The organism is Nocardia sp. NPDC047038 (genome assembly GCF_040644075.1).
Lineage (GTDB): Bacteria > Actinomycetota > Actinomycetes > Mycobacteriales > Mycobacteriaceae > Nocardia > Nocardia sichangensis.
In genome coordinates this window covers 1-113,514 of sequence record NZ_JBEYVQ010000010.1, presented here as the reverse complement: position 1 = coordinate 113,514, position 113,514 = coordinate 1, and the positions used below count along the sequence as shown (strand labels likewise).

Below are 113,514 nucleotides of genomic sequence, written 5' to 3'. Positions count from 1 at the left end.
CTGGCCCTGGCGCACGCCTGGGGCACGTCGTTCGCCCGCTACGACCGCACGGTCGGGCAGGTGCTCCTGAGCGCCGACGACTTTTCCCGGCGTGAGCACCACCGCAACGCGCAGCGCACCCTCGATCGCCTGCGCTCGCTGGGCGCGGTGGCGGTGGTGAACGAGAACGACACGGTCGCGACGGAGGAGATCCGCTTCGGCGACAACGACCGGCTCGCCGCGCTGGTCGCCCACCTCGTCGGCGCCGACGCACTTGTGCTGCTGTCGGACGTTGCGGGCCTCTACGACGGTGACCCGCGCAAGGGTGCGGCCACGCTGATTCCCGAGGTGCGCAGCAGTGCCGACCTGGACGGCGTCATCGCGGGCAGCGGCGGCGCGCTCGGCACCGGCGGCATGGCGTCCAAGTTGTCGGCGGCGCGCCTGGCCGCGGACGCGGGCGTGCCGGTTCTGCTCGCCGCCGCTTCGTCGGCGGCTACCGCGTTGTCCACCGGCACCGTCGGCACCGCGTTCGCCGCGCGGCCGGTGCGGTTGTCCGCCCGCAAGTTCTGGGTCCGGCACGCCGCGGACAGCCGCGGCACGCTGCTCATCGATGACGGCGCGGTCCAAGCGGTGGCGCACCGCCGCAGGTCGCTGCTCGCGGCCGGGATCGTCGGCGTCCGTGGCCGCTTCTACGGCGGCGACGTGGTCGATCTGGTGGCTCCGGACAATCGTGTTGTCGCCCGGGGCGTCGTCGAATACGACAGCACCGAACTGGCGGGCATGCTCGGCCGCTCCACCGCCGAACTCCCCGACACGATGCAGCGTCCCGTCATCCACGCCGACGACCTCGTGAAGGTCTGATCAGGCACCGTTCGACAGGTCACCGGTACGACCGAGCGACTGACCCGGGAGCCAGGACGGCGGGTCGCTTCAGTCCCAATAGTTGAAGAGCGCGTCGCCGACGGTCTGTGGTTTCCAATACCGGACATCGTCTCGGTCCAGTTCGGGCCAGGCTGCCGCATCGAACGGCTGGGCGAGTTCGGCCGTTGTGAGTAGTTCGAACCCTGATTGGTCGGCCAGAGCAGCGACCAGGTCAGGAGCCTCGATGAATGTGAGGGGCCCGGACTCGATCGCCGCGTCATCGAAATCGATCACCCGGGGGTCGGCGACCGCCAGCACCGCGGAATCGCGCAGCGCGACCACCGCGACGTGATGGTCGTGGTAGGCGATGACTCCTTGGTGGAAGTTCGGGGTCGCATTCCCTGCCAGACGGAACTCGATCACGGTGCCGCCGGTGCGGCGAGCAGCCTCGTAGCAGGCTTGGCGGAATGCGCGGAGCTCGGTCACGTCTGCGAAGTTATCCCGGTTCGTTCGTGATCGTGCGCGAGCGCGTTGCCATCGGTGTGTGTGGTCGTGTGTGGACGCGTATCGACTTGGCGTCCGCTGGGTGCATCGTCGGGGCTCATGCTGCTCGGGAGTGGCAGCTCGGGGTTCAGTTCTGAGTAGCCGCCGGCGGGACGCGGCTCGGGCAGACCCGGACGAGTGACCGTGGTGCCTTGCGGCGGTCGAGGTGCCCGACCGCCACAAGGAGCGCTGCCGACGGTTTCCGAGGTACCGGGGTGTGGCTCGTGTTGCGGAGACTCCGGTGACGGGCCGTCAGGACGGGACGACGCCAGGTTGGTTGGTCGTCGGAATCTGCTGCTGGCTGCCGTCCACCGGCCCGGTGACGCCTGGCTGGCCGTTCGGGTCGGGCATCGGTACGGCTGGAACGGGAGCCGGTGCCGGTGGCGGTGCCTGCGGCGGGCTCGGCGGCAGCGCAGGGGCTGGGGCCGGGGTTGCGGGTGGCGGCGCGGACGAACTCGGCGGCTGCGTCGGTTCCGGGGTCGGAGGTGGGGGGCTCGGCGGCGGAGGTGGCGCGGATGAACTCGGCGGTTGCGTCGGTTCGGTAGTCGGCGGGGGAGGGGCCGACGAACTCGGCGGTTGCGTTGGCGCCGGGGTCTGTGGCGACGGAGCGGGACTCGGCGGCGCGGTCGTGGACGGCGCCTGCTGTGTCGGCTCGGGTGTCGGCGTGGGCTGTGGCGTCTGCGTGGACGGCGCTTGCTGTGTCGGCTCGGGTGTCGGCGTGGGCTGTGGCGTCTGCGTGGACGGCGCTTGCTGCGGCGGCGGAGCCTGCTCGGTGGGCGGCGCCGAAGGCGTCTGCTGCGGATCCGGCTTCGGCCCGGGCGGTGTCGAATTATGCGACGGCGCGGGCGATTCCGGTGCGGCGGGCGCGGGTTGCGTTGTCCCCGGCGACCATTGGTCGTTCGGCGATGTCTGCTCGGGCGACGAGTATCGCGGCGTGCCGGGGGAGACCGACTGGGGCGCGGACGGCGCCGTGGCGGCGGGTGGTGCCGGCAGCGCGGGCACCGCGGCTCCCGCCGTGGAATAGGCGGGTTTGTAGACCATGTTCATCGCGAGCACGGCCTCTTGACGCAGCGCCTCCTGCGCCATTTGCGCGTCGATGACGTGCGCCGCCTCCAGCAACTGCGCGATCGCGCCGACCGGTCCGGAAGCGCCGGGCGGCACCACCGCGAGTTTCACCGCCTCGGCGGCCGCGGCGACCCCGCCGAGGCGGGCGCCCACTTGACCGAGCACCGCCGCCAGCTCGTCGGCGGACGCCGCGAAGCTGCGTGCGCAAGCCTGAGCGGCGTCGGCGGCGGCGCCTTTCCAGTCCGCCGCGTCCATCACGCGATCGACGCCGCCGTGGGTGAGTGGGAACGACGTGGTGAGCGTGCCGGCCGCGTCGAGCCAGATGGTCGACGCGTGCAGCACCTGCGCGGGATCGATCTGCTGTGCCTTCGCGTAGATCTCGTCGTGCCGCATCGACTCGAAATGCTCCATCGAGTTGATGTAGGTGGGATCGGAACCGGTCATCGGGGCAACCTCGTCCGGACCGCGCGCAGGGCGGCGGCGCTCGCGGCGTCGGCCTCTTCGAACAGTCCTCCGCTGATCAAGAACGCTTCCTTCATGCGGTAGGCCGCTTCGATGTAGTGGTCGAGCAGCGCCGCCGCGTCACGCGCTTTGTGGCTGAATCCCGCCTGCAACTGCTGGGCGGAGACGAATCCACCGAAACCGCCTAGATCCGCGGCGGATTCGAGACTCTGCTGTAGGTGGATCAGCCGATCGGCCTGCCGTTCGTACATTTCGGCGCACTGCCGAGCCGCCGCCGGATCGAACTGGACGGTCCCGGCCTGCGCGGCCTCCTTGAATCGGGCGATATCGGCTCGGCTGGTATCGATCGTCATCGCTCACCCCTGAGATCGGTCGGTCTGCCCCAGACTAACCGGAAGCCCAGCGCCGGGTCAGCAATAGTCGGCGGCAGCGGTCACCAAAGTGGGCTATATCGGTATGCGCTTTTGCAATTGGGTGGCGATCTGATCGGCGGAGGCGGGTGCGATGCGCACCTCGTCGCCCGCTTTGATCAGGTATCTTCCGTCGTCGCGCACATCGATCCAGGTGTAATGGATCGGCGGGGGCTGGGTCGGTCGATCGAGCCGCGATTCGATTCTGATGTGGCCCTCGGCGGTGTGCGGCTCCAGCAGCAACTTGCGAATCCGCGGCGCTGCTTGCTGCCGCGCGGTCACGGTCTCTCGGTCGCGCACGGCGGCCCCGGACGCGACGCGAGCGGGTTCGCGGCCCGCGGGGGTCTTCGGCAGCAGGGCCGCGATCCGCCGGCCCAGTTTGGCGCTGTGCCCGATCGAAATGCGCACGCGACCACCGAAATCCGGAATCGCGCCGGGTTCCTGCACCGCGAGCACGGCGCGATCATAGATGGCGGCGGCCAGCAACCGCAGTTCGCCGCCCGGCTGGTGGGTACCACCGATGGCAACGATCCTGGTATGCGGCCTGGCCAGAATGCGCAGACAGGCCGAAAGGTCGGGGTCGGAGCCCAGCGGCAGCCGTTCGGCGAGGGCGATGCGCAACTTCTCGGCGTCGTCCTCGGTTCTGGGCGTCTCCAGGATGCGCAGCGGGTAGGGGTGGCGATCCAGGTCGGTCTCGCGCCAGATATGGGCGAACTCGTCCGGAGTGAAGGTCCATTCCACGGCCGAATCACATCCTCACCGAACCAGCCAATGCTGTTCGTAGCCTAGCGGTCTCGACGCCGGACGGGGGAACTCCCGCGGGGAGACGCCACGGCCTCGCCGGATGGGTTCGGTATCCGCCCTGGAGAAACAGTATTTGCGCGGCGGTGTCGTGCTCGACCGTCCCCTTCGATTCTGCTGAAATAGTGGAAGAGCACGGCAGCGACCGGGTAGGGCTGAGATCTGCCGAGGAGGTATTGCGGTGCACACCATGATGCGGCGAGTGGGCGCGGGAACCGTTCTGTTGTTCCTCGCGGGTGGCCTCGCCTGGCTCGGAGCCGGGTCCGCCGCAGCGGAGCCCGCGGGCTGCTATGTCGACCGTGGCGTCACGGACGCGGCCGCCTTGTGCCACAGCGGTGAGGGAGCGTCGGTGCTGGAAGCCGAATGCCTCGGTTTCTTCCTGCCGTCGGAGCGGTCCGGGCCGGTGTTCGGCTACTACAGCGGCTTCGAGTCGCGGCAGACGCCGGTCGGCAAGCCGATGCGGGCCACCTGTGTGGCCGACGGCGCCGTGGGGATCGCCACGCTGGCGTTCGTCGTCCCGGCCACGTCGTAGCGCCGCCGATCGGCAACGCGTTCGGCGAGCGGTTTTTCATCAGCTCGGCCTGGCCTCGAGCACGTTGTCCGGGGAAGCCGTCGGTACGCGCTGGGTCAGCGTGAATCCGTTCCTGGCGAGGAAGTCGCGGTACTCGGCCTCGGTGCGTTCCCGTCCGCCCGCGTTGACCAGCATCTCCAAGTCGATGTACTTGCTCGGGTGCGGTGCGGTGTGTTCGGGGACGACCAGTTCGACGATCAGCAACCGGGCGTCGGGTTCCATGGCCGCGCGCACCGTGCGGAGGATGCGACCGGCGTCCGGTTCGGCCCAGTCGTGCAGGATGTGCTTGAGAATGTAGGCGTCGCCGCCCCTGGGGACGCTGTCGAAGAAGGATCCGCTCTCCACCGCGCAGCGATCGGCGAGACCGAGCGCGGCGAGCCGAGCGGGGGCCGCGGCCACCACTTCGGGCACGTCGAACAGAATGCCACGCGATCGTGGTGCGCGGCGCAGGATCTCGGTGAGCATCGTCCCTTCGCCGCCGCCGACGTCGACCAGGGTCGCGTAGCGGCCGAAATCGTAGGCGGCGAACAGCGGCTCCATCGACAGGGTGCCGATGCTGGTCATCGCGCGGTCGAACAGTACGCCGAGTTCCCGGTCGTGCTGGACGTATTCGAAGAACGGCATCCCGTCGAGCTTCACGCCGACCGGTTCGCCGGTGCGCACGGCGTCGACCAAGTGCGACCAGTGGTTGCGGTGCCCGGGCGAACCGAAGAACAGCACCGCGTCGCGCAACGACACGTCCGAGTCGCGGCACAGGGCTCGCGCCATCGGCGTCAGCGCGTACCGTCCGTCGCGTCGCTGGGTGAAGATGCCGTGGCTGATCAGCAGGCGCAGCAACCGCCGCAGCGCGTCCTCGTCGGCGCCGACCGCCGCCGCGAGGTCCGCGCCCGACCGCGGCCCCGCCGCGAGTGCGTCGGCCACGCCGAGCGCCGCGGCGGCGTGGATGGCCTGCGTGATCCATCCGGCGGCGATCAGCTCCATCAGCGCGAGGTGCCCGGGCACCAGCTTGCGGAACGCGAAGGCCAGGGCGGCGCGCACCGATTCGACGGCCCGTACCAGCGGCAGCGGCGGAATTCTCGGTCGGTCGGACGCCACGGCGACTCCATCCGTCGAAGGTCGGCACTCTGCGCTTGTCTAGGAGGGTACGTCGCGCCCGGATTCGCTGCGCTGTTTCTCTCGCTCGGCGGCGGTGGCGAGATAGTCGCCGAGTTCGCGGCGCAGCGTGACGTCCAGCGAGCGGGCGAGCGTGGCGTGCACCGAGGCGACCGCCAGCTCGCGCATCTTGTTGAGCATCGTTGTGGTCTCGGCGATTTCGCCGCTGGTGTCGGGCATCCAGCCGGGACCGTGCTCGTCGATGATGTGCTGTTTGGCGGCGGTGATCATGATGTGCGTGATGTCATCGATCCGGTCGGCCACCTTGGCGTAGATCTCGATGAGCGTGCGCAGTTCCAGACCGTACTCGTGCAGTTCGGCGAACGAGGTGAGCAACTGGGTCTCGGTGAACACCACCGTGTCGCCCTCCAGCCGGACCAGCCGCATCTCGCGCAGCCGGTCGACCAGCTCATCGGCGTCGGCGCCGAGGATGGTGCCGATCAGCTCGCGGGGCACCTCGAAGGTCTCGTCCTTGGCCCAGGACGCCGTCACGGCGTGTTGCAGGCCGAGTACCTCGGTCAGGTCCTTGCCGGTCTCCCAGCTGGTGATGAAGTCGGCGATGTGCGCGGTGGTGAAGCCGCGCTGGAGCAGCGCGTCGATCAAGCGCAGCCGCTCGAGGTGCGCGTCGTCGTAGATGCTGGCCCGGCCGTCCTTGCCGACCGGCGGCGGCAGCAGCCCGCGTTCCTGGTAGGCGCGCACGTTGCGGGTGGTGGTGCCCGCGGCGCGCGCGAGGTCATCGATCCGGTACTCCGGCGTCGACCTCACCTCCCTCGCTGCCCACGGCGCCGAAGGACCGGCGGCGCGCTGTAGAACTCCCTGCGGACCGAGTCTATCGTCCGCGCCGCCGGTACCTCCGGCACTCAGGAAACCCGTGCCACTCGTTGTCGCCGCTGGTCGGCGGTCGATTCGACCACGAAGTAGTCGTCCAGATCGACCTTGCGCAATTGATGGACGTACTGGGTGGCGAAGCCCGGATACATGGTCGCGTTGAAGCCGTCCTCGGTGAGATACCAGCTGTGGCATCCCGAGTTCCAGGTGGTGGCCGACAGCCTGCGCTGGATGGCGGCGTTGTAGCGGTCCTGCCGGTCGCGCCGCACGTCCAGCATGCGCAGGTCCCGGTCCAGGATGACGCCGATCGCGCCGACAAGGTAGTCGATCTGGGCTTCCATGTAGACCAGCGCCGAGTTGTGTCCCGGGCCGGAATTGGGTCCGAACGTGAGATACAGGTTGGGATATCCGGAAACCGCGACGCTCTTGTAGGCGTAGGCCCCGCGCGACCACTCGTCCGCGAGAACCCGGCCACCGCGTCCGACCACCGGAACGGGCGTCCCGGTTTTGGAGACGTCGAATCCCGTCGCGAAGACGATGCAATCCGCTTGGTGCTCGATGCCTTCCGCGGTGCGGATGCCGTGCTCGGAGATCCGGGCGATCGGCCAGGTGATCAACTTGCAGTTGTCCCGCTGCAGGGCGGGGTAGTAGTCGTCGGTCATCAGCAGGCGTTTGCAGCCGGCCCGGAAGTCCGGAGTGAGCTGGCGGCGCAGCCATGGATCCTTGACCTGCCTGCGCAGCTGCGCCTTGCCGACCAGCTCGACCACCCTGGTCAGCGGCGTGTTCCAGACCACGCCCAGCGCTACCGACTCGTGGCCGTAGAACCAGGCGCGTCGCGCCAGTTGCTCGGCGGCGGGCAGCCGACGGTAGAGCTCCTTGGTCAAGCCGTTGGTCTGCCGATTGATCCGCGGCAGCACCCAGCCGGGCGTGCGCTGGAACACCTTCACCGAGGCGGCCTTGTCGACCAGTTCCGGGATGATCTGGACCGCGCTGGCGCCGGTGCCGACGACCGCGACCCGTTTGCCGGTGAAGTCGTAGTCGTGATCCCAACGGGCGCTGTGGATCTTGTGCCCTCGGTAGGTCTCGATGCCGCGGATGTCCGGAAGACTGGCATTGGCCAGCGGGCCGGACGCCAGCACGACGGTGCGGGCGAGGATCGGGTCCGCGTGGCCGTCGATCGAGATCTCCCACACCCCGGCCTGCTCGTCGAACACCATGCCGGAAACGTTGTGGCCGAACCGGATGTGCGGACCGAGCCGGAACTCCGCGGCCATCGCCTCGATGTAGCCGAGGATCTCGTTGCTCCCGGAGTAGGTGCGCGACCAGTTCGGGTTCGGCGCGAAACTGTAGGAGTACAGCCGCGACGGAATATCGCACGCCGCACCGGGATAGGTGTTGTCGCGCCAGGTTCCGCCGATCGCGGTGCCGCGCTCGAGAATCGCGAAATCACGGATTCCGCGTTGCTTCAGCCGGATGGCCGTGCCGATTCCGGCGAATCCGCCGCCGATGACGGCGACGTCGAGGGTATGCGTACTCATCGGATTCCCTGTCATGCCGCGGGCTCGTAGGTCAGTTCCTTCGACCAGGTCGGGTTGCTGCGCAGCAGCGTCTTCGGCACCAACCCGGTGATCTTCACCAGCGCGTCGGCCACGAGATGGTACGGGTGCCCGCGGTCGATCACCCAGCTGCCGTGCGTCTTGACGATCTGGTACATCGGCAGCCTGCGGGCGAATTCGCTGCGTTCGCCCACGTTCGCGTACCGCTTGAGCGCGCCGTAGAGCTTCTCCTCGTCCACGCCCATCGCGACGATGTTGTCGCGCATCTTGTTCAGCAGCGGCACGTAGCTCAGCACGCCGATGATCAGCGAGGGCTTGGCCCAGCCGCCGACCAGGTCGATGAGCAGCTTGCGCGTCTCCGCGTGACCCAGCAGGTCCATCACGGCGAAATCGACCGCCAGATGGCGGGATTCGTCGGAGTTGATCTTCTTGAACGCCTCCTGGCAGACCGGGTCCTCGATCTCGTCCATGATGAACTTGATCAGCGCGCCGTCGAGCGCGACCTCGAGCATCGGGATGACGGTGCCGAGGAACGACAGCGACATGTCGTCGGAGTACTTGTCCAGGAAATCGATCACCAGCTTGACGTTGACGTTCGGCTGCGGGATCTCGTCGCCGTCGAGCATGCCCCACCGACGCATCAGCGCCAGCTCGGCGTTGGCGTGCTTCTGCTCCTCGGCGTGGAAATAGCGGTAGATCTCGCGCAGCGTCTCGTTCGGCGCCTTCTTGGCCATCGCCGCGAAGCCGCGCGCGCCGACGTTCTCGATCCACATCAGATCGGCCATGAACGGCTTGAGCTTGGCGTGCAGTTCCGGCGTGATCGTCTCGGCGCCCGGAGCGTCCCAATCGATGTCGGCCAGTGCCCACTGGCGGTCCTTGATCTTGCGGAGCATGTCGTCGAAGTCCATCGCGATGGCGGCCATGTCAGACTCCTGTCTTGTCGGTGACCGACGTGCGGTCGGTGGTGGTCGAGTCCTCTTGTGGCAGCAGCCGCTCCAGGAGCCCGAGGGCAAAGGTGTATTGCGCGGGGAAGTACCGCTTGAGCAGCCAGACGACGTGCGCGTCCAGCTGAGGGAGGACGTAGAGCTGCCCGCGGTCGTGCGCGTCGAGGGCGGTGCGCGCGACGCGCTCGGGGGAGAATCCCGTCCAGCGCATGAGAAAGTCGGCCAGCTGCGCCGATTCCTTGGTGATCCGGCCGTCGCGCGCGACGTTCGTGCGGACGAACGTCGGGCACAGGACGGTGACCGCGACTCCGGAGCCGCTCAGCTCGGCGGCCATGGTCTCCGATAACGACAGCACGCCCGCCTTGGACACGTTGTAGGCGGCCATCGAGGGCGCGGCGGCGAATCCGGCGGCCGAGGCGACGTTGATGATGCCGCCGCGCCCGGCCGTGCGCAGACGCGGAGCGAACACTTCACAGCCGTGCACGACGCCCCAGAGGTTGATGCCCAGGGCCCACTGCCAGTCATCGAAACCGATGTTCCCCACGGCTTTTCCGCCGATGCCGACGCCGGCGTTGTTGATCACCAGGCTGACCGGGCGGTCGAAAATCGTTTCGGCGAAGCGGGCCAGCAACTCCACGTCTTCCCGTTGCGCCACGTCGCAGCGGAAGGCGTGCGCGGCGCCCGGGTGATCGCGTTCGATCAGGGCGACCGTCTCGTCGGCGCGCGCCTCATCGATGTCGGCGCAGATCACCCGTCCGCCGCGGGCCGCGATCTCCAGCGCGAACGCCCGGCCGATGCCGCTGCCCGCGCCGGTGACCACGGCTCGCGCGCCGTGCGTGCGCCGGGTGCGGCCCAGGGCCACCAACTTGTCCAATCCGAACATCTCAGCTCACCTTTTCCGTGCCGGAGGTAGCGACCAGCGCCGCGCGCAGGAAGTCGGCGGCGCGGGCGAGAGCCTGGTCGGCTTCGGGCACCACCATGGGAAGGGCCTGGAAGACATGCAGTTGTCCCGGCCAGATCTCGAGTTCGCAGCTGCCGCCCGCGCGCCGGACCATTTCGCACAGCGCCTGTGCGTCGGCGCCGAGCATCTCCGTGCCGCCGACCTGCACCAGGATCGGCGGCAGCGCGAGACCGTGCGGGATGGCCAGCCGCAGGCGCGCCGCGTCGGCGGCGTGGCCGCTGGTGTAAGCCGCCGGCAACTTGCTCGCGGCGGCGGCCGAGATCAGCGGATCGGTCCGTACGCGTTCCCGCTCGGCCGCCAGGCTCAGGGTGAGGTCGAGCAGCGGGGAGAACATCGCCACGGCCGCGGGCTGCGGCCGTCGGTGCCGTCCGTTCTCGACCAGCAGGTCCAGTGCGAGATGCCCACCCGCGGAGTCGCATGCGATCACCAGGTCTTCCGGGGCGATGCCACGGCCGAGCAGCCAGCAGTAGCCCGCTTCGACGTCGTCGGCCGCGGCCGGGAACCGGTGTTCGGGCGCCAGACGATAGTCGGAGAGGAAGACCGGGAGTCCCGTCTCGGCCGACAGCCGGGCCGCGAGCCCGCGATGGGTGCGAGCCGAGCAGATCACGTAGCCGCTGCCGTGGATGTAGTAGACGGCCCGCGTTCCGAACGGCACCCCCGCCGCCCGAACCCATTCACCGCGCACCGCGCCCGACCGGACCTGAGTGACGGAAGTGCCTGCCGGAACCGGACCGCCGACGGCCATCAGGGTGGCGATGAGCTTACGCGCGAACCAGACACCCGGCGGATTCATCGGCACCGCGCAGTTCAGCGGACGCAGGGTGAGCCTGGTAGCTGCCGCGGCCACAGTGGCGCGTGCCGAGGGCGCGGTGGGAACACCGGGGACCGAGGTCCTCGTCGACCTTGTCATGCGCTAAGAATCAGTGATGAATGTGCCAGTTGTCAATGGCACATTCCTAGAAGGCTTATATGTGCCGGTTACCGTGACGTATGGCGACGTTGGATGACGACGACATAGCGGCGGCGACGGTCGGCGACTTGCGGCCCTGCGCGGCCGGGGTGGTGCTCGAGGAATACACCCGGCGTGGCCGGACTGGTACGCGGAAGAAGAAGCCGCGATACGTGCGGCGCTCGGCGATGTGGCGCTGCGGATAGAGCACACGGGGTCCACGTCGGTCCCCGGTCTCGCGGCGAAGGCGGTGATCGACATACTGCTGCTGATTCCGGATGCCGCCGGCGAAGTCGCCTATCTATCGGCTCTCCAGGCTGCCGGGTATGGGCTGCGTATCCGGCAACCGGACTGGTACCAGCATCGCTGTTTCGTTCGTCGGGTGGACAGCGGTGCGCGGTGGAACGTGAATCTGCATGTGCTCTCGCCGGATTCGGGAGGGCCGGAGATCGAGCGGATCCTGGCCTTCCGCGACTGGTTGCGCACGCACGAGGACGATCGTGCGTATTACGAACGGACCAAACGAGAGCTTGCGCAGCGCGAATGGAAGTTCGTGCAGCACTACGCCAACGCCAAGAGCGGAGTCGTCGAGGAAATCCTCGGTCGAGCGTTGTTCGGCTGACGCACTCGAATGTTGTTGCGCGCGAAGTGCCTCGTCAGTACCCGAGCGCGGGGTCGATCGGTGCGAGCAGCGGGCGGCGTTCGACGAAGCGCTCGACGTTCGCCTGGACGTGGTCGGCGAAGGCCGCCAAGCGGAGTTGGGGCGGATTCGAATCATGCGGGGTGATAATGGCATTCGGCAGCGACCAGAGCGGATGGCCCGCCGGGAGCGGCTCGGGGTCGGTGACGTCGAGTCCGGCGCCGCCGATCGCGCCGGAGCGCAGCGCGTCGACCAGTGCGTCGGTGTCGACGAGGCTGCCGCGCGCGACGTTGACGATCCAGGAGGACGGCTTGAGCCGCGCGAGTACGTCCGCGCCGATGAGATGCCTGGTGGCGGGCGTGGCGGGCGCGGCGACCACCACGTGATCGGTGTGCGGCCAGACCCGGCCGAGATGCTCGGCGGAGATCGTCTCGACCGACGGCGGGATGCCCGCGCCGGTGACCGGCCGTCCGCTGCGGTTCACCGCGATGATGTGCGCGCCGAGCGGCACCAGCATCGGGATCAGCGCGCGGCCGATGCCGCCCGCGCCGACGATCGTGACGGTCTTGCCGCGCAGCGTGCCGACGTGCGGAAAGAAGTCCTGCTGCCGCCAGTCCGCCGCGCGCAAGTGCTCGGGCAGATAGCGGACGCCCGCGAGCAGCAGCATGAGCGCGTGCTCGGCCACACTCGCCGCGAAAGCGCCTGCGGCTGAGGTGAATCGCACACCGGGATGCCTGGCGATGACGCCCGCGGTGAACCATTCCTCGATACCGGCGGCCGGGAGCTGCACCCATTCCACGCCTGCGGGCAGTCGCTCCGGGAACTCGCCCGGGCCGCCGACCCAGATCAGCCCTTGCGCCTCGTCGAGATCGGAGACGGCGGCGCCCGCCTCCACCACGGCCTTCTCCACCAGCGTGGGGGCAGGATCGGCGGGGGCGATCGCGATCGTTACTGCCGGCCGGTTCATGGTTGGACCTCCTTCGGAGCAGTAGGACGTGGTCGCGAGCGGGTGGACGTTGCGACCGTAGCACCGCCGGGCGCGGCGCTAGGCCCCGCTCTGCTCGTCGTCGAGCTCCACGTCCACCTTGTCCCGCTCGGCCCACTCCAGGAGAGGATCCAGGTGGAACACCGCGTCATCCATGCCCGCGTGCAGATCGCCGAGTTCGGCGAAGCGAGCGGGGACGGAGGACATGGTGAAGTCGCGCGGATCGATGTCGGGAATCTCGTCCCAGCGTACCGGGGTGGAGACCGTCGCGGCGGGGACGCCGCGCACCGAGTAGGCGGCGGCGATGGTGTGATCGCGCGCGTTCTGGTTGTAGTCGACGAACAGCAGCTTCGGGTCGCGGTCGCGCCGCCACCACGTGGTGGTCACGTCATCGGGTGCGCGGCGCTCGACCTCGCGGGCGAACGCCAGCGCCGCCCGGCGCACCTCCTGGAAACCCCAGTGCGGCGCGATCCGGACGTACACGTGCAGGCCTTTGCCGCCGGAGGTCTTCGGCCATCCGACGGCGCCGATCTCGTCGAGGATCTCTTGCACCACCGTCGCGACCCGCTGCACCCGCGACCACGGGCAGTCCGGCATCGGGTCGAGGTCGATGCGCCACTCGTCCGGACGCTCGGTATCGGCGGCGCGGGAATTCCACGGATGGAACTCGACGGTCGACATCTGCACCGCCCAGATGACGTCGGCGAGCTTCTCGACGCACAACTCGTCGGCGTGCCGTCCATAGCGCGGGAAGTACACCCGCACAGTCGGAATCCAGTCCGGCGCGCCCGCGGGAAGCCGCTTCTGATGCACCTTGTCGCCCGCGAGTCCTTTGGGGAACCGGTGCAGCATGCAGGGCCTGCCGCGCAACGCGTTGACGATGCCGTCCCCGACGCTCAGGTAGTACCGCACCAAGTCGAGCTTGGTCGCGCCGGACTCCGGGAAGTAGACGCGGTCGGGGTTGGAGACTTTGAGCGTGTGATCGCCGACCTCTAGCTCGATCGCCGACCCGGTGGATTTGCTGGCCACGGGTCGACTGTAGTGGCCGAGCCGAAGGAAATCCGCGCACGATCGCGCGCCGCCGCGACGGATGTCCCGTACCGGTCCGCGGCGCTGCACCGCTCTGGTATGCATACGAGTATGAGCAAGGCGACGCGCGTGACCGTCACGCTGGATCCACAGGTGGCCGAGTGGGCCAGAGCGGCCGCCGATCGCCAGAACCGCAGCCTGTCGGCGGTGATCAACGCCGCGCTGCGCACCACGCTCGTGCACGACAGCCTGACCGCGCTGACCATCGACGAGGAAGCCGAACTGGCCGCCGCCTACGACGACGTGGCGATCACCCAGGCCGCCGCCGACGACGACGCCGACGGCGCCGCATGAGACGCGGTGAGGTCTGGCGCTACGCCCCTACCCTCAGCGACGGCACCCCCTTCCCGCGGCGCATGACAGTGGTGCTGGTGTCGGATTCGGCGGTGATCACTTCGCGCTATCGCTGGTTGCAAGTCGTTCCACTGCGCGACGCCGACCCGGGCCACGTGCTGGCCACCCACACCGAGCACGGCTGGGCCGACACCCTGAAACTGCACCGCGCCTACCGGCCCTGGCTCACCGAACACCTCGGCGTGCTCTCCTTGGAGGAAACGGAATCCCTGGACGCGCGCTTGCGGGCGACGTTGAGTCTGTGACTTCGTCGCGACGTTTTCGTGGGCACGGAGACGTCGGTGCGGGCAGGATGCCGGGATGAGGTCTTCGGGTGACGACGAGTCGCTGATCTCGAGCCTGATCAACGAGTTCTGGGTGGCGGTGGAGCGAGGGATCCCTCGTGAGATGGCCGCGTTGATGTGCGCCGAGGAAGCCGAGCAGTTCTTGGACAATGTGCCCGATCCCGACTATGCCGACCCTACTGGTGAGCCGATCGGTGAGCTTACTTTCGAGGTTTCGGGCATCCGCCTCTTCGGAGATGTCGCCTTGGCGCGAATCATTCATTCACCGGACAACGTCGCTACTCTCTTTTTCCGGTACCAAACCGGGAGATGGACGGTATGCGCGGACGCTGATGAGGATCTGTCGCTGGAGCAGCTCGAGGACGACGTGTGGCCCACGATGCCTGCGGATGTGAGCGGTCTGATGCGTACTGTGCATGAGTTGCGGCGCAAGCCGATCGGGCGTCTGACCGACGAGGATGTTCGTTGTCTTCTGCAGCGGAACGAAGGCGTCGATGTCCTACTGCCGCGTGTGTTACACCAGTTGCAATGGAATCCGCTGGCCGGAGGCGACCTTTTTCCTGGTGACCTGCTGGTCGCGACGCTCCGAGTCGGCCAAGAACATTGGAGGCGGGACCCGGTCGCGGTCACTCGCATACGAATCGTCATCGACATGGTCCGTGAGCTGGGTGATTTGACCGAACGCGGTGCGCCGCACGAAGAGATCTGGAACCGCATCACAGATTTTCTGATCGATCTACCCGGCAACAACTAGCAGCTACGGCCCGTTGGACGTTCAGCGAGGCGAAGCTTACGAACCGCGTTGCAGGTGTGCTCGATGGATGCCGGTGGAGCGTGCTCGACAGCGTGCGGCTTCTTCGTGGGTCAGGAGACCCGCACGCGTTCGCTGGACGCCGTCGTTATGTCGGTGTGGCCAAGGCGAAGGGGAGGACGGCGGCGGCGCCGGCTGCTCGGAGGGCGTGGGCGGCTACGGTGAAGGTCCAGCCGGTGTCGGTGATGGCGTCCACCAGCAAGATCGGGCCCGGTACTCGGGTCAGGTCGGGGATCTCCCAGGAATCGAAGAGTCCGGCGACGCGATGCGCGGAGTTCGCCGCCGAGACGGGCGGTCGGTCCGGGCGGGTGCGCAGCGTGCCGAGGTCGTGCAGGCGGCCGACTTCGGCGAGGCGGGCGGCGAGGGTGGCGGTGAGCACGGGGTGGCGTGGCGATTCCAGGGCGAGCACCGAGGTCGGGCGGGCGGCCCAATCCCACTCGCGCAGAACGGCGACGCAGGCGTCGAAGACCGCGTCGGGAACCGGGTGGTCGGGGCCGTCGAGCAGCGCGCGCAGTCGCTGCCCCCAGCCGAGGTCGGTCAGCCTGCCGAGAACACGACCGGTCTCGGCTCCGCCGGAGATCTTGCCGGACAAAGGGATTCCCAGCTTGGCCATACCGGTGGGCCACTGCTTGCGCGGCGCGAGGTCGAGGCCGGGACGATCGAGCCGAGCCTTGGTCGCGGCCACCGCGTCGGCGGCGACAGTGCGGTCGGGGCGGTGGCCGGTGCAGTTGTCGCAGCGGCCGCAGCCGGGCGAATCCGTGGACAAACCCGGGTCGTCGAGCTGGCGGCGCAGGAATTCCATGCGGCAACCGGAGGTCGATTGATAGTCGATCATGGCCTGCTGCTCGGCCTCGCGGGCGATGGACAGGCGCTCGTACCGTTCGGTGTCATAGGTCCACGGCCGGCCCGTGGCGATCCAGCCGCCGCGCACGCGGCGCACCGCGCCGTCCACGTCGAGCACCTTCAACACCATCTCCAGCCGGGAGCGGTTCAACTCCACCAGCGGTTCCAACGCCGCAGTGGACAACGCCCGGTCGGAGTCCAGCGCGTCGAGCACGGCACGCACGATGTGCTCGCGGGGAAAGGCGACGGAGGCGAAGTAGCTCCAGATCCGCGCGTCCTCGGGGCCGGGAAGCAGGATCACCTCGGCCCGGTCGGTGCCGCGCCCCGCGCGTCCCACTTGCTGGTAGTAGGCGATGGGCGAGGACGGCGCACCGATGTGCACCACGAATCCCAGATCGGGTTTGTCGAAGCCCATGCCGAGCGCGGAGGTGGCGATGAGCGCCTTCACCTCGTTGTTCAACAGCGCCGCCTCGAGCGCCTCGCGTTCGGCCGGGTCGGTCTGGCCCGTATAGGCGGCGACGGTGTGGCCGTGTGAGTTCAGCACGTCGGCCAGATCGTGGGCGGCGGCGACGGTGAGCGTGTAGACGATGCCGGAGCCGGGCAGCCGGTCGAGGTGCCCGCCGAGCCAGGCGGTGCGCTCCACGGCATCGTCGAAGCGGACCACCGACAGGTGCAGCGACTCGCGATCCAGCGTGCCGCGCAGCACCAGGGTGTCGGTGCCGATCTGGGTGGCGACATCGGTGACCACCCGGTCGTTGGCCGTCGCGGTGGTGGCGAGCACCGGGACGTCCGAGCCCAGGTCGGCGATCAGCGTCCGGATGCGCCGGTAGTCCGGCCGGAAGTCGTGGCCCCAGTCCGACACGCAGTGCGCTTCATCGATCACCACCAGCCCGGCGTCGGCCGCGAGCCGGGGCAACACCTGATCCCGGAAATCCGGGTTGTTCAATCGCTCCGGGCTGACCAGCAGCACGTCGACCGCACCGGCGGCGACCTGTGCGTGGATCTCGTCCCACTCGGTGACATTGCCCGAGTTGATGGTCGCGGCGACCACTCCCGCGCGCTGTGCCGCCGCGACCTGGTTGCGCATCAGCGCGAGCAGCGGCGACACGATCACCGTGGGCCCGCGCCCGGCCCTGCGCAGCAGCTTGGCGGCGATGAAGTACACCGCCGACTTGCCCCAGCCGGTGCGCTGCACGACCAGCGCCCTGCGCCGCCGTACGACGAGCGCTTCGATCGCGGTCCACTGATCCTCCCGCAGCGCGGCGCCTGCCCCGGCCAGCTCGCGCAGCAGCTGTTCGGCGTGCTCGCGCAGGTCGGGGGCCGTGAGGTCGATCGGAGACGCGTCGGTGGCCGTGGTCATGCGGTCCATCGTGCCCGACGCCACCGACAGGCGGCGTCGGGGCGCCGGTGTGGCGATCGGTCAGCCGCGCGCGGCGCCTTCCGGCCACACGATCTCCACCGGCACGGCACGACGACGAGCGAGTGCGACCACCGACCCGGTGCCGCCGCGCGGCCCGGCCTCGCCGTCCCATATCGCGATCAGCCGATCACACGAGGCCAGCATCGTCTCGTTCGCCGCCTCGTAGGCGTCGGGCCCCGCGTCGTCGAAGTCCATCACCCGCACCGCCGCCGCACGCGCGACGAGTTCGTCGAACAAGCCGGCGTGATCGGGCCGCACTTGCGTGTCCCGGTAATCGCGCGACGGCAACACCACTTCGAGCTGCCCGCCTGCGTCCAGGACGGCCTTGGCGAACATCGAGTCGGCGCCACGGGCGAGGCAGCTCACGCCGACCAGGTCCGCGGCGGGGTACGCGGCGAGTAACGCGCCGATTTCGGCACATACCAGCGGCTCGGTGGCTTGCGTGACGTTCGTGTGCCCTGTGATCCCGATGCGCACCACACAGGCTCCTATGCTGTCGTTACCTGCGGTCGTGTGCATTCCACAGTTCGGACACCGAGTTTCACATACTCGCCGTGGCGGGTGCGCATCCTCGACGTGAGACCGCGGCGACGGCCGTGATCAGGCGGATCGCGCGGTAGCGGCCGCCAACTCGGCCAGCCGGGCACGGACCAGATCCGGACGTTCCTCGAGAATGAAGTGGCCGCAGCCCCGCACCGGTTCCAGGCGGTAGTCGTCGGCACGCGCGGTCTCCTCGGCGGCGAGCGAAGGATGGACCGCCGCGTCCTCGACTCCGAACAGGGTGCGGATCGGAATCTTCGCTCGACGTCGTTCGCCGTGTCCGGCCGAGCGCGGAACTTCGCGCAGCAGGAAAGTGCGGTAGGTGTCGGTCGCCGTGCGGGCACAGACGGGGTCGCGGAAACGGTCCGTGTAGACGCGAATCGCCTCGGGTCCGAACTTCTCGCGATCGCGTACGGCGCCTGCGAAGACGAGGTCCAGGAAGCGGGTGCGCTGGTGCAGGTAGGTGCCGAACGCCGCGACGGCGGGTTGATAGAGCAGGAACCGCCACGCGTGCGGGAGGAAAGTGCGCGGTGTCTGCCACGGGTGGGCGATGTTGAGCGCCAGCAGCGCGTCGAATCGCTCCGGCTCGCGCAGCACGAGCAGGTGGGCGATGTAACCGCCCCAGTCGTGGCCGACCAGCAGCACGCGCTTCAGGCCGAGCGCGTCCAGCAATGCGAGCAGGTCGGAGGCGACGTCGTCCTTGGCCCACCGGTGCGGCGCGGGACCGGACCAGCCGTAGCCGGGTAGGTCGGGCGCGATGATCCGCAGTCCGTCCGGCGGGTCGGCGAGCAGGTGACGATAGGCGTAATGGTGCTCGGGCCAGCCGTGCAAGGCCAACACGGGGCGGCCATCCGTCGGCCCCGCCTCGGTGACGTGGAAACGCACTCCGCGAGCGGTGACATAGGAACGTCGCACGCCGGGGATCTCCGGCGGGCCGGCCGCCGCGTCCGCAGGAGCGGGTGAGAAGAACGAGGGCCGCCAGGGCATATCCGATGGTATCCAGTACGCCGCCGAGACATCCAGAGCGAAACAGCTCCCTCCGATGGACAATGAAGCCCTGAATCCCCGGTGCGGGGACCGGGGAGGAGGCAGCGGTGTCGAGCCACATTCAGCCGCCCGCGGGGTGGGCTCCGCCGGGCGCCGAGTTCCGGACCAGCAACAATGTCTCGCGCACTGTGACGGGCACGCTCGTCGGCCTGTCGGTGACGCCGATCGGGATCGGCCTGGCCGCTCATGGCGGGCTCGGCACGCGGCAGTGGGTGATCCTCGGGGACGAGGGCGACCGCTGGAGCTCGAACGCCCAGATGATCGGTGGTGCGTTGCTGTTGTTCCTGGTGGCGCTGCTGGCCGCGTACTCACCCGTCGGCACTGTGATAGCGGGCCTGGTGTGGGGTCTGCTGCCGGGCGCGGTGCAGTTGTTCTTCCCTCACGACCTCTGGCGTCTGATCGAGCAGACGCCGGGGCTGTCGGAGGAATGGCGCCTGGCCCTCTACAACTGGGTGCTGAACGGATGGGGGTTGGTGCTCGGCCTGTTGCTCATCGGAGCCGGGCTCGCCGCCACCTTGCGGCGGCGCTGACCGCGGCCGCACGCCGGGCGAGTCGGTCCGCCCGGCGCGCAGCCGACGTTCAGCCCTTGACGCAGAGCACCTGGTGCAGCGTCGCGACCACGTCGACCAGGTCCCGTTGTGCCTCGATGACCTCGTCGATGTCCTTGTACGCGGCCGGGATCTCGTCCACCACGCCCGCGTCCTTGCGCGACTCGACGCCCTCGGTCTGGGCGATGAGGTCGGCCACGGTGAACTGCCTCTTGGCCGCGTTGCGGCTCATCCGCCGTCCCGCGCCGTGCGAGGCGGACTGGAAAGAAGCCGGATTCCCCTTGCCGCGTACGACATACGAGCGGGTGCCCATCGAGCCGGGGATCAGCGCGAGATCGCCTTCCCCCGCGCGCACGGCCCCCTTCCGGGTGACCAGCATGGGCACGCCGTCGATGATCTCCTCCGCCACATAATTGTGGTGACAGCTGATGGGCTGCTCGAAACGCACTCCGCGATCGGCGAATTCGGCGGCGACCGCACGGCAGACCAGGGCGAGCATCACCGCGCGGTTGCGCGCCGCGTACTCCTGCGCCCAGGTGAGGTCGCGCCGGTACGCCCGCATCTCCGGCGTGCCGGAGACGAAGACCGCCAGGTCGCGGTCGGGCAGATCGACGTTGTGCGGCAGCGTGCGCGCGATCGAGATGTGCCGCTCGGCGAGTTCCTTGCCGATGTTGCGGCTGCCGGAGTGCAACAGGATCCACACCCGGTCGTCCTGGTCCAGGCAGACCTCGATGAAGTGGTTGCCGCCGCCGAGCGTGCCCATCTGCTTGTGCGCCTTCGACTCTCGTGCCTGAACCCGGCTGTCCAGCGCGCCGAACGAACCCCAGAACCGGTCCCAGCCCGCGCGCAGCGCCGCCGTGCTCGCGCCGAGGCCCGCGACCTGGCCGCCGAGCCGGGTGACATCGACGGCGTCGTGATGCGCCTGGAAGCCGACCGGCACCGCCGCCTCGATGCGCGACCGCAGCGAACGCAGGTTGTCGGGCAGATCCGCCGCGGTGAGATCGGTGCGCACGCTCTCCATGCCGCACCCGATGTCCACGCCGACCGCGGCGGGGGCCACCGCGTCCTTCATCGCGATCACCGAGCCGACCGTGGCCCCCTTGCCGAGGTGCACGTCCGGCATCACGCGGACGCCGTGGACCCATTTCAGCGCGGCGATGTTGCGCAGCTGCTGGAGCGCGGCCTGCTCGACCTCGTGCTCGTCGGCCCACATCAGCGTCTGCGCCTTGGTGCCGCGCAGCTCGACGGGAAACATGGTGTCGATCCTTCCGTTGGTTATGCCATCAACGGTAGGTACCGAGGACACCCGGCGCACCCGAATATTCGACCGCCCGGAATGGTGGCGGTCAGCCGGCCGCCTGCTCGAACCGTGCGCGATAGACGCGCTCGGCGTTCCCGTGGGCGATGGCGCTGACCAGGGCTTCGGCGTCGGCGGTGGTGATCGCGTCGTCGGCGAGCCACTCGTCGACGAGCTTGCCGAGACCGCGCCGCCAGAGCAGGGCGCCCAGGTAGTGCAGCTCGGGGAGCCCGTAGCCGTCGGAGGAGTAACACAGCGCCCGGAACGGAGCCAGCTCCAGCGTCTCGGCCAGCACGGCCCCGGCCCGCTGTCCCACATAAGGGATGGTCAGGCCCAGATCCAGATGGACGTGCTCGAAGACGTGCGCGAGGTAAGCGGCATGGCGGTGGAAGGGCCAGCAGTGCAGCAACATCACCGACAGCCCGGTGCCCGCGGTCCGGCGCAGGAAGTCGGTGAGCAGCAGCGGGTCGCCGTGCCGCAGGCGCAGGTCCGGGTCACCGAATCCGGTGTGGAACTGCAGCGGAAGACCTAGTTCGGCGCCGATTCGCGCGCCGAGGCCGACCAGCCAGCCGAGGACGTCCGGATCGGTGAGCCGGTGCTCGGGCGCGAAACTGGTCGGCGGGTGATCCCGCGGCGGGAAGTCCAGACCGCACCGGTAGGCCACGATCGTCTTCAACCCGACGGCGCCGACCGCCCGAGCGCGCAGCTCCTCCTCGATCCGCTCGTACACCCCGGACACCGCGCCGATCTGCGCGACGACTTGCTCGGCCACTTGCTCCAGCCGCACCACCTCACGCACCTCCCCGCCGGCCAGCTCGATGAAATCCGCTGTTCCACCACCGATTCCGGTGTCCAGAAACCATCGGGTCACCCCGGTGGCGCGCAGCAGCCGGGCGGACACCTCGCGCGCGCCGAGCCGGGCGCGATGACGCAGGTAGACGTCCGGGCCGACGTGGGCGGGCAGATCGAGCGCGGGGGCACACCAGCGGCGCACGGCGAGCCCGATCGCGGAATCGAAACTGCCGCGCGCGCCTTCCCCGAGCAAGCGCTCGAAGCCGGGCCGACCCAGGTTCTCGGTGTACACCCCGTGGCAGTGGTGGTCGGTGAGCCGGACACCGTCGGTGAGCATGTCAGAACCGCCAGCGGGTCAGGGCGACCAGCTCTTCGGCGCTCGCGGCGGCGTACCGCTCGGCCTCCGCGCGGCGCACGGTGAGCAGCGCGTCGTGTAGTTCGACGCCCATGGCGTCGGCGAGCACCGTGGACGCGGCGAGGTGGTCGGCGGCTTCGGACGGGGTGGTCGGCAGGCGGCGCACATTCGATACCATGCGTGCCTCGGCGTCGAAAGTCGCTGGATCACCGGTGATTTCGACCGGAAGGCGCAACTGTTCGGCGACACCGGCGAGCCCGGCGGCGATCACCGACCCGACGATCAGGTACGGATTGCCGGTCGCGTCGAAACATTTGATCTCGGCGTTGGCCGCCCACGTCTCGGTGCCGCGCACCCCGGTGACGAACCGCAGCGCGGCCTCTCTGGTCTCGTGGCCCCAGCACTGCCAGACTCCCGCCCAGCGCGACGGTTCCGACCGCAGGAAGCTCGCCGGATTGCCCGCGCCGACCGCGACCAGCGCGGGCAGTTCGCGCAGCACTCCCGCCAGGAACGCCTCGCCGGTCCGCCGCATGCCGTGCGGGCCGTCGCCGCCCGCGAACAGCGGTCCGTCCTCGTCGGTCACCGACAGGTGCAGGTGCGCTCCGGAACCGGCGCCGCCCGGTTCGATGCACGGGGCGAGCAGCGCCCGCCTGCCGTGCCGCGCGCTCACCTGCCGGATCGTGTGCCGGACCAGCACGGCCTCGTCGGCGGCGGTGACCGGCTCGGACGGTTCGACCGACAACTCCAGTTGCGCGAGGGCGTATTCGGGATGGAACTGGGCGACGGTGACGCCTTGGCGCTCGAGTGCGGCGACCAGGTCGGCGGCGTAGTCGGCCACCTGCCCGAGCCGCACCAGTCCGTAGGCGGGGCCGTGGATCGCGGGTGTGAAGTCGTCGGTGTCGTCGGCGCGGCCCACCGCCCATTCGGTCTCGAACGCCATGGACAACCGCAGTCCGGCGGCCTGCGCCGCAGCCGTCTGGCGTGCCGCGAAGTGGCGCTGGCAAGCGGCGAAGCGGGTGCCGTCCTGGGTGTATTTGTCCGTGGGCGCCCACGCCCAGCCGGGCTGGCAGGCCAGTTCGGTGAGCATGCTCAGATCGGGGACGAGTCGCAGATCGCCGTCGGGCCCGCCCAGATAGCGCCCGATCGCCATCAGGTCGTCGAAGGCGAAGGTCTCGAAGCACGGCGACACTCCGACGCCGTACCGGGACGCCCGGTCCAGCCGCTGGCTGGGGACGGTTTTCACGCGCGTGATGCCCGCGTTGTCCACGAAGCTCAGCGCGACCATGGCCGCGTCCAGCCGCTCGATCGGCGCGGTGTCGCCCTCGGCGGGGATGCGATCCGGCGTGGTGGCCATGCCCATCACGATATCGGCTCGGGCGCAGCGGGAGCCGCCGCGGCGCGAGTCGTCACTCCGCGGCGAGGGCTGCGGTGATCTCCTCGCGGGCCGGGATCGAACTGCTCGCGCCCAACCGGGTCGTAGCCAGCGCCCCGGCCGCGCAAGCCCAGGTCAGCGCCCATTCCGGCCCCCGATGCCAGGCTGCGGCCAGCGCACCGGTGAAGGCGTCGCCCGCGCCGGTGGTGTCGACGACATCGACCCGCGGGCTGGGCTGGGACAGGCGGGCGCCGTCCGGTCCGCGATAGTCCGCGCCCGCCGCCCCGCGGGTGACGACCACGTGCGCGACGGTGTCCAGGTCCGCGCCCAGTTGCTCGGCCTCGCCGGAATTCACCACGGCGACATCGATATTCGTCCAAAGATCGGTCGGCAGCGGACGGGCGGGCGAGGGGTTCACCAGCACGGTGGTGTCGTGCGCGCGGGCGTGGCGGGCCGCGGCGGCGATCGTTTCGACCGGAATCTCCAGCTGGCACAACAAGATATCGGCGGCCGCGATCGCCGCCAGGTCGTCCTCGGTCAGCTCGGTCATCCGCGTGTTGGCGCCTCCGACGACGATGATGCTGTTCTCGCCGTCGTCGTCCACCACGATCGTGGCGATGCCGCTCGGCCCGGCGACCGTGCGCAGCCGGTCGGTGAACACCGCGGCGTCCGTGAGCGCCGCGCGCAGTTCGCCGGCGAAGACGTCGTCGCCGACCGCCCCGAGGAAGCTGACCTCGCCGCCCGCCCGCCGCGCAGCGATCGCCTGATTCGCGCCTTTCCCGCCGGGCACCATGGCGAAGCCGTTGCCGAGGACCGTCTCACCGGGGACCGGTCTGCGTGCGGTCGTAGTGATCAGGTCCATGTTGACGCTGCCGAGCACCACGATCGCGGGAGCGTCCGATTCGACCGTCATATCGCCGGACGGTAGTCGCCCGGCCCGGGTCGCGCACGTGACCGCGCCCGCGTCGCAGCGGGTGGGATCGGCGGTGTACCCGGTGCGTAGGCTGTACCCATGACGGTAGGAACGACCACCCAGCCTGATGTTCGCGAGGTGGTGCACGAGGCCGCGCGCAAGGCCAGGGTCGCGTCGCGAGCCCTCGCCCAGCTGACGACGGCGCGGAAGAACGACGCCCTGCACGCCGCCGCCGACGCGCTGCTGGCCGCCGCCGATCGGGTGCTGGCCGCCAATGCCGAGGACATCGCCGCGGCGCGGGCCGCGGGCACCGAGGAGTCACTGCTGGACCGGCTGCGGCTGACCGAGCCCCGCATCGACGGCATCGCCTCCGGGTTGCGTCAGGTGGCGGGACTGCCCGATCCGGTGGGTGTGGTGGTGCGCGGCTCGACGCTGCCGAACGGCTTGGAGATCCGGCAGGTGCGAGTGCCGCTCGGCGTGGTCGGCATGGTGTACGAGGCCAGGCCGAACGTCACCGTCGACGCGTTCGGGCTCGCGCTCAAGTCCGGTAACGCCGCCCTGCTGCGCGGCTCCTCCTCGGCGGCCGGCTCCAATGCCGCGCTCGTCGCGGTGCTGCGCGAATCGCTTGCCGCGCAAGACATCCCGGCCGACGCCGTGCAGTTGCTGCCGAGTGAGGACCGTTCCAGCGTCACGCATCTGATCCAGGCCCGCGGCCTGGTCGACGTGGTCATTCCGCGCGGCGGCGCCGGGTTGATCAACGCCGTCGTGCGTGACGCGCAGGTGCCGACCATCGAGACCGGTACCGGCAACTGCCACGTCTACGTGCACGCCGCCGCCGACCTGGACATGGCCGAGCGGATCCTGATCAACGCCAAGACCCGCCGTCCCAGCGTGTGCAACGCCGCCGAGACCGTGCTGATCGACGCCGGGATCGCGGACACGGCGCTGCCCCGGCTCACCGAAGCGCTGGAGCGTTCCGGCGTCACCATCCACGGCGACCTGCCCGGCCAGGTTCCGGCCACCGAGGCCGACTGGGGCGAGGAATACCTCACCCTGGACATCGCGCTCAAAGTGGTCGACGGCCTGGACGCGGCGGTGGAGCACATCAACACCTGGGGCACCGGCCACACCGAGGCCATCGTCACCGGCGACCTCGCCGCGGCCCGCGAGTTCACCAGCCGGGTCGACGCCGCCGCCGTGATGGTGAACGCCTCCACCGCGTTCACCGACGGCGAGCAGTTCGGCTTCGGCGCCGAGATCGGCATCTCCACCCAGAAGTTGCACGCTCGCGGCCCGATGGCGCTGCCGGAGCTGACCTCCACGAAGTGGATCGTCTGGGGCGAAGGACAGATCCGGCCCGTCTGACCCGCGTGCGCGGCGGCCACGGCCGATGCCGAGTCGGCATCGGCGACGCGCTGCCGTAGCGTGGGGGACGGTTCGGAAGGAAGGTGCCGGGTGGTGTCGGATAGCGCAGTACAGGAGCCGATCTTCACGTCGGTGGACGACGTGATCGAACGGTTGGCCAGCACGGGCTACCTGGCGGACAAGGCCACCGCCACCTCGGTGTTTCTCGCCGATCGGTTGGGCAAGCCGTTGCTGATCGAAGGACCGGCGGGTGTCGGCAAGACCGAGCTGGCGCGCGCGGTCGCGCAGACCTCGGGCGCCGAGCTGGTGCGATTGCAGTGCTACGAGGGCGTCGACGAGGCCCGCGCGCTGTACGAGTGGAACCACGCCAAGCAGATCCTGCGCATCCAGGCCTCCAGCGAGAACGACTGGGAAGAGACGAAGGCCGACGTCTTCACCGAGGAGTTCCTGCTCTCGCGCCCGCTGCTGACCGCGATTCGGCGCACCGATCCCACGGTGCTGCTGATCGACGAGACCGACAAGGCCGACGTCGAGATCGAGGGCCTGCTGCTCGAGGTGCTCAGCGACTTCGCGGTGACGGTACCGGAACTGGGCACGATCACCGCCAGCCGCAAACCGTTCGTGGTGCTCACCTCGAACGCCACCCGCGAGCTGTCCGAGGCGCTCAAGCGTCGCTGCCTGTACCTGCATCTGGATTTCCCGGACGAGGAGCTGGAGCGGCGCATCCTGGCCAGCCGGGTGCCCGAACTGTCGGCGGCCGTCGCCGCGCAGCTGGTGCGGATCGTGCACGTGCTGCGCGGCATGCAGTTGAAGAAGCTGCCCTCGGTCGCGGAATCGATCGACTGGGGTCGAACGCTGCTGGCGCTCGGCCTGCGGGACCTGGACGACACCACCGTCCGAGCGACGCTCGGTGTGGTCCTCAAACACCAGAGCGACCACCAGCGCGCGCTGGCCGAACTGAAGCTGGCCTGAGCCATGGCGACCGGGCCGGTCCCCGCCGAAGTCGCGGCACTGAGCGCGCCACACGGTATTCCGGGACATCTGGTCGGCTTCGTGGAGGCGCTACGGGCGCGCGGGATACCGGTCGGACCGTCGGAGACGGTGGACGCGGGCCGCGTGATGACCGTGCTCGACCTGATGGACCGTGAGGTCCTGCGGGAGGGGCTGGCGTGCGCGTTGTTGCGGCGCACCACCCACCGCGCGACCTTCGACGGGCTGTTCGACCTCTGGTTCCCCGTCGCCGTCGGGCAGCGCGCCGTGAGCCAGGACGAGCTGGAGATCCCGCACACGCCCTCGGGAGACGTGGACATCCCGGCACTGCGCGAACTGCTCGCGGAGTTGCTGGCGCAGGAGTCGGCGACCCAGCAACTGGAGGCGCTGGCCGCGCAGTTGGTCGAGCAACTCGGCCAGTACCAGTCCGCCCGCGGTCCGTCTTTCTCGTCGTACCAGGCGCTGAAAGAGGTGCAGCCGCAGACGTTGCTGGCGAAGATCCTCGCGGGCATGGCCCTCGGGCCGAACACGAGCGAGTTCGACTCCGAGATCGCCCGCCGCGCCGCCCGGCAGCGCATCGCGGGCTTCCGCGCGACCGTCGAGGCCGAGACCAGGCGGCGGGTCGCCGAACGGATCGGCCGCGAACGCGTGGCGAGCTACGGCGTCGCCCGGCAAGCCGAGGAGGTCGACTTCCTGCGCGCCTCCGAGGCCGAACTCTCCGAACTCAAGCGCAGTACCCAGCGGTTGGCCCGCATCCTGGCTTCGCGTCTGGCCGCGCGTCGCAGGCACGCCCACCGCGGAGCCATCGACCTTCGCCGCACTCTGCGCGCGTCCATGTCCACGGGCGGCGTGCCCATCGACCTGGTCAACCGCAAGCCGCGACCGGGCCGCCCCGAACTGGTTCTGCTGTGCGATGTCTCGGGCTCGGTGGCCGGCTTCAGCAACTTCACGCTGCTGCTGGTGAGCGCGCTGCGCGAACAGTTCTCCCGGGTGCGCATCTTCGCGTTCGTCGACCAGATCGACGAGGTGACCCGGTTCTTCGATCCGCACACCCAGCTGGACCGGTCGATGACCCGGATCTTCGGTGAGGCGAACGTCGTCGGCCTGGACGGGCACTCCGACTACGGCAACGCGCTGGCCGGATTCGCCAGGGACTTCCCGGACGCCGTCACCAGCCGCAGCTCGCTGCTGATCCTCGGCGACGCCCGCACGAACTACCGTGACCCGGAGCTGAACACCCTGCGGTCGCTGGTCGAGGTGGCCAAGCACGCGCACTGGCTCAATCCCGAACCGCGCAACCAATGGGGTTCCGGCGATTCCGCGGCGGACAAGTACCGCGACGTGATCGAGATGCACGAATGTCGTTCGGCCAAACAACTCACCGCGGTGGTTTCGCGGCTGCTACCGGTGTAGGAGACGGCATGGACGATGCCGCGCTGCTGAGCTACTGCCTGGCCAAGCCGGGCGCCTGGCAGGACGAACCGTGGGAGGGCGACGTCGTCGCCAAGGTCGGCGACAAGATCTTCGCCTTCCTCGGCGCGACATCGGTCGGCCTCAAATGCGGGCGGACCCGCGAGGAGGCCGACGAACTGGTCCGGGTGTACCCGGGGGACGTGGCGGCGTCGGCCTACATCGGGCGGTACGGCTGGAACGTCATCCAGTTCGGCGGCGCGGTCTCGGATAACGAACTCTACGAGCTGGTCGATCTCTCCTACGAGGCCGTCGTGCGCAAGCTGCCGAAGAGCAAGCGCCCGACCGCCTGAAAGGGTTCGTTAAGGGGATCTTTGGCTTGCGCCGACAAGATCGGCGGCCATGGGGAACAGAACGCCGGACGATCCGGCGGCGGTGCACAACAACTATTCGTTTCAGGTCGATTTGCGCGGGATAGTCGATCTGCTCTCTCATCACCTCTATTCGAGTCCGCGGGTCTATCTGCGCGAGCTGTTGCAGAACGCCGTCGACGCGGTCACCGCGCGTGTTCGACTCGATCCGCTGGCTCCCACCGGAATTCGGCTCTCCGTGGACGAGTCCGGGCTGCGGATCAGCGATCCCGGTGTCGGCCTGACCGACGCCGACGTGCACCGGTTCCTCGCCACCATCGGCCGCTCGTCCAAACGCGACGACATCGAAGGCGCACGACGGGACTTCCTCGGACAGTTCGGGATCGGGCTGCTGGCCTGTTTCACGGTCGCCGAGACGATCCGGGTGGTCACCCGATCGGCCGCCGACCCGACCGCCTCGCCGGTCGAGTGGCTGGCCCGCGCCGACGGCACCTACTCGGTGCGCTCACTCGATCGAGGCGAGTACGCGGAACCGGGCACGACGGTGTGGCTCACCCCGCGCGGGGGAGCCGGGGAGTGGTTCCGGCCGCAGCGGGTGACCGACCTGGCACGCGAATTCGGGTCGCTGCTGCCCTACGAGGTGACGGTGGAGTCGGACGGTGCTGTGACGACGGTCACCGAAGGCGTTCCGGTCTGGCGCCGCGCGTATCCGTCGGCGCAGCGGCGCAGGGCCGCCCTGCTCGACTACGGTCACCGGACGCTGGGCTTCGTCCCGCTCGACGCCATCGAGCTCGATGCCGGTGCGGCAGGCGTCAGCGGTGTGGCCTATGTCCTGTCCCAGCCGGGCAACCCGTCCGACAGCAGTGCGCATCGGGTGTACCTGAAGGGCATGCTCCTGGGCGACGCGGTGCGCGGCGTGCTGCCGGATTGGGCGTTCTTCGTGCGCTGCGTGCTCGACACCGACACGCTGCGCCCCACCGCGTCGAGGGAGGGCCTCTACGAGGACGAGCGGCTCGCCGTCGTGCGCGAGGTGCTCGGAGACCGGATCCGGGACTGGCTCACCGAGATCGCCGCCGAACAGCCGCAGCGGCTGGCCGCGTTCCTGTCCGTGCACGCACTCGGCGTGAAGGCGATGGCGAGCCATTCCGTCGAACTGCTGCGCATCATGCTGCCCCATCTGCACTTCGAGACCACCGACGGGCGCGTGCCGCTCACCGAGTTCGCCCGCCACCACCGCACCGTCCGGGTGACGGCGACGGTCGAGGAGTTCCGTCAGGTGGCGGCCACCGCCGCCGCGCAGGGCATCGGCGTCGTCAACGGCGGCTACGCCTACGACCGGGAGTTGATCGCGCGGTTGCCGCGGCTGCTGCCCGGCGTCGAAGTGGTCGACCTGGACGCCGACGCGATCGCCGCGGCGCTCGACCCGGTCGACCCAGGCGACGAACTGGCGCTGGCCCCGGTGCTCGAACTGGCGCGAACCGTGCTCGACCCGCTGTCGTGCGACGTCATCGTGCGCGCCTTCCATCCGGTCACGGTGCCCGCGCTCTATCTCGACGGCCGTGCCGCACGCAACGAACGCGCCAGAGCGCAGACGGCCGGGGACGCCGACGACCTGTGGACCGAGATCCTCGGCGCCCTGGCGGTCACGACACCGCGCGCTCGGCTGGTGCTCAACCACCACAGCCCGATCGTGCGCAGGCTGTCCCGCATCGACGATCCCGGCTTCCGGAAGACGGCGGTGGAATCGCTCTACGGGCAGGCCCTGTTGATGACCCACCGTCCGCTGAGCGCGGCCGACACGGCGCTGCTCAATCGCGCCTTCGGCGAATTCCTCGGCTGGGCCACCCAACGTGCCGCCGACCGCGGTGAAGAGACGGAGTGAGCATGGACGCCGCCGAGATCGGCGCGGCGCTGGCGCAGGTCTATGCGCTACCGCACGGCCGGACGCGCACCGAGCGACTGGAGACCCTGGCCGCGGCCGCGCGAACCGGATCGGATCGCGCGCTGGAAGGCAGGGTGCTGCTGGAGCTCGCGCAGTCGTACACCTACGCGGGCGAACGCGATCTGGTGCCCGTCGCCTACGGCAGGTTGCTGCGGATCTACGACGACCACTCCGCCGAGCTGGGCTCGATGACGCACTCGGTGCACTGGTATCTGAAATGGGTGACCTGGGGCATGGTCGGCAACCCCGCGCTGCCGCTGTCCACGATCGATCGCTGGTTCGACGAACTGGACAGCCGCTACCGGCAGCGCGGCTACAGTCCGCGCCCGGTGCTGGCCCTGCGCTCCGAACTCGCCCGCGAGATCGGTGACACCGCGTCCGCCGCCGCGTGGCTGGAACAGGCGATGGCCGCACCGCGCGACAGCATGTCCGACTGCGATGCCTGCGAGCGCGGCGAATGGGGCGTGACGAGCGTGTCTCTCGGTGACGACGAGGGCGGACTCGCGCACTGGAAGCCCGTGCTCGACGGCGAACGGACCTGCGCGGAGGAGCCGCACCGCGTTCTGGCGCAGGCACTGCTCCCGCTGGTGCGCACCGGCCGCGTCGCGGCGGCACGCGGGGCGCACCTGACCGGGTATCCGCTGGTCCGGCACACCGAGGACCTGCGTCCGTCGGTGGCGTCGCACATGGAATTCTGCGCGCTGACCGGCAACGAGGCACGCGGGCTGGAAATTCTCACCGAGCACGCGAACTGGCTGGCCGATTCCGGAGCCGACGCGGGCGCGCGCCTGGCCTTCGCCACCGGCGTGTGCGTGCTGCTGCGCAGGCTGGTGGCGCTGCGACTGGGTGATCTTCCGCTTGCGGAGGGGACGGTGGAATCGGTGCGCGCCCGGTTGGAGGTCGAGATCGGCGCGTTGTGTGCCCGCTACGACGCCCGCAACGGCAACAGCTCGGTCAGCCTGCGCACCGCTGCCCGGCTCGCGGCCGAACCGCTACTGGACCGGTTGCCGCTCGGTTTGCGCAGCACACTGCCGCGCGCCGCGAGCGCGCCGGACAGCGTCCGGGCGGCCGACGACTTCTCCGGCGACCGAGCGACGGAGGTCCGCAGGCTGGCCGAACTCGGTGCCGCCCGGCTCGCCGATACGCCCGAGGAGGCGGAAGCGCACCTGCGGGAAGCGCTGGCGCTCGGTACGCAGGTGCTGGCCGGGGAGGAGGCCGCCCGGCTGGGCGCGCAGCTGGTCATCGCCATCGCGAGCCAGCCGGACCGCGAACTCGATCTGGCCGATGCCGCGGTGCGCGCCGCGGCACGCTGGGAAGGGCTGTCCGAACCGGATGTACTGCATCACACCGTGGTCGCCGCACGCGCGTTCCATCGCGCGGAGCGCCACGGCGAGGCCGTCGCCCTGTTCGAACACGCGCTGCTCAGCGGCGTGATTCCGTATCCGTCCGGCGAACTGGCGGTGGTGCGCGCGCAGTTCGGCCGATCGCTGAACGCACTGAACCGCCACCGCGAGGCCGCGCGGCAGTTCCTGGAGGCGGCACGACTCGTCGAACGCGACCCGGAGCGGACGAAGCTGCACGCCGAGCTGGCGTGGTCGGCCGCCACCGCGCTCGAGTACTGCGGGCAGGACGACGAGGCGGTGGCCGCCTACCAGCGCGCCGCGCAGCTGTGGGCCGGGCTGGGCGCGGTGGCGGAGCGGGCGCGTTGCCTGCGGGCGGCGGCCTGGCTGCGCGTGTGCGGCGAATCCGATCCCGAATCCGGGCTCACCTCGATGCGGACGCTGATCGCCGAGCTGGCCCCGCTGGCGGGCCGGTCGGCCGAGGCGGCGGATGAACTCGCGCGCGCCCGCGAGCAGCTGGCCCGGATGCGCGAGATGGGAGACGCCACCGCCTGAGGCGCCGCCGGGCCCGTGCGGCGGGGCATAGTGCGGGCGGGTGTCCCCAGTTCGCCGCCCGCCCCCGCTTACCGGCCCCGTGCGGGCCGTGAGCGACCCGTTAAGCTCGGCAGTCATGCACGAGACAGGTCGGCGCGGCCGCAAGCTCGGGGTGATGGGCGGCACGTTCGACCCCATCCACCACGGGCATCTGGTCGCCGCCAGCGAGGTCGCGCACCGGTTCGACCTGGACGAAGTGATCTTCGTCCCGACCGGGCAGCCCTGGCAGAAATCGCACAAGCAGGTCAGCCCGGCCGAGGATCGGTACCTGATGACCGTCATCGCGACCGCGTCCAACCCACGGTTCTCGGTGAGCCGTGCGGACATCGAGCGCGGCAAGGTCACCTATACCGTCGACACCCTGCGGGAGATGCGATCGGCCCATCCCGGCGCCGAGCTGTACTTCATCACCGGTGCGGACGCGCTGGCCAGCATCCTCACATGGCAGGATTGGGCAGAACTGTTCGAACTGGCGAAGTTCGTCGGGGTGAGCCGTCCGGGGTACGAGCTGAACATCGATCATCTCGAGGAGCATCTGCGGGATCTCCCGCCGGATGCGGTGACCATGGTCGAGGTCCCCGCGCTGGCGATCTCGTCGAGCGAATGCCGTCGCCGCGCCGCCGAGAATCGGCCGGTGTGGTACCTCGTCCCCGACGGCGTGGTGCAGTACATATCGAAGCGGCACCTGTATGTGCCCGGAGCAGCGGAAGGTAGCTGAGCGTGAGCGAGCGCAGCGAAGGTGCGGGCATGAGCGAGCGAACGATCCCCACGGCCGCGAGTGCCGTCCCGCCGAGCGCCCGGGGGGTGCAGGCATGACCGCGTCGACCGAGTCGGTGGAGATCGCGCAGGTCGCCGCGCTGGCCGCCGACGAGAAGCTGGCGTCCGACGTTGTGGTGCTCGATGTGTCGGAGCAGCTGGTGATCACCGACTGCTTCGTGATCGCGTCCGCGCCCAACGAGCGTCAGGTCAACGCCATCGTCGACAACGTGGAGGAGAAGCTCCGCGCGGCCGGGCACAAGCCGGTCCGGCGCGAGGGCACCCGCGAAGGCCGCTGGGCGCTGCTGGACTACGTCGACGTCGTCGTGCACATCCAGCACAACGACGAGCGCAATTTTTATGCGCTGGAACGCCTGTGGAAGGACTGCCCCGTGGTGCCGGTCGCCGGTCTCACCGGGGCCGCGCCGGATTCGCGCGCCGCGGCGACGGAGGACGAGGCGCGATCGTGAGCAGACATGCCGGCGTGCGCACCCTCATCCTGTTGCGCCACGGGCAGACCGAATGGAACGCCACCGACCGCATGCAAGGCCAGATCGACACCGATCTCACCGAACTCGGTCGCAGACAGGCCAAAGAGGCGGCACGCGAACTGGTTTCGCGCAACGCCATCGCTATCCACGCTTCGGATCTGCGCCGTGCCTTCGACACCGCGACGGCTCTGGCCGAACACACTGGGCTCACCGTCGTGCCCGACGTCAGGTTGCGGGAGACCAATCTCGGCGACTGGGAGGGATTGACCCACCTGGAGGTCGACGCCGACTATCCGGGCGCGCGCATGGCGTGGCGGCTGGACGCGCGCTACACCCCGCCCAACGGCGAGAGCAAACTCGAGGTCGGGGCGCGGTCGCTGCCGGTGGTGCAGGAGTTGCTGGTCGAACGGCAGGACTGGCCGGGCCGGACTATCATCCTGGTGGCGCACGGCGGGCTGATCGCCGCCCTCACGGCTGCGCTGCTCGACCTGCCGCCGCAGAACTGGCCGATCCTCGGAGGACTGGCCAATACCAGCTGGGTGCAGCTCAGCAGTCACGGCCCGAGCATCGAACAGCCCGGTTGGCGTCTGGATGTGTGGAACGCAGCGGCGAAGGTAGCACCGGATGTCCTCTGAAGAGCCGATCAGATCGGTCCCGGACGAACTGTTCCGTAAGGTCTCGGCGAAGGCCGAACGGCAGTTGCCCGACGCGTTGTTCGGCGGTCCGCCACCGGCTTCCCGCGAATCCGCGGCTACATCCGACGAAGCTTCCGGCGCGGCAGGCGATTCCGGCGGCGGGTCCGAGTCCGGAGAGGAATCCGACTCGGAGGACGACGGATCCGGTGACATCGTCACCAGCGCCGAGCCGCAGGTACACGTCGGCGGCGGCGACGCCTCGCCCGTCGGTGCCGCGAACGACGCTCCGGAACGGATTGCCGAGTCGGCGGAAACGCTCGGCGAATCGATCTCCTCGACGGGGGACGGGTCCACTGCAACGTTCGGCGAACCGGTTGCCCCGGCGGCGGACGGTTCCGCGGCCTCTGCGATCGCGGAATCGGTTGGCACACGGGCGGATGGATTCGCCGGAGCATTCGGCAAATCGGTCGCGGTGACGGACGGGGCCGCGGCCGACACAATCGCCGAATCGGATGCCACGGTGGCGGCTGGGTTCGCAGCGGTGCTCGACGAACCGGTTGTCTCGGCGGGTAATGGGTGCGCTGCGGCGCTCGGCGAACCTGTTACTCCGGCAAGAGAGGGGTCCGCGGCCGACGCGATTTCCGCATCGCCCGCGCCGACAGACGCCGTGATCGAGTCCGCGACGCCCGGATCCGCTGTGCCAGGAGAACCTGAACTCGCTGCGCCCGAGTTCGCCGCTGTCGCTCCGGAATCCGCGGGCGCCGACGAACCCGCCGAAACGCGCGAAGCCGGGCGCCCGGTGCTGCTGGTGATCGCCGACTCCCTGTCCTACTTCGGGCCCAAGGGCGGACTGCCTGCCGACCATCCGCGTATCTGGCCGAACCTCGTTGCGGCCGAACTGGATTGGGACGTCGAATTGGTCGCCCGGATCGGCTGGACCTGCCGCGACGCCTATTGGGCCCTGATCGGCGATCCTCGGGTGTGGGCGGCGGTGCCGCGCGCCGGTGCGGTGGTCTTCGCCGTCGGCGGCATGGACACGCTGCCCTCGCCATTGCCCACCGCGCTGCGCGAACTGATCCGCTATGTGCGCCCGCCCGCGCTGCGCCGCGTCGTCCGCGCCACTTACAACTGGCTGCAGCCCAAGCTGTCGAAACTCGGCAGGCCCGTGGCGCTTCCGCCGAAGGTGAGTGTCGACTATCTGGAACAGTGCCGCACGGCGCTGGCGCAGTTGCGCCCTGACCTGCCGGTCGTCGCGGTGCTGCCCTCGGTGCACAACTGCGAGGCCTACGGCCGCGTGCACTCCGGGCGGCCACGGGCGGTCGAGGCGCTGCGCTCTTGGTCGAACCGGACTTCGGTGCCGCTGGTCGACCTGGGGGAAGCGGTGCGCGACAACATCTTCTCCGGCGAGGCGAATCCGGACGGCATCCACTGGGGCTGGGACGGTCACACGGCGGTGGCCAACGCGATGGTCAAGACCCTGCAGGAGGTTCGGTAGTCCGTGGCAGTCGTGGTCGTCACCGATTCGTCCGCCAGCCTCCCTGCCGAACATGTCGACGAGCTGGATATCGCCGTCGTCCCGCTGCACGTCCTGGTCGGTGACCGGGCGATGCGGGAAGGCGTCGACCCGGTCGAGATCGACTATGCCTCCGACACCGTGACCACTTCGGCCGCCTCGCCCGGCGAGCTGCGGGAGGTGTACGAGCGGGCCTTGGAGCGCAGCGGCGGCGACGGCGTTGTCGCGGTGCACCTTTCCCGGCGGCTGTCGGGCACATGGGAGGCCGGTCGGCAGGCCGTGCGCGACATGGACGCCGCCGACCGCGTCCGGCTGGTCGACTCGCTCGGAGCCGGGTTGGCCACCGGGCTGCCCGTGCTGGCCGCCGCCCGGCGTGCCGAGTCGGGAGCGCCGCTGGACGTGGTGTACGACGCGGCGGTGGCGGCCGCCGCGCGCGCCCGCACGTTCATCCTGGTCAATCGCACCGAGCAATTGCGGCGCGGCGGCAGACTGTCGTCGGCGGCGACGTTCTTCGCCAGCGAGCTGGTCACCAAGCCGCTGCTGCAGATCGTCGAGGGACGGCTGGAGCTGCGGGAGAAGGTCCGGACGCGCTCCAAGGCGTACGCGAAACTCGTCGCCGCGGCAGTCGACGCGGCGGGCGAGGACGGCGCCGCGGTGGCCGTACAGCATCTGGGCGCCGAGGACGCCGCACAGACCATCGCGGGCCAGTTGCGGGAACTCGTTCCCGGCCTGGAAGAACTCATCGTCGCCGAGTTCGGGCCCGCGCTGGCGGTGCATCTCGGGTTGGGGGCGCTCGGCGTGCTCGTCGTCCCCGGCGGGTGTCGCTGAGCGTGTGCGGGTCTTCGGGCGGACAACGATCTCGGTGATCCGAATGCGAGCGCGTCGCCCGGCGTACGGCTAGCGTCGGAGCATGAGTTCCGCGACGCCGCCGGTCCGTCCTCCGCTCACCGTGACCGCCGTGGACTGGGACCATCCGGACGCGGTGACGTTGCGCGCGGAGATGGCGGCCGAGGTCGGGCCGCGCTACGCGCATCTGGCCAGGCAACTGCCCACGAACCCGAACGCGGTGGATTCCGCCACTGTGCACAGCACTTTCGTGGCGTACTCCGATGGTCCGGTGGGTCACGCCGCGCTGCGGTGGAACGGGGAGGAACTCGAGGTCAAGCGGATGTTCGTCCGCCCCGCGCATCGCGGCTCGGGAGCGGCGGCGCTATTGCTCACCGCCGCCGAGGATGCCGCCCGCGCCGCTGGACGCCCCCGATTGATCCTGCAAACCGGTCACCTGCAACCGGAGGCCGTCCGCTTCTACGAACGCAGCGGTTACCACCGAGTTCCGATCTTCTCGCCGTACGAAGTGCTTCCACTGTCGAACTGCTTCGCCAAGGATCTGGGCTGAGGCGGACCAGAGCCACGGCGGGTTCCGGCATAGCCGCCACTGTTCCCCGGCGAGTTGTGCACAGGGCCGCGGTTGTCAACAGGTTCGTCGAATCCGCTGGTCGGACCGGTCTTTTCGGCGTCTGCCCGCACTACCGTCGCGGCCATGTCACGACAGGACGAACGCGAGCGGGTACGGCGGCGATTGGGTGAGCTGACCGCCCGGGTCGGCGCGAGCATGACGGCCGGTGTCGGCACCGGGAAGGCCGGGCCCGATGCGGAGCACGGACCGTCTGGATGGGAGACGGCGCGGTCTGCGCGTAGCGTGCCCGTGGGGGAAACGGGGCAGCCGGATCGTCCGAGCCGCACCGCCATGGCCGCGGCGGCCGTCCCATACCGGGGTCGATCGAGCACGGTCGCACGCCCATCGACTGCGGATGAAAATGCCGCGCGTCCAGTGAGTCTCGGGTGGCAGACGGGCCGGACGCCGCCTGCCGTCCGCCCCGGTCCCCCAGCTGGGGAGACGCGACCCGCACCCGATGCCGGGAAGGTGGTGGATGCCCGCCCCGCCGAATCCGAGGATGACGAAGGCGACCGCCGGCCGGCACCCGTGAGAAACCACTCCGATGGTGCCGCGCAAACCGGTGGGGCCCGGCCCGCGAGCCGTCCTGCTGCCGCGGGGAAATGGGATCTCGTGCGGCTGCCCGGCCATCCCGCGCCCGACCGGGAGTCCGAAGACGATGTCGGCCGAGTTCGGTCGCCCGGCTGGCTGGAGGAGCCGGTGCCCGGCGCGAATCGGCTGCACCGCCTCGTGCCCGAACGGTTCCGGGGTCTGCGGCTCGATCCGGGGCGCTACGGGGTCCGTACGCTCGCGCTTGTCGGCCTTGCCGCGATGGTCGTCGCCGGGGTGGTCGTGTTCCGCGAACGCCCGATCGCTCACACGGTGCCGCCGTTGCCGATCGGACAGAGCGTCGCCTTGGCGACATCCAGTGCTGCCACCACGAGCGCGGCCGGAGCGCCACCGCGGGCAGTCGATCCCGGCCCGCCGACGACGGAATTGGTCGTCAGCGTGGTCGGCCTGGTCCACCGCAGCGGTTTGGTTCGTCTCCCCGACGGTTCGCGTGTCGCCGACGCGCTCGCCGCGGCGGGCGGCCCGAGTGAAGGCGCGGACACCACCGGCCTGAATCTGGCGCAGCGGCTGTCGGATGGCGATCAAGTGCAGGTCGGTCCGGCCGCGCCGAGTTCGGGCGCGTCGCAGCAGGGCAGCGGCACGATCGGCGCAGGCGGGCGCCCATCCACCGGGTCCGCCGCCGCGCCGAGCCGTCCGTCGAGCCCGGCGGGCCGGATCGACCTCAACACTGCCTCCGAAGCCGAACTCGATGCTCTCCCCGGTGTCGGGCCGGTCACCGCACGCGCGATCATCAACTGGCGTACCACCAATGGTCGCTTCAGCACGATCGAGCAACTCGGTGAAGTCGAGGGCATCGGCCCCGCCCGCTTGGCGCGGCTGCGTGATCTGGTGCGGGTATGAACGCCGCCGGGTTGCTCGAACTGGTTCGCCGGAAGCTGGGTGCCGATACGGAATCGTCCATGGCCCGCCCGCGCGCCGGAGCCGTTCGAGGTTCGGGGGAGGGCGTCGCGTCGGAGGAGCCCGGCGTCGTTCAGGCACTCGACGCTCGCCTGCTGCCCGCCGCTTTGTGCTGCTGGGGTGCGACCATCGTGGCGGTGGCGGCAGGGTGGCGGGCCGGGATCGCGCTGGCGATCGCGTTGACGGTCTCGGCCATCGGGTTGTGGGTGTTGCTGTTGTGGGTGACCGCGCACCGCGGCGAACGCCGACGAGCGGTGGCGGTGGTTGCGCTCGCCGCCGTGGTGCTCGGCGCGGGGTTCGCGGCCGCGGCGGCATGGCGGGAACATCGCGTGGCGACCCATCCGCTGCGGGCTTCGTCCGGCCAGTCGGTGCGTGTGGTGGTCATTCCGACAGACGATCCGAAACCGCTGCGCGCCAAGGTCTCCGGCGCGGACCGTCAATGGATGGTCCGGGCGGATCTGCGCGAGTACCGACGCGGCGGGGTGACGGTACGTGCCGGTGGCGCGGTGGTCGTCCTGGCTTCCGGTGCGGAGTGGGGTGACTTGTCGCCGGGCGGGCCGGTCGAGTTCCGGGCCAGGGTGGAACAGCCGCGTCGGTCCGACCTCACCGTCGTCACGCTGCACGCGCAGGACGCGCCCACTGCCGCCGGACCGCTGCCGTGGTGGCAGCGCGCCGCCGATACGGTGCGCGCCGACTTCGCGGCCTCGGCGACGCGAGCCCTGCCGTCCGACGCCGCAGGGCTGCTGCCAGCGCTGGTCGTCGGCGATACCTCGGCGTTGCCCGAACAGGTGCGCGAGGATTTCAAGATCGCTGGGCTGCAACACCTGACAGTGGTCAGCGGCGCGAATTTCACCATCTTGCTCTCGGTGGTGTTGCTCGTCGTACGCCTGCTGACGCTCGGCCCGCGCGGTGCTACGGCCGTCGCCGCCGTGGCGCTGCTGATGTTCATCGTCGTCACTAGGCCGGACCCGAGCGTGCTGCGCGCCGGTGCGATGGGCGCGATCACCCTGCTCGCCGTGCTCACCGGCCGTCGTAAGCAGGCGCTGCCCGCGTTGTGCGCCGCGATCATCGCGTTGCTAGCCCTTTGGCCAGGGCTCGCCGTCGACGCGGGGTTCGCGTTGTCGGTCGTCGCGACGGGTGGCCTGATCCTGTTGGCGCCGAGCTGGGCCGACTGGTTGCGCGCCAGGGGATGGTGGCGGGTGCCCGCCGAGACAGTGGCCGTGTCCGCCGGGGCGTTCGTGGTCACGACGCCGATCATGATCGCGCTCACCGGACAGCTCAGCCTGGTCGCCGTCCTCGCGAACGTGCTGGTCGCGCCCGTCGTCGCGCCGATCACCGTCGCGGGGGCAGCCGGTGCCGCGCTGTCGAGCCTGTGGTCGCCGCCGGCCGACTTGGCGCTGCGCTGCGCGGCACCGCCGCTGTGGTGGCTGTTGTGGGTGGCCCGCCACGCGGCCGCGCTGCCCGGCGCGTCCGTCGCGGTCCCGGGTGGCCTGGCGGGAGGTCTGATCGCGAGTGCCGTCGTGGTGGGCGTGATCGCGGCATTGCGTGTTCGCCCGGTGCGGCGGATCGCCGCCGCGGTCGTGGTCGGCGTCGCGGTGGTCCTGGTCCCGGTGCGGCTCTGGCACCCCGGCTGGCCGCCGACCGGCTGGGTCCTCGTGGCGTGCGACGTCGGCCAAGGTGATGGCCTCGCGCTGTCGGTCGGTCCCGGCGCCGCCGTGGTCATCGATGTCGGGCCGGATCCGCGTCCGATCCGGACCTGCCTGGATCGTTTGCGCGTCTCGCGCATCCCGCTGCTGATCCTCACCCATCCGCACGCGGATCACATCGACGGGCTCGCTGGCGCGCTGCACGGCCGCACGGTCGACGCGATCGCCGTCGGCGTCCACGAGCTCGACGTGCTCGCGCCACCCGCACGCGATCGGTCGACGCCCGAAGCGGGGCTCGGGTGCGCTTCCGTGCCCGCCACCGCACCGGCCGCGGAGGTGCACCGGCTCAGCGGGTTCGCGAAAGGTCATGCCCGGAAAGACCGAATCGTTTCGTTCGGCCGACGAGAAGCGCGAAGCCGGTTGCCGGGCAGCCACGATCGCGCCGCTCCCGTGCTGGGACACGCGCAAATCGATTGTCGGCCAGTCGGATACGGGGTGCGGAGCCAAGCGCGTCCATCGGGTGACGCGCCTGCCGCTGCCTCCGGTCTCACCCAGGTCGCGGCCATCGCCAGGAGCGCGGGAGTGCCGCTGCTGGAATTGTCGGCCGGACATGTTCTGAGTTTCGGGTCGATCGAACTGGAGGTGCTCGCACCGGCCAGGAACGGTCCGCGACCGGTCCGGGGCGCGGAAACCGACGGCGCCAACGACCGTTCGGTGGTCGTCACCGCTCGCACGCCCGCGGGCAGGATTCTGCTCACCGGGGACATCGAGGCCACCGCGCAGCGGGCTCTGATGCACGCCGGAATTCCCATCCAGGCGGAGATCCTCAAACTTCCGCACCACGGATCACGCACCACCACAAAGGAATTCCTCGACGCGGTGCGTCCGCGTTTGGTACTGGTGAGCGTCGGCGCGGACAACACCTTCGGGCATCCCGCCCCCGCCGTCCTCGCGGACTTGTCGGCCCTCGGCGCGACGGTGGTACGCACGGACCTGGACGGCGACATCGTGGTCTCGGCCGGAGGCGGCCACTTGCGTATGACGAGTTCGCGATGACTGGGGATCACGCGTGCCGCGACTACCCCTGGCCGGGGTGAGGTGTCGGTCGTGGACCGTAGGATCGGGCTGTGGACGAGCGCGGCGAATGGAGCAAGGCGGCAGCGCCATCGAGCACGACGCCCTCCGGCGACGAGGAGGCGCCGTCGTGAGCGAGCGGCCCGCGCCCGTGCATTTGGTGCTCGGGGAAGAGGAACTGCTGATCGAGCGGGCGCTGGGCGCGCTCACCGCGCAGGTGAGGGCGTTGGCTCCGGACCCGGACGCGGTGCCGGTCGATCGCCTGCGCGCGGGGGACGCGAGTACCGCGGAGCTGGCCGAACTGCTGAGCCCCTCGTTGTTCGCCGAGGACCGGGTGATCATCCTCGAGGCGGCGGCCGAGGCGGGTAAGGACGCGGTCGCGGTGATCACCGAGGCATCGCAGAGCCCGCCCGAGGGTGTGTTGCTGGTCGTTGTGCACTCCGGTGGCGGACGGGCCAAGGCGCTCGCGCCCGCGCTGCAGAAAGCCGGTGCCGTCACCCACGACTGTGCCAAATTGACCAAGGCCGCCGAGCGCGTCGAGTTCGTGCGCGGTGAGTTCCGCAACGCCGGAGTGCGGGTGTCCGGCGAGGTCGTCCAAGTGGTGCTGGAAGCGGTGGGCTCGGACCTGCGTGAGCTGGCCGCGGCGTGCGGGCAGCTGGCCGCGGACACCGGAGGGAAGATCGATGTCGCGGCCGTGCGCCGCTACTACTCGGGCAAGGCCGAGGTCTCCGGGTTCGACGTGGCCGAGCTCGCGGTGGCCGGGGATCGACCCGGTGCGATGGAGGCGCTTCGCTGGGCGAACGACCGCGGCGTTCCGCATGTCCTGCTCGCCGACGCGCTCGCCGACTCGGTGCACACCATCGCGCGCGTCGGTTCGGCCGGGCGCGGCGACCCGTTCAAGCTGGCCCAGCAGCTCGGCATGCCGCCGTGGAAGGTGAAGAAAGCGCAAGCCCAGGCCCGCAACTGGACCCCCGCGACCATCGGCTCCGCCCTCCAGGTGGTCGCGACCCTCAACGCCGACGTGAAAGGCGGCGCCGCCGACGCGGGCTACGCGCTGGAACACGCCCTTACCCGAATCCTCGATCTGCACGGCGCGAGCTGATCCGGGTCCGGTCGACCCGTTCCAACGCGTTCGCCGGAGCACACGCTTCAGAGGGTTCAGCCTCGGTCCTGGTTCCCGCTGGTTCAACGCCATGCGGGGCTGGTCACCACCCAACTCGGCAGCTACCCATGCAGGGCGGACGGCAGCTCGCCGGAGACCGGCCGCGCCGCCGATCAGGTGCTACCCCATGCGGCGGTGCGGGTCTCGCTTCGCACCGCCGCATCGGATCGACGCTCAGACGCGCCCTTCGATCTTCAGGTCGCCGAAGGTGACGCTCTGGGTCATGGGGCGGTTGAGGAATTCGTGCGGGAATCCGAGATCCACCGCACTGGCCTGTTCCAGCCTGGCGAGCTGGGTGGCGTCGAACTCCACGTCGAGGGCGCCGAGGTTGTCCTCCAGTTGCGCCGCCGTGCGCGCGCCGATGATCGGCGAGGTGACTCCGGGCTCGCGCAGCGTCCAGGCCAGCGCGACCTGCGAGGGTGTCTTGCCGATCTCGTCCGCGACCTGCTTCACGACGTCGGCGATGGCGAGGCCGCGTTCGGTGAGCGAGCCGTTGGCGGCGGCCACGTTCTTGCGGCTGCCTTCGGGCGAACCGTCCGCCTGGTGGTCGAGGTCGGCGCGGCTGTACTTGCCGGTGAGCACACCGCTGGCCAGTGGTGACCACGGAATCACACCGAGGCCCAGTTCGCGCGCCATCGGGATGAGGTCGCGCTCGACGGTCCGCTCGATCAGGCTGTATTCGATCTGCAGCGCGATCAGCGGCGACCAGCCGCGCAGGTCCGCGATGGTCTGCATCCGGGCGATCTGCCAGGCGGGCGCGTCGGAGATGCCGACGTAGAGCACTTTGCCCGAGCGCACCAGATCGTCCATACCGCGCAGGATCTCCTCGACGGGGGTCAGGAAATCCCAGGCGTGCAAGTAGAGCAGGTCGATGTAGTCGGTGTTCAGCCTGCGCAGGCTGGCCTCCACCGAGCCGACCATGCTCTTGCGGTGGTTGCCACCGGAATTCGGGTCACCCGGACGGCGCAGCATGGTGTATTTGGTGGCCAGCACCAAGCTTTCGCGGTTGTCCGCGGTGAATTCGCCGAGCAGTTGCTCGGAGGTGCCGTTGGTGTACTGGTTGGCCGTATCGATGAAGTTGCCGCCGCGCTCGACATAGGTGTCGAAGATCTTGCGGGCTTCGTCCCGGTCCGCGCCCCAGCCCCAATCGGCGCCGAAGGTCATGGTTCCCAGGGACAGGGGTGACACCCGAAGGCCCGAGCGGCCGAGCAGCCGGTAGGTGTCGAGGGTGCGAGCTCCGGACATGTCCAGCTCCTTGTGTTTTCGCGATGTCTCGTTGCCGGAAGCCAGTCTTCAGCGCCGCGCGAGGACCAGTAAGGGAAGCTTCATCCTGGGAAAGCCAGTCCTAGGCAGCCGTAGGATCGACGGTGATGAGCACCGTGCACCCCACACAGCGCCGCGACCTCACCTCCGGTGGCGGCAGCCCGCGTACCCACGCCGGACCCGGGAGCGGCGCGGAGTCGGCCCAGCGCCGCGATCCCAGGCCTGGCAGCGGCAGCCCGCGTAATCACGCCGGACCCGGGAGCGGCGCGGACTCGACCCAGCGCCGCGACCTCGGGTCCAGCGGCGGGAGTTCGCGCACGCGCGCGGGGTCCGGCAGCGGCGCGGATCGAGTGCAGGAGATGGCCGCCTTCTTGCGGGCTCGCCGGGAGCGGCTGACGCCGGAGGATCTCGGCTTGCCGCAGCGCAAGCAGGCGCGCCGGACGCCGGGGCTGCGCCGGGAAGAGGTGGCCGAACTGGCCGGCGTGAGCACCGACTACATCGTGCGGCTGGAGCAGGGGCGGGGCCTGCGGCCGTCGGTGGACGTGCTGAACGCGCTGGCGCGGGCCCTGTGCTTGAACGACGACGAGCGCGCCTACCTGTTCGATCTGGCGCGACAGCGGCAGCCGGACAGCGGCAAGCCGAGCACGGTGCCCGCGCCCGCACTGGCCATGCTGGTGCGCGATCTGTCCCCGCTGCCCGCGATGCTGGTCAACCACCGCTACGACATCCTGGCCTGGAATCGGGAGATGGCGGCGTTGATCACGGACTTCGGCGCGCTGCCGGAGCGGCAGCGCAACTCCATGTGGTTGTGCCTGCTCGACCCGGGCATGCGAGATTTCTATGTCGAGCGGGAGCGCATCATCCGGGAGGGCATCGCGGATCTGCGCGCGGCATGGGCCGCGCATCCGGAGGACCGGGCGCTGGCCGACCTGATCGCCGAGTTCACCGCCCACAGCGCGGAGTTCGAGCAGGCATGGGCCCGCCACGACGTCCGCGTGCAGGGACGGGGGAACAAGCCGCTGCGGCATCCGGTGGTGGGTCCGCTGGTCGTCAGCTACGAGGTGCTCATACCCGTGCAGGATCCCGACCAGCGGATCGTCATCTACCGCGCCGCCGACGCGGACTCCCAGACGGCGCTCGACCGGCTCACCGCCGACCTGGATACGCGGTGACCGGGGCTATTCCGTGGAGGTCAGAATCAGCTCGCCGTCGTCGTCCGCGTCTTCGTAGCGGCCTTCCCACTCCTCGTAGGCGGGCACGTCCTCGTCCCGCGTGACGATCCACTCCAACGAGTAACCGCCGTCGTCGTCGGGAACCAGCACATTCTCGATCTTCAGTCCGAATCCGAGCACCTCGGCCGCGCGGATCACGTCCGGCAGGTCCTCGGCGCGAACGACCGTCTGATTGGCATACACGGTTACCATGCGCGGAATGGTAGCTGGAACCTCCGACACAGCGCGGGCCGAACCTCGAAACAGCAGCTGAAACGGCGTGGGAGCCAGATTGCTGTCCGGGCACGACAAAAGCCGCCGTGGTCATCGAGGCCACGACGGCTGCGTCACACCACGAGTGCGGTACCGGCGCGCGGTACCGGGTGAATCAGAGCTTGTTGTAAGCCAGCGACAGGGCCGACTTCTTGTTGGCGGCCTGGTTGGCGTGGATGACGCCCTTCGAGGCGGCCTTGTCCAGCTTCCGGCTGGCGAACTGAAGGCGCGCGGCGGCGGCTTCCTTGTCACCGGCGGCAGCGGCCTCGCGGAAGCTGCGGATGGCGGTGCGCAGCGCGGACTTGACCGACTGGTTGCGCTTGCGCGCTTCCTCGTTGGTGCGGATCCGCTTCAGCTGGGACTTGATGTTGGCCACGCCGGTTCCTCGTGTTCCTGTCTGGTAGGTCTGTCCTGGGAAAGTTCGTCGAGCGCGCGACATACCCGAATGGAACGGGTAACGCAGCGCCGAAGGTCGAGGTTACCAGTCACCGTTCGGCACGCGAAATCCGACACCGGGCCCGCCCCGGTCGATACCGGACACGGCACCGCGCCGGCTTGCCTGGCGACCGGCGAGTTCCACCCGCGATCCGGCTGCGGGGATCGGCACGACGGTCTCCGGGCGAGAGTACGCCCGCGTCGAGGCGTGGCCCGGCGCGTGGTCGGGCTCACGGCCCGGCCGGCGCACGCAGGCGCCGAGCAGCACGTGTCCGTCGGGGTGGGCCGTCGCTACGCGATACGCCGCCGCTGAAGGGCCTCTTGTCGGGCGGCGGTTCGACCGGCCCCGAAGTCGTTGTAGAGATCACACGACTCGCGTAGCGTCCTCCTAGCAACCGTTGCTTTCGAGCGGCTGGCGTTGCCGAAGCGGCACCACGACTCGTCCGAGTACATGTCTGGAACGCGGAAGGTGGACAGATGTCTCCAACGGCCCAGGAAGTAGTCGAAGAGGCTGTCGAGAACAAACCGGTTCCCGAGAGCAAGAAATGGGGCGCGGAGGCGCTCGGCACCTTCGTCCTGGTGATCGGCGGTGTCGGCACCGCGGTGCTGGCGGGGGAGAAGGTCGGTCCGCTGGGCATCGCGCTCGCTTTCGGCCTGTCGCTGATGTTTCTCGTCTATTCGATCGGGCCGATTTCGGGCTGCCACGTGAACCCGGCGGTGACCGTGGGGCATCTGCTGCTCGGCCGGATCAGCGGCGTGTCCGCGGCGGGGTACGTGATCTCGCAGCTGATCGGCGGGCTCCTCGCCGGTCTCGTGTTGTTCGCGCTGGCCAAGAACCTGCCGTCGTACGACCGGTCGGTCGACGGCCTCGCCGCGAACGGGTGGGGCAAGCACAGTCCCTCGGCGATTCGGGGGCCGCTGGGTGAGGTGGTGGTGCAGAACGGGTTCGGCATCGCCGCCACGATCATCGTCGAGGTGATGCTCACGGCGCTGCTGGTCTTCGTCGTGCTGTCCTCCACCGATCAGCTCTCCGACGTGCCGCTGGCCGGCCTGTCCATCGGCGCCACGCTGGCGGTGATCAACCTGGTGGCGATTCCGGTGGACTACGCCTCGGTGAACCCGGCACGCAGCCTCGCCGTGGCGCCCTACCAGGACGGCGCGATGGGGCAGGTCTGGGCGTTCATCGTGTTCCCGCTGATCGGCGGCGCACTCGGCGCGCTGCTGTACGGCCTGCTGTTCGGCCGTTCCCGCGAAATGATCTCCTGACGAGGGCGTTCGGCCCCGGTCAGTCGGCCGGGGTCGATCACTGTGGCTGGGCGGTCAGCTCGCGGTGCGCTCCTGCGGTGCGGTGCACACCAAGGTGACCAGCGCCGGGATCGGGAAGAGCAGCAGGAAGAGGTTGGGCACCCACCACAGCGGACTGAAATCGCCGCGCAGTGTCCAGAACGCGATGGCTTGCAGCCCCGCCACGCTGGTCAGGGTCAGCGAGACGGTCATCAGGGTGCGCCAACCGGGCGAGCGGCACAGGCTCGCCAAGCCGGTGGCGCTCGCGGCGAGGTCGAGTACGACGAACGAGTAGTTCCAGTCGCTGAGGATCGGGTCGGTGTAATCCTTGTACGCCCATTCGGGCGGAATCACCTGGGCGAACGCGATCGCCCAGTAGAGCAGGAAACCGACGTCGGTGATCAGCATGGCGATCTTGGTCGGTCCGAGCACGCGTGCCATGGTCCGCCTCAGTGCCAGGCGTATTCGGCGCAGAGCCGGTGGGCGACCAGATCGAAGGTCTTGCGGGGCAGGATCGCGCCCTCGCGGCGGATGCCCGCCTCCGGCACGTCGAGCACCCGATCGAGCCGCACCCAGCTAGGGCGGTTGTCGTGGTCCCAGGACCCGCTGCCGATGCCGATCCAGTTGCGGTCGTAGGCGCGTTCCGGGTTCGACGACAGCATCAGCCCCAGCAGCGTGCGACGGTCCCGGCCCACCACCAGCACCGGCCGGTCCTTGCCGTTGCTCGGATCCTCTTCGAACGGCACCCAGGTCCAGACGATCTCCCCGGGATCGGCACGGCCGTCCAGTTGCGGCGAGTAGACGATCTGCCGCGCCCGCTCGGCGGTCGGGACCGGCGTCGACGCGGCGGGCCGCACCGTGACGCCCACGGCCGTGCGCCGCTGGGCCAGCGACCACACCAGCCGGTCGACCAGCCGGGGACCCTGCTGCTTGACGATCTTGGGCCCCTGTTGCTTAGCGATGAGACCGATCTGCTTGCCGAGGGTGTTCCAACTTCGGGCCATCCCAGGAGAATAACGGCGCACCCGCCGCTTCTCACCCGCGTGGGAACCGTTGTGTCGCGGGGGCCATTCGTCTGCGAGCGAGCTATGGAAGCGGATGTGCCCGCCGATCCGGGACCGATCGGACATGTCCGGCTCCCTGCCCCGCTGGCAAGGTACGCCGAGACCGAGCGCGGTGAACGCAGCGGAGGACGGCGCGGCGCGCCCGACGGTGGCGACGGTGCGGGCGGTGACATCTTCGAAGCGTGGCCTCAGCGCATTCTTCGCGCAATGCGCAGGCAGACAGTAATCGCTGACCATGAGCGGGCGCGCAGGGCGCAGCATCGCACCGCGACCGTGCGCGGCGCACTTCATGTCCGACTGCCCGAAGCGTCTGCGACGTATCCACTGGCTCATCCCCAGCCGTCACCGGCTCAGCCGCGTCCGTCCATTCGCCCCGGGTAAAGGAAGGATCCGCAGCTCGATCACGCTATCGACCCGCCAGGGTGCGAGTCTTACGAGCACCGTTCGCGGCCCGGCTCGTGTCCGAGTGGGCGCAGCGCATGCGACGTAGTCGCGAGTCTCGCCCGCTCGGGCGCGAGCCATGAGGGGGCCGCGAACACGCAGCGCCGAAGGCGCTGCAAAAACTGGCAGAGCACCATGGGACGATAGACGGCAGTTTGCCGATACCCATGAGGAGTGGAGTGCCCGCCAGCTTCGCCGACACGACGTTCACCGATCCCGCCCGGATCCGGAACTTCTGCATCATCGCGCACATCGACCACGGCAAGTCGACGCTGGCCGACCGGATGCTGCAACTGACCGGTGTGGTCGAAGAGCGGCAGATGCGTGCGCAGTATCTGGACCGGATGGATATCGAGCGCGAGCGCGGCATCACCATCAAGGCCCAGAACGTGCGGCTGCCCTGGACGCCCCGGACGGGGGAGCACGCGGGCACCGATTTCGTGCTGCACCTCATCGACACACCCGGCCACGTCGACTTCACCTACGAGGTGTCGCGCGCCCTGGAGGCGTGCGAGGGCGCGATCCTGCTGGTCGACGCCGCGCAGGGCATCGAGGCGCAGACGCTGGCCAACCTGTACCTGGCGCTGGAGAAGGATCTGACGATCATCCCGGTGCTGAACAAGATCGACCTGCCCGCCGCGGACCCGGAGCGCTACGCCGCCGAGCTGGCGCACATCGTCGGCTGCGATCCGTCGGACGTGCTGCGCGTCTCCGGCAAGACGGGCGAGGGCGTGGCCGATCTGCTCGACCAGGTGATCGCCCAGGTGCCGCCGCCGGTCGGCGAGGCGGACGCGCCCGCCCGCGCGATGATCTTCGACTCGGTCTACGACACCTACCGCGGCGTGGTCACCTACGTCCGTGTGGTGGACGGCAAGCTGACTCCGCGCGAGAAGATCAAGATGATGTCCACCGGCGCGACCCACGAGCTGCTGGAGATCGGCATCGTCTCGCCCGAGCCGAAACCGACCCAGGGGCTCGGCGTCGGCGAGGTCGGCTACCTGATCACCGGCGTGAAGGACGTGCGCCAATCCAAGGTCGGCGACACGGTGACCGGCGCGCGCGGCGGCGCGACCGAACCGCTCACCGGCTATCGCGAGCCGCGCCCGATGGTGTACTCCGGCCTCTATCCGGTGGACGGCTCCGACTACCCGGACCTGCGCGACGCGTTGGAGAAGTTGCAGCTCAACGACGCCGCCCTGACCTACACGCCGGAGACCTCGGTCGCGCTCGGGTTCGGCTTCCGCTGCGGCTTCCTCGGCCTGCTGCACATGGAGATCACGCGCGAACGCCTGCAGCGCGAGTTCGACCTCGACCTCATCTCGACGGCCCCGAACGTGGTGTACCGGGTGGAGATGGAGGACGGCGTCGAGCACGTCGTCACCAATCCCTCGTACTGGCCCGAAGGCAAGGTTCGCAATGTCTACGAGCCGGTGGTGAAGTGCACCATCATCGCGCCGAGCGAGTTCATCGGCTCGATCATGGAGCTGTGCCAGTCCCGCCGCGGCGAGCTCGGCGGCATGGACTACCTGTCCGAGACCCGCGTCGAGCTGCGCTACACCATGCCGATGGCGGAGATCATCTTCGACTTCTTCGATTCGCTGAAGTCACGCACCCGCGGTTACGCGAGCCTCGACTACGAGGAGGCGGGCGAGCAGGAATCGCAGCTGGTGAAGGTGGACATCCTGTTGCAGGGCGAGGCGGTGGACGCGTTCAGCGCGATCGTGCACCGCGACGCCGCCCAGGCCTACGGCCACAAGATGACCACCAAGCTGCGCGAGCTGATTCCCCGCCAGCAGTTCGAGGTGCCCATCCAGGCCGCGATCGGGTCGAAGATCATCGCCCGCGAGAACATCCGCGCCATCCGCAAGGACGTGCTGGCCAAGTGCTACGGCGGTGACATCAGCCGCAAGCGCAAGCTGCTGGAGAAGCAGAAGGAAGGCAAGAAGCGGATGAAGACGATCGGCCGCGTCGACGTCCCGCAGGAAGCCTTCGTGGCCGCGCTGTCCTCGGACGCCGCTTCGGACAAGCCGAAGGACAAGAAGTAGGCGGCTAGCCCGCCGCGCGCAGCCGTACGCGCAGGCGGGCGCCGCCCATCGGGCTCTCGTCGAGTTCGGCGGTGCCGGAATGCAATTCGGCTTGCTGACGGACCAGGGCCAGGCCGAGGCCCGAGCCGGGGGAACCGGGGCCCTTGACGAAGCGGTCGAAGGCGTCGCCGCGCAACGCCTCGGGGACGCCGCGACCGTCGTCGTCCACATAGATCTCCACGATGTCCTCCGGGCCGGATCGTGCGCTGACGGTGACGGTTCCGGCCTTGCCGTGTTGCACGGCGTTGGCGACGGCATTCGTGACGATGAGCATGACGCCGCCCGGTAGACCGGTCACCGTGATCGGTGGGCATTCGGCGAGTACGACCCGCACCCCGGGATGCCCGCGCCGCGCGTCGTGCACCGCGCGGTCGAGGGTGTCGCAGAGGTCGAACGGCTCGAAGACGTCCGGTTCGGTGAGTTCGCCGACCGCGAGGCGTTCCAGATCGGTCAGCGTGTTCTCGATCTGCCGCTCGGCGAAGAGGATCTCGGACAGGATCACGCCGCGCTGCTGTTCCGGAATCTCTTTGGTGGCAAGTACTTGCAGGTCGGTGCGCAACGCGGTGAGCGGCGTGCGCAACTCGTGCGCGCAGACCGCGGCGAAGTCGCGTGCGCCGGTCAGCGCCCGTTGGGTGGCGCGGTGGGCGGCTTCCAGCCGGGCGAGCATGCGGGTGATCGCGTCGGAGAGTTCCTCGGCTTCCCGCGCGCCGCGGCCGGACAGCGGCGGCAGTTTCTCCAACGTGTCGATGCGGTGGGTGGCGTCGGCGAGACGACGCAACGGGCGTGCGGCGAACCCGGCCAGGAACCAGCCGAGCAGGGCGGCCAGCAACGCGCCCGCCACGCCGATGCCGAGCCCGATGCGCTGGCTGCGATGTATAGCCGCCTCCACGACGTCGCGGTCGGGATCGAGCGCGACCAGCACGCCGGGCAGCCCGTCGACCCGGGCGATCGCCGCGTCGGCGGGCGCCACGGGTCCGCGCGCGTCGGCGGACCCCTGCTCGGGAGACAGCGTGGCCGCGGACGGCGGAACAGGTTGCGCGGGCGCGGCTTCACGCGGCGCGGCGACCCGCACCGCCATCGACGAGACGGTCTCGTCCAGCTGACGTTCACCGGTGGCGCCGAGCAGGGTGGCGAAAGTGATCGTCAAGGTGAGCGCGACCAGTGCCGCGACCACCCCCGACACGACCGCTACCCGGGTGCGCAGCGACGGCGATCCGCTCATGGTTCCTCCCGGAGGACGAAGCCGACGCCGCGCACGGTGTGGAGTACCCGGGGCACGCCGTCCGCCTCCAGCTTGCGCCGCAGGTAGGAGACGAAGACGTCGACGACATTGGTGTCGGTGGGGAAGTCGTAACCCCACACTGCGGACAGGATCTGCTCGCGGTCGAGCACGATCCCGATGTGCTCGGCGAGCAGAGCGAGCACCTCGAATTCACGTTTCGTCAACTCCACCGGCCTGCCCCCGGCCAGCACGCGGCGTCCGGCGGGGTCGATCCGCACCTGCCCGACCGTGCGCGCCTGGTCGGGGCGGTCCAGCGGTTTACGCCTGCGTCGCAGCAGCGCGTTCAACCGCGCGACCAGCTCGCCGAGATCGAACGGCTTGGTGAGGTAGTCGTCGGCTCCGCGTTCCAGGCAGGCGATCCGGTCGCTGACCGCGGTGCGCGCGCTGAGCACACAGATCGGGATGTCGTCGCCCATCGCCCGCAGCGCGGTGACCACGCCGACACCGTCGAGTTCGGGCATGTTGACGTCGAGCACCATCGCGTCGGGCGTGGTGGCGCGGACCATGCTCAGGGCCTCGGCGCCGTCGGTCGCGGTGACGACCTCGAAATCGGAGAGCTCCAGTCCCCGCCGCAGCGACGCGAGGACGCGAACCTCGTCGTCCACGACCAAGATTCGATGTCCGGCCATGAGGTCAATCTAATCCCACAGTCTGAGATCGTGGTGTCGGCTGCGCCCGCGGTGCGCGATGCGCGGGACCGGAAAGTGAGGCATTGGCCACGGCGCAAACTTGTAACGGACGTGTCGGACGGTGTGCAGACGCGGATCGTCGCGATGCGGCCGAGTGGAAGTCGATCTGGGCCGATAGTCGTCCGGTAGATGCGTTCGCGTTGCGGCCAACTCGGCGTCCATGCCGCCGAACGGCTGATTCGTCGAATTCCTCGATGGAGAGCAAATCCTCGGCACTCCGTCGGCAACTCTCAGAGTTCCTTCAGTTCTTGCCGCCGCGCACTCGCCACGTTTCGATCAGGCCTGGTGACGGTGTCTATTCGAGACTGTGCGCGGTCGGGGAGGCCGCCGGAAATGGGGCTTCCGATCCGGCAAATCGGATGGCAGGGTTGTGTTGCCCGCCACAGTCGCATTCTCTCCAGGTCTGGAGAATGTGACAGGGGAGTATTCCCGAAATACTGTTGGGTGATCTTCACTCTCGGTCGGACCGGCGTGGTGAGGATGCTGGACAACCGAGAGTGGAGCTTTTATGACGCGTGATCTGCCCTTCGACGGCGACACCGAAGAGGCCGACCGCGCGGGCGACACCGCCTACCGTGTGGCCACCGGCGTCGCACGGGTCGCGCGGGCGGGCGCCTATGTCACCGGCGGCGCGCTGGTGGCCGCCAATGGCGGCGGCGTCCCCGCACAGCCCGGCGAATCCCGTCTGGACAGCTGGCACACCGGCTGGGCGCACAGCACCGATCCCGATCCCGACCAGCCGAGCCCGGTGATCACCTTCCCTGACCCGGTCGTCGAGCCCGCGCCGTTCTCGCATGGCTCGAATGTCCCGGTGGCGCACGGAAACTTGGTGCCAGGACCGGGCAATCCCGCGCCCGGGTTCGCCCTCCCCGGCACCGGCGCGGGCCCCGCCGGGTCGCTGCCCACGCTCCCCGGCGAGTACAGCGGCACCGACGCCGGCATGCCACTGCCGACGCTGGCCGGCGAGTCCGGCGCGCAGCAGGGGATGCAGCTGCCGACGCTGCCCGGCGAGTCGGGCGGCCACGGGACGCAGCTGCCCGGACACTCCGGCGGCGGCGTCCCCGGGCTCGGCGGGATCCCCGGCATGGACGGGGATGCCGGGAGCGGACTGTCCATCCCGGGGACCGACGGTCACGTGTCCAACGGTTTCTCGCTGCCCGGCGTCCGGTCCGACGCCGCGAACGATCTCGACGCGCCCGGCGGGCACGGGTTCGGCCTGCCCGGCCACGGACTCGGCCAAGCCGGGCACGGCTTCGGCCTGCCCGGCGCGAACGGCTTCACCGCGCCCGGCTCCACCGTCTTCGACCTGCCCGGCAACAGCGGTGCCGGTGCGGCGCACGCGGCGGGCGATCCGTTCGACGGCGTCGGTCAGGGCGGCGATCTCGGGATGTTCGTCGGCACCCAGTGGTCGGTCGACTTCGGGGTCGGCCCGAACGGGATCTACTTCACCTCCGAGATGAAGGTCGACGGCGCCGTCGGGCACGTCGGCGATCAGCTCGACGAATTCACCGACTATCTGGCCGACGGCATCCATCTGCCGGACGGCACCGCCAGCGCGGCCGCCCAGCCGAACGCGCTGAGCCAAGGCCCTTCCGGACTGCTCGGTGGGCTCACGTCATCGGGCGCGTCCGCCACGCAGTCGTCGGCGGCCTCCGGCGTCGCGCAGTCCGCGTCGGCGGCCGGTGCGCCGACGGCATCGAGCGTCGCGCAGCCGCTGGCGGCCTCGGCGTCCGTCGCCCCCGTGAGCGCGGTCGCGCCGGTGGCCCCCGCCGCTACGGCGCCCGCGCCCGCACCCGCGGCGGTCGCCGCGGCACCGGTGGTCGCGGCCACCCCGCTGCAGACCACGATCCAGCCCGACGCCGCCTCGACCCCGATCGCGAATGTGTTCGCCGCTCCGGAGGGCCCGTCCGTGCTGACCGCTCCCGCGGCGGCCGTCCCCGCGCTGTTCGACGCGGTACGGCCTGCGCCCGTGGTGAAGCCGGCCCCCGGGACCGACCCGCATCCGTCCCACCCGACCCAGTCGCCCGCGTCGACCGTCACCGCGCCGACGACGATCGTCAAGACCACGCCGACGCCGAGCGTTCCCGGCGACGTGACCGTCCCGTCCGCGCCGAAGACGCCGGATCACGACGTCACGAAGCTCCCGGGCGCCACCACGGTGCCGCACGGGGGCGTCACCACCGCTCCGGACGTGCCGACCACCAAGGTCCCTGGCGCGACGGTCACCCAGACCCCGGCGCCGACGCATGCGCCGACCACCCCGGGTGACGACGCGACCTCGCCGGGTGGCGTCACGGGTCGCCCGAGCACCGGTGGCACCTCCAACAGCACTTACCCGACCAACGACGTGCCGACCCACGAACTGCCCACCGGCGACGTACCGACGGTGAGCAGGCCTTCGCAGCCGACGTACGAGGCGCCGGACCAGCCCACCTACAGCGCCCCCGCACAGGCGCCCACCGTCGAGCCGCACGCCCCGTCCGCGCCGACCTACACCGCCCCCGTACCCACCCAGGCGCCGATCAAGCCGCAGGTGATCGACCCGAAGCCGCACGGCATCTCGGCGCCGCTGGCGCTCGACCACCCGGCCGACACCGTCTACCCCGTCGCCGACTACACCTACGACCACTCCGCACTGGCGCTGTCCTCGGGTGGCAGCCTCTCGGGTGCGCTGCTGCCGGAGTCGGGCATAGTGGAAACGCACCATTACGTGTCCGATGTGTCGGACATCTCCCTGATCTAGCAGGGGCGTAGCGGGTTCCGACGACTGCGGAGTGGTCGCAGGGCGCACCTGAACGAAAGTCATCGAGAGTAAGGAGGAGGGTTGTCTGCCGCTGCCGGGCTGAAGGCTGCGACCGTGAAACATCCGGACGCGATGGCCCCGCTCATTCGGATACTCGACGAGCTGCGGGAGACGGCCCGATCCGCGGGACGCGACGACCTCGGCAGCCGACTGAGCATGGTTCGTGCCAGGGTGAGCGATCCCCGGGTACGGCTCGTGGTCGTCGGTCGTCCGAAGAACGGCATGAGCACGCTGGTCAACAGCCTGGTCGGTGCCTCGGTCAGCGCGACGAACAGCGATCTGAGCGTCCCGGTGATCGTCGAGTACGGGCCGGAGCCGACCGCGACGCTGGTGCGGCAGACCGCGCACGGCCGCACCGAACGTCAGTCGGTCGACCCGCTCGATCCCGGTCCAGCGCTGGCCACCCAGGGCGTCGTCCGTGCCGAGTTCACCCAGCCCAGTCCGCTGCTCGCCGACGGTGTCGTGGTGATGGACGCGCCGGGCGCGCTGGGTGACAACCGCACCACCTGGTCGATGATCGCCGCGGCCGACGCCGTGCTCTACGTCGGCGACGCCGGCACCGAGCTGACCGCGGAGCAGATCGCCGAGTTGCAGCGCATCCAGCAGATCTGCCCGACCGTGATCTGCGTGCTGAACAAGATCGACGTGTTCCCGCACTGGTCGCGCACCCAGCAGCGCAACCGGGAACTGCTGGACTCGGCTGGACTCGGCTTCGCGGTGGCCCCGGTCTCCGCGGAACTGCACCGGCAGGCCGGGTTGACCGGTGACTACCAGCGCGACATCGAATCCGGCGTGCCGCAGCTGATCGATCATCTGCGCGACTACGTGGTCGCCCGCGCGGACGCGGTGGCGCTGGAAGCCGCGGTCGGGGACATCCGCCTGGTCTGCGATCACCTCGCGCTGACCCTGCGCACCGAAGCCGAGGCGCTGCGCGACCCGCGACGCCGCGCCGAGATCACCGACCAGCTCGCCCGCGCGCGCGACGAGGCCGATCAGCTGCGCCAGCGCACCGCGAACTGGCAGGTCACGCTGGTCGACGGCGCGACCGAGCTGATGGCCGACATCGAGCACGATCTGCGCCACCGGCTGCGCAGCCTGATCCGCGACGCCGAGGCCGAGATCGCCCAGACCGATCCGGCGCGCCGCTGGAAGGATTTCGCCGCCGATCTGGACGCGCGCATTTGCGAGGCGGTCGAGGAGAACTTCGCCGTGGCGCACTACCGCTCGATGGAGCTGTCCGAGCAGGTGGCCGCCAAGTTCCCGGCCGACAACCGGACCCCGCCGCTGCCGGACCTGCGCTTGTCCAACCCCGGTGAGGTGCTCGAGGCGGTGCAGCCGCTGGAGCCCCTCGAGAGCGCGAAAGCCGGGGTTACCCAGCAATTCCTGACCGGTCTGCGCGGTTCCTACGGCGGCATCCTGATGGTCGGTCTGGCCACCAGCCTCCTGGGCATGTCGCTGGTGAACTGGTACTCGGCGGGTGCGGGCGTGCTGCTGGGCGTGAACGCGCTATGGGACGACCGCAAGAGCCGCAAGGTGCGCCGCCGGGCCGAGGCCAAGGTAGCGGTGGCCCGCCTGATGGACGACGTGATCTTCCAGGTCGGCAAGGAGTCGCGTAACCGCTTGCGCGCCGTGCAGCGAGTGCTGCGCGACCACTTCACCGACATCGCGACCGAGGTTTCGCGCGCCGCGGACGACGCGCTGCGCTCGGCCGAGGAGAACTACGGGAAGTACGGCGACCGCAGGCCGGAGCGGATCGCCGACCTCGAGGCGCGGCTCGGCAAACTGCACGCGCTGCGCGAGGAGGCCGACGGACTGGTTCCGGTGTAGACCGTTTCCCGGCGTGGGTCAGACCGGATGGCCCTGCGGGGTGTTCGCGGGCTGGAAGCGGCCCGCGTGCCGGGAGCTCTCGGCACGGATGACGTGGGTCACGGCGTTGATCAGCGCGAGGTGGGTGAACGCCTGGGGGAAGTTACCGAGGTGGCGGCCACTGCGCGGATCGATCTCCTCGGCGTACAACCGCAGGGGGCTGGCGAAGCCGAGCAGTCGTTCGCACAGGTGCCGCGCCCGCTGGATCTCCCCGATCTCGACCAGCGCGGAGACCAGCCAGAACGAGCAGATGGTGAACGCTCCTTCCGTGCCGCTCAGGCCGTCGTCGGTGGTTTCGGTCCGGTACCGCAGCACCAAGCCGTTCTCGGTGAGCCGGTCGGCGATGGCCAGCACGGTCGCGCGCACGCGGTCGTCCTCGGGCGGCAGGAAGCGGGTGAGCACCACCAGCAGCAGCGAGGCGTCCAGCGTGTCGCCGCCGTAGACCTGGGTGAACACGCCTTCTGAGGTGACGCCGTTGGCCAGGACGTCGGCCTTGATCTCCTCCGCGATCGCGTACCACTCTTCGGCGTGCTCGTACTGGCCGTGCAGTTCGGCGAGTTTCGCGCCGCGGTCCAGCGCCACCCAGCACATCACCTTGGACGAGGTGAAGTGCTGCGGCTCACCGCGCACCTCCCAGATGCCCCGATCGGGCTCCTTCCAGTGCTCGATGGCGGCGTGCACTTGGCGGACCAGTAGCGGCCACAGCGTCTCCGGCACCTGCTGGCGCGACTTCACGTGCAGGTACACCGCGTCGAGCATGGTGCCCCAGATGTCGTGCTGATCCTGGCTGTAGGCATTGTTGCCGATGCGCACCGGACGGGACTGGTCGTAGCCGCCCAAGTGATCGAGGATGATCTCGTCGAGCTGCCGTTCGCCGCCGATGCCGTAGAGCACCTGCAGCGGGACGGGCTCCCCGTCCTCGCCGGTCGTCGCGTCGTTGAGAAAGGCGAAGAAGTCGTCGGCCTCCCGGTCCAGGCCGAGCGTGTACAGGCCCCACAGCGCGAAGCTGGCATCCCGCACCCAGCTGTAGCGGTAATCCCAATTGCGTTCTCCGCCAGGGGTTTCCGGCAGCGAGGTGGTGGCGGCGGCCATCAGGGCGCCGGTCGGAGCGTAGGTGAGGCCTTTGAGGGTGAGCGCGCTGCGCTGCAAGTAGTTGCGCCACGGGTGATCGGGGAACTTGCCGAGCGTGATCCACTGGCGCCAGCATTCGGTGGTCTGCCACATCTTCTCGGCGGCCTCGTCGAAGGTGCGCGGCGCGGGCAGTTCCGACCAGGTGAGCGCGACGAAGACCTCGTCGCCCTCTTTCATCCTGGTGCGGGCGCGCGCCTCGCGCCCCTCGAGTCCGAGACGCAGATCGGTGGTGAGCACCAGGCTCGGCCCGGCGCTGGGCTCGTCGCCGCGCACCGCGGTCGCCTCCTCGTACACCTTGCCGGTGTACTCCCACCGTGCGCTCGCCCGGTGGTAGTCGAACGCGGGCTCGCAGCTCACCTCCAGCTCCACGGTGCCGTTCACGCATTTCACCGTGCGCAGCAGCAGATGCTCGGCATCCCAGTCCATCGGGGTGCGCCGGTGGGTCTTGCTGCGCTGATCGTTGTTGTGCCAGGGGCCGAGCACCAGTGCGTCGCGCACGATCAGCCAGCCGGTGCCGGTCTGCCAGGTGGTCTCCAGGATCATCCCGCCGGGCAGGTAGCGGCGGGCGGCGGGCACGTTGACCCCGTACGGCCCGACCCGGAAGTGCCCCGCGCTGCGGTCGAGGAGCGCCCCGAAGATGCTCGGCGAATCCGGCCGCGGAACACACATCCATTCCACCGCGCCGTTGCTGGCGACCAGGCAACTCGTTTCGCAGTCGGACAGGAAGGCGTAGTCATCGATCGGCGGGTAGGCGCCGTGGCGGTGGGTTTCGGCCAAGTTCGTCGGCAGGCCGTCGGAGTCGTTGAGGGTGAGGTCATCGGAGGACGCCATACCCCATCTTCGGGCCGATGTACGCCCGTCGTCCACTGCGCGATTTCTCCGTCCGCCGATGTGGCCGACGGCCTCGTGGAACCGGCCGGCGTACCGACTAGGCTGGAGCCGTGCATCGCATCGCAGGTTGGTGGGACGGCTTCGAGCTGTGGGTGGCGGGACTGCCGTTCATCCCGCAGTTCCTCGTGGTGCTCGTGGGCATGGTCCCGATCAGCTTCGCCATCGCCTACGGGCTCGATCGCGTGCTGCGCGCTGTGCTGCGCGTCCTGGACCGCCGCTACGGCGCCCATTCCGCACCGGCCCGCCCCGCCCCGGCCGCTGCGGCGGCGGTTCTCGAACCCGGGCAGGCCGCCGCCGATCGCACTCCCGTGCAGAGCGGGGCGCGCTGATGCCTCGTTCGCGGGTTCAGCTCGCCCTCATCGCGCTGCTCGTGCTGATCGTCGTCGCCTGGTTGATCACCCGCTGACGGTCAGTTCCCGCCGCCGCGCCAGTCGCCGAATCGCTTGCCGAGCTTCGCCACAGTGTCGCCGACCTCGTGGGCGACCGTGCTCGCCGCCGCGCCGACATCCCGGCCCAGCGTGCGCACGGTACGGATGAGCGGATCGTCGGACTGGTCGAAGTTCGTGCGGTAGGTGCGGGCGGCGGCCTTCATCTCGTCGGTGATCCGGGTGGCGCGATCCTGGTCACGGCGCGGATAGTCGCCCGAGAGCACGCGGTCGTAGTCGCCGCTCTGGATCCAGCGGCGCAGTTCGGCCGCGCGCAGCACGGAGAACGGGTGGCTCTGTAACTCCAGGTTGAGCAGCTTCAGCACGCCGTCGCGCAGATCGCCGGACCGCTCGTAGTCGTCGGCCTGGGACAGGAACGCCCCGTGGTTCATCTCCTTCACCAAGGCGCCCCCGGCCGTCTTCATGTGCACGCGTACCGAAGCGTCGACATCCTGGCCGCACAGCAGCCCGGCCCGGTCGCCGGACAGCTCGGACTTGCGGCTCCACTCCATCAGGGCCGCGACGATGCCGCGCAGAGCCCACCCACCGACCGGCAACCAGCCGACGCTCGCCGAGACCCGCAGCAGGTGCATGAGCATCGTGCGGTACACCGCGTGGCCGGACAGCGCGTGCCCGAGTTCGTGGCCCACTACGAAACGCAGCTCCTCGGTGTCCATCAGTTCGAGCAACCCGGTGGTCAGCACGATGAACGGCCGGTCCATGCCGATGGTGAAGGCATTCACCTGTGGGCTCTGCAACACGAACAGCTCGGGCGTCGTGGGGGCGTCCAGGATTCGCACACAGTCCTCGCGCAGGTGGTGCAGGGTGCGGAATTGCCGCTCGTCCACCCGTACCGCGGTGGCCAGATACAGCAGTCGGTGCTGGCGTTCTTGCAGCAAACCCGACAATGTGCGCAGCACCACGTCGAACCCCGGCAGTGACCGCAGGGTAACCAGGGCGGTGCGGTCGGCCGGGTGCTCCCACGTGCGGGTGCTGATGCCGGGGAATGTCGTGCGGACGCGATCCGGACTGGTGGTCATAAGGTGAAACCCCCCTCTTCCTGGGCTCTTCGATTCGAACTCCGCCTTGCGCTCTGCTACAGTCTGCCCGTGTCTTCGAGCGCAGTCCCGCAGGTCCGCCATGAATTGGCGTTGATTGCTGTCGGTGACCTCGCGGTCGCGGACGTCTACTGTCGCTGATCGCGACCGGGCACATCCGCGTCTCGTTTGTCAGCAGACTGGCGCGCTTCTTGCAGATGTGCTTTCGCTTCCCGACGGCCCGTTGTGGGCCGGTAGTCGCGCCGCTGCCGTATCGCTCGATCGGCGGGTCTGCTGAATCGATAAGTTTGTCGCCGCCACCGATGTGTTACCGGAGAACTGGCGGTCCGCACGAAAGGTCCACCCCGATGGCTCGCAAATCCTGGCTTTCGCCGCGCCGACGCTACAGCGCCGTTGCCCTAGCCGCCCTAGCGGCGGTCGCGCTGACCGCGTGCGGCGGCGGAGCCAGCGACACGGTCGGGGCGGGCGCTTCCGACGGCAGCGGCGGCACCCTGAACCTCTACGCCTACGCCGTGCCGAAGCCCGGTTTCGACAAGGTGATCCCCGAGTTCAACAAGACCGAGCAGGGCAAGAACGTCCAGATCCAGCAGTCCTACGGCGCCTCCGGCGACCAGTCCCGCAAGGTGAAGGACGGCGCCGAGGCCGACGTCGTGAACTTCTCGGTCGAGCCGGACATCACTCGCCTCGTCGACGCGGGCCTGGTGGACGCGAGCTGGAACGCCGACGCCACCAAGGGCATCCCGTTCGGCTCGGTGGTCGCGATCGTCGTGCGCAAGGGCAACCCGAAGGGCATCAAGGACTGGGACGACCTGCTGAAGCCGGGCGTCGAGGTGGTCACCCCGAACCCGTTCAGCTCCGGTTCGGCCAAGTGGAACCTGCTCGCGCCGTACGCGGCCAAGAGCGACGGCGGCAAGAACCCGCAGGCGGGCCTGGACTACCTGAGCAAGCTGGTCTCCAAGGAGCACGTGAAGGTGCAGCCGAAGTCCGGCCGCGAGGCGACCGAGACGTTCCTGCAGGGCACCGGTGACGTTCTGCTGAGTTACGAGAACGAGGCGATCTTCTCCGAGCGCAACGGCGATCAGATCGAGCACTTCGTCCCGCCGGTCACGTTCAAGATCGAGAACCCGGTCGCGGTGCTGAAGAACAGCAAGAACCAGCAGAAGGCCGTCGCCTTCCGCGACTTCCTGTTCACCACCGCGGGCCAGAAGGCCTGGGCCGCCGCCGGTTTCCGCCCGGTCGACCCGAAGGTCGCCGCCGACTACGCCAAGGACTTCCCGACCCCGCAGAAGCTGTGGACGATCGCCGACCTCGGCGGCTGGAAGACCGTGGACAAGGAACTGTTCACCCCGAACACGGGTTCGGTAGCGGTGATCTATGACAACGCCACCAAGTGACCGGGTGACCCCCGTTACACGGGATACTGGACGATCGTGACTACGAGCAGTAACGCCGGGACCGCGCAGGCAGCTGGTCCCGGCGTCTCCGAACCCGTGCGTCCCGATCGCCGCTGGAACTGGTCGTGGCTGCGCGTGACCGGCTCGGTGGGTCCGCTCGGCATCGCCACCGCGGTGCTGTGGCTGAGCATCATCGTGCTGCTGCCACTCGCGGCGCTCACCGTGACCAGCTTCGAGGACGGGTGGTCCGGTTTCTGGGACGCCGTCACTGCGCCCGCCGCGCTGGACTCGCTGCGCATCACCGTGCTGGTCTCGGTGGTGGTGGCGGTGGTCAACGTGGTCATGGGCACGCTGATCGCCTGGGTGCTGGTCCGCGACCGGTTTCCCGGCAAGGGTGTGGTCAACGCGCTGATCGACCTGCCGTTCGCGCTGCCGACCATCGTCGCCAGTATCGTGCTGCTCTCGCTGTACGGTCCGCAGAGTCCGATCGACATCCACCTGAACGCCACCCAGCCGGGCCTGGTGGTCGCGCTGGCGTTCGTCACGCTGCCGTTCGTGGTGCGTTCGGTGCAGCCGGTGCTGATCGAGGCCGACCGCGAGGTGGAACAGGCGGCGCTCTCGCTGGGCGCGAACAACTGGACCACCTTCCGCAGGATCGTGCTGCCCGCGCTGGCTCCCGCCATCATCAGCGGCGGCGGACTGGCCTTCGCCCGCGCGATCGGCGAGTACGGTTCGGTGGTGCTGATCGGCGGCGCGATCCCGCGCAAGACCGAGATGGCCTCCCAGTACATCCAGAAGCAGATCGAGATCGATCGGCCGGTGAACGCGGCGGCCGTGTCGGTCGCGCTGCTGGCCATCTCGTTCGCGACGCTGCTGGTTCTGCGGCTGCTCGCCGAACGCAGCGCGCGCAAGGAGCAGGCGAGCCGATGACAAACAATCGCGCAGCGCTCCCCGTGTCGCCGGGGTGCGGGCATTCCCCTGAGACGGAGCAGGGTCGATGAAACTGCATCCGCTGACCCGCATCTCGTTGCGGACGGTGGCGCTCGGCTACTTGTTCGTACTGCTGGTGCTGCCGCTGATCATCATCCTGTGGCGCACGTTCGAGCGGGGGATCGGCGCGTTCGCCGACTCGATCACCACGCCCGCGGCGATCTCGGCGTTCCAGCTCTCCCTCCTGATCGTCGCGATCACCGTCCCGGTGAACGTGGTCTTCGGCATCGTGACGGCGCTCGCGCTGGTGCGGGGAAAGTTCCCGGGCCGCAACCTGGTTCAGGGCATCGTGGACTTGCCGTTCGCGGTCTCGCCCGTGGTGGTCGGCGTCTCGCTGATCCTGCTCTGGGGCGCGGGCGGCTGGTTCGGCGGTCTGGAAGACCTGGGCTTCAAGGTCATCTTCAACCTACCGGGCATGGTGATCGCCACCATCTTCGTGACGCTGCCGTTCGTGGTGCGCGAGGTCGAGCCGGTGCTGCACGAGATCGGCGACGACCAGGAGCAGGCCGCGGCCACCCTGGGCGCGTCCAAATGGCAGACCTTCTGGCGGATCACGCTTCCCGCGATCCGGTGGGGCCTGACCTACGGCGTGGTGCTCACCGTGGCCCGCGCGCTCGGCGAGTTCGGCGCCGTGATCATGGTGTCCTCCGCGCTGCCTGGCAAGTCGCAGACGCTGACGTTGCTCGTGCACGGCCGGTACATCAACGACCACAACACCTTCGGCGCGTACTCCGCCGCCACCTTGCTGATGGGCATCGCCCTCGTCACCCTTCTGCTGATGACCCTCCTCGAACGTAAGCGGGGCACAAAGTGATCACCGTGACCAACGCGAACAAGAACTACGGCACGTTCGCCGCCCTCGACGATGTCAGTCTGGACATCCCCTCGGGCGAACTCACCGCGCTGCTCGGCCCGTCGGGTTCGGGCAAGTCGACGCTGCTGCGCTCGATCGCCGGGCTGGAGTCGCTGGACACCGGCGTGGTCAGCATCGCGGGGCGCGACGTCACCCGGGTGCCGCCGCAGAAGCGCGACATCGGCTTCGTGTTCCAGCACTACGCGGCGTTCAAGCACATGACCGTGCGCGACAACGTGGCGTTCGGCCTGAAGATCCGCAAGCGCCCGAAGCACGAGATCAGCAAGCGCGTCGACGAATTGCTCGGCATCGTGGGACTGGACGGCTTCCAGCACCGCTACCCGGCCCAGCTGTCGGGTGGCCAGCGCCAGCGTATGGCGCTGGCCCGCGCGCTCGCCGTCGATCCGCAGGTGCTGCTGCTGGACGAGCCGTTCGGCGCGCTGGACGCCAAGGTCCGCGCCGACCTGCGGACCTGGCTGCGCAGGCTGCACGAGGAGGTCCACGTGACCACCGTGCTGGTCACCCACGACCAGGAGGAGGCGCTCGACGTCGCCGACCGGATCGCGGTGATGAACAAGGGCCGCATCGAGCAGATCGGCACTCCGGAGGACGTGTACGACCGGCCGGCCAACGAGTTCGTCATGTCGTTCCTCGGCGCGGTGGCCCGGCTCAACGGACATCTGGTGCGGCCACACGACATTCGCGTCGGCCGGGATCCCGGCATGGCGCTCGCCGAGCACGAGGGCACCGCCGATTCCGCGGGCGTCACCAGGGCGACGGTCGAGCGCGTGGTGCACCTCGGCTTCGAGGTGCGCGTGGAGCTGCGCAACGCGGCGACCGGCGACCTGTTCGCCGCGCAGGTCACCCGCGGTGACGCCGAGGCGCTGCGACTGTCGGACGGCGAGACGGTGTACGTTCGCGCCACTCGGATCCCGGAACTGCCCGCGCACTAACGGTTTTCGCGAACCGGTTACATACCCGGCGACATAGGGAGTGTGGCGCTGAGAAGTTGCCACACTCTCTCCCGTTGCCGTGTCTACTGCTGTCCGGCTGCGCTGCGGAACGGTTGCCGACGGGGAGGCGAGGTGTGCGCTAGGCGGCGGTCGTAGCGGCGTCGGGCCGGACCCGGCATGCGATGCGAACATCGACGACTGTCGCCGGGTCCGGCGCCCCGTCCATTCGGCGAATTGTCGGCACGGATCCGTCAAGAGGAGTCTCCCCATGTGGAGCGCTGTCGCTCGGCGCCGTGCGCGTAAGAACCCGGATTCCGGCAAACATCCACCGGGCATGATCTATCCCCGCGTGTCGCAAGGAAATCCGACTGGACGGCATGTGTAGTGCTGGTTGGCCTGGTGAGGGCGTCGTAGCCCGTGGATTCGGATGCGGCGAGGCACAGGCGGCTTGCGGACAATCGGTTGTCCGGACTTGGCACGAAGATCGCGGAGTGGTTGCCTAAACGGCGTTCGAAGCAAATCGGCACGGCGATCGGGTGGATTGCGATGGCGGTTGGTCTCGGGTTGAGCATCGGTACGGTGAACACGGTTTCCGTTCTCGCGGAGGAAGGTTCGGCCAAGGCTCCGCCGGGGCGACGCAAAACGCAGCGGGCGCAGACCATCACGCGCCGCACCACGCTGACCTTCGACAGCACCGGCGTGGCCAGGGTGGGCATGATTCCCCGGCACGGCCGCGCGGTCACCGAATTCGCCGATCTCACGCAGCGTTCCAGCACGTGGGCGCGGGTGGGCAACCGCGCGCTCGCTCCGGCGGACCTCGTCGCGACGGTGGCGAAGTGCCTGACCGACGAGGTGCGGCAGGACCATCCCGGCTGCGGAAGCGGGCTCGGCATCGCGGTGGCCTATCCGGCCCGCTATGCCGACGAGCAGGTGGACGCGTTGCGCGCGGCGCTGGACGGCGTGGAACTGACTCAGGCGGCGTTGGTGGCCGAACCCGTCGCGGCGGCGGCCTGGCTGGAGGCCGACCGTGGTCCGCTCATGCCGGGTCTCGCCCTCGTCTACGACCTCGGCGGTGCCGGGCTCGACGTCACGCTGGTCCGGGTGGGTGCGGGATGTCCGCGCAATCCGATCGTCGGGGTCTCGCTGCGTTCCACCGAGTTCGGCGGACGCGCGTTCGGGGCGTTGATCGCCGAGCAAGCCGGGCCGGGCCCGCACTCGTCTTCGGTCGCCGAGTCGGTCGCCGACACGATCGCGGGCGAACTGCGCGTCAAGCATGTCCGGGAGTCGCTGGAACTCGTCTACCGCTGCTTGCGGGTCGCGGACGTCACCATGGCCGACGTCGACCGCGTGCTGGTGGTCGGCGGGGCGGCGCGACCGGCGGAGGTGGCCGAGGTCTTGGCGGCGGAATTGGCCAGGCCGGTGATCGTCGCCGCCGATCCCGGGCGCACCACCGCCGACGGCGCCGCGATCCTCGGACGGAGGGCGGCGGCCGCGGCCGAGGCGGCGGCCGAGCTGCGCCGGGTCAGGCGCAGGCGCGTCCGTCGTCGTGCCGCCACGCGGGCCCTGATGCTGTCGCGCCGGACCAGGCGCAGGCTGGGCCGGGTGGTCGTCGTCACGAGTATGTCGGCCGTATTCGGTTTCGGGACTTCGATCCTGGCGGTCGGTGACGGGGTGCTGGTGAGTTAGGCCCCGGCACGGACCGCGATGAACAGGGGCCGTCCGGCGGTGCGCGTGATGAGGGCGCGCATCGCCGGGCGGCCCTAGCAACTGCCGGGTTGACGTAACTCTCCGTTGGTGTAACTATGGGATACAGTTAAACGGTTCCATCGAGGAGAGGCAGTGACGACGATGTCCGCAGCCGTGACACCAGCCGTCGATCCCGATCTTGAAAAGGCGCAGGAGTACGCCGCGAAGCTGCTGCTGCTCTCCGAGGGATCGGTCAACAAGCACTTCGATCCCTTCGAAGACATCGACTGGGACAACCCCGACTTCGCCGCCGACGCCGGCGAGGAGCGCTGGATTCTGCCCGTGTCCGCCGACACGGTGGCGCGCCACCCCTGGTATCAGGCGTTGTCGACCGAGCAGAAGATCGCGGTCGGCAAGTACCGGCAGGCGAATATCGCCAAGGTCGGCCTGCAGTTCGAGTCGATCCTGATCAGCGGCATGGTCATCCACAACTTCGGCCTGCCCAACGGCTCGCCGGAGTTCCGGTACTGCTCCCACGAGATGATCGAGGAGCACAACCACACCCTGATGTTCCAGGAGATGGTCAACCGGATCGGCCTGGACGTGCCCGGCATGGGCCCGCTGGTCAGCAAGTTCAAGTACCTGGGCGCGCCCGTGGCGGCCTGGTTCCCGAATCTGTTCTTCATGGCCGTGCTGGCCGGTGAGGAGCCGATCGACCACATCCAGAAGCAGATCTTGCGCTCGGGCGAAGAGGTGCACCCGATCATGCGCGGCGTGATGGCCATTCACGTCGCCGAAGAGGCGCGGCACATCTCCTTCGCGCACGAGTTCCTGAAGAACCATGTGCCGGAGGCGAAGCCGGCGCAGAAGTTCATTCTCTCGCTGGCCATGCCGATCGTCATGCGGATTCTCGGCCGCTCGATCGTCACGCCGCCGCGGTCGTTCTTCGCCGAGTTCGACATCCCGGAGAAGGTCCGCAAGGAGCTGTTCTACGGCTCGCCGGAGGCCAAGCAGGTCTTCAGCGATTACTTCTGCGACGTGCGCGCCCTGGCCAAGGACATCGGATTGATGAACCCGGTCGCCAAGGCGGTCTGGAAGGCGCTCGGCATCGACGGTCCCAGCACTCGGTACCGATCGGAACCGCTGCGCGCCGCGAACAAGGTCGCCTGAGTCGCATGCCGTACGTCGTCACCCAATCCTGTTGCAGCGACGCGTCCTGCGTGTACGCCTGCCCGGTCAACTGCATCCATCCCACGCCCGACGAACCGGACTTCCGGACCGCGGAGATGCTGTACGTCGACCCGCAGGCGTGCGTGGACTGCGGCGCCTGCGCCACCGCGTGCCCGGTCGACGCCATCGTGTCATCGAAGAAGCTGACCGCTGAGCAGAAGCCGTTCATCGAGATCAACGCCGATTTCTACCGGCAGGCGCGACCGCGCCCCCTGCTGGCGCGACCGGTGCCCGCGGCACGGATCCACACCGAGCGCACGCCGCTGCGGGTGGCGATCGTGGGGTCGGGTCCTTCGGCGATGTACGCCGCCGACGAACTGCTGACCCAGCCCGAGGTGTCGGTGACGGTGTTCGACCGGCTGCCGGTGCCCTACGGGCTGGCCAGGCACGGCGTCGCACCGGACCACGACAAGACCCGCAAGGTCGGCGAGCTGTTCGACGTCATCGCGGCGCAGCCGGGGTTCCGTTCGTACTTGAACGTGGATGTGGGCGCGCATGTTTCGCATGCCGAGCTGCTCGAGCACTTCCACGCCGTGATCTACGCCGTCGGCGCGTCGTCGGATCGCAAGCTCGGCATCCCGGGTGAGGGCTTGGCGGGCAATGTCTCGGCCACCGACTTCGTCGCCTGGTACAACGGTCATCCCGACTACGTCGACCGTGCCTTCGACCTGTCCGGCCCGCGTGCCGTGATCGTCGGCAACGGCAATGTCGCGCTCGACGTCGCGCGCGTCCTCACCAGCGACCCGGCGACGCTGACCGGCACCGACATCGCGCCCTACGCATTGCGGGCGTTGCGCGAGAGCAAGGTCGAGGAGGTGGTCGTGCTCGGGCGGCGCGGTCCGCTCGAATCCGCGTTCACAGTGCCGGAGTTCGTCGGCTTGCTCGGATGCGAAGTGGACATCGTGATCGAGGGTGAGCTGCCCGAGCTCGGCGCGGAACTGCCGTTCCATGTCGAACAGAAGCTGCGGCTGCTGCACAGTGTGCGCACCCGGCCGGTGGGGCAGCGCAAGCGCATCGTGTTCCGCTATCTGGCCGCGCCCACCGAGATCCTCGGCACCGATCGGGTGACCGGTCTCGCAATCGGCCGCACCGAGCTGGTCACCGATCCGGACGGCCGCATCAGCGCCGTCGGGACCGGGCAGACCGATCGGCTCGACGCGGGCCTGGTGCTCACCTCGGTCGGCTACCGCGGCGTGGCGGTGCCGGGCCTGCCGTTCGACGAGCAGGCCGCGGTGATCCCGAACCAGGACGGCCGGGTGCTGGAGCGCCCGGGCGGCGCCGTGGTCACCGGCACCTACGTGACCGGCTGGATCAAGCGCGGGCCCACCGGCTTCATCGGGACCAACAAGTCCTGCGCGCAGGAGACGGTGCGGCAGTTGGCCGCCGACTTCAACGCGGGCCGCCTGACCGAACCCGCCGGCAGCGCAGCGGAACTCGATCGGCTGGTGCGGCTGCGGCAGCCCGCGGTGCGGGCCGGGGGAGCGGTGGAAGCTCGCCCAGGCCGGGTCCGCCGCTTGCTGGCGCGCGCCTGACGAACCCCGCCTCGGGATACCCCGGCCGCGCCGGTATCCCGAGGCGGTCCCACGTCCAGAGGTCACCGTGCGGTGAAGCCGCCGTCGATGGCGAGTGCCGCACCCGTGACGAAACTGGCTTCACCGCTGAGCAAATAGGCGCAGAACGAGGCGATCTCCTCCGGCGTCGCGATGCGGCCGAGCGGGTGCAGCGCCGCGATGGCAGCCACTCCTTCGGGCGTCGCGCCCATCGAATTACGGAACGCCGGGGTGTCGACCGCCCCGGAGACCAGTGCGTTCACCCGCACTCCCTGATCGGCGGCTTCGAGCGCCACCGCACGCGTCAAGCCGACCACTCCGTGTTTGGCGGCGACGTACGGCGCCACCGAGCCCATGCCCACCACACCCAGATTCGACGCGTTGTTCAGGATCGCGCCGCCGCCGGAGGCCGCCAGCGCGGGAACCTGATGCCGCAGGCCGTAGAACACGCTGGTGAGATTGAGCTCGAGATCGGCGCGCCAATCCGCCTCGTCGATCTCCGCGACCGGGCCGAACGCGTGCACCGCGCCCGCGTTGTTGAACGCGGCGTCCAGGCGACCGAATTCGGATACCGCGGCGTCGGTCAACCGGGCCACGTCCTGTTCCACCGTGACATCGGTCGGCACGAACAGCGCGCGCCCGCCGGCCGCGCGGATGTCGGCGGCCACCTGCTCACCCGCGTCCTTGCCGCGTGCGCCGAGCACGACCGCGGCGCCTTCGCCCGCGACCCGCAGCGCGACGGCCTTGCCCACGCCCGAGGTCGCGCCGGTGACCAAGACGACCTGCTCCGCGAACCGTGTTGCCATCGTTCGATTTCCTCTCCACTCTCGCGATCGCACCTCCGTGGTGTGACCCGATGTCGAGTCAAGCCGGACGCGAACGAGGGTGCTGGCGGTAATTGGACATCTAGTTGATGTGTCAATTGAACGCCGTCCCGTGGCGGCGTGCCGAGATGCACGGATTTGGCAAGGATTTAGTTACCTACCGGTGAGTGTCCGTCGAGCGGTGTGCTTTCGGTGGGGCAAACCGGCGATCGGTCGGATTTTCTCCTCATATCGAGATCGCTGTATGGTAGCGGAAATGCTGTGGGCTCAGTCTGATTCGTGATGTCGAGCCGGCTGGACGCGGGCGTCCACTCGTATCTACCTGGCAATTCGGACGATTATTGCTATCGGTCGAACATTCCGTATCAATTGCGCATCCACGCCGACGTGAAACAGCTAACCTGTGGTGGCTGTTTGGAAGACGACCGCGGCCACAGGGGAACGCCATGTGATGGACGTGGTCACGGTGCGTTGACGGGATAGCGAATGACTACAGGTCTGGGTTTCAGCATCGGTGCAGTGAATTCCGTGACGGCTTCGGTCAGCGCGGATCGGCCACGACCGGCGGTGCGGTCTCGCCGCACCGCGGTGACCTTCGACAGCGCGGGTGGACTGCGCCTCGGTGGGATTCCGCAATTCAGCATGGCGGTCACGGATTTCGCCGATCTGAGCCGTGATCCGGAGGCCGTGATCGTCGGCGGCCGCATCTGGTCGCCGGCCAATCTCGTGGCCGCGGTGGTCAACGAGCTCAGGGCGGTCGAGCCGGACGCGTCCGAGGCGGGCGTCGTGACCACCTACCCGGCGGTGTATTCCGACAAGCAGGTCGCGTTGTTGCGCCAGGCGCTGGACCTATCCGGGGCTAGCGACGTGCTGCTGGTGCCCGAGCCCGTCGCGGCGGCGGAATGGCTGGAACACGAGCACGGCCCGCTGGATGCCGATTTCATCTTGATCTACGACCTCGGCGGCACCAGCCTCGATGTGAGCATCGTGCGCGTCGGGCCCGACTGGGACAACCATCCGATGATCGGGAAGCCGGCGCGCTCCCACGATTTCGGCGGCAGGCCGCTGGGGTCGATGATCGCGCGGTACGCCCCGGACGTCTCGCGCGCCGGACTGTCGATGACATCGATCGTCGATATCGACGGACTGCGTACCGCGCATGTGCAGGACTCGCTCCAATTGGTCCGCGACTGTGTGCGGGAAGCGGGCATCACGCTCTCCGATATCGGGCGTGTGCTGCTGGTGGGAGGGGCGTCGCGGCCTGCGGAGGTAGCGCGCACGCTCGCCGAACTCGGTCGGCCCGTGCTGATTTCGGCCGATCCGGGGCAGACGATCGCCGCGGGCGCCGCGCTGATGGCGGCGCGCACCATGGCGCTCGGTGCGTCGGACCGCCGCGCCGCCGCGCCTCGCGTGGCGGTGTTCTCCAGTGCCGCGGTGGTCTCCGCGGTGGCCATGTCGGCCGTGACCGTCTTCGGCGGATCCATGGTTCCCGAGCTGGCGCCGATGCTCGAGCATCTTCCCCAAATCAGTTTCCCGACCGATAGTCTGCTGGTCGACGTCGGAAGCGAGCACCTCGCCGACGCCTGGTCCCGGATGGCCGTGCCCGCCGCATCGAACTCGGGCCGGGCGCTGCCCTCGCTGCTATCGCAGCCGACTTCCGCGTATACCCGATTCATCACACCTGTTCCGCGCAGCACCGGTTACGGTCCGTCGGTGGCCGAGTCCAGGATCGGCTCGCACCGGGATCCGCGAAACTGCTGCGCCCCTGGGGGCCTGCGCTACCGGGGATATGGCGATCCCGCCTATTTCGTGAATCCATTGCCGTTCGCTCCGGTGGTTCGTCCCGTGCCCGGAGACATCGTGCAGCCGCCCGTTCCCGGACCGGCTCCTGGTCTGCCGCTGCCGGGGCAGGCACCCGGGTCTGATCTGCCCGGACAGCCGCCCGCGCCGGGGCAGGTATCCGCTTCCTGGTCGGGCACGCCGGGCTCCACCGGTCCGGTATCGCAGAACGGCTCGAAGCCTGCGGAGCCCGGTGGGACGGCACCAGGGAGTTTTGCGGGCAGTCCGTCGACCGGAAGGTCGGACTCACCGGGCGGCGGTACGGCAACGGGCGAGCACGGCGAACCCTCCGCATCGAATTCGTCCTCTTCCGGGCCGGCGAGCCCCGGGAGTTCCTCGTCCGTGGGGACCGACGGAACATCCGCCTCGTCCGGCGGGAGCGCGTCGAGCGGTGGCTCGACGAACGATTCCACCGCGCACGAATCCTCCGACGACTCGCCGGGCGGGTCGACCGGTGGATCGTCGTGGGGAGGGTCGCCCGGGCACTCCACGACGCACGGATCGTCTTCGGCTGGGCCTGCCGGTAACTCGTCGTCGGACGGGTCGGCCGGTAATCCGTCGACCCATGGCTCGTCCTCCGGCGGCTCGGCCGACACTTCGTCGGCCCACGGCTCGGGGGCGTCGGCCGGTAATTCATCGAGCGGGCGGCCGGGCGGCGCGTCGTCGGCGGGCGGCCACTCGGGTGGGAACCCCTCGGGCGCTTCGTCGTTCGGCGGCTCGCCGGGCCGATCCGGCTCGATCGGTGGGTCGGCAGGCGGGTCGTCCAGAGGAGGCGCCGGAGGTGCGGGCGGTGTCGGCGGCGGAGGGCGCGGTCGATAGCGGCCCAGCCCGGGACGGCGAATTGCCCGGTGGCGGTGCGGGTCTGGTCGCGCCGGATTCGACGGCGGGTGCGGCGGCCGCGAGGCACAATGGGTTGATGGCATCCGGGGGTCCCCAGCTGATCGCGCTGGACGTAGACGGGACGCTGCTGGATACGGGAACACCGATCAGTGCGCGGGTGGTCGCGGCGGTGCGCGCGGCCGTGGCGGCAGGTGCGCATGTCGTGATCACCACGGGACGCACGCTGCTGACCACACGTCCGGTGCTCACCGAACTCGGTCTGCGCGACGGACATGCCCTCTGCTCGAACGGCGCCGTGCAGATCGACGTGGCCAGGGGCGAACCGGTGGCGATCCAGGCGTTCGACCCGGCGCCCGCGATCACCGCGCTGCGCGCGCTGTTTCCCGCGATGATCTTCGCCGTGGAAAAGGTCGGCATCGGCACCTGGGCCACCGGAGCGAGTCCCGGCGAATTCTCGCTCGGCGAGTATCTGCTCGTCGACCATCACGCGCTGAGCAGCGAACCGACCCCGCGACTGAACGGCTGGCTGCCGGATGGTTCGCTGGAGGAGATGTTGCTGGCGCTGCGGTCCTTGCGCGTGCCCGGCGCGAGCTGGGTGCACGGCGAGTTCGGGCCGTGGCTCACTGTCTGCCGTCAGGGCGTGTCGAAGGGTTGGGCGCTGGAACAGCTCCGCATCGCCCTCGGTGTCCCGGACGAAGCGACGCTGGCCATCGGCGACGGCTACAACGATCGGGAAATGCTGCGCTGGGCGGCGCACTCGGTCGCGATGGCGAACGCGCCCACGGACATTCGCGACCTGGCGGACGAAGTGACCGGCCACGTCCTGGACGACGGCGTCGCCACCGTCCTGGAACGCTGGTTCCGTCCCTGATCTTTCGATCGGGTCCGCTTCGAGCGGGGACGCGCCCGGAGCGCGCGGCGTGGTGTCCGTCGAGAGGATACGGGCAGCACGCCGCCGTACTGCTGCATTACGCGGGACCGGTCTCGGCGAGTATCTCGAGGTAGTGCGGGTTGGACATGAGGCCGAGGACGTTGCCGAACGGGTCCACAACGGCGGCGGTGACGAAGCCCTCGCCGTTGCCGCGCGGGGTGATGGGATCGTAGACGGTCGCGCCGAGTTCCAGCAGCCGGTCGAACGTCGCCCGCACGTCGTCGACGTGCCAGTTCACGATCGCGCCGCCGGGGGCGTTGCGCGCTCCGGCGGGCGCGTAGGCGCGGTTCACGATGCCGAATTCGTGCTGGTAGTCGCCGATGCGGAACTCGTAGTAGCCGTTGGGCACCTGGTAGTAGGGCTCGGCGCCGAAGAACCGCGCGTACCAGTCCTTGGCGGCCTCGAGGTCGTCGGCGTAGAAAGTGCTCGTCGCCATTCCGCGCAGCATGGTGGTCTCCTTCGAATCGTTCTCATCCGTACTCGTAGATCCATCATCCGAGTAAAAGTGCGCATCGAATGAGCACTTTTGACGGCAGAATTGTGCGTATGCGAGCGGACCGATTGGTGGCGATCCTGCTGATGATGCAGACCCGAGGACGGGTGACGGCCGCGCAGGTCGCGGCGGAGCTCGAGACCTCGGTCGCCACCGCGCGCCGGGATCTCGAGGCGCTGTCGGCCGCAGGGGTGCCGGTGTATCCGCAGCCGGGGCGTGGCGGCGGCTGGACGCTTGTGGGCGGTGCGCGCACGGACCTGACCGGGCTGACGGCGGGCGAGGCGCGGGCGCTGTTCCTCTTGGCGGGTCCCTCCGCGGGCGCGGTGCCGGAAGCCAAGTCGGCGCTGCGCAAGCTGGTGCGCGCGCTGCCGCAGACCTTTCGCGGCGAAGCGGAGGCGGCGGCCGATGCGGTGGTGATCGATCCCGCGCGCTGGGGTGCGACGGATCGCGAGCTGCCCCCGCTGGTGTCGCTGCTGCAACGCGCTGTCGTGCAGCGGGAAAAGGTCCGGCTGCGCTATGCGAACCGGACCGGGAAGCGGTCCGAGCGTCTCGTCGATCCCTGGGGTCTGGCTGACAAGGACGGTGTCTGGTACCTGATAGCCGGAACCGTGCGGGGCCGGCGGACTTTTCGCGTCGATCGGATCTCCGAGGCGTCTTGCACCGGTGAACCGGCCCATCGCCCAGCGGATTTCGATCTCGCCGGCGCCTGGGAACAGGTGGTCGAGGAGATGGAGCAGCGGCGCGCGACCCTCGCCGCCACCGTGTTGATCTCCGAGCGTCTGTTGCCGATCCTGCACGACCAGCAGGGGCGGAACTGCGTTGTGGACGGTCCGGTTGCCGACGGCCGCATCCAGGTTCGCGTCACCGCTCCCACCGCCTGGATGCTGGCCCAGCAGCTGGCGGGCTGGGGCGCCTCGATCGAGGTCCTCGACGCGCCCGAGGTCCGCGCCGAATTGGCCGGCCTCGGCGCCGAACTGGTCGAACGGTACGGATCGGACGGCCGGTCCGGCACGGCACCATGACACTGTCCTGGGTAGATCGCAGGCATCGAACGCGGGTTGCTCCGCCGTCGCGGCGGACCCGGGTTCGGTCGCTGCCCGCGAGGGCATGGCCGGAGACGGGGCGTGTCGTCCTCGAATACCGCCGTGATCCTGGAACGGAGCGGTCGCGTCGTTCGCCTCGATCGGCGCCCGCAGCGCATTGCACTCGGTTGTCCGCCTTTCGAGATGTGGTGGAGGCACCCGACCGCCGGTGCCTCCGCCACGTGTCGGATCAGCGCGACACGAGAACGTGTCCGGCCAGCGTGCGCACCATATCCGAGGCGAGCACGGCGTGACCGCTCATGCTGAAGTGGATGAGGTCGGCGCTCATCAGGTCGGGCCGCAGGCGCAGCGGGTGGTCCCATAGTTCCAGCAGGAGCGCGTCGTAGCGGGCGGCCAGTTCGCGGACCAGGTCGTTGAGCGCGGCCATCCGGTCGCGCATCGGACGCATCGGCGCCATGCGCTCGATTTCCCAGACGTCGGCGAGGGTGAAGGTCACGATCCGCGCTCCGGTGCGGGCCAGCGTTCCGAACAGCGTGTCCAGGTTGGAACGCAATTCGGCGAGGTCGCCGCCCGGCAGGAACAGGTCGTTGCCGCCGCAGCTGAGATGCACGAGATCGGGCCGGAATTCGAGTACGGAGGGCAACTGCTCGGCGATGACCTGGGCGGAGGTGGCGCCGATCCGGCCGGTGTTCAGGTAAGCCAGATCCGGGCGAACCGAAGTGAGCACGGCCGCGACGCGGTCGGCCCAGCCCGCGAATTCGTAACCCGGGCTCGGATCGCCGACGCCCTGCGCGATGGAGTCGCCGAGCACCGCGTAGCGCTGCCACGGGGCGTCGGCGAGCAGACGCCGCTGTTCCGCGGGCGGCAGCAGCAGCGGATCGTTCTCTTCGGTACGAATATCGTTGTCGCTCACGCTGATTCCTAGTTGTCGACGGAGAAGGACGGAGTGCGGGCCGGTAGCGCGGCCAGGCAAGCGGCCACGGCGGCGATGCCCGCGCACACGGCGAAGACGATGTGGAACGCGCCGAGTGGATCGTCGGGACGTGCCGCGAATACGGCGGCGAGCACGGCCACGCCGAGCGCCCCGCCCACTTGCCGCGCGGTCAGATTCATGCCGGTGCCTGCGGCGAACTGCTGCGGCGGAAGAGCACCGGCCGCCGCGGTGCCCAGCACCGTGACGACGAAACCGATGCCGCCGCCGCCGAGCACACCGGCCGGAATCCACGCCGACCACAAGGCTGGAGTGGCGCCGAAGGCATCCGTGCTCATCCACACGGTGCACGCCACGAACATCAGCGCACCGAGCACGCCGAGCCACCGCCTGGCCGTCGCCGAGCCGATCCGTCCCGCGACGGTCGCCGTCACCATCGACGCGACCGCTCCGATGGTCATGGCTCCTGCGGAGCCGAGCACCGAGTAGTCCCAGATCGCGTCCAGGAACAGCGGTCCCGACAGCAGCCAGGCGAACATGGCCGCGCCGAAGACGAACGAGGTGGCGTTGGCCAGCGCGTAGGACTTGCTGCGCCACAGGTCCACGGCGATCGCGGGTTCGTGATGGCGCGCCGAACGGATGAGGGCGGCCACGACCAGCAGTCCGCCGCCGATCAGCGCGGTCAGTGTCCCCGCCGAGGTCCACCCCCAGCGCTGCCCTTCGGTGACGCCCGCGACCAGTCCGCCCAGCCCGAGCGCCACCGCGAGGGTGCCGAGCGGATCCGGCAGCGCACCGCCGAATCGACGGTCGTCGGGGGCCGGAACGCGCGCCGCCGCCATGATGAGCAGCAGGGCCACCGGAACGTTGATGACGAAAACCGCCCGCCAGTCGAATCCTTCGACCAGCGCGCCACCGAGTGCGGGACCGACGACAGCGGCGAACCCGCCCGCGGCCGACCAGGCTCCGATGGCCGCGCCGATCTTCTCCCGCGGCGTGGCGGCGAGCACCAAGCCGAGAGCGGACGGCACCATCAGCGCCGCGGCGCCGCCTTGCAGCACCCGGCCCGCGATGAGCCAGCCCGCTGTCGGGGCGAGCCCGCACAGCAGGGAGGTGAGGGCGAAACCGGCCAGCGCGCCGAGGAACAGCCTGCGGCGGCCGAGCGCGTCGGCGAGACGTCCGGCCGGGGTGAGCAACGCGGCGAAAGCGACCGCGTAGCCGCTGACAACCCAGGTCAGCGTGGCGGTCGCCGTGCCGGGGTAGTCCCGGGCGATCGACGGGAAGGCGATATTGACGACGGAGAGATCGAGAAAGGCGATGAAGGCGGCGCCGCAGGCGATCAGCAAGGTGCGCGTGGCCGCGGTCGCGGTCGGTGGGCTGTCGAGCCGCACGGACGCGTCGGTCATGGGAAGTCCTTAATAGAGGATACAAAACGCACGATCGTTCGTTCAATTAAAATACGACCATACGTTCGTATGTGCAATAGCGAAGTGGAAGAATGACCTCATGACCGAGTCCGTCACCACACGCGACCAGCCGCGCGGCACCGATCAGCGCCTGGCCAAGGGCGCGCGGGCGCGTGCGTCGATCGCCCGCCACGCCGCCGACGTGGCGTCTGTCGAGGGCCTCACCGGCCTCAGCATCGGCCGCTTGGCCACCGACCTTGGACTCAGCAAGAGCGGCATCGCCACCCTTTTCGGCAGCAAGGAGAGCCTGCAGATCGCGGCGGTGAAATCCGCGCGGCAGGTCTTCATCGACGAAGTCATCACGCCGAGCCTGAGCGAGCCGGCCGGACTACCGCGCCTGCGTGCCCTGGTCGAGCGCTGGCTGGGTCAGGTGGCCGACCCGGCATTCCCCGGCGGGTGCTTCCGCGTCGCGACACTCGCCGAGTTCGACAGCAGGCCGGGACCCGTGCGTGACGCCATCGCCGAAGACCGCAGGGACTGGCTCGCGTTCCTGATCAAGGAGATTCGCCGGGCGCAGGACCAGGGCCATTTCGGTGCGCGCAGCGCCGACGCCGTCGCGTTCGAACTGGACGCGGTGATCGCCGCGGCGCACACGGCGCGGCAGATGGGTGACGAGTGGGGCGTCACTACCGCGCGCCACCTCGTGGCGGATCTGCTCGGCCCGGGCGACTAGTCGGCCGGTGAACCGTTGACCAGGTAGTCCAGGTAGGAACCCGGGATCGGGGACAGTTCCACGCCTTCGGCGTCCACGATGTGCGGTCGGATGGTGCCGGTGGGCGTGATCTCGGGGCTTTCGATCAGCACCGTGGTCGCTACCGGAAGGGCGAAGAACTGCACCGCGAACGGCATGGCGGTGGCCAACTCCAGCAGGGTGGTGTAGTACGACGACCGGTGCGCGTGGTCTTCGAAGCATTCCACCGACCAACCGGAGGACTCGGGGTCGTCCGGCTCGGTGCGCGCCAGCACCAGGACCGGTGATTCGAGTCCGCACGACGAGATGGTGGCCCGCTGGTCCTCGCCGGGAAAGTCGAGGCGATCGGTGAGGCCGACCCCGGCCGCCACTTCGCGCTGATACCACACATCGCGCAAGGTGCGGTCGACCTGCTCGGCCCAGGTCTGCGCGTCGGTACGTTCGGCGAGGCCCAGTGTGCCGTCGTCGCGGCCGCGCACCCGGACCAGATTCCAGCCGATCTGAATCGTTTCGCCGGGTTGGTAGCGCGTGCCCGCCGCGACGGTGGACTCCAGATACGACAGCAGCCAGTTCTCCATGCCGGGCAGCCGCGGCTCGGTGAAGAGAATGGTGAACTCGGGATGTCCGTGGCTGGCGCAGGAGGTGGTGCGGAACGACTCGGCCATGCCACGTTCCTAGCACGCGACAGCGTCACGCGGGCACGCCCGCCCGGGAACCGCCGCGAACGCCCGGTCAGGCCGAGAGCGCGCGAGTATCCGCGATCGCCGCGTGATAGCGATCCAGGATGACCTCGGTGAGGGCCGGATGCGCGCCGAGCACATCGGCGTGGATCGCCTCCGGCGCCGCGTCGACGAGGCGATCGGTCAGTAATCCGGGTGCGAGGAACCAGGGAGCCACCAGCACGTGCTCGGCGCCGCGAGCGTGCAGTCGCGAAATCGCCTCGGTGACCGACGGTTCGGTGGTCGCGAAGCAGATCTCGGTGCGCCAGCCGGTGCGGGCGGCCAGGCGGGTGGCCACCTCGGCGGTCCGGGCGTTGGCCGCCGCCGACGACGATCCGACCGCCGCGACCGCGACGCCGAGGCGCCGATCCGCGAAGCAGTGCCCGGCGTCGGCGGCGAGGACACGGTCGCGCAGTGCACCGACCAGTCCGGCGTCCACGCCGAGCACGTCGGCTCGAGTCAGGCGCAACCCGAGATGGCGGGCGCGGGCCGCGGCGAGCAGGCCGGGCAGATCGACCCTGGCGTGGAAGGCGCTGCCGAGCAGCAGCGGCGTCACCACCGCGTGCGTGTGCCCGTCGGCGGCGACGGCATCCACCACCTGTTCGACCGACGGGGCGGTGAGATCGAGGAACGCCGTCCTGACGTCGAGGTCCGGACGAGCGGCGGCGACGGCGCCGACCGCCTCCGCGACGGTTGCCGCCGACCGCGGATCGCGGCTGCCGTGGGCCACCGCGATCAGCGCGGGCGGTCGCGCCGGGCTGCCGTCGAGCCCGGGGGCGATCCGGGAAGTCGCGCAGCCCGGACCGCCCGCCGGGGCGACAGCGCCCAGGACCGGCGGGGCGCCGAACAGGGCTCGCGACACCGCCATGTCAGGCCCCGGTACCGACCTCGACGGCGGTCAGCACGTCACCGACCAGACCGGCCGCCAGCGTGTTGCCGCCCGCCGGATCGATCAGCAGGAAGCTGCCGGTGTGCCGGTTCGCTCGGTAGTCGTCGGCCGCGATCGGCTCGGCGACCCGCACCGAGATGCGCCCGATGTCGTTGAGCTCCAGCGACTCCGGGTTCGGGTCGGCCGCGAGGCGCTGCTCGTCGAAGCGCTCCAGCAGCGCGCCGACGATCGCCTGGGTGGTCCGGGTGCCGTGCTTGAGCAGCAGCCGCGCACCGGGGCGCAGCGGCTTGTCACCCAGCCAGCACACCGTGGCGTCGAAGGTGTCGATCGGCTCGGGCGCGTCGGCGGCCGCGGCGATGATGTCGCCCCGCGAGATGTCGACCTCGTCGGCCAGGATCAGCGTGACGCTGCGTCCGGCCTGCGCCACCGCGAGCTCGCCGTCGGGGGTGTCGATCCGCTCCACGGTCGTGCGGATGCCCGACGGCAGCACCACGACCTCGTCGCCGGGAGCGACCGCGCCCGCCGCGATCTGTCCCGCGTAGCCGCGGTAGTCCGGGTGCTCGGCGGTGCGCGGCCGGATCACGTACTGCACCGGGAACCGCAGGCCCAGCTCGTGATCGCCGGTGCTGTCGGCGTCGACCGGCACCGATTCCAGGTGCTCGATCAGCGACGGACCGTCGTAGTACGGGGTGTTGTCCGACCGGGTGGCGATGTTGTCGCCGTGCAGCGCCGAGACCGGGATCTCCAGCACGTCCTCGCTCGACCAGCCCAGCGTGCTGGTGAGTTCGTTGAACTCCGCGGAGATGGCGGCGAACACCGCGGCGGCGTCGTCCACCAGATCGATCTTGTTCACCGCGAGCACCAGCTTCGGCACACCGAGCAGCGCGAGCACGGCGGCGTGCCTGCGGGTCTGCTCGATGACGCCCTTGCGCGCGTCGACGAGCAGGATCACCAGCTGCGCGGTGGACGCGCCGGACACGGTGTTGCGGGTGTACTGCACGTGCCCGGGGGTGTCCGCGAGCACGAATGAGCGGCGCGGAGTGGCGAAGTAGCGGTAGGCGACATCGATGGTGATGCCCTGTTCGCGTTCCGCGCGCAACCCGTCAACGAGCAGCGAGAGATCCGGGGTGGCGAGACCTTTGTCCACCGACGCGCGGGTGACGGCGTCGATCTGGTCGGCCAGAACGGATTTCGTGTCGTAGAGCAGGCGTCCGACCAGAGTGGACTTGCCGTCGTCGACAGAACCGGCGGTGGCCAGCCTCAATAGGTCGGACATGTCAGAAATAACCCTCTCGTTTGCGGTCTTCCATCGCGGCTTCGGAGACGCGGTCGTCGCCGCGGGTCGCACCACGTTCGGTCAGTCGGGACGCGGCGACCTCGGCGAGGATCGCCTCGTTGTCGGCCGCGTCGGAAAGCACGGCGCCGGTGGAGGATCCGTCGCCCACGGTGCGGTACCGCACCGACCTGGTCTCCAGCACCTCGTTTTCACGCGGGCCGCCCCACACGCCCGGCGTCATCCACATGCCGTCGCGCAGGTACACCGGACGCTCGTGCGCGTAGTAGATGCTCGCCAGATCGATGTCCTCGCGGGCGATATAGCGCCAGATGTCCAGCTCGGTCCAGTTGCTCAGTGGGAACACGCGCACGTGCTCGCCCGCCGCGTGGCGCCCGTTGTACAGGTTCCACAGCTCGGGACGCTGCCGCTTCGGGTCCCACTGGCCGAAGGCGTTGCGCAGCGAGAAGATCCGCTCCTTGGCGCGCGAGCGCTCCTCGTCGCGACGGCCGCCGCCGAACACGGCGTCGAACCGATGCTCGCTGATCGCGTCCAGCAGCGGGACGGTCTGCAGCGGGTTACGGATGCCGTCGGGGCGCTCGGTGAGCCTGCCGTCGGCCAGGTAGTCCTCCACCTTCGCCACGTGCAGGCGCAAGCCGTAGCGCTCGACCACCTTGTCCCGGAACTCCAGCACCTCGGGCAGGTTGTGCCCGGTGTCCACGTGCAGCAGCGCGAACGGCAGCGGCGCGGGCCAGAACGCCTTGAGCGCAAGATGCAGCAGCACGGTGGAGTCCTTGCCGCCGGAGAACAGGATCACCGGCCGCTCGAACTCGCCCGCCACCTCGCGGAAGATGTGGATCGCCTCGGATTCCAGCGCGGCGAGAGTATCGAAATCGGTGATACCGAGCGAACGTTCGCTACGAATCGTTTCAGTCATGATTGGTGCAACCCGCATTCGGTCTTGGCGAGGCCGGCCCAACGGCCGCTTCTCGGATCGGCTCCCGGCTCCGGCTTCCGTGTGCACGGAGCGCAGCCGATGGACGGATACCCCTCCTCCACCAGGGGATTGACGAGGATGCCGTGCTTTTCGATGTAGTCCTGCATCTCGTCGTCGGACCACGGCGCGATCGGGTTGATCTTCACCAGGCCGAACGCCTCGTCGAAGGAGATCAGCGGTGCGTTCGCCCGGGTCGGCGCCTCCACCCGGCGGATGCCGGTGACCCAGGCGTTGTAGCCCGCGAGCGACTTCTGCAACGGGACGACCTTGCGCAACCGGCAGCACTCGTTGGGCTCGCGGGCGAACAGATCCTTGCCCAGCAGCCGATCCTGTTCGGCAACGGAGTGTTCCGGCCGGACGTTGACCACGTTCACCCCGTACACGGCCTCCACCGCGTCCCGGGTGCCGATGGTCTCGGCGAAGTGGTAGCCGGTGTCCAGGAAGAGCACGTCGACGCCGGCGCGCACGCCCGAGGCCAGGTGCACCAGCACGCCGTCCTGCATGTTGGAGGCCACGATGTAGTTCGTGCCGAAGGTGTCCTCGGTCCACCGCAGGAGTTCGGTCGCCGAGGCGCCGTCGAGTTCGGCGGCGCCGCGCGCGGCGATGGCGCGGAGCTGGTCCTCGGACAGCTTTTCCGCGAGTTCGGTTGTCACAATTGATCTCCCGTCGACACTTATCTCAGGTCGGCCTCGTCGGCGCGGACCGCCCACTGGGCGAACCGTTCGCCGTCCGAACGTTGCTTGACGAAGTTGCGCACCACCCGGTCGATGTAGTCGCCGAGTTCCCCGGTGGTCACTTTGTGCTGGCGCAGCTTGCGCCCGAACGCGCTGTCGAAGCCGAGGCTGCCGCCGAGGTGAACCTGGAATCCCTCCACCTGATTCCCGGTGCCGTCGTCGACCAGCTGGCCCTTGAACCCGATGTCGGCGATCTGCGAGCGGGCGCAGGAGTTCGGGCAACCGTTGATGTTGATCGTGATCGGGACATCCAGCTGCGCGTTCAGATCCGCCAGCCGTTCCTCCAGCTCCGGCACCAGCGCCTGGGAGCGCTTGCGCGTCTCGGCGAAGGAGAGTTTGCAGAACTCGATACCGGTGCAGGCCATCAGATTCCGCCGCCACAGCGAGGGCTGCGCCTGCAGGCCGAGGGGTTCCAGCTCGTCGATCAGCGCGTCGACCTTGTCGTCGGGAACGTCGAGCACGATCAGCTTCTGGTACGGGGTGAACCGGACACGATCGGAGCCGATCCGCTCGACCGCGTCGGCGACCTTGGTCAGGACGGTGCCCGACACCCGGCCCGCGATGGGGGAGAAGCCGACCGCGTTGAGTCCGTTGCGCAGCCGCTGCACGCCGACGTGGTCGATCGGCTTGGTCGGCTGCTCGGGCGCGGGGCCGTCGATCAGCTTGCGCTTCAGGTACTCGTCCTCCAGCACCTGGCGGAACTTCTCGATGCCCCAGTCCTTGATCAGGAACTTCAGGCGCGCCTTGGTGCGCAGGCGGCGGTAGCCGTAGTCGCGGAACACCGATACGACGGCTTCCCACACGTCCGGCACCTCGTCCAGCGGCACCCACACGCCCACCCGCTTGGCGAGCATCGGGTTGGTGGACAGCCCGCCGCCGACCCACAGGTCCAGACCGGGGCCGTGCTCGGGATGCACGACACCGACGAACGCGACGTCGTTGATCTCGTGCACCACGTCCTGCTGGCCGGAGATCGCGGTCTTGAACTTGCGCGGCAGGTTGGAGTACTCCTTCTTGCCGATGTAGCGGCGCACGATCTCCTCGATCGCGGGCGTCGGGTCGATGACCTCGTTCAGCGACTCGCCGGCCAGCGGAGACCCGAGCACCACGCGCGGGCAGTCGCCGCACGCCTCGGTGGTCTTCAGGCCGACCGCCTCGATCCGCTTCCAGATCTCCGGGACGTTCTCCACCTCGATCCAGTGGTACTGGACGTTCTCCCGGTCGGACAGATCCGCGGTGTCGCGGGCGAACTCGGTGGAGATCCCGCCCAGCGTGCGCAGTTGCGCGAGGTTCAGCGCGCCGCCGTCGCAGCGGATGCGCATCATGAAGTACTTGGCCTCGAGCAGATCGATGTTCTCGTCACCGGTCCAGGTGCCGTCGTAGCCCTGCTCGCGCTGGGTGTACAGACCCCACCAGCGGAACCGGCCGCGCAGGTCGCCCTTGTCGATGCCGTCGAAGCCGGTCTTGGCGTAGATGTTCTCGATGCGGGCGCGGACGTTGAGGGGGTTGTCGTCCTTCTTGGACTGCTCGTTCGGGTTCAGCGGCTCGCGGTAACCCAGCGCCCACTGACCCTCGGCCTTGCGGCGCACGGGCTTGCCGGTGCGCACGCGCGGTCCGGTCGTGGTCGCCTCGGGACGCGGCCGATCCGGGCGGACCCGGCGTTCGGAGGCCGGGCGTTCGGGGCGCGCGCGGCGCTCCGGCTGGGATTCGGGCGTGGGCTGATCGGTCGGACCGGCGTCGGTGCTCGACGTCATGGGGTCGCTCCTGCGGGGTGGGTGGTACATCCTGCTGAGGGGCGCGAGGGGCTGACTCACGCCTGCGGTGTCAGCGGGTCGATGAAGTCGGGATCGCCGGGGACCCGGGGATCGGGCGCGCTGAACTACCGGAGGGAACCGGGCAGACAGCAGGCGCTACAGACGCGCTTGTAATCGACGTGGCGACGGGCCACCAGTCGAATCTCCAAAGCGCGCATGCGGCCTATTGTGCCACGTCAGCGATGGCCTTCCGACCCTGCGTCGGGTATTTCCCGTGAATCTGCGGGAAATCCCCTGGACGTTCGACCCAGTTTGTGACGGCAGTCATAGTCGCGAGCCCCAACCAGGCGCGTGATACGGCGACCGCGCCGTCTGTGACACTGCGCACCTCGCTTGACCTCGAGCGAAGTGGAGGTTGGACGATCGGCGTCATGAGTACCACAACTGTCGACGCCACCGGCGAGCTCGAAGCCATCCGCGCGGTGGTCGCGAGCGTCCAACACGCCCAGCGCAACGAGCTCGTCGACGAATTCGTCGCGCTGTTCCGGGAGGACGCGATCTGGACCACCGGACACGGCAAACGCCTCTTCGGACGGGCGGCCATCGCGGAGTTCACCGCGCAGGTGCTGCCCGGGGCCACCGCACACGGCACGGCGACCTACGAGGTCGAGCACGTGCTGTTCATCCGCCCGGACGTGGCGGCGGTGAAGGTGCGCCAGCGCTATTTCACCGACGCGGGCGTTCTGGAGAGCGAAGGCAGCCCGATGTACGTGATGTCCAAGGAGGACGGCCGCTGGCTGCTCACCGCGAACCAGAACACTCCGGTCGTGGCGGACTGAAGGGCCGGTAGCGGAGTCCCGGCCGTCGGCGCGGTCGCGGCGACGTTCACACTGGACAGGTGAGTTCTTCCGCCGCTACCGCGAGCACCGACACCTCCGCGCCGGTGCTACGCGACTTCGGCGACGGGCCGTTCGGGATCTACGTGCACGTGCCGTTCTGCGCCACGCGGTGCGGCTACTGCGACTTCAACACCTACACCGCGGGGGAGCTCGGCAGTTCGGCCTCGCCGCAGTCGTGGCTGGCGGCGTTGCGCGGCGAGCTGGCGACCGCCGCGCAACAGTTCGCGGCGTTGCCCACCGCGACGCCGGAAGTCTCCACCGTCTTCGTCGGCGGAGGGACGCCCTCCCTGCTGGGCGGCGACGGGCTCGCCGCGGTGCTGGACGCCGTGCGTGCCGAGTTCACCTTCGCCGCCGGGGCCGAGGTCACCACGGAGTCCAATCCGGAATCCACCTCGCCGGAATTCTTCGAGCGCATCCGGGCGGCCGGGTTCACCAGGGTGTCGCTGGGCATGCAGTCCGCCGCTGCGCACGTGTTGAAAGTGCTCGATCGCACGCACACCCCCGGCCGCGCGGTGGCCGCCGCACTGGAGGCGCGCGCCGCTGGATTCGAGCACGTCAACCTCGATCTGATCTACGGAACACCGGGTGAGCGCGATGCCGATCTGGACGCCAGCCTGGACGCGGTGCTCGGCGCGGGCGTCGACCACGTCTCGGCGTATTCGCTGATCGTGGAGGACGGCACCGCGCTGGCCAGGCGGGTGCGCCGCGGCGAGTTGCCCGCGCCGGACGACGACGTGCTCGCCGCACGTTACGAGCGCATCGACGCCCGACTGCGCTCGGCCGGATTCGGGTGGTACGAGGTGTCGAACTGGGCCGTGGGCGACGCCGCGGTCTGCAGGCACAACCTCGGTTACTGGGACGGCGGCGACTGGCTCGGCGCAGGACCGGGCGCGCACAGTCATGTCGGCGGCGTGCGGTGGTGGAACGTGAAGCACCCCGCTCGATACGCCGATCGAGTCGGCGCGGGCGGGCTGCCCGCCGCGGGCTGGGAGGCGCTGAGCGCGGACGAGCGCTACACCGAGCGGGTCATGCTCGCCGTCCGGCTGCGCACCGGCCTGCCGCTGGCCGAGCTGGTGTCCTCCGCGCGCACCGCCGTCGATCGCGTGGTCGCCGACGGCCTCGCCGTGCGCACCGCGGACGACCGGCTCGTCCTCACCGACCGCGGCCGTCTGCTCGCGGACGGCGTCGTCCGTGAACTGCTCGACTGATCCCGTGCCGGATCACGGTCGGGTCAACGCGATGCACTTTATGTCTCGTTCCGGTAACTCGGTGCGCACCGGCCGCGTAGTCTGCGATCAACCCCAAGGAGACTCATGGCTTCGGCACCACGTATGACCCTTATCCATGAACCAGGCGAGTTCGCGGAGGCGCGAGCAGCGGAGAAAGCGGAAAACGCGCGCCAGTGCGCCGTCGCCGCCCGCACTGTCGCCAGCTACGCGGAGAACGCCGCCGACTGCGAGTCGCTGCTGGCGATGCTCGGTCTCGATGCGCTCGCGGGCAAACAGGCGAAAACCTGCGGCTGACCATTACGCCTCGTCCGGGGCGAGGGCGGTGCTGCGCCATTCCCGTGGCGTGAGCCCGTAGGCGGCGCGGAAGCGCCGGGCGAAATGTGACGGATCGCGGAAGCCCCAGCGGCGCGCGATCATCGCGATCGTCCGATGCTTCTGGTCCGGACGAGTCAGATCGCCGTGTACCCGCTCGAGACGCTGGCTGATGATGCCCTGCTCGAGGCTGCACTCCGTGTTCGCGTAGATCTTGTAGAGCTGCCGGACCGACATGTTGTGCGCCTTGGCGATCTGTTCCGCGCCGAGACCGGGATCCGCCAGATTGCGCCGGATATAGGCGCGAATCCGGGACAGCAGAATGTCGGAGGGGACGACGGAGCCGTCGTCGGCGCACGCCGACAACAACAGTCCCCGGATCAGCTCGATGCTGGCGCAACCCGACAGGGCGGCCGCCGGGTCGGCGCTGAGCGCGTCCGCGTCGGCGGTCAGTTGGACGATGTGGTTGGCCACCAGCCGGTAGTGCGGGCTGTCCTGCACTCTGGCGGCGGCCTGACCGATCGAATCGGCGGGCAGGCCGAGCTGATCGAGCGGCACGTGCAGGCAGGTCGACGCCCCGTCGCCGCGCCGGCTGAAGTCGTAGGGCGCGTTCAGATCCATGACGTGCAGATCGCCCGGTCGCACGACGCGACGGACGCCGCCCTGCTCGTACCGTCCGTCGCCCGCCTGCTGCACCGCGACCGCCAGTACCGGCGCGGGGGAGGTCCTGACCTGCTTCGGCGTCCGGATCAGCTGGATGCCCGAGGTGCTGGCACGCACGATGCGCGCCTCGCCGAACCACCACACGTCGAACGTGGCGTGCACACGCTCGTCCGGCCCGTCCAGCACGACATGGGACGGGACCGATGCCTCTTGTACTGCCGCGGCCACCGCGTCCGCCCGCTCGTGCGGCGCGATGGTGTCCGAATTGAACACGACCGTCATCACAGCCTCCGTCGCAAATGAGACAGATTCGGCAATCCTCGCATGGAACCCGCCGACCGGGCCGTGCATTCTGAGCCGACGATCGTGCACGCAGAGTCGTTTCTCCGGCGGCCGCCCGTCATACGCTGTCGGTCGACCAAGATCGATCCCCGGTTCACCCGACATCCGTCCAGATCGAAGGGAACTGTCATGCCGACGATCACCACCACCGATGGCGTCGAGATCTACTACAAGGACTGGGGTGCCGGACGTCCGGTGGTGTTCAGCCACGGCTGGCCGCTGAACGGGGACGCCTGGGACAACCAGATGAAACTGGTGGCGAGCAACGGCTATCGCGCCATCGCCCACGATCGGCGCGCGCACGGACGCTCGAGCGACGTGTGGGACGGGCACGACATGGACCACTACGCCGACGACCTCGCCGCGGTGCTGAACGAGCTGGACATCAAGGACGCGACTCTGGTCGGGCACTCGACCGGCGGCGGCGAGGTGACCAGGTATCTGTCCCGGCACGGCACCTCGCGGGTGGTCAAGGCGGTGCTGCTCGGCGCGGTCCCGCCGTTGATGCTGAAGACCGCGAGCAATCCGGAAGGGACGCCGATCGAGGCGTTCGACGACATCCGCGCGGGCGTGGCCGCCGACCGCTCGCAGTTCTGGAAGGATCTGGCGATCCCGTTCTACGGCGCCAACCGCACCGGATCGAAGGTCTCACAAGGACTGCGCGACCACTTCTGGCTGATGGGCATGCAGGTGGGGCTCGGGGGCGCGTTCGACTGCGTCAAGGCGTTCTCCGAGACCGATTTCACCGCCGAGCTGCCGAGCATCGAGATCCCGGTGCTGGTGGCGCACGGCGACGACGACCAGATCGTGCCGCTCGCCGCCGCGGGCGCCAAGACGGCGAAATTGCTGCCGAGGGCCGAGTTGAAGGTGTACCCCGGCGCTCCGCACGGCCTGTGCGGCGACTACGAGAAGGCGTTCGACGCCGATCTGCTGAACTTCCTGAAGAGCTGAGGAGCCGAGACCCGATGCCGAACAAACGCTACCTGCGCCGTGCTGTGGCCGCGCTGGCCCTCCTGCTCGCCGCCACTACAGCGGCCGGGCCGGCGCGAGCGCAGTCGCTGCCCACCGTCGTGCTCGTGCACGGTGCCTTCGCCGACACCACCAGCTGGGACGGTGTCGCTGCCGTGCTGCGCGAGCGCGGCTACCGCGTGGTGACGCCGGAGAATCCGCTGCGCGGGCCCGCCTACGACGCGGCCGCCGTGCAGCGCACGCTGGACACGATCAGCGGTCCCGTCGTGCTGGCGGGGCACTCCTACGGCGGCTTCGTGATCAGCAACGTGCACGATCCGAAGGTCGAATCGCTGGTGTACATCGCGGCGTTCGCGCCGGTGGAAGGTGAGGTGGCGCAGGCCGAGCTCGACCCGATCCGCTTCCCGGGCAGCCAGTTGCTGCCGCCCGCGCTGCAGGTGAAGCTCGTCGACGACGTCACGGGTGTCGCCGGGAAGAACCTGGACGCGTATGTCGCACCCGCCAGCTTCCATGACGTCTTCGCCCAGGACGTCGGCCCGGAGACCGCGGCCGACATGATCGTCCATCAGCGCTCCATCGCCGTGAAGGCCAATCTGGAACCGTCCGGGCCGCCCGCGTGGTCCGGCACTCCGAGTTGGTATCTGGTCTCCGCCGACGACCGGGTGATCCCGCCGTCCTCCCAGCGCTTCATGGCCCAGCGCATGGCGGCTCGAACCGGTGAGATCGAGGCCTCGCACGCCTCGCTGGTCTCCCGGCCCGACGCCGTGGCCGCGGTGATCGACGCCGCCGTTCCGCGCTGAGCGTCGCGCCGCTCGTCACGTCCCGTTGCAGGCGAGAGATCCGGTTACCGACAATTAGACTGGATCGACGGACGAACCGTGGTCGGCCCGCGATGTGCGGCGGTCACGGGACGTCGGCGCCGGGTACGGCGTGACGGGAGACGAGAGCGAGGAGGTGCGGCCGATGTCGAGCACCGAGGATCGGCGCTTCGAGGTCTTGCGCGCCATCGTCGCGGACTATGTCGCGACCAAGGAGCCGATCGGGTCGAAGACGCTGGTCGAGCGGCACAACCTGGGTGTTTCCAGCGCGACGGTGCGCAACGACATGGCGGTGCTCGAGGCCGAGGGCTACATCACCCAGCCGCACACGAGTTCCGGCCGCATCCCCACCGACAAGGGCTACCGGCAGTTCGTGGACCGGATCTCCGAGGTGAAGCCGCTGTCCTCGGCGGAGCGCAGGGCGATCCTCGAGTTCCTGGAGTCCGGCGTCGACCTCGACGACGTGCTGCGCCGGGGCGTCCGCTTGCTCGCTCAGCTGACCAGGCAGGTCGCCGTCGTGCAGTACCCGACGGTGTCGGCGTCCACGGTGCGGCACATCGAGGTGGTGGCGCTCAATCCCGCCCGCCTGCTGCTGGTGGTGATCACCGACACCGGCCGGGTCGACCAGCGCCTGGTGGAGCTCGGCGCGCTGATCGACGAGGAGGATCTGGCCGCGCTGCGCGGCATGCTCGGCGGCGCGATGGACGGCAAACGCCTGGCCTCGGCCTCCGCGGCGGTGGCCGAGCTGCCCGAGCACGCTCCGTTGCGGCTGCGCGACGTGCTGGTGCGGGTGTCCACGGTGCTGGTGGAGACCCTGGTGGAGCACCCGGAGGAGCGATTGGTGCTCGGCGGCACCGCCAACCTCACCCGCAACGCCGCCGACTTCGGTTTCCCCGGCTCGCTGCGTTCGGTTTTGGAGGCGCTCGAGGAGCAGGTGATCGTGCTCAAGCTGCTCGCCGCGGCCCAGCAACCGGGGACGGTGACGGTGCGGATCGGAGAAGAGACGCAGGTCGAGCAGATGCGCGGCACGTCGGTGGTGTCGACCGGCTACGGCGCGGCGGGCGCCGTGCTCGGCGGTATGGGGGTGCTCGGGCCCACCCGGATGGACTACCCGGGCACGATCGCATCGGTGGCGGCCGTCGCCCGATACATCGGCGAGGTCCTCGCCGAGCGCTGACGCGACGACACCACTGCTACGCTCGATCTTTCGGCCGGATAAAGTTGAGTGCACAAGACTAATGCTGTTGTCGGCGCGCTTCACAGCGGCGCGGGCACCGGCGGCACTGTCGAGAACGACCAAGGACTAGAGAACTCAAGTGGCACGGGACTACTACGGACTGCTCGGCGTCGCGAAGAACGCGACCGACCAGGAGATCAAGCGGGCATACCGCAAGCTGGCGCGTGAGCTCCACCCCGACGTCAACCCCGACGAGGCGGCGCAGGCCAAGTTCAAGGAAGTGTCGGCCGCCTACGAGGTGCTGTCGGATCCGGAGAAGCGGCGCATCGTCGACATGGGCGGCGACCCGCTGGAATCCGGCGGTGGCGGGGCCGGATTCAACGGCGCTGGCTTCGGCGGGCTCGGCGACGTGTTCGAGGCGTTCTTCGGCGGCATGAGCGGATCGGCCGGTGCGCGCAAGCCGCGCGGTCGCGTCCAGCCCGGCGCCGACTCGCTGATCCGCACCCGGCTCAGCTTGGCCGAGTGCGCGGTCGGCGTGACCAAGCACCTGACCGTGGACACCGCGATCCTGTGCGACATCTGCCAGGGCTCCGGTACCAACGGCAAGTCCAAGCCGGTGCGCTGCGAAACCTGCGGCGGCGCGGGTGAGGTCCAGTCCGTGCAGCGGTCCTTCCTCGGCCAGGTGCTGACCTCGCGCCCGTGCCCCACCTGCCGCGGCGCGGGCGAAACCATCCCGGACCCGTGCCACAAATGCGGTGGTGACGGCCGGGTGCGGGCGCGCCGCGAGATCGCGGCGCCGATCCCCGCGGGCGTCGCGAACGGCATGCGGGTGCGGCTGGCCGCGCAGGGCGAGGTCGGCCCCGGCGGCGGTCACGCGGGTGATCTCTACGTCGAGATCGTGGAGCAGCCGCACGACGTATTCGTCCGGGACGGGGACGATCTGCACTGCACCATCCGGGTGCCGATGGTGGACGCGGCGCTCGGCACCACCGTCGTGATCGACACCATCCTGGACGGCCCGACCGAGTTGAGTATTCCGGCGGGCACCCAGCCCGGCGAGATCTCGGTGCTGCGCGGGCACGGCATGCCGCGGCTGCGCTCGAGCGCGCGCGGCGACCTGCTGGCGCATCTGGACATCGTGATCCCGGCCAAGCTGGACAGCAAGCAGACCGAACTGTTGCGCAAGTACAAGGGACTGCGCGAGCGGGAACGCGCCGAAGTGATGTCGGCGCAATCCGAGCACAACAGCGGCCTGTTCGCGCGACTGCGCGCGTCCTTCAGCGGGCGCTAGGTGGCCGCGACGGTCTTCTACCTCGACGAGGTGCCCGAGCCGGGCGCGGTCGCGGTGCTCGACGGCCCGGAGGGCAGGCACGCCGCCACGGTGCGCCGCATCCGGGTCGGCGAGCCGATCACCCTCTCCGACGGGCGCGGGGTACTGGCCGCATCGGAAGTCGTTGCCGCGCAACGCGACCGGCTCGAGCTCGCGGTGCGCGAGCGGGTGCTCGCGGCACCTCAGACGCCGCCGGTGACCATCGTGCAGGCGCTGCCGAAATCCGATCGCTCGGAACTGGCGGTCGAGCTGATGACGGAGGCGGGCGCGGACGTCGTCGTTCCCTGGCAGGCCGCGCGCTGCGTCGCGAACTGGGAGGGCAAGGCGGCCAAGGGAGTCGAGAAGTGGCGGGCCGCGGCCCGCTCGGCCGCCAGGCAGTCCCGCCGCGCCTACATTCCGCAAGTCGCCGACCTGCACCGCACCCAGGACTTGCTGGATCTGGTCCGCGCGGCGAAGGCCCGCGGTGCGATCGTCGCGGCGCTGCACGAATCCGGCGCCGCCCGTTTCACCGAATTGCCCTTCGCCGAGGCCGCCGAAATCGTCCTCGTCGTGGGTCCGGAAGGCGGGCTGGACGACGCCGAGCTCACGGCGTTGGCCGAAGCGGGCGCGGACATCACCTTGCTCGGCCCGACCGTGCTGCGTACATCCACCGCGGCAGCGGTCGCTCTCGGGGCGCTCGGCGCACTGACGCCGCGTTGGTGAGGTCTCGCGTCGACGCCCGATGCGATACCCACAGCAGCAGTGCCGCGATGACCATCAGCGATCCGATGCCGCAGACCAGCCCGAGCCACCCGGAGCGGGCGTAGGCGATGCCAGCCGTTCCGCCGACGAGCGCGCTGCCGAGGTAGTAGGCGAACAGATACAGCGACGACGCCGCGCCCCGGTTGCCTTCGGCCATCGCCCCCACCCACGCGCTCGCCGCGGTGTGCGCCCCGAAGAAACCCGCGGTGAAGAGCAATACGCCGAGCAAAACGGTGCCGATGTGGTCGGGAATCGTCACCACGAGCCCGATCGCCATGACGGCCAGCGACATCCCGAGCACCCAGGACCGGCCGATCCGATCGGTCAGCAGGCCGGATGCCGCCGAGGCCGCCGTTCCGGCCAGATAGAGCACGAACACCAGCCCCACCAGTGCTTCCGGCAGCCCGAAGGGCGCGCTGGTCAGCCGGTAGCCGAGATAGTTGTACATCGAGACGAACCCGCCCATCAGCACGAACGCCAGTCCGAACAGAGCGAGCAGTCCGCGGTGACGCAAGGGGCTGCCGAGGTCGCCGAGGACCGTCCGGATTCCGGCGGGACGAGGCACGAAGCCGCGCGAGGGCGGTAGCAGGCGGACGAACCACACGGTGCAGGCCGCGGCGGCGATCGAGGCCACCGCCTGCGCCCACCGCCAGGACGCAACGTCCAACGTGAACGCCGGGATCAACCGCCCGGCCAGCCCGCCGATAGTGGTACCCGCGACGTAGATGCCCATCGCGGCGCCCAGCCCGTCCCCGCCGATCTCCTCTGCCAGATAGGCCATCGCCACCGCGGGCACACCGGCCAGCGCGATGCCTTGCAGCGCGCGTCCGGCCAGCAGCAGATCCAGCGAAGGGCTCAGCGGCAGCAGCAGTCCGAGCACCGCCGCCGCGACGGCGGAACCGATCATCACCTCGGTCCGGCCGATCCGCGACGAGAGCGCGCTCACCGGGATGATGGCCAGCGCGAGGAACCCGGTGGTGAGCGACACCGCCAGTGCCGCTCGCGCGGGCGTCGCGCCGAACGCGGCCGAGAGACTCGGCAGCAGTGCCTGGGCGCTGTACATCGAGGCGAATGTCGTCAGACCGGCCGCGAACAGCGCGATGGTGATCCTGCGTTCGTGGGCGACGTCCCTCGCCGCTTCGATCCGTGTCGTGGTCATCGGGTCCTCCTTTCGTCCAGCATCGCCAGGCGGTTTTCCGGAAGGAAATGAATAATGAGAAGTGAGTTCATTCCCTGAGCGCATATAGAGAGGTCGGGCAGTGCTTGGCGAGGATCTGGAGTGGTTCACGACACTCGCCGAACTCGAACGGGTCGGCGCCGCCGCGGAGCGGTTGCACCTGGCGCAGCCGACGTTGTCGCGCATGCTGGCTCGCTTGGAGCGCAGGGTGGGAGTCGAACTGTTCGACCGGCACGGGAAGCGGATCGTCCTGAACGAATACGGTCGCATCTACTACGAGCACGCCCGCCGGGCGCAATCCGAGCTGGACGCGGCGGAACAGGTCCTCGCCGATCGGGCCAACCCGGCCGGGGGCGTCGTGCGGTTGTCGTTCCAGCACTCTTTCGGCGGCTCGCTGGTGCCGCAGCTGATCAGCGGCTTCCGGCGCATCTCCGGCCGGATCACGATCACGCTGTGGCAGGGAGCGGCAGCCGCGGTGACCGAGCGAGTGCTCGCGGGTGAAAGCGATCTGGGCATCGTCTCGCCGCGCCCGGCCGTCGCAGGCGTCGGCTGGCGCGCCGTGCTGCGACAGCCGCTGGTACTCGCGGTGCCGCCGGAACACCGGTTGGCCGGACGGCGGCAGGTCCGCCTCGCGGAGGTGGCCGACGCGGAGTTCGTCACCATGCACCACGGATTCGGGATGCGGCGCATCTTCGACGAACTGTGCGCCGCCGCGGACATCCGGCCGCGGATCGCGTTCGAGTCGAGCGATCTCGTCACGGTGGCCGGGCTGGTCTCGGCGGGGTTGGGGGTGGCGATCCTGCCGCGCGAAGATCCACTGTCCGCGGGCCCGCTGTCCGGCCCGGTGACGGTGCCGCTCGCGGACGCGGGCGCCGCTCGCGCGGTCGGGCTGATCTGGCCCGCCGCTACCACACCACCCGACGCGGTGCGACGCTTTCGTGATTTCGCCGAGGATTGGGCGCGGCGACGTGGGGGAATCCCGTGAGGGGCCGGTTTTGCCCACGGCTTATTCACTGGGCGGTGTCGGTGGGGCGGGTTAAACTTTCTCCATACAGCAGCAGTCGAGACCGGAAAGCAGGCTATAGCCACTTTTGAGAACACAAGGCGAGATCGGCGACCCCACCACCCCAGCGGCAGGCATCGGCGCCGGCGACAACGGTTCGGGTCCCGCAGCGCGCACCGTGCGCTCGAGCATCGAACTCGCTCCTGAATCCGTGTTCCCCTTCCTCGGTTCGGCCGACCAGAATCTTCGCGAACTGGAGACGCTGCTCGACGCGGACATCCACGTCCGCGGGAATTCCGTGACCCTCACCGGCAAGGCGTCCGACGTCGCGCTCGCCGAGCGGGTCATCGAGCAGCTGGTCGCGCTGACCGGGCGCAACCGCGTGGTGACGCCCGAGGCGGTGCGGCACACCGTTTCGATGCTCACCGAGGGCTCCAGCGAGTCCCCCGCGGAGGTGCTCAGCCTGGACATCCTGTCCCGGCGGGGCAAGACCATCCGGCCCAAGACGCTGAACCAGAAGCGCTACGTCGACGCGATCGACGCGAACACCATCGTGTTCGGCATCGGTCCCGCCGGTACCGGCAAGACCTATCTGGCGATGGCCAAGGCGGTCCAGGCGCTGCAGACCAAGCAGGTCAACCGGATCATCCTCACCCGCCCCGCGGTCGAGGCGGGCGAGCGGCTCGGCTTCCTGCCCGGCACGCTGAACGAGAAGATCGACCCGTACCTGCGCCCGCTCTACGACGCACTGCACGACATGATGGACCCGGAGGCCATTCCCAAGCTGATGGCGGCCGGTGTCATCGAGGTCGCGCCGCTGGCCTACATGCGCGGACGCACGCTGAACGACTCCTTCATCATCCTCGACGAGGCGCAGAACACCACCGCCGAGCAGATGAAGATGTTCCTCACCCGCCTCGGGTTCGGCTCGAAGATCGTGGTGACCGGTGACGTGACGCAGGTCGATCTGCCGACCGGCGCCCGGTCCGGTCTGCGCGCCGCCAGCGAGATCCTCACCGAGATCGAGGACATCCACTTCGCGGAGCTGACCAGTAGCGACGTGGTTCGCCACCGGCTGGTCTCGGACATCGTCGACGCCTACGACCGCTTCGAGGCCCAGTCGCGTCCGCAGGTCGCCCCGCATTACGGCGGCAACCGAGCGCAGCGCCGCGCGGCGAGCCGGGCGGACCGGCGGTAACTCGTCTCGCCGGGCGGGGCTCCGCTCCGCCGACACGATCGACGGGATCGTAGGCTGTTCGGGTGAGCATCGAGATCGCCAACGAGTCGGGTATCGACGTGCCCGAAGAAGAGCTGGTCAGCGTCGCGCGGTTCGTGATCGCCCGGATGGACGTGCACCCCGCCGCGGAGCTGTCGATGGTGCTCGTCGATCTCGACACCATGGCCGACCTGCACATGCGCTGGATGGACCTACCCGGCCCGACCGACGTCATGTCCTTTCCCATGGACGAACTCGAGCCGGGCGGGCGGCCCGACAGCCCCGAACCAGGCCCATCCATGCTCGGCGACATCGTGCTTTGCCCGGAGTTCGCCGCCGGTCAGGCGCGTAAGGCGGGGCACTCCCTGGATCACGAACTCGCTCTGCTCACCGTGCACGGCGTGCTGCACCTGCTCGGCTACGACCACGCCGAGCCGGACGAGGAGAAGGAGATGTTCGCGTTGCAGGCCAGGCTGCTCGAGGAGTGGTACGAGAGCCTGCGGGAGGCGCAGCGGCGCGCCGAACTGGCCGAACGCGACGCGCGGTTGCTGGGTAAGGCGGGTTTCACCACACCGGGTGAGTCCCTGGGTCCCGCGTGAATGCCCTGACCCTCGTCCTGCTCGCGGTCCTGCTCATCTCCGTGGGTGGGGTCTTCGCCGGGGTCGATTCCGCCCTGAACACGATCTCGCCCGCCCGCGTCGAGGACTTGGTGCGAGCCGACCGGCCCGGCGCTGTGCGGCTGAGCCGGGTCGTCGACGACCGGGCCCGCTACGTGAATCTCATGGTGCTGCTTCGCATCCTGTGCGAGATCGGCGCGACGGTGCTGCTGGCGGCGGGACTGATGACGGTCTGGGGCAGGAACTGGGCGCTGCTGATCACCGCGCTGGTGATGGTGCTGGTGTCCTACGTGGTGATCGGTGTCGGCCCGCGCACGCTGGGCAGGCAGCACGCGTATTCCATCGCCCTGGCCGCGGCCCTGCCCCTGCAGTTCATCGGCGCGCTGCTCGGCCCGATCAGCAGGCTGCTGATCCTCATCGGTAACGCGATCACCCCCGGTAAGGGTTTTCGCAACGGGCCCTTCGCTTCCGAGATCGAGTTGCGCGAAGTGGTCGAGATGGCCGGTGAGCGCGGAGTGGTGGCCGACGACGAACGGCGGATGATCCAGTCGGTCTTCGAACTCGGCGACACAGCGGCGCGTGCGGTGATGGTGCCGCGCACGGAGATGGTCTGGATCGAAGCGGACAAGACCGCGGCGCAGGCCATGTCGCTGGCGGTGCGTTCCGGGCATTCGCGGATCCCGGTGGTCGGCGAGAACGTCGACGACATTCGCGGCGTGGTGTATCTGAAAGACCTCGTGCCGTTCGCCGAACGCAGCCGCAAGGTACGGGTGCGTGAGGTGATGCGTCCCGCGGTGTTCATGCCCGACTCCAAACCGCTGGACAGCCTGCTCGACGAGATGCAACGCAGGCGCAACCACATGGCGTTGCTGGTGGACGAGTACGGCGGCATCGCGGGTCTGGTGACCATCGAGGACGTGCTGGAGGAGATCGTCGGAGAGATCGCCGACGAGTACGACGTCGACGAGACCCCGCCCGTCGAGGATCTCGGCGACGGGCGCTACCGCGTGTCGGCCCGGCTGCCGGTGGAGGATCTCGGCGAGCTGTTCGGATTGGAGATCGAGGAGGAGGACGTCGACACCGTCGGCGGCCTGCTCGCGCACGAACTGGGCCGGGTGCCGCTGCCCGGTTCGAAGATCGAGGCGCACGGGTTGGTGCTGCGCGGTGAAGGCGGACCGGACGCGCGCGGCCGGATGCGGGTGAACACCGTGGTGGTACGCAAAGCGCGCGAGAAGGTCCCCGCGGGGAAGACCAACGGGGACAATCCCAATGGCAAGCGCAAGGCGAACGGATCGGAGCGGGATATCGCGGCCGATCGCGACGAGGACGGAGACACCGAATGACCGAACTGGACGCCGAGGACAACAAGCTGGTCACGCTGGCCCGTGGTGCGCTCGGCCGCACCGGAGGGGCGAGTGGAGCCGCGATCCGCGATACCGACGGTCGCACCTACGCCGCGGGCGAGGTCACGCTGACCGCGCTGCGGTTGACGGCGCTGCAAGCCGCCGTGGCCGCGGCGTTGTCCAGCGGCGCGGAGGGCTTCGAGGCGGCCGTGGTGGTCGGCGGGCGGTTGTCCGACTTCGGTGTGACGGCGGTGCGGGAGGTTTCTCCGGAGGCGCGGATCATCTTCACCGATCGTGACGGCGCGGTGTTCGAGATCGTCGACGACTCCGCCGACGCGGCCGACGCGGTGAGCGCCGACTCCGGCGAGGTCCGCGGTGGCTGACGCGCGGGAGAAGGGCGAATTCCGTTCCGGGTTCGTCTGTTTCGTCGGTCGGCCGAACACCGGCAAGTCGACCTTGACCAACGCCCTGGTCGGCGCGAAGATCGCGATCACCTCGTCGCGCCCGCAGACCACCAGGCACACGATTCGCGGCATCGTGCACCGCGAGCACGCCCAGCTGATCCTGGTCGACACACCGGGCTTGCACCGCCCGCGCACCTTGCTCGGCCAGCGCCTCAATGACCTTGTGCGCGACACGTATTCGGAAGTCGACGTGATCGCGCTGTGCATCCCGGCCGACGAGAAGATCGGTCCGGGTGACCGCTGGATCGTGCAGCAGATCAAGCAGATGGCGCCGAAGACGACGCTGCTCGGCGTGGTCACCAAGATCGACAAGGTGAGCCGCGAGCAGATCGCCGAGCAATTGCTCGCCGTGGCCCAGTTGCTCGGCCCCGAGGCCGACGTGGTGCCGGTGTCGGCGGTCAAGGGTGAGCAGGTGGAAGTCCTCGTCGACGTCATCGCCTCGAAGATGCCGGAGGGCCCGGCTTTCTACCCCGACGGCGAGCTCACCGACGAGCCCGAGGAAACGTTGATGGCCGAGCTCATTCGCGAGGCCGCGCTCGAGGGTGTGCGCGACGAGTTGCCGCACTCGCTGGCCGTCGTCATCGAGGAGGTCCTGCCCTACGAGGAGCGCGAGGACATGCTCGACGTGCACGCCTTGCTCTACGTCGAGCGGCCCAGCCAGAAGGCCATTGTCATCGGCAAGGGCGGTTCCCGGCTGAAAGAGGTCGGCACCAACGCTCGCAAGCAGATCGAACACATCCTCGGCACCCGGATCTACTTGAATTTGCACGTGAAGGTGGCCAAGGACTGGCAGCGCGACCCGAAACAGCTGGGCAAACTGGGTTTCTGACCGGTTCGGGCGTCGCTGGGGCGTGCGTGGAAGTCTTGGAGGCGTCTTCGTTGGCGTGGGGCGTCCGGTCGGCTGCCGATGATTCCGTGTGATCCACCGATGTGTCGGCTGTACTCGAGGCGAGTGCCGTGTCAGTGGTCGTGTCAGAACGGCGTCAGCTCGGTATCAGCCGGGCTCGCGACAGTAGTCACATGAACAGCACAGCAATCGCGACTTCCACCACCACCCTCTCCGACCAGGACAAGAGCACGCTGCGGACCGCCGCGTACGGCGCGTTGTCGCTGATGGCCGCCACCGGCACGCCGCACGTGGCCGCGACGAACGGCTCCATCGCCCTGACGTCGGCGACCGGCCTGGTCGGGCACGTGCTCGCCGCGAAGTCCAAGGACATCCAGTTGAAGGGCAAGACCGTCGCCGAACTCGCCGACCAGGTACTGCCTGCCCTGACCTCGGCCGTGCACCTGCTCGAGCGGCACGATCCGGCCGAGGCCGACAACTTCCGCGGCACCGTGCGCATCGCCGTCGACGCAGCAGCCCAGCCGCACCACGGCGAGCCCGGCCCGGCCACGGCCGAGATGGCCCGCAAGATCATCGCGGCGCTCGATGCCGCCGGGGTGGCCGGTGCCGACAACGGAACGGTTGCCGCCGGGCCGGATCGCCCGCAACTCCAGAAGGCCCTCGATGAGATCGTCGCTTCTGGTTTCGCCGGAATCACGCTGCGCGTGCACGACGAGCGGGGCGAGTGGGTCGGCAGCGCCGGGGTGAGCAGGCTGGGCGAGACCGCGAAGCCGCCGACCGACGGGCACGTCCGGATCGGCAGCAATACAAAGACTTTCACCGCGACTCTGGTCCTGCAACTGGTGGCCGAGGGCAAGATCGGGTTGGACGACCCGGCGGCCCACTATCTGCCCGAGTTCGAACTCGATTCGCGGATCACGGTGCGGATGCTGTTGCAGCACACCAGCGGGGTGTTCAACTTCACCGGCGAGTACTACGAAGACGGGACCGTCGTGCCGGGAATCCCCGCCACCACCGCGGGCAAAGAGTGGGTGGACAACCGGTTCGAGACCTACCAGCCCGAAGAGCTGGTGCGGCTGGCGCTGTCCAAGCCCGCGCGGTTCGAACCGGGCACGGGCTGGAGTTATTCCAACACCAACTACGTGCTGGCCAGGTTGCTGATCGAGAAGGTCACCGGCCGCCCGGTCGCTCAGGAGATGCAGCGGCTGATCTTCGGGCCGCTCGGGCTGTCGGGCACCGTGGCCCCGACCACCCAGACCGAGCTCCCGGAGCCCCACGCCCACGCCTACTACCGATACGAGGACGCCGGGCAGGAGAAGACGGTCGACGTCACCAGCCACAACCCCTCCTGGATCTCCAGCGGCGGTGACATGATCTCGACCACCCAGGACCTGCGAACTTTCATTTCCGCGCTGATGAGCGGCAAGCTGCTGCCTGCCGAGTTGCTGGCCGAGATGTGCGCACCGCACCCGACAGGCATCCCGAACATGGGCTACGGCCTCGGTGTATTCGTGCAGGACACCGGCCTGGGCGGCACGGTCGTCACCCACAACGGCGGCGCAGCGGGTCACGCGGCGCTGATGTACAGCACACCCGACGGCAAGAAGACCCTGACCGGCACCCTGAACTACGCGGACGACGCCGCCATGTCCCTGGCCGTGCCGTTCCAGCAGGCGACCCAGAGGCTCGTCGACGAGGTGTTCTGCGGCGGCCATCCGGCCCAGCCGACCGACTGAACCCCTGTGACCGAGTGGTGGAATGTTTGTCGGTGTCGGCAGTTAGCCTCCCTCCATGTCATCGAATCCGACTGCTGGTTCTCCGGCACAGCGATTGACCGAGCTGGCTCGCAGCGCGGCGGAGCTGCTCCGAGTGAACGGGTTCGCCTGGGGGCCAGCGGTGGCCACCGGCACTCAACTCACCTTCGGTGGCGCGCTCGCCAGCGCAGCAGAGGTCCCAGGGGATGCGCATATCGTCGAGGAGGTCTTCTCGTGGCGCTCGGGGCGCGGGTCGGTTCTGCCGAACGCGTCCGCCCCTGGCGCCGAGGAGGCTCACGTCGATTTTCTTGCGCGCCTGGAGATCACCGACGCCCACTTACTCGATCAGTTCGGCACCGGCTGGGAACAGGTGCTCGACCTGAACACCGCGATCAACTCGATCCCGTTCGAGACGTGGTTTTCCCGTGCCGCGATGCTCATGCCGGTGGATACCGAGCAACGCAATCGCGCCTGGGCGGCCGTACGCGACCATGCACAGCGGCAGGGGCGGTCTCGGCAATGGCGAGACACCATCGACCTGGCCACCCTCTATTTCCAGGCCTGCCTGGGCTCCCCTGACCACCATCCCGCGGACCTGCACGCATTCGCGGCAGCTCAAATGATCGGTCGAGACGCCATGGCCGTCATCGCCCTCGACGAATCCTCACCCGACGCTGCCCTCATCGCGCACCTGGATCAGCTGATCGCGCCGTGGCGCGCGCTGGCCGGATCGGAGGACGACCGGATCGCCTACGCCGCGGCCGCCCGGCAGTCCGGCGCCATCGCTAGCGATCTACCTGCACCTGACTCCTACGACCCCGAACTCGACGACTACGACCTCGGTTCGGAAGACGCTGTCATCGATGACTGACTACCGCTAGGAGTGACGTCTCGTGGATCGGTGTCGGCTCACCACCAAGGCGTCGGCCGATGGCGCTGCCAGTTCAGTTCGGATTCGAGTTGGGCGGCCAAGGAGATCAGGAGGGGTTCGGAGTTTGCTGTGCCCATCAGTTGGGCGCCTACGGGGAGGCCGGTGTCGGTGAAGCCTGCGGGGACGTTGATGCTGGGCCAGCCGACGACGTTCCATGGCCAGGTGTAGGGGCAGGCCGCGGTGATGAGGTTGTTGGTGGCGTTGACGCCGATGCCGTCGATTTCCTCGGCGCGGGGCGGTGGGGTGGCGGTGGTCGGGGCGAGGACCACGTCGTAGTCGCGGAAGAAGTGGCCGATTCGCTTGTGCAGCAGAGGTTCCAGCTGCCGTGCCGCGTAGAGGGCGGGGCCGTCGAGCGCGCGTCCGATTCGGGCGTTGGCGGTGGTGCGCGGATCGACTTCCAGACCGGGCATGCGGTCGTACACCCGCCGGACCCCGGCGAGCGAACGCGGGAGGAAGGAAGCGCCGATCAGGATGCCGTAGTGCAGGTCCGCCACGGTCACGGTGTGTCCGAGCGCGCGCAGTGTGTCGGCGGTGCGGCGCACCGATCGCTCGACCTCGGGATCCAGCGCGGTCCTGGTCGCGGTGAAGGGGATACGCAGCGACAGGGCGATTCGCAGCTTTCCCGGATCCCGGCCGACGGCGTCCGACGCGGTGATCGGCTCCGGGGTGTGCAGATCTCCCTGGTGCGGACCGGCCGCCGCATCCAGCAGTAGCGCCGCGTCGGCGACGGTACGCGCCAGCGGACCGTTCACGGTGAGCCCGTAGAACGCTTCGGCTTCCGGCCAGGTGGAGATTCGTCCGCGCTGCGGCTTGATGCCGACCAGGTTCGTCCAGGCCGCAGGGATGCGGATCGAGCCCGCGCCGTCGGAACCCAGAGCGGCGGGGACCAATCCGGCGGCGACGGCGGCCGAAGCTCCGCCGGAGGACCCGCCCGGCGTCCTGCCGCGGTCCCACGGATTGCGGGTGTGCCCGAACCACGCGGCACTCGTGAACGGCCACTGTCCGAGTTCACAGGTGTTCGTCTTGCCGACGATCACCGCGCCCGCGGCACGCAGGCGCCGGACCGATTCCGCGTCCTCGGTCTTCGGTGCGAAGTCGCCGCCGCAGCCGAACGCGGTCGGCTCGCCCGCGACATCAGTGTCGTCCTTCACCGCGACGGGCACGCCCAGCAGCGGCAGTCGTTCTCCCGCGGCCAGCCGCCGGTCGGCGTCGGCGGCCTCCGCCAGGGCCCGCTCGCGGCGCACGATCCGGAAGGCATTGAGCGTGCCCTGCGCCGCGTCGATCCGGTCCAGTGCGCCGCCGACCGCCGCGGTCGAGGTGATCGCGCCGCTCGCGATCGCGGCCGCCAGTTCGGCCAGGCCCAGTTCCCGCGTGCCGGATACGTGGGCAGGATCGGACACCGTCATGTGAGCTCCGTCTCGTCGTGATCTACAGACGGTAGCGCCATATTGGTCAATCGTCCAGATTGGCGCAGGGGACGAGCTCGGCGGGCAGCAGTCGCCAGGCGTACCCGGTCGGGAACCGATCGAACAGCTGGCGTATCCAGTCGTGTCGGTTGCCGCCGTCCTTATCGACCCCGCCCGGTTTCGATCGCGCACCGAACGGCGACCTGTGCGATCGAACCTACTCGCTCGGCTGGGTCTTCCAGATGACCCACCACATAGGACGCGGAATCGGTCCGGCGCCTGCGTGCCGCCGCGGAGAAGATCGGCGGCAGCGGGCCTGTGCTCTGGCCGAGAAGGTCCGAGTACTCATGTCACGGAATGTGCTTGCACTCACCGTAGGGCACGCCCTGGGTGAGGTCCGGCCGGCCGAACATCCGGCCGACCAGAGCGTTGAACGCCGCCACCGACAGCCGGTCCATGTCGTTGCAAAGGAAGTCGTTCTTGGTGCCCGAGACATCCTTGGACTTCAGGGATTTCGCCCACTTCTGCGGCGTTCCCCCGCAGCCGACATGCACCTGGTAGTCGCCGCCCTTGTCGAGCTCGAAGGAGTAGTCGACCTTGGAGTGGCCGCCGAGCCGGACCGGAAGCTTGGTCCGCGCCCATCCCGATTTCGATGTCTTGGCCTGAACCCAGACTCCTACCGGCGACGCGCTGTTGATGCAGCCGATCGTGCCGCTCACGGTGGTGGACGCCGATGCGCTCGGCAGTCCGAGGGCGAGGAACGCCGTGGAAGCGGAGACGAGAACGGCTACGCGGAGGGTCTTGCGCATCATTCGAACCTTTCGATAGGGGGAACGGCGGACTCCGATCGGGCGGAGCGCGCCGCGACGACGACTTGTTCCGGCCGCAGCAGGCGTTCACCCATGAGGTATCCGTGCCGGACTACCTGCAGCACCGTGCCCGGCGATCTGCCGGAAGCCTCGGCGACGGCGACGGCTTCGTGAACCTCGGGATCGAAGTCGGCCGTGGCGGGCACGCGCCGGACGCCACGACGTTCGAGCAGTTCGTGCAGTTCGTCGACGATGCTGCCGAGCACGGCGCCGTCGTCGTTCAGTGCCGTCACGCGATCGACGAGTCTGAGCAGCTCGCGAAACAGCGGGGCCAGGAGTTGTTCGGCGAGCCCGCCGCGCGCGAGTGCGAGCTGCTCGTGCAGGTCGTCCAACGCCCGATTCTTCGCCTTGTCCTCCAGCAACCTGCGCTGGAAGAGATCACGCAATTGCGCGATCTCCCCGGCCAGCGCGGTCAGCGGATCACCTGCGTCCGGAGCCGCATTCATATGCCGCGCTTGGCGATGTCGTATCGCTTCGAGTTGTGCTTCCAGACCGGCATCCGGTGGGTCAGCGTGTAGCCGGCGATGACGCCCGCGACGATCAGCAGGCCGATGCCCTTCGCCGGAATCAGCGCCAGGCCGATCACCAGGGCCACCGCCCACGCGCCCGCACCGCTGTGGAACCACTTGGCCACGGCGGCCCGCTCGGCGAGTTCGATGTTCTCCTGCAGCGAGGCGCGCAGCGGCGCGTCGTCGAACCGGAGTTTCAACGCGCGGCCGGACATTTCGTGCGTGACGGCGATCTGGGCTTCGGAGGTGATGCAGTACGCCCCGCTGCGGAGCTCCGACCACATCCCCAGGTTGACCTGCTCCAGCGCGAGCGCGAGGTAGTACTGGAAGATCTGCTCGTTCGGATGGTGCCGGACCACGTCCTCCATCAGTTCCAGCGCCTTGTCGTTCTTGTGCTGCTGGAGGTAGACGTTGGCGATGGCGGTGCGGTACAGCGGCTCGCCGGGCGCGAGACGCAGCGCCGTCTCGTATTCGCCGAGCGCTTCGTTCAGCGCCCCGGTGGCGAGAAACGCTTCGGCGTAGTCGAAGTGGTATTCCGGGCTGTCGGGCTTGAGGCTGATGGCCTCCCGGAATTCGAAGCCGGCGTCCTTGTAGTTGCCCATGACGAACGACGAGTTCGCCCGCACCGCCCACGCTTCGTGGTTCGCGCCGTTGACCGAGATCGCCTCGCGGGCGCAGTAGTACGCGGACGGAGCGTTGCCGCGCTCGAAATACTCGCGTGCGAGGCTCAGCCAGTCCCGGCCGCCCTGCACCACGGGCGCGGGCTGATTACTCGCCGGACGATACTGCCTGGCCTGCTGGTCGAATTGCCGCCGCTGGTTCGGGTCGAGCAGCACGCGCTCGGCCTGACCGAGGTGCCGTACCCGGGCTTCGGCCTGCGCGCGTTTGACGGGATCCGACTGGCCCGCGCGCTTGTTCCACATTCTGCGCTGCTCGCGGATGGCCGTCTTGATGGCATCCGGGTCGGCGGTCTCGGCGAGGCCGAGGATTTCGTAGTAGTTGACGAATTCTTCGGTTGTCGTGGTCATGCTTCAATTCACCTCGAGGTCTTCGTTCTTCGTGCGTGCGACGCGGATTTCGCCCTCGCTGAGGTTGGCGACGTTGTCGACCTCGAACGTGCCGAGCGATTTGTCCGCGGTGAGGTCGGTGATCTCGACCTGAATGGTCTGGTCTATGTCGTAGTGGAATGTGATCTGGACCGGAGCATTCGCCGGATAGGGCGGAATGGCGAAGAGCTGCCCGCCGTCGGGCCACTTTCCTTCGGTGACGAACCGGACGTAGTCGAGATCCTCGTCGTCGCCCTGCGTGACGCAGATCCGCAGTGCGGTCTGGCCGTCGGCGACGGTGCCGAACACTTTGCTCGCCTTGGCTGGGATCTTGGTGTTGCGGGGGATCACGATGTTGTTCTTCGGTTCCCGGTTGTCGTTCAGGGCGACCGTGCCCAGCGCCTGCGAGGTGACGTCGAGGATGACCGGCTTCGGCGCCGTGCTCGAGGACGTCTCCGCTTCGGCGCGGATCGCCGCGCCGAGCGCCACGAGTTCGTCGGGGTTGCCCGCCCGCAACGGCGGCTTGCCGGTCAGTTCCTCCAGCATCGCCGCCACCATGGGCATGCGCGTGGAGCCGCCGACGAGCAAGACGTGATCGAGGTCGGCGAAGCTCAGGCCCAATTCCTCCACGAGGGAATGGGTCAGGTCGCGCGACTGGTTCAGCAGGTCGCTGGTGAGGTCCTCGAACGTTTCCCGCGTGACGGTGAGCGTGTGTGTGACGCCGTTGTGGCTGAGCACGACTCGCGTGGATCCGGCGGAAGTCAGGGTGCGTTTGGCGAGTTCTGCTTTCTCGCGCAGATCGGCTTGGGTCTCGAACGCGTCGTCGAGATCGCCGCCGCCTCGAGCCATGTACTCCTCGTTGAGGTGTCGCATGAGCCGGTTGTCCCATTCGAAGCCGCCCAGTTCGTGCAGCCCATCGGTGCCGAGCACGTCGAACACGCCGTCGCGGATCCGCATCACGGTGACGTCGAACGTGCCGCCGCCCAGGTCGTACACCATGACGGTGCCGCTGCGGCCGAGGTCGAGCCCGAAGGCCAACCCGGCCGCGGTCGGCTCGTTCACCACGCGCAGCACGTTGAGTCCGGCGATCGTTCCCGCGTCCCTGGTCGCCCGGCGGCGCGCGTCGTCGAAGAACGCCGGGACCGTGATCACCGCGTCGGTGACCTGCCCCTGCCCCAGGATCAATTCGGCGTCGTCTTTCAGCCGTTTGAGAATCAGCGCCGAGACTTCCTCGGCCGAATAGGCGCGATCATCGGTGGTGACGAATCGCCAGTCCGGATTGCCCATCTGCCGCTTGACGAACTGCACGACATCCAGCGGCGCGGTCGCCGCGGACCGTTTGGCCATCGAGCCGACGAGCACGCTGTCGGAGTCGAAGAAGACCACCGAAGGCGTGATCCGCTCGCCGTCCCGGTTGACCAGGATCTCCGGTTTCCCGCCCGCGCCGACGACGGCGACCGCTGAATACGTGGTACCGAGATCGATACCGACGGTGTGTGCCACTGATTGCCCTCCCGATGCATCTGGTGACGATGCACGCGAATTGATACTGCGAAAATTCGAGACCGGAACGATTTTCCCTGCGGTCTCATCGGATAAGCCGCACGACGGGCGCCGGACGGTCGGCGAGAACGATCAGGGATTCGGTGCCTTCCATTCGTATTTGCACATCTGGCACTGGTATTTCTGCCACCCCTGACGATCCTTCTCGCCGATATCCATTCCGGTCTTCTTGCTGCACTGTGGACACACTTCGGCCATTGCTGGTCCTTCCGGTAGGGGGAACGGTGCGACAGGCTCGGGTGGCGCACCGGATTGAAAGCATATAAGTCGCCGTGGGTGATTGATCAGCGAACTTCGCGGTGATTTCCGACCCGTATTCCGGCCGGTGGGCCGATTTTTGCCGCTTCCGAGGGGTGTCGCTGGAATATTGCTCGAACACTCGTTTTCCAGCAAGATCTTGCAGTGCCCGAGTCGTCCGCCGACGAATCGAAAAGCGATGAGGTCATCGACACGTCGGCGATCGGTAGTCTTCGAGCGCCGGATCGCCGGTTGCGGCACTCGTCAACCGGCCGGGCGAGCAAGATCTTGCTGTGCGATACGCATTACGAAACCTACTGGTTCGATAGACATTTGGAGTCTTGCCGACGAGTGTCGGCAGCGATGAAGATCGCGCTATGGAACCGAACTTACGAGTGCTTGTCGCCTCGCCGTTGGGCGGAATCATCGCCCCTGTGCTGTCGCAGTACTTTCCGGCGTCGACCGTCGCGGTCGCCTCCGACGTCGACGAGGTGCGCGGTCGAATCGTGGGACGTTTCCGGTTCGATGTGGTCATCTCGGATCTGATCTGGAACAAACCCGAAATGGAGTACCGGTTCGACGGTTTGGATGTTCTGGACTTGCTCCGGGAAACCAAACGGCAGAGCGAGGTCCTGCTCGCGGCTCAAGGGCACAGCATGGAGAGCGATCATCTCGACGAGGCGCGGCTGCGCGCGGACGAGATCGCCGAGTTCTACGACAAGTCCTCCGGCGTGCCCGCGCTGCTGGATGCCATTCAGCGCGCCGCGACCGGCCGCAGCGACCAGGTCGCGCCGCCGCCGCAAGGGCCGCCCGCGTTGTGCGCACTGTTCACCGAACAGCGTGGCGAGACGGCGGGCCGGCTGGCGGGCGCGATCGCGGCCAAGTCGGCGTGGGACTACAACTCTCTCGCCCAGGTCGCTCGTGTCGGTCTCAACACCGCAAACAAGGCGACCAATACTTATATCGGCCCGATCATCCTCGCTCGGAAGGAGTTGCCGGAGGGCACGCCGTTGACCCAGGGCGCGGTTTTTCGCTGGTGCGGTGAGCACGCGCACTACCTCATCAGCTGGTGCCGCCGAAATGGGCACGCCGATGTCCTCGGTCCGCGATTCACCTGACGGCACAGCCCGCTTTCGGCACTCCCGGTCCGGCATCAGCGCCCTGCCCGTTCCGCTCGGTGGCGCGACGGCGGCATCCGCCGCACTGGACGACGTCGACGGCGTCGGCTCGATGACGTCTCCGAGCGGTGCGGCGACGAGAAGTCGCATGAATCGGTTCCCCTCTCATGGTCCCCCGGGTGGAGAGTTCTCTGTCGCGTCGGCGGTGCTGGAACAGGAATCAAGTATGGACCTCGGAGAGACGGTCGCGGGGGGATCATCGATGTAGGATCTGGCACTCCGAAAAGCCCACCGGGTACGTAATAGCTTGGTCGACAGTCGTTTTCACCGATGCTTGCCTCGGTACCGTCCTAGCTCGCAATATCTTGCTCGCAGGATCCGTGCGTATTCAGCGTGAGTGCAGCCTTCTCAGCCAAAATGAACTCGTGGGCCAACTGTCCACGCTCTCCGTCCCGGAAATCGCCACCGAGCGCCTTCTGCTGCGCAACGCACTCCACAGGGACCACGACGGACTGGCCACCGCGGTCACGCTCGCGGGAGCCTCGGCGGGCCTGGCCGGGCGGTTGATCGCCTGCGGCAGCGGGTTGTCGTCGGTCCGGTACCGAGTAGATCTCGCGACGCTGTTGCCGGGTGCCGTCTTGACGCCTCCCATCGGCAAGATCTTGCTGGCACGTATCCATATCGAGCCGAATGGAACCCGGGTGCCGTGACAGCCGGTCAGACCTGGTACGGCACCCGGATTGTGATCGGCTCGGCGGCGGGCGAATGCTTGGCTGGCGAGGTGCGATGCGCCGAGTGCCAGCATTCCAACCGGGACGACTACGCGTTCTGCCGCAGATGTGGCGTGCGTTCACGCCGAAGGTACGACGCGGTGGCAGCGGAGGCGGTGGAGGAATTGCGGTCTTCCCTGAGCGATCTGCTCGACCGGATCAGCCGGTGTGACATCGATCTGGCGGAACGGCAGTTGGTCGAGGAGACGACTCGGCGGGCGGCGGCCGAGGCGGCGAAGGAGCGACCGAATCGGATCGTGCTCACGGGGGTGCTCTACGCGGTCGGGGAGTCGGTGGCGGGCGTCGCCTCTCTGGCGACCGCGGTGACGGCGTCGAAGGACGCGGTCAAGGCGGTGTTCAGCTGATCCGCCGCGCACTGCGGGTCTAGACATACATACGGTATGTATGTAACAGTGGTCGGGAACCGAGACCACTGGGAGGACCCATGGCAACCAGCACAGCACTAGGCCGCACCCACGATGTGGACCTGCCCGGCGGCCGTATCCGCTACCACGAGACGGGTGCGGGCGCCCCTGTCGTCTTCGTGCACGGCTTGCTCGTCAACGCGGACCTCTGGCGCAAGGTGGTGCCCGCTGTCGCGGCGGCCGGGTACCGCTGCCTGACGCCGGACTGGCCGCTCGGCTCGCACGAGATCCCGGTGCCGGACGCGGAACTGACTCCGGCCGGTGTCGCCGATCTCATCGCCGCGTTCCTCGAACGCCTCGACCTCACCGACGTCACCTTGGTCGCCAACGACACCGGCGGAGCGATCACGCAGGTGTTGCTGACCCGCGACCGCTCCCGCGTCGGCCGGGTGGTGCTCGCCTCGGTGGACAGCTACGAGGGCTTCCTGCCGCAGCCGTTCACCACGCTGCCGCTGCTGGCCAGGATTCCCGGCTCGCTGCGCCCGCTGACCGAGTTGCTGCGCATCCGCGCGCTGCACCGGCTGCCGGTGGCCTTCGGCTGGGTCACCAAACGGCCGGTCCCGCCGGAGATCGTCGACTCCTACCTGCTGCCGAGCCGCGACTCCGCCGCGATCCGGAAAGATCTGCGGCGCTTTCTGAAATCGGCGCATCGCCGATACACCCTGGAAGCCGCCCGTCACTTCGCCGAGGTCGACATTCCGGTGCTGCTGGCCTGGGCGCGGGAGGATCGGTTGTTCCCCGTGTCGTTCGCCGAACGCCTGGCTCGCGACCTGCCGGACGCGACGCTGAAGCTCATCGACGACTCCTACACCTTCCTGCCGGAAGATCAGCCCGAGTTGCTCGCCGAATCGATTCTGGAGTTCACTCGGCTGCATGCCACGCCGTAGCCAGGAAGACCGCTCCCGAGCGACCAGAGCCGCGCTCGAACAGGCGGGACGCCGCCTGTTCACCGAGCGCGGCTTCGCGGGCACCTCCGCCGAGGAGTTGGTCACCGAGGCCGGCGTCACCCGGGGCGCGCTGCACCACCACTACGGCGACAAGCGCGGACTGTTCCTCGCGGTGCTGGAGCAGATCGAGGCGGAGATCACCGAGGAGATCGAAAACGCCATCGCCGCAGTGGATTCCGACGATGTGATGGCCGGGATGGCGGCGGGTCTCGCGCTGTTCCTCGAGATCTGCCAGCGCCCGGCGATGCTGCGCATCGCCCTCACCGACGCCCCCGCCGTGCTCGGCTGGCAGGCCTGGCGCGAATTCGAATCCGCCCACGGCCTAGGCCTGATCACCGCGCAACTCGAACGTGCCCGCGCCGCCGGGTTGATCGCCGACGCCCCCGTTCCCGTGTTGGCCCAGCTCGTGGTCAGCGTGGTCAGCGAGGCGTCCCTGATCGTCGCGCACGCCGAAGACCCCGACCTCGCCCGCGCCCAGACCCAGCAATCGGTGCTGCTGCTGATCTCGGGGCTGCTGCGCGCCGACGGGTGAACGCGGCCGACAGCGAGGTACCGCGGGTCCGCGGGGAAGCGATGTCGCCTCGCCGGAAATCCGCGCGCAGGTCGTAACCGCCTGCCCCGTTCTGGGCAACCGGGGTCTTATCCTGCGCATGTGACAGAGCAACCAGCGCGCTCGGCGCATCGGTTTCGACGGCGTGCGACGCCGCTGGCGGTGTGGTTCGTGCTGGCGGCGTGCGGTGCCGCGACCAGGCCGTTCAGCTGGCAGGCAACCGCGATGGTGGCGGTGGCGGCACTCGCGGGGATGGTGCTGGCCTTCCGCGTGCGAATCGAGCGACCCCCGTCCACTGCCCGGCTCAGGCGCGGCACAGCCGTGTGGTCGGCACTGCTGGTCGCGGCGTCGGCATGGGAGGTCTACGCCCTTCTGCGGCAGCCCGCCCTGAACCGGCCGAGCCACGAACACCCGACACTGTCCACGCTGCTGGACCCGGCGCTCGAACAATGGCCGCTGCGATTCGCCGGATGGCTGTTGTGGCTCGCAGCCGGATGGTGGCTGGTCTCCGGATGAGCGATCGAACCACCGTCGTCCTCGGATTCGCCCTGCTCCTGACGGCCGCGCTCGCCGCAGTAGTGATCACGCGCCTGCGCCGGGACCTGATCGCAACGCTGGGAGAGACGATCGCCTACCTGACCGGCACCCGGGCGACCAGAATCGCCGCAGTACTCGTGTGGGCATGGCTCGGCTGGCACTTCCTGGCCCGGTGACGGCCGGTCCATGCGCCGAATCGTTCACGCGTGACCACAGCGGGCCCGGTCGCGATGCCGGGCGAAGTCAGAGCGCCTATTGCGCCGCCGCGACTCGGCGCGCCCAAGAGTGACCGCCTCGAAGCGACGGAGGAGCAAGCGGCCGCCGCACGAGCGATGCAGGCGGCGAACACACCGGGTTGATGCGTTGTCGAACCGACACCGGTGCCCGCTTCTCCCCGCCGCCGTTTCGCGGCCCGGCTCGCGTGTGCGCGGCCGCCGCGTACGCGACGAACGGCCAAGCGGGCGCATTCGGGCCGAGCCGACAGTCAGCCGTTACAACCCGCGTGCACGCGGTAGTGAGCTTCGATACGACGCGTCCAGCGCACCCCGACCACGTCTTTCGAGCGAAGCGAGACCGAGCCTGTCCATTCGCGGCTCGGCTCGCGTTGGCGCGGCCGCCGTGTGGACGACGGAGGAGTAGCCGACATTCGGCCACTACACCCTGCGTGCATCGGGTAGTGAGCTTCGATACGACGCGTCCAGCGCACCCCGACCACGTCTTTCGAGCGAAGCGAGACCGAGCCTGTTCCGTTCGCGGCCCGGCTCGCGTGTGCGCGGCCGCCGCGTACGCGACGAAGGAGCAAGCG

General features: G+C 69.2%; 110 protein-coding genes and 1 pseudogene (1 of these 111 only partly in view). 65 read left to right on the top strand and 46 right to left on the bottom strand.

Features of this window, described 5'->3' with window-relative positions:
- A protein-coding gene (proB, locus tag ABZ824_RS28010) for a glutamate 5-kinase (protein WP_355072952.1) crosses the window boundary here: on the top strand, positions 1–840 show its 3' portion. It extends 261 nt beyond the left edge of the window; 840 of the gene's 1,101 nt are visible here — the last part of the coding sequence; the start codon falls outside the window, past its left edge; the stop codon is at positions 838–840.
- 69 nt (positions 841–909) lie between these two features.
- On the opposite strand, the gene ABZ824_RS28005 is transcribed toward proB, so the two are convergent.
- The 4 genes from ABZ824_RS28005 to ABZ824_RS27990 form a co-directional block, all read right to left on the bottom strand.
- Positions 910–1,326 (bottom strand): hypothetical protein, encoded by a 417-nt coding sequence (locus tag ABZ824_RS28005; RefSeq protein WP_356966487.1) that lies wholly within the window; start codon positions 1,324–1,326, stop codon positions 910–912.
- 309 nt (positions 1,327–1,635) lie between these two features.
- Positions 1,636–2,892: a hypothetical protein gene (locus tag ABZ824_RS28000; RefSeq protein WP_356966485.1), complete on the bottom strand. Its 1,257-nt coding sequence runs from the start codon at positions 2,890–2,892 to the stop codon at positions 1,636–1,638.
- Positions 2,889–3,263, bottom strand: coding sequence for a hypothetical protein (locus tag ABZ824_RS27995; RefSeq protein ID WP_355072299.1), 375 nt, complete (start codon positions 3,261–3,263; stop codon positions 2,889–2,891). Before ABZ824_RS27995 ends, ABZ824_RS28000 begins: the two co-directional genes overlap by 4 nt.
- A 93-nt stretch (positions 3,264–3,356) precedes the next feature.
- Positions 3,357–4,061 (bottom strand): ESX secretion-associated protein EspG, encoded by a 705-nt coding sequence (locus ABZ824_RS27990; protein WP_355072300.1) that lies wholly within the window; start codon positions 4,059–4,061, stop codon positions 3,357–3,359.
- Between the two features lie 241 nt (positions 4,062–4,302).
- Between ABZ824_RS27990 and ABZ824_RS27985 the strand changes: the two genes are divergently transcribed.
- A complete protein-coding gene (locus tag ABZ824_RS27985) occupies positions 4,303–4,653 on the top strand; it encodes a hypothetical protein (protein ID WP_356966483.1) in 351 nt (116 codons plus the stop codon).
- Positions 4,654–4,692: 39 nt separating this feature from the next.
- Here ABZ824_RS27985 and ABZ824_RS27980 read toward each other — a convergent pair whose 3' ends face one another.
- The 6 genes from ABZ824_RS27980 to ABZ824_RS27955 all read right to left on the bottom strand — a co-directional run bounded on the left by ABZ824_RS27980 (position 4,693) and on the right by ABZ824_RS27955 (position 11,043).
- Positions 4,693–5,787: a methyltransferase gene (locus tag ABZ824_RS27980; RefSeq protein ID WP_356966481.1), complete on the bottom strand. Its 1,095-nt coding sequence runs from the start codon at positions 5,785–5,787 to the stop codon at positions 4,693–4,695.
- 39 nt (positions 5,788–5,826) lie between these two features.
- Complete coding sequence (locus ABZ824_RS27975) at positions 5,827–6,609, bottom strand: MerR family transcriptional regulator (RefSeq protein WP_355072306.1); 783 nt, start codon at positions 6,607–6,609, stop codon at positions 5,827–5,829.
- Positions 6,610–6,704: 95 nt separating this feature from the next.
- Entirely contained in the window at positions 6,705–8,210 is a 1,506-nt protein-coding gene (locus ABZ824_RS27970) for an NAD(P)/FAD-dependent oxidoreductase (RefSeq protein WP_355072308.1), read from the bottom strand.
- 11 nt (positions 8,211–8,221) lie between these two features.
- Complete coding sequence (locus ABZ824_RS27965; protein ID WP_356966603.1) at positions 8,222–9,142, bottom strand: ferritin-like domain-containing protein; 921 nt, start codon at positions 9,140–9,142, stop codon at positions 8,222–8,224.
- A 10-nt stretch (positions 9,143–9,152) separates the two neighbouring features.
- Positions 9,153–10,055 (bottom strand): SDR family NAD(P)-dependent oxidoreductase, encoded by a 903-nt coding sequence (locus ABZ824_RS27960; RefSeq protein WP_356966479.1) that lies wholly within the window; start codon positions 10,053–10,055, stop codon positions 9,153–9,155.
- Between the two features lies 1 nt (position 10,056).
- A complete protein-coding gene (locus ABZ824_RS27955; RefSeq protein WP_356966477.1) occupies positions 10,057–11,043 on the bottom strand; it encodes an alpha/beta hydrolase in 987 nt (328 codons plus the stop codon).
- An 80-nt stretch (positions 11,044–11,123) separates the two neighbouring features.
- Here ABZ824_RS27955 and ABZ824_RS27950 point away from each other — a divergent pair, with 80 nt between their 5' ends.
- Together ABZ824_RS27950 and ABZ824_RS27945 are read left to right on the top strand one after the other, a co-directional pair.
- A complete protein-coding gene (locus ABZ824_RS27950) occupies positions 11,124–11,288 on the top strand; it encodes a hypothetical protein (RefSeq protein WP_356966475.1) in 165 nt (54 codons plus the stop codon).
- The gene (locus ABZ824_RS27945) at positions 11,252–11,704 is read left to right on the top strand and encodes a GrpB family protein (protein WP_356966601.1); all 453 of its coding nucleotides are present in this window, start codon (positions 11,252–11,254) and stop codon (positions 11,702–11,704) included. Before ABZ824_RS27950 ends, ABZ824_RS27945 begins: the two co-directional genes overlap by 37 nt.
- 34 nt (positions 11,705–11,738) lie before the next feature.
- Here the strand turns inward: ABZ824_RS27945 and ABZ824_RS27940 are convergent, their stop codons facing one another.
- Complete coding sequence (locus ABZ824_RS27940) at positions 11,739–12,689, bottom strand: D-isomer specific 2-hydroxyacid dehydrogenase family protein (RefSeq protein WP_356966473.1); 951 nt, start codon at positions 12,687–12,689, stop codon at positions 11,739–11,741.
- 78 nt (positions 12,690–12,767) lie between these two features.
- Positions 12,768–13,736, bottom strand: a complete 969-nt coding sequence (gene ligD / locus ABZ824_RS27935) for a non-homologous end-joining DNA ligase (protein ID WP_355072318.1) — start codon at positions 13,734–13,736, stop codon at positions 12,768–12,770.
- 111 nt (positions 13,737–13,847) lie between these two features.
- Here ligD and ABZ824_RS27930 point away from each other — a divergent pair, with 111 nt between their 5' ends.
- The 3 genes from ABZ824_RS27930 to ABZ824_RS27920 are packed head-to-tail and all read left to right on the top strand — an operon-like array spanning position 13,848 to position 15,188.
- Positions 13,848–14,090: a hypothetical protein gene (locus ABZ824_RS27930; protein ID WP_356966471.1), complete on the top strand. Its 243-nt coding sequence runs from the start codon at positions 13,848–13,850 to the stop codon at positions 14,088–14,090.
- Complete coding sequence (locus ABZ824_RS27925; protein WP_355072321.1) at positions 14,087–14,395, top strand: hypothetical protein; 309 nt, start codon at positions 14,087–14,089, stop codon at positions 14,393–14,395. The genes ABZ824_RS27930 and ABZ824_RS27925 overlap by 4 nt, the downstream gene beginning before the upstream one ends.
- 55 nt (positions 14,396–14,450) lie before the next feature.
- A complete protein-coding gene (locus tag ABZ824_RS27920) occupies positions 14,451–15,188 on the top strand; it encodes a contact-dependent growth inhibition system immunity protein (RefSeq protein ID WP_356966469.1) in 738 nt (245 codons plus the stop codon).
- A gap of 145 nt (positions 15,189–15,333) precedes the next feature.
- On the opposite strand, the gene ABZ824_RS27915 is transcribed toward ABZ824_RS27920, so the two are convergent.
- The 3 genes from ABZ824_RS27915 to ABZ824_RS27905 form a co-directional block, all read right to left on the bottom strand.
- The gene (locus ABZ824_RS27915; protein WP_356966467.1) at positions 15,334–17,448 is read right to left on the bottom strand and encodes a RecQ family ATP-dependent DNA helicase; all 2,115 of its coding nucleotides are present in this window, start codon (positions 17,446–17,448) and stop codon (positions 15,334–15,336) included.
- A 60-nt stretch (positions 17,449–17,508) separates the two neighbouring features.
- Complete coding sequence (locus ABZ824_RS27910) at positions 17,509–17,985, bottom strand: hypothetical protein (protein WP_356966465.1); 477 nt, start codon at positions 17,983–17,985, stop codon at positions 17,509–17,511.
- A 123-nt stretch (positions 17,986–18,108) separates the two neighbouring features.
- On the bottom strand, positions 18,109–19,035 hold the full coding sequence (locus ABZ824_RS27905; RefSeq protein ID WP_356966463.1) for an alpha/beta hydrolase: 927 nt from the start codon (positions 19,033–19,035) through the stop codon (positions 18,109–18,111).
- Positions 19,036–19,142: 107 nt separating this feature from the next.
- On the opposite strand from ABZ824_RS27905, the gene ABZ824_RS27900 reads away from it, so the two are divergent.
- The gene (locus tag ABZ824_RS27900; protein ID WP_356966461.1) at positions 19,143–19,625 is read left to right on the top strand and encodes a hypothetical protein; all 483 of its coding nucleotides are present in this window, start codon (positions 19,143–19,145) and stop codon (positions 19,623–19,625) included.
- A 49-nt stretch (positions 19,626–19,674) separates the two neighbouring features.
- Here the strand turns inward: ABZ824_RS27900 and ABZ824_RS27895 are convergent, their stop codons facing one another.
- From ABZ824_RS27895 to ABZ824_RS27880, 4 genes are all read right to left on the bottom strand, one after another.
- Positions 19,675–20,898 (bottom strand): RtcB family protein, encoded by a 1,224-nt coding sequence (locus ABZ824_RS27895; RefSeq protein WP_356966459.1) that lies wholly within the window; start codon positions 20,896–20,898, stop codon positions 19,675–19,677.
- Positions 20,899–20,989: 91 nt separating this feature from the next.
- On the bottom strand, positions 20,990–22,069 hold the full coding sequence (locus ABZ824_RS27890) for an amidohydrolase family protein (RefSeq protein WP_356966457.1): 1,080 nt from the start codon (positions 22,067–22,069) through the stop codon (positions 20,990–20,992).
- Between the two features lies 1 nt (position 22,070).
- Positions 22,071–23,441, bottom strand: a complete 1,371-nt coding sequence (locus ABZ824_RS27885; protein ID WP_356966456.1) for a glutamine synthetase family protein — start codon at positions 23,439–23,441, stop codon at positions 22,071–22,073.
- A 52-nt stretch (positions 23,442–23,493) separates the two neighbouring features.
- Positions 23,494–24,372 carry a ribokinase gene (locus tag ABZ824_RS27880; RefSeq protein ID WP_356966454.1) on the bottom strand — a complete coding sequence of 293 codons (879 nt, stop codon included), beginning with the start codon at positions 24,370–24,372 and terminating at the stop codon, positions 23,494–23,496.
- 99 nt (positions 24,373–24,471) lie between these two features.
- Here ABZ824_RS27880 and ABZ824_RS27875 point away from each other — a divergent pair, with 99 nt between their 5' ends.
- The 15 genes from ABZ824_RS27875 to holA all read left to right on the top strand — a co-directional run bounded on the left by ABZ824_RS27875 (position 24,472) and on the right by holA (position 42,563).
- A complete protein-coding gene (locus ABZ824_RS27875) occupies positions 24,472–25,737 on the top strand; it encodes a glutamate-5-semialdehyde dehydrogenase (protein WP_356966452.1) in 1,266 nt (421 codons plus the stop codon).
- A gap of 90 nt (positions 25,738–25,827) precedes the next feature.
- A complete protein-coding gene (locus ABZ824_RS27870) occupies positions 25,828–26,709 on the top strand; it encodes a MoxR family ATPase (protein ID WP_356966450.1) in 882 nt (293 codons plus the stop codon).
- Between the two features lie 3 nt (positions 26,710–26,712).
- Positions 26,713–28,140 carry a VWA domain-containing protein gene (locus ABZ824_RS27865; protein ID WP_356966448.1) on the top strand — a complete coding sequence of 476 codons (1,428 nt, stop codon included), beginning with the start codon at positions 26,713–26,715 and terminating at the stop codon, positions 28,138–28,140.
- Between the two features lie 8 nt (positions 28,141–28,148).
- Positions 28,149–28,490, top strand: a complete 342-nt coding sequence (locus tag ABZ824_RS27860) for an MmcQ/YjbR family DNA-binding protein (RefSeq protein WP_355072343.1) — start codon at positions 28,149–28,151, stop codon at positions 28,488–28,490.
- A 49-nt stretch (positions 28,491–28,539) separates the two neighbouring features.
- The gene (locus ABZ824_RS27855) at positions 28,540–30,390 is read left to right on the top strand and encodes an HSP90 family protein (protein ID WP_356966445.1); all 1,851 of its coding nucleotides are present in this window, start codon (positions 28,540–28,542) and stop codon (positions 30,388–30,390) included.
- Positions 30,391–30,392: 2 nt separating this feature from the next.
- Positions 30,393–32,345, top strand: coding sequence for a hypothetical protein (locus ABZ824_RS27850; RefSeq protein WP_356966443.1), 1,953 nt, complete (start codon positions 30,393–30,395; stop codon positions 32,343–32,345).
- 115 nt (positions 32,346–32,460) lie between these two features.
- Positions 32,461–33,102, top strand: coding sequence for a nicotinate-nucleotide adenylyltransferase (nadD, locus tag ABZ824_RS27845; protein WP_355072347.1), 642 nt, complete (start codon positions 32,461–32,463; stop codon positions 33,100–33,102).
- Positions 33,103–33,196: 94 nt separating this feature from the next.
- Positions 33,197–33,610 (top strand): ribosome silencing factor, encoded by a 414-nt coding sequence (gene rsfS, locus ABZ824_RS27840; protein ID WP_355072349.1) that lies wholly within the window; start codon positions 33,197–33,199, stop codon positions 33,608–33,610.
- Positions 33,604–34,266: a histidine phosphatase family protein gene (locus tag ABZ824_RS27835; RefSeq protein ID WP_356966599.1), complete on the top strand. Its 663-nt coding sequence runs from the start codon at positions 33,604–33,606 to the stop codon at positions 34,264–34,266. Before rsfS ends, ABZ824_RS27835 begins: the two co-directional genes overlap by 7 nt.
- A 799-nt stretch (positions 34,267–35,065) precedes the next feature.
- Positions 35,066–35,761: a diglucosylglycerate octanoyltransferase gene (gene octT, locus ABZ824_RS27830; protein ID WP_355072959.1), complete on the top strand. Its 696-nt coding sequence runs from the start codon at positions 35,066–35,068 to the stop codon at positions 35,759–35,761.
- Between the two features lie 3 nt (positions 35,762–35,764).
- Positions 35,765–36,607, top strand: coding sequence for a DegV family protein (locus ABZ824_RS27825; RefSeq protein ID WP_355072350.1), 843 nt, complete (start codon positions 35,765–35,767; stop codon positions 36,605–36,607).
- 82 nt (positions 36,608–36,689) lie between these two features.
- Complete coding sequence (locus ABZ824_RS27820; protein WP_356966440.1) at positions 36,690–37,175, top strand: GNAT family N-acetyltransferase; 486 nt, start codon at positions 36,690–36,692, stop codon at positions 37,173–37,175.
- A 672-nt stretch (positions 37,176–37,847) separates the two neighbouring features.
- The gene (locus ABZ824_RS27815; protein ID WP_356966438.1) at positions 37,848–38,684 is read left to right on the top strand and encodes a helix-hairpin-helix domain-containing protein; all 837 of its coding nucleotides are present in this window, start codon (positions 37,848–37,850) and stop codon (positions 38,682–38,684) included.
- Complete coding sequence (locus tag ABZ824_RS27810) at positions 38,681–41,443, top strand: ComEC/Rec2 family competence protein (protein WP_356966436.1); 2,763 nt, start codon at positions 38,681–38,683, stop codon at positions 41,441–41,443. The genes ABZ824_RS27815 and ABZ824_RS27810 overlap by 4 nt, the downstream gene beginning before the upstream one ends.
- 148 nt (positions 41,444–41,591) lie before the next feature.
- Entirely contained in the window at positions 41,592–42,563 is a 972-nt protein-coding gene (holA, locus tag ABZ824_RS27805; protein ID WP_355072358.1) for a DNA polymerase III subunit delta, read from the top strand.
- Positions 42,564–42,797: 234 nt separating this feature from the next.
- Here holA and ABZ824_RS27800 read toward each other — a convergent pair whose 3' ends face one another.
- The gene (locus ABZ824_RS27800; protein ID WP_356966433.1) at positions 42,798–43,868 is read right to left on the bottom strand and encodes an aldo/keto reductase; all 1,071 of its coding nucleotides are present in this window, start codon (positions 43,866–43,868) and stop codon (positions 42,798–42,800) included.
- Positions 43,869–43,993: 125 nt separating this feature from the next.
- On the opposite strand from ABZ824_RS27800, the gene ABZ824_RS27795 reads away from it, so the two are divergent.
- Positions 43,994–45,058, top strand: a complete 1,065-nt coding sequence (locus tag ABZ824_RS27795; protein ID WP_356966431.1) for a helix-turn-helix domain-containing protein — start codon at positions 43,994–43,996, stop codon at positions 45,056–45,058.
- A gap of 6 nt (positions 45,059–45,064) precedes the next feature.
- On the opposite strand, the gene ABZ824_RS27790 is transcribed toward ABZ824_RS27795, so the two are convergent.
- Both ABZ824_RS27790 and rpsT read right to left on the bottom strand, forming a co-directional pair.
- Positions 45,065–45,310: a hypothetical protein gene (locus ABZ824_RS27790; protein ID WP_355072363.1), complete on the bottom strand. Its 246-nt coding sequence runs from the start codon at positions 45,308–45,310 to the stop codon at positions 45,065–45,067.
- Positions 45,311–45,485: 175 nt separating this feature from the next.
- On the bottom strand, positions 45,486–45,746 hold the full coding sequence (gene rpsT / locus ABZ824_RS27785; RefSeq protein WP_355072365.1) for a 30S ribosomal protein S20: 261 nt from the start codon (positions 45,744–45,746) through the stop codon (positions 45,486–45,488).
- Positions 45,747–45,935: 189 nt separating this feature from the next.
- On the opposite strand from rpsT, the pseudogene ABZ824_RS27780 reads away from it, so the two are divergent.
- Positions 45,936–46,186: pseudogene (locus ABZ824_RS27780) on the top strand (transglutaminase family protein); the annotation flags it as partial.
- 96 nt (positions 46,187–46,282) lie between these two features.
- Positions 46,283–47,071 carry an aquaporin gene (locus ABZ824_RS27775; RefSeq protein ID WP_355072367.1) on the top strand — a complete coding sequence of 263 codons (789 nt, stop codon included), beginning with the start codon at positions 46,283–46,285 and terminating at the stop codon, positions 47,069–47,071.
- Positions 47,072–47,125: 54 nt separating this feature from the next.
- Here ABZ824_RS27775 and ABZ824_RS27770 read toward each other — a convergent pair whose 3' ends face one another.
- A complete protein-coding gene (locus ABZ824_RS27770) occupies positions 47,126–47,521 on the bottom strand; it encodes a DUF5360 family protein (protein WP_356966429.1) in 396 nt (131 codons plus the stop codon).
- Between the two features lie 17 nt (positions 47,522–47,538).
- Positions 47,539–48,093, bottom strand: coding sequence for a type II toxin-antitoxin system PemK/MazF family toxin (locus tag ABZ824_RS27765; RefSeq protein ID WP_356966427.1), 555 nt, complete (start codon positions 48,091–48,093; stop codon positions 47,539–47,541).
- 668 nt (positions 48,094–48,761) lie between these two features.
- On the opposite strand from ABZ824_RS27765, the gene lepA reads away from it, so the two are divergent.
- Positions 48,762–50,639 carry a translation elongation factor 4 gene (lepA, locus tag ABZ824_RS27760; protein ID WP_355072372.1) on the top strand — a complete coding sequence of 626 codons (1,878 nt, stop codon included), beginning with the start codon at positions 48,762–48,764 and terminating at the stop codon, positions 50,637–50,639.
- A 4-nt stretch (positions 50,640–50,643) separates the two neighbouring features.
- On the opposite strand, the gene ABZ824_RS27755 is transcribed toward lepA, so the two are convergent.
- Together ABZ824_RS27755 and ABZ824_RS27750 are read right to left on the bottom strand one after the other, a co-directional pair.
- Positions 50,644–51,900 carry a HAMP domain-containing sensor histidine kinase gene (locus ABZ824_RS27755; RefSeq protein ID WP_356966425.1) on the bottom strand — a complete coding sequence of 419 codons (1,257 nt, stop codon included), beginning with the start codon at positions 51,898–51,900 and terminating at the stop codon, positions 50,644–50,646.
- Positions 51,897–52,589, bottom strand: coding sequence for a response regulator transcription factor (locus tag ABZ824_RS27750; protein WP_355072375.1), 693 nt, complete (start codon positions 52,587–52,589; stop codon positions 51,897–51,899). The genes ABZ824_RS27755 and ABZ824_RS27750 overlap by 4 nt, the downstream gene beginning before the upstream one ends.
- 568 nt (positions 52,590–53,157) lie before the next feature.
- Between ABZ824_RS27750 and ABZ824_RS27745 the strand changes: the two genes are divergently transcribed.
- Both ABZ824_RS27745 and ABZ824_RS27740 read left to right on the top strand, forming a co-directional pair.
- A complete protein-coding gene (locus tag ABZ824_RS27745) occupies positions 53,158–55,392 on the top strand; it encodes a hypothetical protein (RefSeq protein ID WP_356966423.1) in 2,235 nt (744 codons plus the stop codon).
- 81 nt (positions 55,393–55,473) lie between these two features.
- Positions 55,474–57,279: a dynamin family protein gene (locus tag ABZ824_RS27740; RefSeq protein WP_356966421.1), complete on the top strand. Its 1,806-nt coding sequence runs from the start codon at positions 55,474–55,476 to the stop codon at positions 57,277–57,279.
- Positions 57,280–57,297: 18 nt separating this feature from the next.
- Here ABZ824_RS27740 and ABZ824_RS27735 read toward each other — a convergent pair whose 3' ends face one another.
- Entirely contained in the window at positions 57,298–59,280 is a 1,983-nt protein-coding gene (locus tag ABZ824_RS27735; protein ID WP_356966419.1) for a glycoside hydrolase family 15 protein, read from the bottom strand.
- Positions 59,281–59,390: 110 nt separating this feature from the next.
- Here ABZ824_RS27735 and ABZ824_RS27730 point away from each other — a divergent pair, with 110 nt between their 5' ends.
- Positions 59,391–59,669, top strand: coding sequence for a hypothetical protein (locus tag ABZ824_RS27730; RefSeq protein WP_356966417.1), 279 nt, complete (start codon positions 59,391–59,393; stop codon positions 59,667–59,669).
- 80 nt (positions 59,670–59,749) lie between these two features.
- On the opposite strand, the gene ABZ824_RS27725 is transcribed toward ABZ824_RS27730, so the two are convergent.
- Positions 59,750–60,805: a M48 family metallopeptidase gene (locus tag ABZ824_RS27725; protein WP_356966415.1), complete on the bottom strand. Its 1,056-nt coding sequence runs from the start codon at positions 60,803–60,805 to the stop codon at positions 59,750–59,752.
- Here ABZ824_RS27725 and ABZ824_RS27720 point away from each other — a divergent pair.
- The 8 genes from ABZ824_RS27720 to ABZ824_RS27685 all read left to right on the top strand — a co-directional run bounded on the left by ABZ824_RS27720 (position 60,740) and on the right by ABZ824_RS27685 (position 69,461).
- A complete protein-coding gene (locus ABZ824_RS27720; protein WP_356966413.1) occupies positions 60,740–60,964 on the top strand; it encodes an Ms4533A family Cys-rich leader peptide in 225 nt (74 codons plus the stop codon). The two genes, ABZ824_RS27725 and ABZ824_RS27720, sit on opposite strands and share 66 nt — an antisense overlap.
- A 206-nt stretch (positions 60,965–61,170) precedes the next feature.
- Positions 61,171–62,217: a sulfate ABC transporter substrate-binding protein gene (locus ABZ824_RS27715; protein WP_355072386.1), complete on the top strand. Its 1,047-nt coding sequence runs from the start codon at positions 61,171–61,173 to the stop codon at positions 62,215–62,217.
- A 129-nt stretch (positions 62,218–62,346) separates the two neighbouring features.
- Positions 62,347–63,147, top strand: a complete 801-nt coding sequence (gene cysT / locus ABZ824_RS27710) for a sulfate ABC transporter permease subunit CysT (protein WP_355072961.1) — start codon at positions 62,347–62,349, stop codon at positions 63,145–63,147.
- 67 nt (positions 63,148–63,214) lie between these two features.
- A complete protein-coding gene (gene cysW, locus ABZ824_RS27705; RefSeq protein WP_356966411.1) occupies positions 63,215–64,021 on the top strand; it encodes a sulfate ABC transporter permease subunit CysW in 807 nt (268 codons plus the stop codon).
- Positions 64,018–65,013, top strand: a complete 996-nt coding sequence (locus ABZ824_RS27700) for a sulfate ABC transporter ATP-binding protein (RefSeq protein ID WP_355072390.1) — start codon at positions 64,018–64,020, stop codon at positions 65,011–65,013. The genes cysW and ABZ824_RS27700 overlap by 4 nt, the downstream gene beginning before the upstream one ends.
- A 579-nt stretch (positions 65,014–65,592) precedes the next feature.
- A complete protein-coding gene (locus ABZ824_RS27695; RefSeq protein ID WP_356966408.1) occupies positions 65,593–66,699 on the top strand; it encodes a hypothetical protein in 1,107 nt (368 codons plus the stop codon).
- 162 nt (positions 66,700–66,861) lie between these two features.
- Complete coding sequence (locus ABZ824_RS27690; protein ID WP_355072963.1) at positions 66,862–67,869, top strand: diiron oxygenase; 1,008 nt, start codon at positions 66,862–66,864, stop codon at positions 67,867–67,869.
- 5 nt (positions 67,870–67,874) lie between these two features.
- Positions 67,875–69,461 carry an FAD-dependent oxidoreductase gene (locus tag ABZ824_RS27685; RefSeq protein WP_356966406.1) on the top strand — a complete coding sequence of 529 codons (1,587 nt, stop codon included), beginning with the start codon at positions 67,875–67,877 and terminating at the stop codon, positions 69,459–69,461.
- Positions 69,462–69,523: 62 nt separating this feature from the next.
- Here ABZ824_RS27685 and ABZ824_RS27680 read toward each other — a convergent pair whose 3' ends face one another.
- Complete coding sequence (locus tag ABZ824_RS27680) at positions 69,524–70,285, bottom strand: glucose 1-dehydrogenase (RefSeq protein WP_356966404.1); 762 nt, start codon at positions 70,283–70,285, stop codon at positions 69,524–69,526.
- A gap of 537 nt (positions 70,286–70,822) precedes the next feature.
- Between ABZ824_RS27680 and ABZ824_RS27675 the strand changes: the two genes are divergently transcribed.
- Positions 70,823–72,961 carry an Hsp70 family protein gene (locus ABZ824_RS27675; RefSeq protein WP_356966402.1) on the top strand — a complete coding sequence of 713 codons (2,139 nt, stop codon included), beginning with the start codon at positions 70,823–70,825 and terminating at the stop codon, positions 72,959–72,961.
- A 97-nt stretch (positions 72,962–73,058) separates the two neighbouring features.
- A complete protein-coding gene (locus ABZ824_RS27670; RefSeq protein ID WP_356966400.1) occupies positions 73,059–73,853 on the top strand; it encodes an HAD family hydrolase in 795 nt (264 codons plus the stop codon).
- Between the two features lie 97 nt (positions 73,854–73,950).
- Here ABZ824_RS27670 and ABZ824_RS27665 read toward each other — a convergent pair whose 3' ends face one another.
- Positions 73,951–74,361, bottom strand: coding sequence for a VOC family protein (locus ABZ824_RS27665; RefSeq protein WP_355072402.1), 411 nt, complete (start codon positions 74,359–74,361; stop codon positions 73,951–73,953).
- A 98-nt stretch (positions 74,362–74,459) separates the two neighbouring features.
- On the opposite strand from ABZ824_RS27665, the gene ABZ824_RS27660 reads away from it, so the two are divergent.
- Positions 74,460–75,428 carry a WYL domain-containing protein gene (locus tag ABZ824_RS27660; protein WP_356966398.1) on the top strand — a complete coding sequence of 323 codons (969 nt, stop codon included), beginning with the start codon at positions 74,460–74,462 and terminating at the stop codon, positions 75,426–75,428.
- 250 nt (positions 75,429–75,678) lie between these two features.
- On the opposite strand, the gene ABZ824_RS27655 is transcribed toward ABZ824_RS27660, so the two are convergent.
- Both ABZ824_RS27655 and ABZ824_RS27650 read right to left on the bottom strand, forming a co-directional pair.
- The gene (locus ABZ824_RS27655; RefSeq protein ID WP_356966396.1) at positions 75,679–76,362 is read right to left on the bottom strand and encodes an SGNH/GDSL hydrolase family protein; all 684 of its coding nucleotides are present in this window, start codon (positions 76,360–76,362) and stop codon (positions 75,679–75,681) included.
- Positions 76,363–76,370: 8 nt separating this feature from the next.
- Positions 76,371–77,783, bottom strand: coding sequence for an MFS transporter (locus ABZ824_RS27650; RefSeq protein WP_356966394.1), 1,413 nt, complete (start codon positions 77,781–77,783; stop codon positions 76,371–76,373).
- A 100-nt stretch (positions 77,784–77,883) separates the two neighbouring features.
- On the opposite strand from ABZ824_RS27650, the gene ABZ824_RS27645 reads away from it, so the two are divergent.
- Complete coding sequence (locus ABZ824_RS27645) at positions 77,884–78,516, top strand: TetR/AcrR family transcriptional regulator (RefSeq protein ID WP_355072410.1); 633 nt, start codon at positions 77,884–77,886, stop codon at positions 78,514–78,516.
- Here ABZ824_RS27645 and ABZ824_RS27640 read toward each other — a convergent pair.
- From ABZ824_RS27640 to ABZ824_RS27610, 7 genes are all read right to left on the bottom strand, one after another.
- Positions 78,513–79,199 carry a hypothetical protein gene (locus ABZ824_RS27640; protein WP_356966392.1) on the bottom strand — a complete coding sequence of 229 codons (687 nt, stop codon included), beginning with the start codon at positions 79,197–79,199 and terminating at the stop codon, positions 78,513–78,515. The two genes, ABZ824_RS27645 and ABZ824_RS27640, sit on opposite strands and share 4 nt — an antisense overlap.
- 67 nt (positions 79,200–79,266) lie before the next feature.
- A complete protein-coding gene (locus ABZ824_RS27635) occupies positions 79,267–80,121 on the bottom strand; it encodes a sirohydrochlorin chelatase (RefSeq protein ID WP_356966390.1) in 855 nt (284 codons plus the stop codon).
- Position 80,122: 1 nt separating this feature from the next.
- Positions 80,123–81,418 (bottom strand): GTP-binding protein, encoded by a 1,296-nt coding sequence (locus ABZ824_RS27630; RefSeq protein ID WP_355072416.1) that lies wholly within the window; start codon positions 81,416–81,418, stop codon positions 80,123–80,125.
- A gap of 1 nt (position 81,419) precedes the next feature.
- On the bottom strand, positions 81,420–82,352 hold the full coding sequence (gene cysD, locus ABZ824_RS27625) for a sulfate adenylyltransferase subunit CysD (protein ID WP_356966388.1): 933 nt from the start codon (positions 82,350–82,352) through the stop codon (positions 81,420–81,422).
- A complete protein-coding gene (locus ABZ824_RS27620) occupies positions 82,349–83,065 on the bottom strand; it encodes a phosphoadenylyl-sulfate reductase (RefSeq protein WP_356966386.1) in 717 nt (238 codons plus the stop codon). Before ABZ824_RS27620 ends, cysD begins: the two co-directional genes overlap by 4 nt.
- Positions 83,066–83,085: 20 nt before the next feature.
- Positions 83,086–84,900, bottom strand: coding sequence for a nitrite/sulfite reductase (locus tag ABZ824_RS27615; RefSeq protein ID WP_356966384.1), 1,815 nt, complete (start codon positions 84,898–84,900; stop codon positions 83,086–83,088).
- A gap of 125 nt (positions 84,901–85,025) precedes the next feature.
- Positions 85,026–85,118, bottom strand: coding sequence for an Ms4527A family Cys-rich leader peptide (locus tag ABZ824_RS27610; protein WP_350356343.1), 93 nt, complete (start codon positions 85,116–85,118; stop codon positions 85,026–85,028).
- A 213-nt stretch (positions 85,119–85,331) separates the two neighbouring features.
- On the opposite strand from ABZ824_RS27610, the gene ABZ824_RS27605 reads away from it, so the two are divergent.
- From ABZ824_RS27605 to ABZ824_RS27595, 3 genes are all read left to right on the top strand, one after another.
- Positions 85,332–85,739, top strand: a complete 408-nt coding sequence (locus ABZ824_RS27605; RefSeq protein ID WP_355072423.1) for an SgcJ/EcaC family oxidoreductase — start codon at positions 85,332–85,334, stop codon at positions 85,737–85,739.
- 104 nt (positions 85,740–85,843) lie between these two features.
- On the top strand, positions 85,844–87,007 hold the full coding sequence (hemW, locus tag ABZ824_RS27600) for a radical SAM family heme chaperone HemW (protein WP_356966596.1): 1,164 nt from the start codon (positions 85,844–85,846) through the stop codon (positions 87,005–87,007).
- Positions 87,008–87,112: 105 nt separating this feature from the next.
- Positions 87,113–87,322: a hypothetical protein gene (locus ABZ824_RS27595; protein WP_355072425.1), complete on the top strand. Its 210-nt coding sequence runs from the start codon at positions 87,113–87,115 to the stop codon at positions 87,320–87,322.
- 3 nt (positions 87,323–87,325) lie between these two features.
- Here the strand turns inward: ABZ824_RS27595 and ABZ824_RS27590 are convergent, their stop codons facing one another.
- Positions 87,326–88,285, bottom strand: a complete 960-nt coding sequence (locus ABZ824_RS27590) for a helix-turn-helix domain-containing protein (protein ID WP_356966381.1) — start codon at positions 88,283–88,285, stop codon at positions 87,326–87,328.
- A gap of 189 nt (positions 88,286–88,474) precedes the next feature.
- On the opposite strand from ABZ824_RS27590, the gene ABZ824_RS27585 reads away from it, so the two are divergent.
- From ABZ824_RS27585 to ABZ824_RS27565, 5 genes are all read left to right on the top strand, one after another.
- On the top strand, positions 88,475–89,296 hold the full coding sequence (locus ABZ824_RS27585; protein ID WP_356966379.1) for an alpha/beta hydrolase: 822 nt from the start codon (positions 88,475–88,477) through the stop codon (positions 89,294–89,296).
- 14 nt (positions 89,297–89,310) lie between these two features.
- Complete coding sequence (locus ABZ824_RS27580) at positions 89,311–90,114, top strand: alpha/beta hydrolase (RefSeq protein ID WP_356966377.1); 804 nt, start codon at positions 89,311–89,313, stop codon at positions 90,112–90,114.
- A gap of 163 nt (positions 90,115–90,277) precedes the next feature.
- The gene (gene hrcA, locus ABZ824_RS27575) at positions 90,278–91,309 is read left to right on the top strand and encodes a heat-inducible transcriptional repressor HrcA (RefSeq protein WP_356966375.1); all 1,032 of its coding nucleotides are present in this window, start codon (positions 90,278–90,280) and stop codon (positions 91,307–91,309) included.
- A 139-nt stretch (positions 91,310–91,448) separates the two neighbouring features.
- Complete coding sequence (gene dnaJ, locus ABZ824_RS27570) at positions 91,449–92,600, top strand: molecular chaperone DnaJ (RefSeq protein WP_355072435.1); 1,152 nt, start codon at positions 91,449–91,451, stop codon at positions 92,598–92,600.
- Positions 92,601–93,341, top strand: coding sequence for a 16S rRNA (uracil(1498)-N(3))-methyltransferase (locus ABZ824_RS27565; RefSeq protein ID WP_356966373.1), 741 nt, complete (start codon positions 92,601–92,603; stop codon positions 93,339–93,341).
- On the opposite strand, the gene ABZ824_RS27560 is transcribed toward ABZ824_RS27565, so the two are convergent.
- Positions 93,253–94,539, bottom strand: a complete 1,287-nt coding sequence (locus ABZ824_RS27560) for an MFS transporter (RefSeq protein ID WP_356966371.1) — start codon at positions 94,537–94,539, stop codon at positions 93,253–93,255. The two genes, ABZ824_RS27565 and ABZ824_RS27560, sit on opposite strands and share 89 nt — an antisense overlap.
- Positions 94,540–94,639: 100 nt before the next feature.
- On the opposite strand from ABZ824_RS27560, the gene ABZ824_RS27555 reads away from it, so the two are divergent.
- The 8 genes from ABZ824_RS27555 (at position 94,640) to ABZ824_RS27520 (ending at position 102,672) form a co-directional block, all read left to right on the top strand.
- Positions 94,640–95,542 carry a LysR family transcriptional regulator gene (locus ABZ824_RS27555; protein WP_355072441.1) on the top strand — a complete coding sequence of 301 codons (903 nt, stop codon included), beginning with the start codon at positions 94,640–94,642 and terminating at the stop codon, positions 95,540–95,542.
- Positions 95,543–95,696: 154 nt separating this feature from the next.
- Positions 95,697–96,758, top strand: coding sequence for a PhoH family protein (locus tag ABZ824_RS27550; protein ID WP_356966594.1), 1,062 nt, complete (start codon positions 95,697–95,699; stop codon positions 96,756–96,758).
- 62 nt (positions 96,759–96,820) lie between these two features.
- Positions 96,821–97,375 carry an rRNA maturation RNase YbeY gene (gene ybeY / locus ABZ824_RS27545; protein WP_195077616.1) on the top strand — a complete coding sequence of 185 codons (555 nt, stop codon included), beginning with the start codon at positions 96,821–96,823 and terminating at the stop codon, positions 97,373–97,375.
- Positions 97,372–98,736 carry a hemolysin family protein gene (locus ABZ824_RS27540; RefSeq protein WP_355072443.1) on the top strand — a complete coding sequence of 455 codons (1,365 nt, stop codon included), beginning with the start codon at positions 97,372–97,374 and terminating at the stop codon, positions 98,734–98,736. The genes ybeY and ABZ824_RS27540 overlap by 4 nt, the downstream gene beginning before the upstream one ends.
- Positions 98,733–99,119 (top strand): cytidine deaminase, encoded by a 387-nt coding sequence (locus ABZ824_RS27535; RefSeq protein ID WP_356966368.1) that lies wholly within the window; start codon positions 98,733–98,735, stop codon positions 99,117–99,119. The genes ABZ824_RS27540 and ABZ824_RS27535 overlap by 4 nt, the downstream gene beginning before the upstream one ends.
- Positions 99,112–100,029 (top strand): GTPase Era, encoded by a 918-nt coding sequence (era, locus tag ABZ824_RS27530; protein ID WP_355072447.1) that lies wholly within the window; start codon positions 99,112–99,114, stop codon positions 100,027–100,029. The genes ABZ824_RS27535 and era overlap by 8 nt, the downstream gene beginning before the upstream one ends.
- Positions 100,030–100,220: 191 nt before the next feature.
- A complete protein-coding gene (locus ABZ824_RS27525; protein ID WP_356966366.1) occupies positions 100,221–101,783 on the top strand; it encodes a serine hydrolase domain-containing protein in 1,563 nt (520 codons plus the stop codon).
- Positions 101,784–101,838: 55 nt separating this feature from the next.
- A complete protein-coding gene (locus ABZ824_RS27520; protein WP_356966364.1) occupies positions 101,839–102,672 on the top strand; it encodes a hypothetical protein in 834 nt (277 codons plus the stop codon).
- 38 nt (positions 102,673–102,710) lie between these two features.
- Here the strand turns inward: ABZ824_RS27520 and ABZ824_RS27515 are convergent, their stop codons facing one another.
- The 5 genes from ABZ824_RS27515 to ABZ824_RS27495 form a co-directional block, all read right to left on the bottom strand.
- The gene (locus ABZ824_RS27515) at positions 102,711–104,138 is read right to left on the bottom strand and encodes an amidase (protein WP_356966362.1); all 1,428 of its coding nucleotides are present in this window, start codon (positions 104,136–104,138) and stop codon (positions 102,711–102,713) included.
- A 350-nt stretch (positions 104,139–104,488) separates the two neighbouring features.
- A complete protein-coding gene (locus ABZ824_RS27510; protein ID WP_356966361.1) occupies positions 104,489–104,947 on the bottom strand; it encodes a hypothetical protein in 459 nt (152 codons plus the stop codon).
- A complete protein-coding gene (gene grpE / locus ABZ824_RS27505; RefSeq protein WP_356966359.1) occupies positions 104,947–105,453 on the bottom strand; it encodes a nucleotide exchange factor GrpE in 507 nt (168 codons plus the stop codon). Before grpE ends, ABZ824_RS27510 begins: the two co-directional genes overlap by 1 nt.
- Positions 105,450–106,544: a tetratricopeptide repeat protein gene (locus ABZ824_RS27500; RefSeq protein WP_356966357.1), complete on the bottom strand. Its 1,095-nt coding sequence runs from the start codon at positions 106,542–106,544 to the stop codon at positions 105,450–105,452. Before ABZ824_RS27500 ends, grpE begins: the two co-directional genes overlap by 4 nt.
- A 3-nt stretch (positions 106,545–106,547) precedes the next feature.
- Positions 106,548–108,065 carry an Hsp70 family protein gene (locus ABZ824_RS27495; RefSeq protein ID WP_356966355.1) on the bottom strand — a complete coding sequence of 506 codons (1,518 nt, stop codon included), beginning with the start codon at positions 108,063–108,065 and terminating at the stop codon, positions 106,548–106,550.
- A 674-nt stretch (positions 108,066–108,739) separates the two neighbouring features.
- Here ABZ824_RS27495 and ABZ824_RS27490 point away from each other — a divergent pair.
- The 7 genes from ABZ824_RS27490 (at position 108,740) to ABZ824_RS27460 (ending at position 112,885) form a co-directional block, all read left to right on the top strand.
- On the top strand, positions 108,740–109,480 hold the full coding sequence (locus ABZ824_RS27490; protein ID WP_356966353.1) for a response regulator: 741 nt from the start codon (positions 108,740–108,742) through the stop codon (positions 109,478–109,480).
- Positions 109,481–109,905: 425 nt separating this feature from the next.
- The gene (locus ABZ824_RS27485; protein WP_356966351.1) at positions 109,906–110,190 is read left to right on the top strand and encodes a hypothetical protein; all 285 of its coding nucleotides are present in this window, start codon (positions 109,906–109,908) and stop codon (positions 110,188–110,190) included.
- Positions 110,191–110,351: 161 nt separating this feature from the next.
- Positions 110,352–110,615 (top strand): hypothetical protein, encoded by a 264-nt coding sequence (locus ABZ824_RS27480; protein ID WP_356966349.1) that lies wholly within the window; start codon positions 110,352–110,354, stop codon positions 110,613–110,615.
- A gap of 80 nt (positions 110,616–110,695) precedes the next feature.
- A complete protein-coding gene (locus tag ABZ824_RS27475) occupies positions 110,696–111,562 on the top strand; it encodes an alpha/beta hydrolase (protein ID WP_355072466.1) in 867 nt (288 codons plus the stop codon).
- Positions 111,549–112,154, top strand: a complete 606-nt coding sequence (locus tag ABZ824_RS27470; RefSeq protein WP_356966346.1) for a TetR/AcrR family transcriptional regulator — start codon at positions 111,549–111,551, stop codon at positions 112,152–112,154. The genes ABZ824_RS27475 and ABZ824_RS27470 overlap by 14 nt, the downstream gene beginning before the upstream one ends.
- 120 nt (positions 112,155–112,274) lie before the next feature.
- On the top strand, positions 112,275–112,688 hold the full coding sequence (locus tag ABZ824_RS27465) for a hypothetical protein (RefSeq protein WP_356966344.1): 414 nt from the start codon (positions 112,275–112,277) through the stop codon (positions 112,686–112,688).
- Complete coding sequence (locus ABZ824_RS27460; RefSeq protein WP_356966342.1) at positions 112,685–112,885, top strand: DUF6186 family protein; 201 nt, start codon at positions 112,685–112,687, stop codon at positions 112,883–112,885. The genes ABZ824_RS27465 and ABZ824_RS27460 overlap by 4 nt, the downstream gene beginning before the upstream one ends.
- Positions 112,886–113,514: the final 629 nt, after the last annotated feature.

What these genes read in the sequence shown, in the direction of transcription:
- ABZ824_RS28000 (WP_356966485.1), bottom strand. Translation starts at nt 2,892, where the DNA reads ATGACCGGTTCCGATCCCACCTACATCAACTCGATGGAGCATTTCGAG.
- ABZ824_RS27995 (WP_355072299.1), bottom strand. Translation starts at nt 3,263, where the DNA reads ATGACGATCGATACCAGCCGAGCCGATATCGCCCGATTCAAGGAGGCC.
- ABZ824_RS27970 (WP_355072308.1), bottom strand. Translation starts at nt 8,210, where the DNA reads ATGAGTACGCATACCCTCGACGTCGCCGTCATCGGCGGCGGATTCGCC.
- ABZ824_RS27960 (WP_356966479.1), bottom strand. Translation starts at nt 10,055, where the DNA reads ATGTTCGGATTGGACAAGTTGGTGGCCCTGGGCCGCACCCGGCGCACG.
- ABZ824_RS27955 (WP_356966477.1), bottom strand. Translation starts at nt 11,043, where the DNA reads ATGACAAGGTCGACGAGGACCTCGGTCCCCGGTGTTCCCACCGCGCCC.
- ABZ824_RS27950 (WP_356966475.1), top strand. Translation starts at nt 11,124, where the DNA reads ATGGCGACGTTGGATGACGACGACATAGCGGCGGCGACGGTCGGCGAC.
- ABZ824_RS27940 (WP_356966473.1), bottom strand. Translation starts at nt 12,689, where the DNA reads ATGAACCGGCCGGCAGTAACGATCGCGATCGCCCCCGCCGATCCTGCC.
- ABZ824_RS27930 (WP_356966471.1), top strand. Translation starts at nt 13,848, where the DNA reads ATGAGCAAGGCGACGCGCGTGACCGTCACGCTGGATCCACAGGTGGCC.
- ABZ824_RS27925 (WP_355072321.1), top strand. Translation starts at nt 14,087, where the DNA reads ATGAGACGCGGTGAGGTCTGGCGCTACGCCCCTACCCTCAGCGACGGC.
- ABZ824_RS27920 (WP_356966469.1), top strand. Translation starts at nt 14,451, where the DNA reads ATGAGGTCTTCGGGTGACGACGAGTCGCTGATCTCGAGCCTGATCAAC.
- ABZ824_RS27915 (WP_356966467.1), bottom strand. Translation starts at nt 17,448, where the DNA reads ATGACCACGGCCACCGACGCGTCTCCGATCGACCTCACGGCCCCCGAC.
- ABZ824_RS27905 (WP_356966463.1), bottom strand. Translation starts at nt 19,035, where the DNA reads ATGCCCTGGCGGCCCTCGTTCTTCTCACCCGCTCCTGCGGACGCGGCG.
- ABZ824_RS27895 (WP_356966459.1), bottom strand. Translation starts at nt 20,898, where the DNA reads ATGTTTCCCGTCGAGCTGCGCGGCACCAAGGCGCAGACGCTGATGTGG.
- ABZ824_RS27890 (WP_356966457.1), bottom strand. Translation starts at nt 22,069, where the DNA reads ATGCTCACCGACGGTGTCCGGCTCACCGACCACCACTGCCACGGGGTG.
- ABZ824_RS27885 (WP_356966456.1), bottom strand. Translation starts at nt 23,441, where the DNA reads ATGGCCACCACGCCGGATCGCATCCCCGCCGAGGGCGACACCGCGCCG.
- ABZ824_RS27880 (WP_356966454.1), bottom strand. Translation starts at nt 24,372, where the DNA reads ATGACGGTCGAATCGGACGCTCCCGCGATCGTGGTGCTCGGCAGCGTC.
- ABZ824_RS27875 (WP_356966452.1), top strand. Translation starts at nt 24,472, where the DNA reads ATGACGGTAGGAACGACCACCCAGCCTGATGTTCGCGAGGTGGTGCAC.
- ABZ824_RS27865 (WP_356966448.1), top strand. Translation starts at nt 26,713, where the DNA reads ATGGCGACCGGGCCGGTCCCCGCCGAAGTCGCGGCACTGAGCGCGCCA.
- ABZ824_RS27860 (WP_355072343.1), top strand. Translation starts at nt 28,149, where the DNA reads ATGGACGATGCCGCGCTGCTGAGCTACTGCCTGGCCAAGCCGGGCGCC.
- ABZ824_RS27855 (WP_356966445.1), top strand. Translation starts at nt 28,540, where the DNA reads ATGGGGAACAGAACGCCGGACGATCCGGCGGCGGTGCACAACAACTAT.
- ABZ824_RS27850 (WP_356966443.1), top strand. Translation starts at nt 30,393, where the DNA reads ATGGACGCCGCCGAGATCGGCGCGGCGCTGGCGCAGGTCTATGCGCTA.
- nadD (WP_355072347.1), top strand. Translation starts at nt 32,461, where the DNA reads ATGCACGAGACAGGTCGGCGCGGCCGCAAGCTCGGGGTGATGGGCGGC.
- rsfS (WP_355072349.1), top strand. Translation starts at nt 33,197, where the DNA reads ATGACCGCGTCGACCGAGTCGGTGGAGATCGCGCAGGTCGCCGCGCTG.
- ABZ824_RS27820 (WP_356966440.1), top strand. Translation starts at nt 36,690, where the DNA reads ATGAGTTCCGCGACGCCGCCGGTCCGTCCTCCGCTCACCGTGACCGCC.
- ABZ824_RS27810 (WP_356966436.1), top strand. Translation starts at nt 38,681, where the DNA reads ATGAACGCCGCCGGGTTGCTCGAACTGGTTCGCCGGAAGCTGGGTGCC.
- ABZ824_RS27800 (WP_356966433.1), bottom strand. Translation starts at nt 43,868, where the DNA reads ATGTCCGGAGCTCGCACCCTCGACACCTACCGGCTGCTCGGCCGCTCG.
- ABZ824_RS27795 (WP_356966431.1), top strand. Translation starts at nt 43,994, where the DNA reads ATGAGCACCGTGCACCCCACACAGCGCCGCGACCTCACCTCCGGTGGC.
- ABZ824_RS27790 (WP_355072363.1), bottom strand. Translation starts at nt 45,310, where the DNA reads ATGGTAACCGTGTATGCCAATCAGACGGTCGTTCGCGCCGAGGACCTG.
- ABZ824_RS27775 (WP_355072367.1), top strand. Translation starts at nt 46,283, where the DNA reads ATGTCTCCAACGGCCCAGGAAGTAGTCGAAGAGGCTGTCGAGAACAAA.
- ABZ824_RS27765 (WP_356966427.1), bottom strand. Translation starts at nt 48,093, where the DNA reads ATGGCCCGAAGTTGGAACACCCTCGGCAAGCAGATCGGTCTCATCGCT.
- lepA (WP_355072372.1), top strand. Translation starts at nt 48,762, where the DNA reads ATGAGGAGTGGAGTGCCCGCCAGCTTCGCCGACACGACGTTCACCGAT.
- ABZ824_RS27755 (WP_356966425.1), bottom strand. Translation starts at nt 51,900, where the DNA reads ATGAGCGGATCGCCGTCGCTGCGCACCCGGGTAGCGGTCGTGTCGGGG.
- ABZ824_RS27750 (WP_355072375.1), bottom strand. Translation starts at nt 52,589, where the DNA reads ATGGCCGGACATCGAATCTTGGTCGTGGACGACGAGGTTCGCGTCCTC.
- ABZ824_RS27745 (WP_356966423.1), top strand. Translation starts at nt 53,158, where the DNA reads ATGACGCGTGATCTGCCCTTCGACGGCGACACCGAAGAGGCCGACCGC.
- ABZ824_RS27735 (WP_356966419.1), bottom strand. Translation starts at nt 59,280, where the DNA reads ATGGCGTCCTCCGATGACCTCACCCTCAACGACTCCGACGGCCTGCCG.
- ABZ824_RS27725 (WP_356966415.1), bottom strand. Translation starts at nt 60,805, where the DNA reads ATGACCACCAGTCCGGATCGCGTCCGCACGACATTCCCCGGCATCAGC.
- ABZ824_RS27715 (WP_355072386.1), top strand. Translation starts at nt 61,171, where the DNA reads ATGGCTCGCAAATCCTGGCTTTCGCCGCGCCGACGCTACAGCGCCGTT.
- cysW (WP_356966411.1), top strand. Translation starts at nt 63,215, where the DNA reads ATGAAACTGCATCCGCTGACCCGCATCTCGTTGCGGACGGTGGCGCTC.
- ABZ824_RS27690 (WP_355072963.1), top strand. Translation starts at nt 66,862, where the DNA reads ATGTCCGCAGCCGTGACACCAGCCGTCGATCCCGATCTTGAAAAGGCG.
- ABZ824_RS27685 (WP_356966406.1), top strand. Translation starts at nt 67,875, where the DNA reads ATGCCGTACGTCGTCACCCAATCCTGTTGCAGCGACGCGTCCTGCGTG.
- ABZ824_RS27680 (WP_356966404.1), bottom strand. Translation starts at nt 70,285, where the DNA reads ATGGCAACACGGTTCGCGGAGCAGGTCGTCTTGGTCACCGGCGCGACC.
- ABZ824_RS27670 (WP_356966400.1), top strand. Translation starts at nt 73,059, where the DNA reads ATGGCATCCGGGGGTCCCCAGCTGATCGCGCTGGACGTAGACGGGACG.
- ABZ824_RS27665 (WP_355072402.1), bottom strand. Translation starts at nt 74,361, where the DNA reads ATGCTGCGCGGAATGGCGACGAGCACTTTCTACGCCGACGACCTCGAG.
- ABZ824_RS27660 (WP_356966398.1), top strand. Translation starts at nt 74,460, where the DNA reads ATGCGAGCGGACCGATTGGTGGCGATCCTGCTGATGATGCAGACCCGA.
- ABZ824_RS27650 (WP_356966394.1), bottom strand. Translation starts at nt 77,783, where the DNA reads ATGACCGACGCGTCCGTGCGGCTCGACAGCCCACCGACCGCGACCGCG.
- ABZ824_RS27645 (WP_355072410.1), top strand. Translation starts at nt 77,884, where the DNA reads ATGACCGAGTCCGTCACCACACGCGACCAGCCGCGCGGCACCGATCAG.
- ABZ824_RS27640 (WP_356966392.1), bottom strand. Translation starts at nt 79,199, where the DNA reads ATGGCCGAGTCGTTCCGCACCACCTCCTGCGCCAGCCACGGACATCCC.
- ABZ824_RS27635 (WP_356966390.1), bottom strand. Translation starts at nt 80,121, where the DNA reads ATGGCGGTGTCGCGAGCCCTGTTCGGCGCCCCGCCGGTCCTGGGCGCT.
- ABZ824_RS27630 (WP_355072416.1), bottom strand. Translation starts at nt 81,418, where the DNA reads ATGTCCGACCTATTGAGGCTGGCCACCGCCGGTTCTGTCGACGACGGC.
- cysD (WP_356966388.1), bottom strand. Translation starts at nt 82,352, where the DNA reads ATGACTGAAACGATTCGTAGCGAACGTTCGCTCGGTATCACCGATTTC.
- ABZ824_RS27615 (WP_356966384.1), bottom strand. Translation starts at nt 84,900, where the DNA reads ATGACGTCGAGCACCGACGCCGGTCCGACCGATCAGCCCACGCCCGAA.
- ABZ824_RS27610 (WP_350356343.1), bottom strand. Translation starts at nt 85,118, where the DNA reads ATGCGCGCTTTGGAGATTCGACTGGTGGCCCGTCGCCACGTCGATTAC.
- ABZ824_RS27605 (WP_355072423.1), top strand. Translation starts at nt 85,332, where the DNA reads ATGAGTACCACAACTGTCGACGCCACCGGCGAGCTCGAAGCCATCCGC.
- ABZ824_RS27595 (WP_355072425.1), top strand. Translation starts at nt 87,113, where the DNA reads ATGGCTTCGGCACCACGTATGACCCTTATCCATGAACCAGGCGAGTTC.
- ABZ824_RS27590 (WP_356966381.1), bottom strand. Translation starts at nt 88,285, where the DNA reads ATGACGGTCGTGTTCAATTCGGACACCATCGCGCCGCACGAGCGGGCG.
- ABZ824_RS27585 (WP_356966379.1), top strand. Translation starts at nt 88,475, where the DNA reads ATGCCGACGATCACCACCACCGATGGCGTCGAGATCTACTACAAGGAC.
- ABZ824_RS27580 (WP_356966377.1), top strand. Translation starts at nt 89,311, where the DNA reads ATGCCGAACAAACGCTACCTGCGCCGTGCTGTGGCCGCGCTGGCCCTC.
- hrcA (WP_356966375.1), top strand. Translation starts at nt 90,278, where the DNA reads ATGTCGAGCACCGAGGATCGGCGCTTCGAGGTCTTGCGCGCCATCGTC.
- ABZ824_RS27560 (WP_356966371.1), bottom strand. Translation starts at nt 94,539, where the DNA reads ATGACCACGACACGGATCGAAGCGGCGAGGGACGTCGCCCACGAACGC.
- ABZ824_RS27535 (WP_356966368.1), top strand. Translation starts at nt 98,733, where the DNA reads ATGACCGAACTGGACGCCGAGGACAACAAGCTGGTCACGCTGGCCCGT.
- ABZ824_RS27525 (WP_356966366.1), top strand. Translation starts at nt 100,221, where the DNA reads ATGAACAGCACAGCAATCGCGACTTCCACCACCACCCTCTCCGACCAG.
- ABZ824_RS27520 (WP_356966364.1), top strand. Translation starts at nt 101,839, where the DNA reads ATGTCATCGAATCCGACTGCTGGTTCTCCGGCACAGCGATTGACCGAG.
- ABZ824_RS27515 (WP_356966362.1), bottom strand. Translation starts at nt 104,138, where the DNA reads ATGACGGTGTCCGATCCTGCCCACGTATCCGGCACGCGGGAACTGGGC.
- ABZ824_RS27510 (WP_356966361.1), bottom strand. Translation starts at nt 104,947, where the DNA reads ATGCGCAAGACCCTCCGCGTAGCCGTTCTCGTCTCCGCTTCCACGGCG.
- grpE (WP_356966359.1), bottom strand. Translation starts at nt 105,453, where the DNA reads ATGAATGCGGCTCCGGACGCAGGTGATCCGCTGACCGCGCTGGCCGGG.
- ABZ824_RS27500 (WP_356966357.1), bottom strand. Translation starts at nt 106,544, where the DNA reads ATGACCACGACAACCGAAGAATTCGTCAACTACTACGAAATCCTCGGC.
- ABZ824_RS27490 (WP_356966353.1), top strand. Translation starts at nt 108,740, where the DNA reads ATGGAACCGAACTTACGAGTGCTTGTCGCCTCGCCGTTGGGCGGAATC.
- ABZ824_RS27475 (WP_355072466.1), top strand. Translation starts at nt 110,696, where the DNA reads ATGGCAACCAGCACAGCACTAGGCCGCACCCACGATGTGGACCTGCCC.
- ABZ824_RS27470 (WP_356966346.1), top strand. Translation starts at nt 111,549, where the DNA reads ATGCCACGCCGTAGCCAGGAAGACCGCTCCCGAGCGACCAGAGCCGCG.
- ABZ824_RS27460 (WP_356966342.1), top strand. Translation starts at nt 112,685, where the DNA reads ATGAGCGATCGAACCACCGTCGTCCTCGGATTCGCCCTGCTCCTGACG.